The 115,343-nt window shown below is 37.3% G+C and carries 101 protein-coding genes, 3 tRNA genes and 1 other RNA gene (2 of these 105 only partly in view); 37 read left to right on the top strand and 68 right to left on the bottom strand.

What is annotated here, in order from left to right; translation table 11 throughout:
* The 3 genes from gltB to H3R28_RS04930 all read right to left on the bottom strand — a co-directional run.
* On the bottom strand, positions 1-3,362 hold the 5' portion of the coding sequence (gltB, locus tag H3R28_RS04940) for a glutamate synthase large subunit (protein ID WP_198209889.1). Its footprint begins 1,159 nt before the window's first position; 3,362 of the gene's 4,521 nt are visible here — the first part of the coding sequence; its start codon is at positions 3,360-3,362; its stop codon lies beyond the left edge, outside the window.
* Positions 3,363-3,409: 47 nt separating this feature from the next.
* Positions 3,410-4,843 carry an NAD(P)-dependent oxidoreductase gene (locus tag H3R28_RS04935; RefSeq protein WP_198209888.1) on the bottom strand — a complete coding sequence of 478 codons (1,434 nt, stop codon included), beginning with the start codon at positions 4,841-4,843 and terminating at the stop codon, positions 3,410-3,412.
* Positions 4,844-4,943: 100 nt separating this feature from the next.
* Positions 4,944-5,906, bottom strand: a complete 963-nt coding sequence (locus H3R28_RS04930; RefSeq protein ID WP_198209887.1) for a complex I NDUFA9 subunit family protein — start codon at positions 5,904-5,906, stop codon at positions 4,944-4,946.
* Between the two features lie 127 nt (positions 5,907-6,033).
* Here H3R28_RS04930 and H3R28_RS04925 point away from each other — a divergent pair.
* Both H3R28_RS04925 and H3R28_RS04920 read left to right on the top strand, forming a co-directional pair.
* Positions 6,034-6,120, top strand: a tRNA-Leu gene (locus H3R28_RS04925).
* A gap of 783 nt (positions 6,121-6,903) precedes the next feature.
* Positions 6,904-7,533, top strand: coding sequence for a restriction endonuclease (locus tag H3R28_RS04920; RefSeq protein ID WP_198209886.1), 630 nt, complete (start codon positions 6,904-6,906; stop codon positions 7,531-7,533).
* A gap of 665 nt (positions 7,534-8,198) precedes the next feature.
* Here the strand turns inward: H3R28_RS04920 and H3R28_RS04915 are convergent.
* Positions 8,199-8,354 carry a hypothetical protein gene (locus H3R28_RS04915; protein WP_155571829.1) on the bottom strand — a complete coding sequence of 52 codons (156 nt, stop codon included), beginning with the start codon at positions 8,352-8,354 and terminating at the stop codon, positions 8,199-8,201.
* A 526-nt stretch (positions 8,355-8,880) separates the two neighbouring features.
* Here H3R28_RS04915 and H3R28_RS04910 point away from each other — a divergent pair.
* Positions 8,881-9,330: a LexA family transcriptional regulator gene (locus H3R28_RS04910; protein WP_198209884.1), complete on the top strand. Its 450-nt coding sequence runs from the start codon at positions 8,881-8,883 to the stop codon at positions 9,328-9,330.
* Between the two features lie 28 nt (positions 9,331-9,358).
* Positions 9,359-10,624 carry a Y-family DNA polymerase gene (locus H3R28_RS04905; RefSeq protein WP_198209883.1) on the top strand — a complete coding sequence of 422 codons (1,266 nt, stop codon included), beginning with the start codon at positions 9,359-9,361 and terminating at the stop codon, positions 10,622-10,624.
* A 173-nt stretch (positions 10,625-10,797) separates the two neighbouring features.
* Here the strand turns inward: H3R28_RS04905 and H3R28_RS04900 are convergent, their stop codons facing one another.
* From H3R28_RS04900 to rpmI, 11 genes are all read right to left on the bottom strand, one after another.
* Positions 10,798-12,018 (bottom strand): type II restriction endonuclease, encoded by a 1,221-nt coding sequence (locus tag H3R28_RS04900; RefSeq protein ID WP_232351224.1) that lies wholly within the window; start codon positions 12,016-12,018, stop codon positions 10,798-10,800.
* Positions 12,019-12,432 (bottom strand): very short patch repair endonuclease, encoded by a 414-nt coding sequence (locus tag H3R28_RS04895; RefSeq protein ID WP_232342134.1) that lies wholly within the window; start codon positions 12,430-12,432, stop codon positions 12,019-12,021.
* Between the two features lie 58 nt (positions 12,433-12,490).
* The gene (gene dcm / locus H3R28_RS04890) at positions 12,491-13,693 is read right to left on the bottom strand and encodes a DNA (cytosine-5-)-methyltransferase (protein WP_198209879.1); all 1,203 of its coding nucleotides are present in this window, start codon (positions 13,691-13,693) and stop codon (positions 12,491-12,493) included.
* A gap of 518 nt (positions 13,694-14,211) precedes the next feature.
* Positions 14,212-14,302 (bottom strand) — tRNA-Ser (locus H3R28_RS04885).
* 247 nt (positions 14,303-14,549) lie between these two features.
* The gene (locus H3R28_RS04880) at positions 14,550-14,915 is read right to left on the bottom strand and encodes a DUF2726 domain-containing protein (RefSeq protein WP_255518689.1); all 366 of its coding nucleotides are present in this window, start codon (positions 14,913-14,915) and stop codon (positions 14,550-14,552) included.
* 367 nt (positions 14,916-15,282) lie between these two features.
* Complete coding sequence (gene lepA, locus H3R28_RS04875) at positions 15,283-17,088, bottom strand: translation elongation factor 4 (protein WP_198209875.1); 1,806 nt, start codon at positions 17,086-17,088, stop codon at positions 15,283-15,285.
* An 81-nt stretch (positions 17,089-17,169) separates the two neighbouring features.
* A complete protein-coding gene (locus tag H3R28_RS04870) occupies positions 17,170-18,069 on the bottom strand; it encodes a DMT family transporter (RefSeq protein ID WP_198209873.1) in 900 nt (299 codons plus the stop codon).
* Positions 18,070-18,184: 115 nt separating this feature from the next.
* Positions 18,185-20,644 carry a phenylalanine--tRNA ligase subunit beta gene (pheT, locus tag H3R28_RS04865; protein WP_198209872.1) on the bottom strand — a complete coding sequence of 820 codons (2,460 nt, stop codon included), beginning with the start codon at positions 20,642-20,644 and terminating at the stop codon, positions 18,185-18,187.
* 3 nt (positions 20,645-20,647) lie between these two features.
* Positions 20,648-21,715 carry a phenylalanine--tRNA ligase subunit alpha gene (gene pheS / locus H3R28_RS04860; RefSeq protein ID WP_122123425.1) on the bottom strand — a complete coding sequence of 356 codons (1,068 nt, stop codon included), beginning with the start codon at positions 21,713-21,715 and terminating at the stop codon, positions 20,648-20,650.
* An 88-nt stretch (positions 21,716-21,803) separates the two neighbouring features.
* Positions 21,804-22,160: a 50S ribosomal protein L20 gene (gene rplT, locus H3R28_RS04855; RefSeq protein ID WP_198209870.1), complete on the bottom strand. Its 357-nt coding sequence runs from the start codon at positions 22,158-22,160 to the stop codon at positions 21,804-21,806.
* A 15-nt stretch (positions 22,161-22,175) separates the two neighbouring features.
* Positions 22,176-22,382, bottom strand: a complete 207-nt coding sequence (gene rpmI, locus H3R28_RS04850) for a 50S ribosomal protein L35 (RefSeq protein ID WP_198209868.1) — start codon at positions 22,380-22,382, stop codon at positions 22,176-22,178.
* Between the two features lie 274 nt (positions 22,383-22,656).
* Between rpmI and H3R28_RS04845 the strand changes: the two genes are divergently transcribed.
* The 3 genes from H3R28_RS04845 to H3R28_RS04835 all read left to right on the top strand — a co-directional run bounded on the left by H3R28_RS04845 (position 22,657) and on the right by H3R28_RS04835 (position 26,262).
* On the top strand, positions 22,657-23,589 hold the full coding sequence (locus tag H3R28_RS04845) for a DMT family transporter (protein WP_155565297.1): 933 nt from the start codon (positions 22,657-22,659) through the stop codon (positions 23,587-23,589).
* A 410-nt stretch (positions 23,590-23,999) separates the two neighbouring features.
* On the top strand, positions 24,000-24,230 hold the full coding sequence (locus tag H3R28_RS04840; RefSeq protein WP_198209867.1) for a hypothetical protein: 231 nt from the start codon (positions 24,000-24,002) through the stop codon (positions 24,228-24,230).
* Between the two features lie 283 nt (positions 24,231-24,513).
* Positions 24,514-26,262, top strand: coding sequence for a tetratricopeptide repeat protein (locus tag H3R28_RS04835; protein WP_198209865.1), 1,749 nt, complete (start codon positions 24,514-24,516; stop codon positions 26,260-26,262).
* Positions 26,263-26,339: 77 nt separating this feature from the next.
* Here the strand turns inward: H3R28_RS04835 and ilvC are convergent, their stop codons facing one another.
* The 4 genes from ilvC to miaA form a co-directional block, all read right to left on the bottom strand.
* Positions 26,340-27,359, bottom strand: coding sequence for a ketol-acid reductoisomerase (ilvC, locus tag H3R28_RS04830; RefSeq protein ID WP_122123421.1), 1,020 nt, complete (start codon positions 27,357-27,359; stop codon positions 26,340-26,342).
* 26 nt (positions 27,360-27,385) lie between these two features.
* A complete protein-coding gene (gene ilvN, locus H3R28_RS04825; protein ID WP_155566654.1) occupies positions 27,386-27,940 on the bottom strand; it encodes an acetolactate synthase small subunit in 555 nt (184 codons plus the stop codon).
* Between the two features lie 41 nt (positions 27,941-27,981).
* Positions 27,982-29,760 carry a biosynthetic-type acetolactate synthase large subunit gene (gene ilvB, locus H3R28_RS04820; RefSeq protein WP_370552819.1) on the bottom strand — a complete coding sequence of 593 codons (1,779 nt, stop codon included), beginning with the start codon at positions 29,758-29,760 and terminating at the stop codon, positions 27,982-27,984.
* Between the two features lie 112 nt (positions 29,761-29,872).
* On the bottom strand, positions 29,873-30,889 hold the full coding sequence (gene miaA, locus H3R28_RS04815; RefSeq protein WP_155569113.1) for a tRNA (adenosine(37)-N6)-dimethylallyltransferase MiaA: 1,017 nt from the start codon (positions 30,887-30,889) through the stop codon (positions 29,873-29,875).
* Positions 30,890-31,084: 195 nt separating this feature from the next.
* On the opposite strand from miaA, the gene serB reads away from it, so the two are divergent.
* Positions 31,085-31,978 carry a phosphoserine phosphatase SerB gene (serB, locus tag H3R28_RS04810; protein WP_198209863.1) on the top strand — a complete coding sequence of 298 codons (894 nt, stop codon included), beginning with the start codon at positions 31,085-31,087 and terminating at the stop codon, positions 31,976-31,978.
* A 114-nt stretch (positions 31,979-32,092) separates the two neighbouring features.
* Positions 32,093-33,358, top strand: a complete 1,266-nt coding sequence (locus H3R28_RS04805; protein ID WP_155569111.1) for a DNA adenine methylase — start codon at positions 32,093-32,095, stop codon at positions 33,356-33,358.
* 196 nt (positions 33,359-33,554) lie between these two features.
* Here H3R28_RS04805 and mdoH read toward each other — a convergent pair whose 3' ends face one another.
* From mdoH to H3R28_RS04785, 4 genes are all read right to left on the bottom strand, one after another.
* On the bottom strand, positions 33,555-35,759 hold the full coding sequence (gene mdoH / locus H3R28_RS04800; RefSeq protein WP_155566650.1) for a glucans biosynthesis glucosyltransferase MdoH: 2,205 nt from the start codon (positions 35,757-35,759) through the stop codon (positions 33,555-33,557).
* Positions 35,760-35,979: 220 nt separating this feature from the next.
* On the bottom strand, positions 35,980-37,536 hold the full coding sequence (locus H3R28_RS04795; protein ID WP_198209861.1) for a glucan biosynthesis protein G: 1,557 nt from the start codon (positions 37,534-37,536) through the stop codon (positions 35,980-35,982).
* Positions 37,537-37,775: 239 nt separating this feature from the next.
* Positions 37,776-38,384: an NUDIX domain-containing protein gene (locus H3R28_RS04790; RefSeq protein WP_155566649.1), complete on the bottom strand. Its 609-nt coding sequence runs from the start codon at positions 38,382-38,384 to the stop codon at positions 37,776-37,778.
* A complete protein-coding gene (locus H3R28_RS04785; protein WP_155566648.1) occupies positions 38,384-38,905 on the bottom strand; it encodes a hypothetical protein in 522 nt (173 codons plus the stop codon). The genes H3R28_RS04790 and H3R28_RS04785 overlap by 1 nt, the downstream gene beginning before the upstream one ends.
* A gap of 410 nt (positions 38,906-39,315) precedes the next feature.
* Here H3R28_RS04785 and H3R28_RS04780 point away from each other — a divergent pair, with 410 nt between their 5' ends.
* Positions 39,316-39,714, top strand: coding sequence for a DUF423 domain-containing protein (locus H3R28_RS04780; protein ID WP_198209859.1), 399 nt, complete (start codon positions 39,316-39,318; stop codon positions 39,712-39,714).
* Positions 39,715-39,731: 17 nt separating this feature from the next.
* Here H3R28_RS04780 and H3R28_RS04775 read toward each other — a convergent pair whose 3' ends face one another.
* Genes H3R28_RS04775 through H3R28_RS04755 form a run of 5 tightly spaced genes read right to left on the bottom strand, consistent with a single transcriptional unit; the run spans position 39,732 to position 45,866 of the window.
* Positions 39,732-40,676: a hypothetical protein gene (locus H3R28_RS04775; protein ID WP_198209858.1), complete on the bottom strand. Its 945-nt coding sequence runs from the start codon at positions 40,674-40,676 to the stop codon at positions 39,732-39,734.
* Positions 40,673-41,629 (bottom strand): MlaD family protein, encoded by a 957-nt coding sequence (locus H3R28_RS04770; protein WP_110438851.1) that lies wholly within the window; start codon positions 41,627-41,629, stop codon positions 40,673-40,675. Before H3R28_RS04770 ends, H3R28_RS04775 begins: the two co-directional genes overlap by 4 nt.
* A 45-nt stretch (positions 41,630-41,674) precedes the next feature.
* Positions 41,675-42,364: an ABC transporter ATP-binding protein gene (locus H3R28_RS04765; protein ID WP_198209856.1), complete on the bottom strand. Its 690-nt coding sequence runs from the start codon at positions 42,362-42,364 to the stop codon at positions 41,675-41,677.
* Positions 42,365-42,366: 2 nt separating this feature from the next.
* A complete protein-coding gene (locus H3R28_RS04760; RefSeq protein ID WP_155569106.1) occupies positions 42,367-43,395 on the bottom strand; it encodes an ABC transporter permease in 1,029 nt (342 codons plus the stop codon).
* Positions 43,392-45,866, bottom strand: coding sequence for an adenylate/guanylate cyclase domain-containing protein (locus H3R28_RS04755; protein ID WP_155569105.1), 2,475 nt, complete (start codon positions 45,864-45,866; stop codon positions 43,392-43,394). The genes H3R28_RS04760 and H3R28_RS04755 overlap by 4 nt, the downstream gene beginning before the upstream one ends.
* A 310-nt stretch (positions 45,867-46,176) precedes the next feature.
* Between H3R28_RS04755 and H3R28_RS04750 the strand changes: the two genes are divergently transcribed.
* The 3 genes from H3R28_RS04750 (at position 46,177) to H3R28_RS04740 (ending at position 48,942) form a co-directional block, all read left to right on the top strand.
* Positions 46,177-46,650, top strand: coding sequence for a low molecular weight protein-tyrosine-phosphatase (locus tag H3R28_RS04750; protein ID WP_198209854.1), 474 nt, complete (start codon positions 46,177-46,179; stop codon positions 46,648-46,650).
* Positions 46,647-47,468: a fructosamine kinase family protein gene (locus H3R28_RS04745; protein WP_198209853.1), complete on the top strand. Its 822-nt coding sequence runs from the start codon at positions 46,647-46,649 to the stop codon at positions 47,466-47,468. The genes H3R28_RS04750 and H3R28_RS04745 overlap by 4 nt, the downstream gene beginning before the upstream one ends.
* 172 nt (positions 47,469-47,640) lie before the next feature.
* Positions 47,641-48,942 carry a multidrug effflux MFS transporter gene (locus tag H3R28_RS04740; RefSeq protein WP_198209851.1) on the top strand — a complete coding sequence of 434 codons (1,302 nt, stop codon included), beginning with the start codon at positions 47,641-47,643 and terminating at the stop codon, positions 48,940-48,942.
* Positions 48,943-48,987: 45 nt separating this feature from the next.
* Here H3R28_RS04740 and mqo read toward each other — a convergent pair whose 3' ends face one another.
* The gene (mqo, locus tag H3R28_RS04735; protein WP_198193307.1) at positions 48,988-50,475 is read right to left on the bottom strand and encodes a malate dehydrogenase (quinone); all 1,488 of its coding nucleotides are present in this window, start codon (positions 50,473-50,475) and stop codon (positions 48,988-48,990) included.
* 337 nt (positions 50,476-50,812) lie between these two features.
* Between mqo and H3R28_RS04730 the strand changes: the two genes are divergently transcribed.
* Positions 50,813-51,661, top strand: coding sequence for an ABC transporter permease (locus H3R28_RS04730; protein ID WP_198209849.1), 849 nt, complete (start codon positions 50,813-50,815; stop codon positions 51,659-51,661).
* Positions 51,662-51,666: 5 nt separating this feature from the next.
* On the top strand, positions 51,667-52,428 hold the full coding sequence (locus tag H3R28_RS04725; protein ID WP_198209847.1) for an ABC transporter ATP-binding protein: 762 nt from the start codon (positions 51,667-51,669) through the stop codon (positions 52,426-52,428).
* A gap of 69 nt (positions 52,429-52,497) precedes the next feature.
* Here H3R28_RS04725 and H3R28_RS04720 read toward each other — a convergent pair whose 3' ends face one another.
* From H3R28_RS04720 to ssb, 6 genes are all read right to left on the bottom strand, one after another.
* On the bottom strand, positions 52,498-54,189 hold the full coding sequence (locus tag H3R28_RS04720; RefSeq protein WP_198209845.1) for an alpha-keto acid decarboxylase family protein: 1,692 nt from the start codon (positions 54,187-54,189) through the stop codon (positions 52,498-52,500).
* 444 nt (positions 54,190-54,633) lie between these two features.
* Positions 54,634-54,709, bottom strand: a tRNA-Lys gene (locus H3R28_RS04715).
* Between the two features lie 97 nt (positions 54,710-54,806).
* A complete protein-coding gene (locus H3R28_RS04710) occupies positions 54,807-55,292 on the bottom strand; it encodes a peptidylprolyl isomerase (protein WP_232351223.1) in 486 nt (161 codons plus the stop codon).
* A 37-nt stretch (positions 55,293-55,329) separates the two neighbouring features.
* On the bottom strand, positions 55,330-55,851 hold the full coding sequence (gene coaD / locus H3R28_RS04705; protein ID WP_110438841.1) for a pantetheine-phosphate adenylyltransferase: 522 nt from the start codon (positions 55,849-55,851) through the stop codon (positions 55,330-55,332).
* 3 nt (positions 55,852-55,854) lie between these two features.
* Positions 55,855-58,647: a DNA gyrase subunit A gene (gene gyrA, locus H3R28_RS04700; RefSeq protein ID WP_198209843.1), complete on the bottom strand. Its 2,793-nt coding sequence runs from the start codon at positions 58,645-58,647 to the stop codon at positions 55,855-55,857.
* Positions 58,648-59,024: 377 nt separating this feature from the next.
* Entirely contained in the window at positions 59,025-59,540 is a 516-nt protein-coding gene (gene ssb / locus H3R28_RS04695) for a single-stranded DNA-binding protein (protein ID WP_198209842.1), read from the bottom strand.
* A 141-nt stretch (positions 59,541-59,681) separates the two neighbouring features.
* Here ssb and uvrA point away from each other — a divergent pair, with 141 nt between their 5' ends.
* Positions 59,682-62,546 (top strand): excinuclease ABC subunit UvrA, encoded by a 2,865-nt coding sequence (gene uvrA / locus H3R28_RS04690; protein ID WP_198209840.1) that lies wholly within the window; start codon positions 59,682-59,684, stop codon positions 62,544-62,546.
* 46 nt (positions 62,547-62,592) lie between these two features.
* The gene (locus tag H3R28_RS04685; RefSeq protein ID WP_198209838.1) at positions 62,593-63,531 is read left to right on the top strand and encodes a GlxA family transcriptional regulator; all 939 of its coding nucleotides are present in this window, start codon (positions 62,593-62,595) and stop codon (positions 63,529-63,531) included.
* Between the two features lie 2 nt (positions 63,532-63,533).
* On the opposite strand, the gene H3R28_RS04680 is transcribed toward H3R28_RS04685, so the two are convergent.
* The gene (locus H3R28_RS04680; protein WP_198209837.1) at positions 63,534-64,796 is read right to left on the bottom strand and encodes a hypothetical protein; all 1,263 of its coding nucleotides are present in this window, start codon (positions 64,794-64,796) and stop codon (positions 63,534-63,536) included.
* A gap of 26 nt (positions 64,797-64,822) precedes the next feature.
* Entirely contained in the window at positions 64,823-65,377 is a 555-nt protein-coding gene (locus H3R28_RS04675; protein ID WP_196424487.1) for a cysteine hydrolase family protein, read from the bottom strand.
* Between the two features lie 255 nt (positions 65,378-65,632).
* Here H3R28_RS04675 and H3R28_RS04670 point away from each other — a divergent pair, with 255 nt between their 5' ends.
* From H3R28_RS04670 to H3R28_RS04650, 5 genes are all read left to right on the top strand, one after another.
* Positions 65,633-67,141 (top strand): aminotransferase class V-fold PLP-dependent enzyme, encoded by a 1,509-nt coding sequence (locus H3R28_RS04670; protein ID WP_198209835.1) that lies wholly within the window; start codon positions 65,633-65,635, stop codon positions 67,139-67,141.
* Between the two features lie 39 nt (positions 67,142-67,180).
* Complete coding sequence (locus tag H3R28_RS04665; protein WP_198209834.1) at positions 67,181-68,698, top strand: hypothetical protein; 1,518 nt, start codon at positions 67,181-67,183, stop codon at positions 68,696-68,698.
* Between the two features lie 291 nt (positions 68,699-68,989).
* Complete coding sequence (locus H3R28_RS04660) at positions 68,990-69,328, top strand: P-II family nitrogen regulator (RefSeq protein ID WP_110439010.1); 339 nt, start codon at positions 68,990-68,992, stop codon at positions 69,326-69,328.
* A 202-nt stretch (positions 69,329-69,530) separates the two neighbouring features.
* Positions 69,531-70,919 (top strand): type I glutamate--ammonia ligase, encoded by a 1,389-nt coding sequence (glnA, locus tag H3R28_RS04655; protein ID WP_370533592.1) that lies wholly within the window; start codon positions 69,531-69,533, stop codon positions 70,917-70,919.
* A 357-nt stretch (positions 70,920-71,276) separates the two neighbouring features.
* Positions 71,277-71,942, top strand: a complete 666-nt coding sequence (locus H3R28_RS04650) for a transaldolase family protein (protein ID WP_155571807.1) — start codon at positions 71,277-71,279, stop codon at positions 71,940-71,942.
* A gap of 77 nt (positions 71,943-72,019) precedes the next feature.
* Here the strand turns inward: H3R28_RS04650 and H3R28_RS04645 are convergent, their stop codons facing one another.
* On the bottom strand, positions 72,020-73,657 hold the full coding sequence (locus tag H3R28_RS04645; RefSeq protein WP_198209833.1) for a chloride channel protein: 1,638 nt from the start codon (positions 73,655-73,657) through the stop codon (positions 72,020-72,022).
* Between the two features lie 315 nt (positions 73,658-73,972).
* On the opposite strand from H3R28_RS04645, the gene H3R28_RS04640 reads away from it, so the two are divergent.
* Entirely contained in the window at positions 73,973-74,350 is a 378-nt protein-coding gene (locus tag H3R28_RS04640) for a hypothetical protein (protein WP_155565265.1), read from the top strand.
* Here H3R28_RS04640 and ruvX read toward each other — a convergent pair.
* Positions 74,336-74,803, bottom strand: coding sequence for a Holliday junction resolvase RuvX (gene ruvX / locus H3R28_RS04635; RefSeq protein ID WP_110438828.1), 468 nt, complete (start codon positions 74,801-74,803; stop codon positions 74,336-74,338). The genes H3R28_RS04640 and ruvX overlap by 15 nt on opposite strands.
* A 157-nt stretch (positions 74,804-74,960) precedes the next feature.
* Here ruvX and H3R28_RS04630 point away from each other — a divergent pair, with 157 nt between their 5' ends.
* Positions 74,961-75,977: an NAD(P)H-quinone oxidoreductase gene (locus H3R28_RS04630; protein WP_232351222.1), complete on the top strand. Its 1,017-nt coding sequence runs from the start codon at positions 74,961-74,963 to the stop codon at positions 75,975-75,977.
* Between the two features lie 2 nt (positions 75,978-75,979).
* On the opposite strand, the gene H3R28_RS04625 is transcribed toward H3R28_RS04630, so the two are convergent.
* The gene (locus tag H3R28_RS04625; protein ID WP_232351221.1) at positions 75,980-76,648 is read right to left on the bottom strand and encodes a DNA-3-methyladenine glycosylase; all 669 of its coding nucleotides are present in this window, start codon (positions 76,646-76,648) and stop codon (positions 75,980-75,982) included.
* Positions 76,649-76,798: 150 nt separating this feature from the next.
* On the opposite strand from H3R28_RS04625, the gene H3R28_RS04620 reads away from it, so the two are divergent.
* A complete protein-coding gene (locus tag H3R28_RS04620) occupies positions 76,799-78,055 on the top strand; it encodes an energy transducer TonB (protein WP_198209832.1) in 1,257 nt (418 codons plus the stop codon).
* A gap of 13 nt (positions 78,056-78,068) precedes the next feature.
* On the opposite strand, the gene H3R28_RS04615 is transcribed toward H3R28_RS04620, so the two are convergent.
* From H3R28_RS04615 to H3R28_RS04595, 5 genes are all read right to left on the bottom strand, one after another.
* Positions 78,069-78,887 carry a TIGR00282 family metallophosphoesterase gene (locus tag H3R28_RS04615; RefSeq protein WP_198209831.1) on the bottom strand — a complete coding sequence of 273 codons (819 nt, stop codon included), beginning with the start codon at positions 78,885-78,887 and terminating at the stop codon, positions 78,069-78,071.
* A 2-nt stretch (positions 78,888-78,889) separates the two neighbouring features.
* Positions 78,890-79,462, bottom strand: a complete 573-nt coding sequence (locus H3R28_RS04610; RefSeq protein ID WP_198209830.1) for a 5-formyltetrahydrofolate cyclo-ligase — start codon at positions 79,460-79,462, stop codon at positions 78,890-78,892.
* 20 nt (positions 79,463-79,482) lie between these two features.
* A non-coding RNA gene (gene ssrS / locus H3R28_RS04605) (6S RNA) lies at positions 79,483-79,639 on the bottom strand.
* An 8-nt stretch (positions 79,640-79,647) separates the two neighbouring features.
* A complete protein-coding gene (locus tag H3R28_RS04600) occupies positions 79,648-79,989 on the bottom strand; it encodes a cell division protein ZapA (RefSeq protein WP_122124259.1) in 342 nt (113 codons plus the stop codon).
* Positions 79,990-80,028: 39 nt separating this feature from the next.
* On the bottom strand, positions 80,029-80,304 hold the full coding sequence (locus tag H3R28_RS04595) for a hypothetical protein (RefSeq protein ID WP_155569086.1): 276 nt from the start codon (positions 80,302-80,304) through the stop codon (positions 80,029-80,031).
* Between the two features lie 96 nt (positions 80,305-80,400).
* Between H3R28_RS04595 and H3R28_RS04590 the strand changes: the two genes are divergently transcribed.
* Together H3R28_RS04590 and H3R28_RS04585 are read left to right on the top strand one after the other, a co-directional pair.
* Positions 80,401-80,850 carry a hypothetical protein gene (locus tag H3R28_RS04590; RefSeq protein ID WP_198209829.1) on the top strand — a complete coding sequence of 150 codons (450 nt, stop codon included), beginning with the start codon at positions 80,401-80,403 and terminating at the stop codon, positions 80,848-80,850.
* 112 nt (positions 80,851-80,962) lie between these two features.
* Entirely contained in the window at positions 80,963-81,877 is a 915-nt protein-coding gene (locus tag H3R28_RS04585) for a class I fructose-bisphosphate aldolase (RefSeq protein WP_110438822.1), read from the top strand.
* A gap of 72 nt (positions 81,878-81,949) precedes the next feature.
* Here H3R28_RS04585 and H3R28_RS04580 read toward each other — a convergent pair whose 3' ends face one another.
* Both H3R28_RS04580 and H3R28_RS09055 read right to left on the bottom strand, forming a co-directional pair.
* Positions 81,950-82,906 carry a glycosyltransferase family 2 protein gene (locus H3R28_RS04580; RefSeq protein ID WP_198209828.1) on the bottom strand — a complete coding sequence of 319 codons (957 nt, stop codon included), beginning with the start codon at positions 82,904-82,906 and terminating at the stop codon, positions 81,950-81,952.
* A 66-nt stretch (positions 82,907-82,972) separates the two neighbouring features.
* Positions 82,973-83,347 carry a GtrA family protein gene (locus H3R28_RS09055; RefSeq protein WP_198209826.1) on the bottom strand — a complete coding sequence of 125 codons (375 nt, stop codon included), beginning with the start codon at positions 83,345-83,347 and terminating at the stop codon, positions 82,973-82,975.
* A 121-nt stretch (positions 83,348-83,468) separates the two neighbouring features.
* Between H3R28_RS09055 and thiE the strand changes: the two genes are divergently transcribed.
* Positions 83,469-84,104, top strand: coding sequence for a thiamine phosphate synthase (gene thiE, locus H3R28_RS04570; RefSeq protein WP_198209825.1), 636 nt, complete (start codon positions 83,469-83,471; stop codon positions 84,102-84,104).
* Between the two features lie 402 nt (positions 84,105-84,506).
* Here the strand turns inward: thiE and H3R28_RS04565 are convergent, their stop codons facing one another.
* Positions 84,507-85,244 carry a fasciclin domain-containing protein gene (locus H3R28_RS04565; protein WP_155569083.1) on the bottom strand — a complete coding sequence of 246 codons (738 nt, stop codon included), beginning with the start codon at positions 85,242-85,244 and terminating at the stop codon, positions 84,507-84,509.
* A gap of 139 nt (positions 85,245-85,383) precedes the next feature.
* Entirely contained in the window at positions 85,384-86,370 is a 987-nt protein-coding gene (epmA, locus tag H3R28_RS04560) for an EF-P lysine aminoacylase EpmA (RefSeq protein WP_198193324.1), read from the bottom strand.
* A gap of 105 nt (positions 86,371-86,475) precedes the next feature.
* On the opposite strand from epmA, the gene H3R28_RS04555 reads away from it, so the two are divergent.
* The 4 genes from H3R28_RS04555 to H3R28_RS04540 all read left to right on the top strand — a co-directional run bounded on the left by H3R28_RS04555 (position 86,476) and on the right by H3R28_RS04540 (position 89,958).
* Positions 86,476-87,507 carry a lysine-2,3-aminomutase-like protein gene (locus tag H3R28_RS04555; protein WP_155566617.1) on the top strand — a complete coding sequence of 344 codons (1,032 nt, stop codon included), beginning with the start codon at positions 86,476-86,478 and terminating at the stop codon, positions 87,505-87,507.
* Positions 87,508-87,593: 86 nt separating this feature from the next.
* Positions 87,594-88,160, top strand: a complete 567-nt coding sequence (efp, locus tag H3R28_RS04550) for an elongation factor P (RefSeq protein ID WP_110438815.1) — start codon at positions 87,594-87,596, stop codon at positions 88,158-88,160.
* Between the two features lie 170 nt (positions 88,161-88,330).
* Positions 88,331-89,158, top strand: coding sequence for an inositol monophosphatase family protein (locus H3R28_RS04545; protein ID WP_198210047.1), 828 nt, complete (start codon positions 88,331-88,333; stop codon positions 89,156-89,158).
* Between the two features lie 59 nt (positions 89,159-89,217).
* The gene (locus H3R28_RS04540; protein ID WP_198209823.1) at positions 89,218-89,958 is read left to right on the top strand and encodes an OmpA family protein; all 741 of its coding nucleotides are present in this window, start codon (positions 89,218-89,220) and stop codon (positions 89,956-89,958) included.
* A gap of 87 nt (positions 89,959-90,045) precedes the next feature.
* Here H3R28_RS04540 and ykgO read toward each other — a convergent pair whose 3' ends face one another.
* Positions 90,046-90,171, bottom strand: coding sequence for a type B 50S ribosomal protein L36 (gene ykgO, locus H3R28_RS04535; RefSeq protein ID WP_110438813.1), 126 nt, complete (start codon positions 90,169-90,171; stop codon positions 90,046-90,048).
* An 86-nt stretch (positions 90,172-90,257) separates the two neighbouring features.
* Positions 90,258-91,175, bottom strand: coding sequence for a hydrogen peroxide-inducible genes activator (locus H3R28_RS04530; protein ID WP_155565250.1), 918 nt, complete (start codon positions 91,173-91,175; stop codon positions 90,258-90,260).
* Between the two features lie 116 nt (positions 91,176-91,291).
* Here H3R28_RS04530 and H3R28_RS04525 point away from each other — a divergent pair, with 116 nt between their 5' ends.
* Both H3R28_RS04525 and H3R28_RS04520 read left to right on the top strand, forming a co-directional pair.
* The gene (locus H3R28_RS04525; protein ID WP_110438811.1) at positions 91,292-91,828 is read left to right on the top strand and encodes a peroxiredoxin; all 537 of its coding nucleotides are present in this window, start codon (positions 91,292-91,294) and stop codon (positions 91,826-91,828) included.
* A gap of 145 nt (positions 91,829-91,973) precedes the next feature.
* On the top strand, positions 91,974-92,654 hold the full coding sequence (locus H3R28_RS04520; RefSeq protein ID WP_198209821.1) for a type 1 glutamine amidotransferase: 681 nt from the start codon (positions 91,974-91,976) through the stop codon (positions 92,652-92,654).
* 9 nt (positions 92,655-92,663) lie between these two features.
* Here H3R28_RS04520 and glmM read toward each other — a convergent pair whose 3' ends face one another.
* The 16 genes from glmM to secA form a co-directional block, all read right to left on the bottom strand.
* Positions 92,664-94,019 carry a phosphoglucosamine mutase gene (glmM, locus tag H3R28_RS04515; protein ID WP_198209819.1) on the bottom strand — a complete coding sequence of 452 codons (1,356 nt, stop codon included), beginning with the start codon at positions 94,017-94,019 and terminating at the stop codon, positions 92,664-92,666.
* Positions 94,020-94,069: 50 nt separating this feature from the next.
* Entirely contained in the window at positions 94,070-95,089 is a 1,020-nt protein-coding gene (gene folP / locus H3R28_RS04510; RefSeq protein WP_198209817.1) for a dihydropteroate synthase, read from the bottom strand.
* Between the two features lie 118 nt (positions 95,090-95,207).
* Complete coding sequence (gene ftsH / locus H3R28_RS04505; protein ID WP_198209815.1) at positions 95,208-97,181, bottom strand: ATP-dependent zinc metalloprotease FtsH; 1,974 nt, start codon at positions 97,179-97,181, stop codon at positions 95,208-95,210.
* Positions 97,182-97,381: 200 nt separating this feature from the next.
* The gene (gene tilS, locus H3R28_RS04500; protein ID WP_198209813.1) at positions 97,382-98,662 is read right to left on the bottom strand and encodes a tRNA lysidine(34) synthetase TilS; all 1,281 of its coding nucleotides are present in this window, start codon (positions 98,660-98,662) and stop codon (positions 97,382-97,384) included.
* A gap of 14 nt (positions 98,663-98,676) precedes the next feature.
* The gene (locus tag H3R28_RS04495; protein WP_198209805.1) at positions 98,677-99,615 is read right to left on the bottom strand and encodes a hypothetical protein; all 939 of its coding nucleotides are present in this window, start codon (positions 99,613-99,615) and stop codon (positions 98,677-98,679) included.
* Between the two features lie 149 nt (positions 99,616-99,764).
* Positions 99,765-100,250 carry a peptidoglycan-associated lipoprotein Pal gene (gene pal / locus H3R28_RS04490; RefSeq protein ID WP_110438805.1) on the bottom strand — a complete coding sequence of 162 codons (486 nt, stop codon included), beginning with the start codon at positions 100,248-100,250 and terminating at the stop codon, positions 99,765-99,767.
* A 224-nt stretch (positions 100,251-100,474) separates the two neighbouring features.
* Positions 100,475-101,833, bottom strand: coding sequence for a Tol-Pal system beta propeller repeat protein TolB (gene tolB, locus H3R28_RS04485; RefSeq protein WP_198209804.1), 1,359 nt, complete (start codon positions 101,831-101,833; stop codon positions 100,475-100,477).
* A gap of 55 nt (positions 101,834-101,888) precedes the next feature.
* On the bottom strand, positions 101,889-102,890 hold the full coding sequence (locus H3R28_RS04480) for an energy transducer TonB (RefSeq protein ID WP_370552821.1): 1,002 nt from the start codon (positions 102,888-102,890) through the stop codon (positions 101,889-101,891).
* A gap of 25 nt (positions 102,891-102,915) precedes the next feature.
* Positions 102,916-103,371 carry a protein TolR gene (gene tolR, locus H3R28_RS04475; RefSeq protein ID WP_198209800.1) on the bottom strand — a complete coding sequence of 152 codons (456 nt, stop codon included), beginning with the start codon at positions 103,369-103,371 and terminating at the stop codon, positions 102,916-102,918.
* Between the two features lie 5 nt (positions 103,372-103,376).
* Entirely contained in the window at positions 103,377-104,102 is a 726-nt protein-coding gene (tolQ, locus tag H3R28_RS04470; RefSeq protein ID WP_110439004.1) for a protein TolQ, read from the bottom strand.
* 152 nt (positions 104,103-104,254) lie between these two features.
* Positions 104,255-104,719, bottom strand: coding sequence for a YbgC/FadM family acyl-CoA thioesterase (locus H3R28_RS04465; RefSeq protein WP_198184836.1), 465 nt, complete (start codon positions 104,717-104,719; stop codon positions 104,255-104,257).
* A 5-nt stretch (positions 104,720-104,724) separates the two neighbouring features.
* Complete coding sequence (ruvB, locus tag H3R28_RS04460) at positions 104,725-105,783, bottom strand: Holliday junction branch migration DNA helicase RuvB (RefSeq protein ID WP_110438799.1); 1,059 nt, start codon at positions 105,781-105,783, stop codon at positions 104,725-104,727.
* Positions 105,780-106,406: a Holliday junction branch migration protein RuvA gene (ruvA, locus tag H3R28_RS04455; RefSeq protein WP_155567929.1), complete on the bottom strand. Its 627-nt coding sequence runs from the start codon at positions 106,404-106,406 to the stop codon at positions 105,780-105,782. Before ruvA ends, ruvB begins: the two co-directional genes overlap by 4 nt.
* On the bottom strand, positions 106,403-106,909 hold the full coding sequence (gene ruvC, locus H3R28_RS04450; RefSeq protein ID WP_198193336.1) for a crossover junction endodeoxyribonuclease RuvC: 507 nt from the start codon (positions 106,907-106,909) through the stop codon (positions 106,403-106,405). The genes ruvA and ruvC overlap by 4 nt, the downstream gene beginning before the upstream one ends.
* Before the next feature lie 5 nt (positions 106,910-106,914).
* Positions 106,915-107,664, bottom strand: a complete 750-nt coding sequence (locus H3R28_RS04445; protein ID WP_122123364.1) for a YebC/PmpR family DNA-binding transcriptional regulator — start codon at positions 107,662-107,664, stop codon at positions 106,915-106,917.
* Between the two features lie 63 nt (positions 107,665-107,727).
* On the bottom strand, positions 107,728-110,370 hold the full coding sequence (secA, locus tag H3R28_RS04440; RefSeq protein WP_198209798.1) for a preprotein translocase subunit SecA: 2,643 nt from the start codon (positions 110,368-110,370) through the stop codon (positions 107,728-107,730).
* Between the two features lie 285 nt (positions 110,371-110,655).
* Here secA and H3R28_RS04435 point away from each other — a divergent pair, with 285 nt between their 5' ends.
* From H3R28_RS04435 to rlmN, 3 genes are all read left to right on the top strand, one after another.
* The gene (locus H3R28_RS04435; RefSeq protein WP_155565235.1) at positions 110,656-111,606 is read left to right on the top strand and encodes a peptidylprolyl isomerase; all 951 of its coding nucleotides are present in this window, start codon (positions 110,656-110,658) and stop codon (positions 111,604-111,606) included.
* Positions 111,607-111,857: 251 nt separating this feature from the next.
* Positions 111,858-113,093 (top strand): bifunctional glutamate N-acetyltransferase/amino-acid acetyltransferase ArgJ, encoded by a 1,236-nt coding sequence (gene argJ, locus H3R28_RS04430; protein ID WP_198209790.1) that lies wholly within the window; start codon positions 111,858-111,860, stop codon positions 113,091-113,093.
* Positions 113,094-113,128: 35 nt separating this feature from the next.
* Entirely contained in the window at positions 113,129-114,334 is a 1,206-nt protein-coding gene (gene rlmN / locus H3R28_RS04425; protein ID WP_198209788.1) for a 23S rRNA (adenine(2503)-C(2))-methyltransferase RlmN, read from the top strand.
* A gap of 131 nt (positions 114,335-114,465) precedes the next feature.
* Here rlmN and H3R28_RS04420 read toward each other — a convergent pair whose 3' ends face one another.
* A protein-coding gene (locus H3R28_RS04420; RefSeq protein ID WP_198209786.1) for an aldo/keto reductase crosses the window boundary here: on the bottom strand, positions 114,466-115,343 show its 3' portion. 112 nt of this gene lie beyond the right edge of the window; the window shows 878 of its 990 coding nt (coding positions 113-990); the start codon falls outside the window, past its right edge; its stop codon occupies positions 114,466-114,468.

The raw sequence follows: 115,343 nt of genomic DNA, 5'->3' as shown, positions 1-115,343 counted from the left end.
AGTGTACCAATACCGAATTCCTCCGCTCCTAGCATGGCAGCAATAACAACATCCCGACCAGTCTTGATACCACCATCAACACGTAAAACCACCCGGTCACGCAAACCATTTAACATCAACACCTGATGCGCTTCCGCCAATCCCATTTCCCAAGGAATTCCACCATATTTAATGGAAGTCAATGGAGAGGCACCCGTTCCGCCATTATGACCTGAAATCAATATTGTATCAGCCTTGGCTTTAGCTACACCGGCAGCAATTGTTCCAATTCCTGAAGCCGCAACCAGCTTAACACCCACAGTTGCCTCTGGATTAATTTGTTTGAGGTCATAAATAAGTTGCGCCAAATCTTCGATCGAATATATATCATGATGAGGAGGCGGAGAAATTAAAGTAACTCCTGGGACGGCATGTCTAAGACGACCAATTAATTCCGTAACCTTAAATCCTGGTAATTGTCCACCCTCACCCGGTTTTGCACCTTGGGCAATTTTGATTTCAATTTCACGACAATTATTCAAATACTCAGCGGTTACCCCAAATCTTCCAGATGCAACCTGTTTAATTGCCGACGATGCATTATCCCCATTTTCACGGGGTTTGTACCGAACCGCGTCTTCTCCTCCCTCCCCGGAATCTGAACGGGCTCCAATCCGGTTCATGGCAATCGCAAGAGTTTCATGTGCTTCGGGGCTTAACGCACCGAGAGAAATTCCGGGGGAAATCAATCTTTTTCTCAATTTTGTAATATTCTCAACCGATTCAACAGGGACCGGTTTATTTGTCGATTGAAAATCGAATAAATCCCTTAGAGCCATTGGAGGTTGTCTGTGAATTCCATGGACATATTGTTGGTACAATGGCCAACTGTCTTTTTCCACAGCCTGCTGAATCAGTTTAATGACAGAACTGCTTAAAGCATGTTTCTCACCTTGTTGACGCCATTTGTAAAACCCACCGATCGGCAACAATTTCACATTGGGATCCCAAGCCAATTGATGGGACTTTTTTATATTTTGTGCAATTCCTGATAAACCTATCCCTGAAATTCTGGAAGACATTCCCGGAAAAAATTCAGCAACCAATGCCCGGGACAGGCCAATCGCTTCAAAATTATATCCACCTCGATAAGAAGAAACCACAGAAATTCCCATCTTGGACATAATTTTCAACAAGCCTTTATCTACTGCTTTACAATAGTTTTGAACAGCCTGTCTTAATGTAATATTTCCAAAAAGCCCTTTTTTATGACGATCCGCTATACATTCCTGAGCAAGATAAGCATTGACTGTCGTAGCTCCAACCCCGATTAAGACCGCAATAGAGTGCACATCAAGACAATCTGCCGCCTGCACGTTAACTGAAGTGAAGGTTCTCAGGGATTGACGAACAAGATGAGTATGTACGGCAGCCGTTGCCAAAATCATTGGAATATTGGCATAATCCCTATCTTGCTTGTCATCACTAAGGAATATATGTGTACACCCACATCGAACAGCTTCTTCAGCTTCACTGCAAATTCTTGCCAATGCTTGACGAAGCCCTTTTTCACCATCATTGACCTTATAGTTACAATCAATACTGCACCCGGTTTTACCGCAATATTGTTTCAATGCTATAAATTCACTGCTCGTCAAAACCGGACTGCTTAGACGTAATAACTGACACTGTTCGGAAGACTGATCCAAGATATTACCCAAATTTCCCAAACGAGTGCTCAACGTCATAACTTGGGTTTCTCGTAGACTATCAATCGGTGGATTGGTAACCTGGCTGAAACGTTGACGGAAATAATGCGATAATCCTCTATAATGCTCACTTAGTACCGCCAAGGGAGTATCATCGCCCATTGAACCGATCGCTTCCGCAGAATTTTCAACCATAGGCTGCAATACTGTTTCAAGGTCTTCAATACTCATTCCAACAGCAAGCTGTCTTTTACGTAATTCATCCTCTGCGAATAAGACAGGCTCATTATCCTGATCTTTTACTATAGAAGTAATCTGCTGTGTATTCGTAATCCAATCACTATAATTATGACGTTTAACTAGAAGCTGTGTTATATCTTCAGGGCGATAAAAAAGACAATTATCCATATCAAAACCTATTGTTTCTCCTGGTCCTAATCTGCCTTTTTCAAGAATTTGGTCTTCAGGAATATGCACCATTCCTGTTTCTGATCCCAAAATCATCAAATCATTAGCTGTTATCGTATAACGTAAAGGACGTAACCCGTTTCTATCCAATCCGGCAATAATCCATTTACCATCGGTTCCACATAAAGCGGCAGGTCCATCCCAAGGTTCCATTACCGCGTTGGAATAGCTGTACATATCTTTCACATCCTGGGTAATATCCTGCAGCAATCCCAGGGCCGGTGGAATCATCAAGGCCTTTACCGTAGGGGCATCCCTACCCGCAAAGGTTAATAGCTCAAATACATTGTCCAACGCCGCGGTATCAGATCCATTGAATTGAATGACCGGTTTCAAATCTGTCATATAGGCATCCAAATCCGGATGGGAAAGTCTTGTTTCGTGACTTTTCATCCAGTTTATATTACCTGATAATGTATTTATCTCACCATTGTGGGCAATGCGTCTAAACGGCTGCGCAAGTTTCCATGTCGGAAAGGTATTGGTTGAATAACGTTGATGGTAAATCACAAAACGGCTGACAAATCGTTCATCCAACAGATCCGGATAAAAATCGGACAGATTTTCCGCCAAAAACATGCCCTTATAAATTATCGAACGGCAGGACATTGAACAAATATAAAGATCAACATGACTTTCAACAGCCTTTTTCTCTATTTTCCGTCGAATAATATAGAGATTGCGTTCAAAAACATCCTCTGAATGGTGATGTGTATTGATGACAAGAATCTGTTCAATATCAGGACGTGTGGCATTCGCTTTTTCACCGATACAGTTCGTATCAATTGGCACCTGACGCCAACCATAAATTGAATAGCCAAACCCCATAATTTCCGTTTCGATAATTTGTCGACAGCGCTCCTGACTTGCCAAATCATTTTTAGGAAGAAAGATCATTCCTACAGCCAGCTGCCCCTGTTTTACCGCATGATGACCACTACGAATGGATTGCAAGAAAAAATCCTGTGGTATTTCAACATGAATACCGGCACCATCTCCTGTTTTCCCATCAGCATCAACAGCGCCACGATGCCATAAGGCTTTTAAAGCTGCCAAACCGGCCTCAACCACATCTCGGCGTTTTTGACCATCAAGAGCCACAACAAATCCTACACCACAAGCATCATGTTCTTGTTCGGTGTAATAAACATCTTTTAGGATCGCTTCATTCTTTTTTCTTTGTTCAACAAAGGAATAATTATTCATTTTCTTAACCTACCGTAATGAATCCATTCAATTCTGGATATCTGTTTTCAAGCAGCAGAAACATTCTGTTTATTATTTTGTTGTTCAAGCCAATGGGCAATTTTTTCCGCCACATCCTGCCCATCCTTGACAGCCCATACAACAAGACTTGCCCCGCGTACAATATCGCCGCCTGCAAAAACGCCAGGTAAAGAAGTCATACGACTATGATGATTCAATTTTATGGTACCAGATTCATTTGTATCCAATTGGTCGTTATCCCACAGGGTGGTCAATGGTTCAGGATCAAATCCAAGTGCTTTGATAACCATATCCGCTTGCAGGGTAAAATGACTGTTAGGTATAATTCTGATTTTTTGTCTACCACCAGCATCTGGCAAACCCAATTCGGTTCTTAATGCGCGAATTGCCTCCACTTTTTCTTCACCTACAAAAGCGTCTGGAGCTGCCTGCCAAATGAATTCCACACCTTCTTCTTCTGCATTTTTTACCTCTCGCATGGAGCCGGGCATATTTGCCCTATCTCGACGATACAAACATTGAACCGAGGTCGCCCCCTGACGAATTGCAGTTCTTAAGCAATCCATGGCAGTATCACCACCGCCAATAACGACAACTCTTTTACCCTTTGCATTCATTTCATTTTTATCGTTATTTTGCGTTTGAGAATCAATCAGATAATCCAGTGCCTGCACAATTCCATTAAGATTTGAACCAAAAAGGCTTACTTCTTTCTTTTTATAAACTCCCGTTGAAATCAATACCGCATCATGTTTATTTCTTAGATCCTCAAAAGCGATGGAATGCTCAGCTGTTTTATCTGAGACACTTGTATTGAAATGGAAAATCACATTTGATTTCTCTAACCATTCCTGACGACGAGTTACAATATTTTTTTCAAGTTTAAAGGTAGGTATACCATAAGCCATTAAACCACCAGCCCGATTATAGCGATCATATACATGGACTTGATATCCTTTTTTTCGTAAAACGACCGCTGCAGCCAAACCGCAAGGTCCGGCACCAATAATTCCCACAGATTGCGATAGTTCTTCCAAAGGCATAATAGGTGTGACCCAATTCTGATCAAATGCATGATCGGTTATAAAAGCTTCCACCGCTCCAATTGTAACACTTTTGTAATCCGCCTCAATTACGCAACTGCCTTCACACAAACGATCTTGTGGACAGATGCGCCCACAGATTTCAGGAAAACTGTTGGTTGCAGTTGAAAGTGCATAAGCTTCTACCAAACGATTTTCAGCCGTAAGTTTCAACCAGTCAGGAATATAATTTGATAATGGACATTTCGTTGTACAAAATGGAATACCACATTGTGAACAGCGACTGGCCTGAATTCTGGCTTGTTCCTCTGAAAAGCGTCGATAAATCTCGTTAAAATCATGTTTGCGTTCAACAGCATTACGTTTTTCAGGCTGCTGCTGATCTAAATTAACAAATTTAAGCATTAGGTTAGGCATAATTAAATTCCTTAATATTTAAGGCAGATTACACCTAAACTTTCTATCCTATTCCATTTTTAATAAAAAGACAGTACTACTGACCTTTCATAACTTTTTTTCAAATATAGGCTTCTTTTTGTAATTTTTTTAATTCTTCAAAGTCGCAAGCAGGCCTGTAACAATATAGATAAGCGGGAGCGATCATTTCAATTGAAGATGGAACAATACCTAGAAATTCAAAATTTTTACCCTTGTGACCAGCAACAGAATCATATTTCATTAAATTAACCAATCGTGCGGTCATTAAGGAACCTGGCATATATTCCAGGAAATAAGCCATTAATTTTATAAAACCTGGACATAACCCGCTTACATCATTTTTTCGATGAACTATTTTTAAAACCTTGGAAATCAACTCACGATTAGTAAGTATTTCAGGACCTGCCAACTCGTAAATTTCCCCATGATTTTCTTCACTTTCAACAATCTTAATAACAGCATCAGCAATGTCCCCTGCATAGACAGGTTGTAAACGTGTATTAACATTATAAACTGGCATAATAGGGAAAAAAGTTGATAGAAATCCTAACTTATTCAAAAACTGATCTTCTGGACCAAAACTGATTCCAACCCTTACAATCGTTGAAGAAGGATATGTTTTCAATACGGTTTCCTCCCCCTTTTTCTTGCTGACCAGATAAGAGGAAGGACTTGTGGAATCAACACCCAAAGCAGAAAAATGCAATAAATTTTTGACACCTGCTGCACTTGCGATTTTTGCTATTTTTTCAGCGATTTTTACATTTATTTTTTCAAGATTACCCTTGCTTTTTCCAACAAAAGCTTCTGCAAGATTAATAACGACACTTGCACCTTCAATGGATCGAACAATAGTATTTTCTTGATCAAATGAACAAAACAATGGGGTAACCTGTCCAACATTACCAAATATTTTCTGTTCTCTCGTATGTGCAGGAAAAGGTACTGCCAATCTTATCACATATCCCTGCTTAACCAACCGCTCAACAAGGTAATTTTCAATTAATCCATTACCACCAATAATCGTTGCTATTTTACGCATCAAACTTTCCCAGCTTCATAATCAAATTTATCGAATAGTGTTTATTCTCATTTGAAAAATTAAAAAAATCAAAAATTCCATTGACCAACTATAAGAACATCAGTAAGAAGTATCAATATATTTAAGAGCCCAAATGGCGGAATTGGTAGACGCGCAGGTTTCAGGTACCTGTAGCCGCAAGGCTGTGGAAGTTCGAGTCTTCTTTTGGGCACCATAAAAATGATAAACTAATCATGTAAAATGATATTTGGCACTACTGAATTGTATAAAATAATATAAATCTTTGTCAATTTTCTCATAAATTATTAAAAAAATATCTCACGAAACCCCTATTCATTTGTTTATGCTACCTAAATTTGCTTTTAACTTATTATTTTTCAGTTTTTATCTTTTTTATCCTTTTGCATCACAAGCTGCAACCAATAATTGGCAAATAGAATCTGTAACCAACAATCAAATAATTATTAAAAAAAAAGAAAAAAAATTTAATTTTTTTATCAATTTAAAGATCAATCAACCCATATTGATCAAGCTAGCCCTTATTCAATTCGATAATCAATTTAATAAGCAACCCTCAATTGTTTTCAAAACCGATCATCACTCTTACTATTTAAAAAAAAAGCAAAATACACATCCATTCATATATGAAACCTCATTGAATACGGACCAAAGCAATATATTTGTAAAAGAAATTATTACAAAAAAAAACGCATACATTACATTTCCCAATCAAACTATCGAACTTTCCTTACAAGGAACAACATCGATGTTCAATACGGCTTTGAAAATTATTTCTGAGGAAAAAAATTCTTATACAAATAATACAACTTTTTTTATTTTAAATAATTTTAAAAATTTAATATTTACATATCCATATCAATGGATTTTCATATTTATTATTGTTTTTATAACTATCTTTACTATCCGCAAGAAATTTACACTTAGAAATTCATTCCTGAAATTTACAAGCTTTTACCGTAAAAAAAGAGCTATGAAATTGGCAATCAATGAAATAAAACGTCATCGGAAAATATTAACACTTAAAAGAGAACAACTTTGCTATAAAGATGATTATGGCTCCATTATCGAAGATAGATGGTTCAAAGAAATACAACGATTTATTAAGACTAGAATTCGTCCGCATCTGACAAAAAAAAATCTTGTTGATTTGTTACCATCAATCAAAAAACAACTAGTCAAACATATTCATATAATTGTTGAACAAACAAATTTAGAAAAAAAACAAAATGTTAATAACATCAATTATCTAAAACCTCTGGAATATGAAGCATTTTGTGCAAATTTACTGCAACAGATTGGCTGGGATGCTAAGGTAACAAACGCTAGTGGCGATCAGGGAGCCGATGTTATTGCCTATAAAAACAACAAGACATTAATTTTACAATGCAAATTGTATACCAAACCGGTTGGCAACAAAGCAGTGCAAGAAGTTTTATCAGCAAAAGAATTTTATTACGCTGATTATGCCGCCGTTGTTTCCAATGCTTCTTATACTGTTTCAGCCCGACAATTGGCAAGTTCAGTTCAAGTTGCCTTGTTGCATCACGAATTATTGCAACAATTTGCCAAAAAACTGTCGCTGAAAACAAAATCAAAATCACTTTGATTTTTATACAAATCAAAAAAAATTTATTAGTTCAATTTTTATTTGAATTTCAATGCTTTTTAATAATTTTATAATTAAAATATAAAAAAACAGTTAATTTTTTAATAATAAGTATTGAATATCTTCATATCATTCCATATAATACATTTCGCTTCCGGAAAATAGAATTGGAAACTTGTTTAAGCACCTTATTGTTCTCATTCTATTTTTCGGCTTTTTAAAACATATTTATTATATATCATTACATATTAGTTTTCAATTTTAAAAATAAATAATTGATTTTTTGAATATATAAATACATTAATAAAAAAACCACCCCGTAGGGTGGCTATAATTCTAAACATTATATTTAGTAATGTTTTACCGCATCTTCAAAGAAAAAATTTCTTCATTTTCAATTTACTAATATTAGGATTATTTATCATCTTTATTACCATTTGTTTCAACATTATTACTTTTAGTTAAAAATATGATAATATAAATTTTTTCCAGTGATTGGCCACTACACAAACATAATGATAATTTATATCATCTTTTAAATTCACCCAACATACATGATGCAGTGAAAGAATAAGAAGCGGAAGAATGACCTAATTATTTGATGCTCCATAATTTTTGGTGTCGTAAATTAATCAGGCAAAATTACTAATTTCCCATAATATCCATTAATATCGTGTATATTCGCACCAATGGAAATTTTCCATATCACCACCAAGCTGTAATATTTGCTGTCCCAATGTAAACATAGATTGACTATCTGAAACAAACCTGATTAATGGACACTTTACAATTGATCCATCTAAAACTTGATATTTGGTCATTGATTTTCCATTAAGATACCTCAATGGAAGGAGCTGTCAATATGTTATCATTCGTTTTGTAATAATGATTTCGTCATATCGATGATAAGTTTCATTTAAGAACCCGCAACATATATTAAGCGATATAACAAGATTATAATTATATACTCATAAAAATTGTCTGTATAAATCTAAATTTCATAATTTAACCTAATAAAAACTAAAATAAATTACTGAATATACTCCAACCTCAAAAGATAACCATATGATTTATATATATAATTCATGGTATAAATAACATATTCATTACTTTAACGATTTATATCGGTCATAATTACCCAATATCTAGATTGCAATTTTTCGGATTTTAAAATTCATTCTTACTATTAAATAATTAATCCGTTTATCCTAAATGATCCCATATCTCAAACTTGATAACAAAGCCAAATAAGTCATTCAAATAACTATAAAAATTTTTATTCTTTCATTGATTAATAGAAAATTAACTTTTATAGTCAGCCAAAAAATTATTTATGGAGATCAAATTATGGTTGAGACAGAAACAGTTTCCATTCACCCTGTCCATCCTGACACACGCAGATATTTTTTACCTCACATTGAAATGCTGGTGAAAGCGGGTTTCCCCTCTCCTGCAGATGACTATCTTGAAGGGAAACTAGAGCTCACAGAACATTTAGTTGATCATCCTTCTGCAACTTATTATATACGGGTTTCTGGAGATTCCATGATTGATTACGGTATTTTCGATCATGATCTTTTGGTAGTTGACCGATCGCTAGATCCCCGTCAGGGTGATATTGTCATTGTTTCTGTTGATGGAGAGTTAACCTGTAAAGCTTTGGCAATTAAAAACAATATCCCTTATTTGAAATCTGGCAATCCCAATTACCCCCCTATAGAAATCAAGGATAAAGAAACCATGATCTGGGGAGTGGTCATTCATACAATCCATTCTTTCAGAAACCGCAATCGTTAAAAACTGTTCAACCATAATAAATAAAATAATGATTGGATTAATTGACTGTAATAATTTTTACGTTTCATGTGAACGTGTTTTTAATCCAAAATTGGAAAATCATCCGGTTGGTATTCTTTCAAATAACGATGGATGTGTTGTTGCCCGCTCTAACGAGCTTAAACCTTTCATCCCCATGGGAATGCCGGCATTTAAAATTCCTTCGGATTTACAAGAGAAAATCACTTTATTAAGTTCCAATTACGAACTTTATGGTGATATGAGCCAACGTGTCTTTGAAACCGTTCAAAATTATTTTTATCATGTTGAGCTTTATTCTATTGACGAAGCATTTATTCATTTAAATGGGGATCAGAAAACCAATAATTATTGTCGCCATGTTCAAAAAATCATTAAGAAAAACACTGGAATCCCTGTTTCCATTGGTCTGTCAACCACCAAAACTCTTGCAAAAATAGCCAACCATATCGCTAAAAAAGATAAAAAACATGAAGGTATTTTCTGTTTAGATATTCATGGTCCTGATTTTAGACATATTCTTGAAAATTTACCAATTTCTGAAATATGGGGTATCGGCCGTCGCTTAAATGCCAAACTGATCGCAATAGGTATTGAAAATGCCTGGCAATTAAAAAATTGCAGCCCCAAATTTATGCAACAACATTTTTCAGTTGTTTTGGAACGTACTGTTCTGGAATTAAGAGGAATTTCCTGTATTGAACTGACAGATTTTCATACACCAAAAAAAAATATAGTCGCTTCTCGAAGTTTTGGTCAAAGTACCAACAACCTGTTTGATATTGAGGAAGCCATTCGCTTGCATACCTGCCGAGCTGCCGAAAAATTAAGAAAACAGCATTCCATTACCCATGCTGTTCTGGTTTTTTTAAGAACCAACCGTTTTCACGATCAATCATTACAATACAACCCTTCCTTTGCCATATCCATGCCATATCCTACAGATGATAGCCGAGAAATCATCAGGGCTGCTCAAAAAGGGCTTCGTAAAATTTTCAGGGCTGAATACCATTATCATAAAGCAGGCATAATGCTTTTGGATATCATCCATAAAAATCAAAGACAGCTTGATTTTTTCACCCATATCCAAAATGACCAATCAATCAAGCGCAATAATAGTCTTATGCAAGTGATCGACAGGATTAATCAACAAATGGGATCTCATACGATTCTCATAGGTGGACAGAGAAAAAAGGCAAGATGGCACCTTAAACGGGAACAGTTGAGCCAACGCTATACAACACGATGGGATGAAATATTGAAATTACGAATTTAAAATTCTTATTGAGTAAATTGATCTGAAAATAATTATTATTCTATCTTGAAAAATTTATTAAATAACGGAGAAGATGGCAATCACAATATATAAATTACACCCGCTTTTGATAAGTTATCTTTAAAAGATATAAGTTTACCAGAAAACTATCACGATAAATTTTCGCATCTATATTAATTGGACAATAAACGCACATCTCCCACAAAAGATTCTAGGGTTTGAAGATGTCCTTGAATTTCCAAAGGATATTTATTTATTAAAGGTTTTGGCACCACCAATCTAACATTTGATTCACACATTTCCTGAAACTGATTTACCGAAACCCCTTCTTGCAATGTGAACAAATGTTTAACTGGGATACGATCCGCTTCATTTAATATTTGTCTCCACCTATCCTTACATGTTGTTTTAACAGCCAGCATTCTCAATTGTTTTGATAAAAAATGTTTATTTTTATAGGCATTTTCACATGGAAAAACAAAATCTGGTCTTTTACCATTTTCCGTCTCTGGTTGATATGAAAAATTTAACCCTTCCTTTAATTTCTCTTCTAAAAAAATCTCTCTAAGATGAAGCTCTAACGAACGACCTGACCGTGCTTTTCTTCTTTGCAAAATTTTTTTTGCTGTTTCAAGAAATGCGTCAATCGTACTAAATCCCTGCCGAATAAAAGAAAACTCTATATTTTTTTCAATATTTCTAAAAAGCTCAAATTCACAATTTCTACGTCTAATAAGACGCTCATCGACAGTATCACCAATATCAGGTATTAACTCAATCACTTTTTTTAAAATATCTATAGTTGTCGGAATGTTGTTTCTCCAATCTTCTGGTATATTCTCTGGTGACAAGCAACAAGAATTGTTTTTGTTCTTTTCTTCAAAGCAATTCCTATCCCAGGATCGAATAATATGTTTCCCGGGAATAATAACTCCTATAAGATTTTCAATCAAATCTTCCTCTGTTACATGATCACACACCCACACATTACAAAGAGAAACATCCCGTCCCTGTTGTCTTTGAAAAGAAAAAATGACCAAAGAACCCGTATTTTCAGGTTCAAGCAAAGCCGAATGCTGACCTCCCCAGTTTGTTATACGCACTTCATCTCGAGTTCCACCATCATGCCATTTGTTATTATACCATATTGCCGTTACATCCCTGATATCATGACAACTGTCAAGTCGCAGTTCGAATGTAACCCTTGGATTTTTTTTACCACTATATTGCAATGATAGAAAAAGATCCATAAGCAGCTTTTTAGGCATGTAAGGACCAGCCTGATGAGATCCTGATGCCAAAGTATCATTGGCTGAAAGACGTTTTACATACCAGACCCTATCCATTCTTCTCTGTTCATCCAGCCAATAAGAAAGTTCATTTAATGAGGCCATTTACTTTCCTCTAACTTGCATATTATCATTACATTTACGAAACCAGTAATCGGTAATAGACACCAGGTCTTCTACAGAAACCTTTTTTTTCCCCTTAATGGCACACTCCCATATAATCATCGACCTCCAACCAAGTTCCCTAAGATTACAAATAGCATTCATATCCCTTTTCTTATTTGTCTCTATCTTATTTTTCCAGAATTCCACTCTTGATGAAGGCATCCTAAACAAATGGCAGTCATGCCCATGCCAAAAACAGCCATGAATAAAAATTACAGCATTATATTTTCGAAAAACCATATCTGGCTTGCCGGGCAGTTTATGATCATGCAACCTGTAACGATAACCTCGTGAATGCAATATTCTGCGTATAAACATTTCAGGAGCTGTATTTTTACAACGAATACACGACATTAATCTACTTCTGGTTTTCTGATCAACAATATCGATCATTTTAATAATGAAACACTTGTCAATTTTGCAAATGGGGAAGTATATGACCGGCAACAGCCTCAACAACAGGAACCACGACCGCATTTCCGAATTGCCTGTATGCCTGGGTATCCGAAACGGGAATTTTAAAATCTGACTGCCCAGGCCTGTCAAACCCCATCAGCCGCGCACATTCTCTCGGGGTCAACCGTCTCGGGTTTTTATCGCATCCCTGTGAGACAAGGATTTCAGATCCGTCCTTGTAATAGCGTGCCGACAATGTTCTGGCCACACTGTCATGATCACACAGTCCAAAACCAAAACCGTTTCCCGCCTTTTTATGCTTGTCAGCATAGTTTTGCAGATATTTCCATAATTTATCGGATAACGTGTATTTTTCGGAAACAGCGGCCTTTTTTCCCACGGTATAGTGGCTTTCCGGTTTTTCACTACCGTTTTCAGGGTGCAGGATTGCCGAGAGGCGGGGCCCTGACAACGGATCGGGCAAGGATAATGTGTCAAAACTGAAATCGTTTTTATCCAGAAAACCGACGATAAAAATACGCTCACGATGCTGGGGAACAAACCCTTTTCCATCAATGATACGCCAGTGCAGGCAATACCCGAGCTCATGTTCCAACACATTGCGAATGATTGAAAAGGTTCTTCCCCTGTCATGACTGACAAGATTTTTCACATTCTCCAACAGGAAACACCTTGGACGATGATATCTGATAATACGCGCGACATCGAAAAACAGGTTGCCCTGTGTCTCACATGCAAACCCGTGCTTCAATCCCAGGGATATTTTTTTTGACACGCCGGCAATTGAAAATGGCTGACATGGAAAACCCGCCAGCAGGATATCGTGATCAGGTATATCCCGCTCACTTATCTTTGTTATATCACCCGCAATTTCATGATTGCATGCATAATTGGCCCTATAGGTTTTTTGCGAATATATATTCCATTCGCTTGTAAACACACATTGACCGCCAATCCGGTCAAATCCACGTCTCAACCCCCCTATGCCCGCAAACAGATCAATGAACCTGAATTTGCATTGCCTCTTTCCTGCAATGGTTATCTTGTTTTGTAATAATGTCATAACAGCCTTACGCGGAACGGCTTCACCCTTTTCCCATCTATATAATGTTCTTTGTGTAAAACCTGCCTCATTAGCCAAATCTTTAATGGAAATCCCAGCCTGTTCTCGTAATTGTGCGAATTCTGTACGTAACATTTTAATCCAACATTATTTTATTTGGAAATAATATTGACATTATGTCATAAAATATTCAAAAATAAAAGCGTCAATAACTTCCCTGCAAAACCTTGGCTATTGTAAAAATGGCATCAATAATCATGATAACATCACCAAGTCTTATACTAAGCAGAACATTGATAATATATTGTAATTTTAAAAAATTTATTTGTTTTTTTAAATAATCCTTAAAAACCACCCATTAATATGACAAGGTTGACAAATAAAAAAAAGATAGAAAAACAAATTAATGAATTAGATAGTTTTAGATGGATCAACAAAAGTGGTTTGTAAATTTTTTGGGATGATACTTTGTTTGAAATTGAAGCAATAATAATAAAAACTCACTAATCTAAAGAATTGTAACAAAATAAAACAAAAGATATAAATTTCTTTTTTATTAACTGATAATTTTTTCATAATATCAAAACATGATAAAATTACAAAAAAACTCAATATTTTTGGGAAATGTAAATTATACAGAATAACTTATTGAATGGCGGAGAAAGTGGGATTCGAACCCACGGTACGCTATTCACGTACACACGCTTTCCAAGCGTGCGCCTTAAGCCACTCGGCCATCTCTCCGTAAAAGGTTAACTAAAATGAAAGATAACAATTTTTTCATATTAGGCAAGAAAAATTTCATAAAAAACAAAGATTATTTCTGAAAAACTTTAAAACTGAAATTAAACCATTTAACAATATAGATTAAAATAAATTTCAAAAAATGATTCATATATAATTTTCATATATTTAGATATTAAACTGATCTTTTATATCGAATTCAATATGGTTTTAAAAACTTTATGAATTTTTAATTGTAGGTTCGATTTCAACCCCTCTCATCACTTTTGATATGTTCCTTGTAAAACTGATTTAACCAATAAATAATCTCATTTTTAGACATCGTATAACTAATTTCAAGCAAAGGAATGGCTGTTTTGTATAAAATAGCCCGTTTGATTTTCATACGGTCCTCTGCATCCCTTGAAAGGTTATGACCAGAACCATGATATTCAATTACCAATTTGGGTGTTCCGAAGCAATTAACCAGTAAAAAATCAACACGTTTATTATTATAGGACCAAAAAGCTTGATCTTGAATTTCCTGGGGCAAGGAAGAATCAGTCTTAATGAATGCTCCCATTGACACTTCAAAACCTATATACCAATGCAATCTCTTATTGATCAACCACATTTGCAGACAATTAAATATGAAAATGGATTCGAAATTAACGGGGATTACAGGATATAGATTACATCGGTTAATGTTAGTGTTTTGTTCTGCATATCGTTTATAAATAAAATCGTCAGCGGAAAATAATTCATGTTTACAATTTTTATAATTAATATGATTTTTATTTTTACGACTGGAAACAAATGTAAACCCTTTTTTTAAAGGAACTTGATTTTTACCCAAAAAATAAAAAAAAACAGAAAAATAGATCAAAGTACAAATTAAAAGAAACGCTAGCATTCAGACAATTCAACAATAAAAAAACCTATTTGATATTTTTCAAAAAATCAAATAGGTCAGAGTAATAATGAAAATCTTGTATCAAAAATTATCGGTCAATTTTCAATGCTGCTAAAAAGGCTGACTGAGGAATCTCAACTTTACCAAATTGTCGCATACGTTTTTTACCTTCTTTTTGTTTTTCAAGCAGTTTACGTTTTCGAGAAATGTCACCTCCATAACATTTGGCAGTAACATCCTTTGATAGGGCCCCAATGGTTTCACGAGCTATGACACGTCCCCCTATTGCTGCCTGGATGGCAATCTTGAACAGTTGACGCGGAATTAAGTCTTTCAATTTGGCACAGATTGCCCGTCCGCGTGATTCCGCTACGGAACGGTGAGCAACAAAGGCCAAGGCATCAACAGGGTCCTGATTTACCAAAATACTAATTCGAACCAAATCACTTTCTTCATAGCCATCCATATGATAGTCAAAACTGGCATATCCTCGTGTCGCGGACTTGAGGCGATCATAGAAATCAAAGACAACCTCATTTAACGGCAGGCGATAAACAACCATTGCCCTTGCCCCAACATACGTCAGGTCAACCTGTTGACCACGGCGTTCTGTACATAAACCCAATACAGCTCCCAGATATTCATCAGGAACCATAATGGATGCTTTTATCCATGGTTCCTCTATTTTTTCAATCAGGGTGGGATCAGGCATGTCAGCAGGATTATGAAGATCCTCAATCGTCCCATCCCGTTTGTATAAATGATAAACAACCGAGGGTGCTGTAGCTATCAGGTTAAGATCAAATTCTCGACTTAACCGTTCCTGTATAATTTCAAGATGTAACAATCCCAGAAATCCACAGCGGAAACCAAATCCCAACGCAGCGGAAGTTTCCGGTTCATAATGAAATGATGCATCATTAAGCTGCAATTTACCTAGACTTTCTCTCAGCTTTTCAAAGTCATCGGCATCCATTGGATATAATCCACACCAAACAACGGGAATTGATGGCTTAAATCCAGCCAAAGGTTCGGTCGCAGGTCGGCGATCATCGGTAATCGTATCACCCACATGACAATCTGCCACGGTTTTAATCGCGGCATTGATAAAACCCAGCTCTCCAGCACCCAGGGATTCAACCTCGCGCATATGGGGCGTGAAAACACCCACCTGTTCAACATGATATGTTCTGTTGTTTGACATCATGCGAATACGCATCCCCTTTTTAAGGCGACCTTCTTTAATACGCACTAAAATAATGACGCCAAGGTAAGTATCATACCAACTATCCACCAACAAAGCTTGCAAAGGTGCCTCCAAATCCCCTTTGGGAGAAGGTAGACGGGTCACCAATGCTTCTAAAACCGCATCAATATTCAAACCTGTTTTTGCCGAGACGCCAATGGCATCAACTGCCGGAATGCCTATGATTTCCTCAATCTGTTCCTTGGTTTTTTCAACATCCGCAGCTGGTAAATCAACCTTGTTTAAAACTGGAACGATCTCATGGTTTGCATCAATGGCCTGATACACATTTGCCAAGGTTTGCGCCTCTACCCCCTGAGAGGCATCAACGACCAGCAACGATCCTTCACAAGCGGCAAGAGAACGGCTTACTTCATAGGCAAAATCCACATGACCCGGTGTATCCATTAAATTAAGGATATAGGTCTTTCCATCATTTGCCTTATAATGCAGTCTTACAGTTTGCGCCTTGATCGTAATGCCACGTTCACGCTCAATATCCATATTATCCAAGACCTGGGCATGCATTTCCCTTTGCGTCAATGCACCACATGCCTGGATAAGACGATCAGCAAGGGTGGATTTCCCATGATCAATATGAGCGATAATAGAAAAATTACGAATAGATTCCAAAGGCGTATCTGTCATGGTGCACCAATATCAATAAGACTGTCTCAATAAATCAAGTTTAACTTTAATTATATATCTATAGATTTTTTACAAAGATTGCTATTCTTTTACATGTTTTAAAGGGTAAGTTGCAACTATTGCCCCCCCCACAATTAGAATAACAGCCATTCCCAATCCAAATGTTGCTGGAGCCTTACCAGCCACCACCAGCCATACCATGGATAGTAAAGGTGCCAAATAGGCCAAGCTTCCCAATAACGACATATTAGCATTTTTTGAGGCATAATCCCAGGCAAGAAAGGCAATTCCCATCGGACCGCAACCCATATAGATCAAGATTATCATTTCTTTCAGGGATGGAATGACTGTTGGTTCAATACTGAAATGAATCAGCATGGCTACCAATGAAATTCCACCGCAAACACCAATCAGCATGCCGGCTGGAACATTTACATATTTTCTATTAACCAATGAATAGATTGTCCATACGATGGCACATAAAAAACCAAGAAAGTACCCTGATAAAACCCACAGGGTAATTACTGTATTTTTTCCTCCATACATTAAAAAAACAGTCCCGGCCAATCCCATCAAAACGCCAATCAAATATGCTATATGAAACTGTCGCTTTCTTAAAAATGCGCTGCAAACAACCAGCATTGTTGGCCATAGATATGACATCAAGGTTACCTGCGCTGGCGGTGCCAAAGCCAATCCCAAAAAATAGAACAAATGAAAAAAGAAAATTCCACTAAATCCGGTGATCCAGGGTTTTAATGGCTGTTTCATTTCATTTAAACGTCCCGTTAGGACCAGAATCAATGTTCCAATAACAAAAGACAAACCGAAACCAAACCATAAAAGCTCAAATCGGGGTATTGGGGCTACAAAAGTTGTCATGATGGCCAGACTTGACCATAATAAAATCGTCAAAAGTCCTGACAGGGTCGCAAACAGATTAAAAGAAAAATTCCCCAAGGATTTATTCGTCACAGGCATAATATTTAGACCAGACAAAATTAAGAGTGAAATAGTAAATATATAAATATATCGCGAAATTTAAAAAGCCCATGTAACGGCTTCTTACATGGGCTTTAATACAAACAGACTGGGTTTATCTTAAATTTCCACCAAGCAAACGTGCAACTTCCTTGATGATTTTTTGGGAGATTGCCTCTATTTCCCCATCTTTCAATGTTCGGTCATTTGGCTGGATAATTACCTGAACAGCGACGGATTTATGATCTGCCTGAACTTTATCTCCTCTATAAACATCAAACAATTCAACCGAATTTATATATTTGCGATCAGCCTGTTTAACGACCTGTAAAAGCTGCTCGACAGGGATCCCGTCTTTTAAAACAAAGGCAAAATCACGCTTTAAGGGTTGAAAGATTGAAAGTACAGGTGCCTTTTTCCTGGTAATCTTCTTTGGAATTACTGTATCAAGCATAATTTCAAAAATCATGGGAGCCTGATCAAAACCAAATTCTTTTACCAAAGAAGGATGCAACTCACCAAAATAAGCCAATATATTTTTTGGCCCCAAACTCAACCGGCCAGAGCGTCCGGGATGATAATAATTCGGTGTTTCACCAACCGTTTTTAAAGAATCAATTGAAATGCCCAGTCCATCGAGAACCGTTAAAACATCCTTTTTTACATCCCATAAAGTAACTTTTGGTGCTTTACCATCATATTGACGTTGCATATGTCCGTACCGTGCACCGGCTGCAATAAGGCGTTCCTGATTTCGTGTAAAGGCAGGACCAGTTTCGAAAAGTCCAATATCACCAATACCCCGTGCTATGTTACGCTGCATAACAGGCAGGATCGAAGCCAGAGGGGTTGGCCGTAATTGATCCATATCATTTGAAATTGGATTCATTAAACGTAAAGATTCAGGCGCTTCCCCCAATCGTGCAGCAATTTCATGATCTACAAATGAAAAATTTACTGTTTCGATCAGACCTTGTGCAGCAAGCAGACGGGAACAAAGAATAGAACGCTCCTGATCTGTTGTTAGTGCAGGTGAAGGAACGGGCTGAATCAAAGGCATTGAACAGGCGGGAATTTTATCCAATCCCTCTATACGCAATATTTCTTCCACCAAATCGGCTTCACCCTCTAGGGCTCTTACAGAATCAAGCAGTCTGTCTTTTTTTACCATATCCAACTTGGAATTATAGGACATTTTGATGGGCATTGCGATATCATTACGCCATGAAGGTACATCAACCCTTATCCATTCCGAATTTTTTTCTGCTATCACAAAACCAAGATTGGTCAGTATTTCCGAAACCCTATTTTCCGATACTGTCAATCCACCATAATCTTTCAAACGATTATAATGCAAGGTTGCTGTACGCTGCCATTTGGGTTCTTGACCTGCATGAACCACATCGCTTGCCTGCCCCCCACACAATTTGATAATCATTTGCGTAGCCAATTCGATCGCATCTGGTAACAAAGCCTGATCAACGCCCCGTTCAAACCTCTGTCGCGCATCAGTCACGATCATATGACGTCGACCACTCAAGGCAATCAAAACAGGATCGAAAAGAGCACATTCAAGAAAGATATCTGTTGTATTCTCACTGACACCTGTTTTTTCACCACCCATCAATCCTGCCAAGGATTGAACACCGGCTTCATCAATCATGACGCAATCTTTGTCAGTGACTTGGTATTCTTTCTCATCCAAGGCCATGAATTTTTCACCATTGCCACGACATATTGTTAGCTGCTTGCCTGCAATCCTGTCCAGATCATAAACATGCAATGGACGCCCAAGATCAAAGGCAAAATAATTGGTTATATCAACCAAACATGAAATTGGTCTTATTCCAACAGCTCTTAAGCGTTTCTGTAACCATTCGGGACTTGGACCATTTTTAACATTTTGAATTGTTCTGCCCAGAATCCAGGGACAGGCGTCTTCATATTGGTTATTCCAACTCAAAGCTGATGAAAATTGCGCTTGTATTTTTGGAACCTTCAGTGGTTTCAGTGTTCCCATACCGGCGACAGACAAATCTCGGGCTATATTTCTTATTGATAATGCGTCACCACGATTTGGAGTGATAGCAATTTCAATGACTGGATCATTCAACTGGGCATATTCTGCATAAGATACACCTATTGGAGTATCAACTGGCAATTCCATAATACCATCATGATCATCTCCCAGATTTAATTCACGGGAAGAGCACATCATGCCATTACTTTGCTCTCCACGGATTTTACCCGCTTTGATTGTAATATCACTTCCAGGCACATAGGTACCAACAGGTGCCAAAACCGTTATTAGCCCAGCACGGGCATTGGGTGCACCACAAACAATCTGAATATCTTCAAATCCTTTACCAGCATCAACATGACAAACACGAAGACGGTCAGCATTGGGATGCTGTTCGGCAGAAATAATTTTGGCTGTCCTAAAAGGTGCCAGTGTTTTACCAGGATCCTCGACCCCTTCCACTTCCAAACCGATTTTATTCAAGGCTGCACATATATCTTCAAGAGATCTATTTGTATTCAAATGATCATGAAGCCAAGACAATGTAAATTTCATTTCCTATATCCCTTCATGAATGCTTGGGGATTTGAAAGGGGAAAACCCGTAATAACGCAGCCAACGTACATCACCTTCATAAAATGACCGCAAATCAGCAATTCCATATTTTAACATCGTCAGACGTTCGATACCGACACCAAAAGCGAAAGCTTGCCATTCACGAGGATCAACACCGCAATTTGCCAATACACGTGGATGCATCATTCCTGCGCCGAGAATTTCAAGCCAATCCGAACCACCACCCAATTCTCCAGTTTTGCGGTTCCAGCCGATATCGATTTCCATGGAAGGTTCAGTAAACGGAAAATAGGACGAACGAAAACGAACGGGTAAATTTGGTATTCCAAAAAAAGCTCTAAGGAAATCTACAAGACATCCCTTTAAATGACCCAAAGTGATATTTTTCTCTACAACCATACCCTCGCACTGATGAAACATCGGTGAATGAGTTGCGTCATGATCTGCACGATAGGTACGACCTGGTGCAATGATGCGTATGGGAGGTTCCTGTTCCAAAAGCGTGCGAATTTGTACTGTTGAAGTCTGAGTCCTTAATAATAGTTGCTGTTCATCTGTAGATTTGGAGGGGAGATAGAACGTATCATGATCAGCACGCGCGGGATGGTTTTCATCAATGTTCAACGCAGAAAAATTAAACCAATCCGTATCGATATTAGGCCCTTCTGCAACCTTGAAGTTCATTGCCGCAAAAATGGCAACAATTTCTTCGATTGTTCGTTGCAAGGGATGCAATGTACCTTTTACAACAGAAACAGGCATTGAGACATCAACTGCCTCCGCATTCAATTTTTCATTTAACGCTTTTTCCTCAAGAATGGCCTTACGTATTTCAATTGCTTTGGTCAGCTCATTTCTTAATTCATTTAAAACACGACCACGCTCTTTACGTAATTCAGGTTCAACCTTTCCCAATTCTTTCAATTTCTGTACCAACGGGGCTGATTTCCCCAACGCTGATACCCGAACACTGTCCCATGCACGCAAATCCTGTGCCTGATCTAAAGCATGAAGCGTTTCCTGCTTTATGATTTCAAGATCCTTATCCATCTAACCCCTCAATAAACAAAAAAGGGCTGTCATCAGACAACCCTCTCTATTCCATTCATTTTCATGAACAGATTAATCTCATAAAAAGTTAAGCAAGTGCAGCCTGAACCTTTTTAACGATTTCTGCAAAGGTTGCTGCATCATCATAAGCAATTGCAGATAACACTTTACGATCCAGCTCGATACCAGCCTTATTCAGACCATTGATAAAACGGCTATAGGTCAATCCATGTTCACGAGCAGCGGCATTGATACGTTGAATCCACAATGAACGGAAATCTCGTTTTTTAACGCGGCGATCACGATATGCATATTGTAAAGATTTTTCCAAACGTTCAAGCGCAATGCGATAATTGGTTGACGAACGACCGCGAAAACCCTTGGATTGATCCAATACCTTTTTATGACGGGCGTGTGTGGTAACACCTCTTTTAACTCTTGCCATAGTTCTTTGTACTCCTTAGCGTGACAGACCGTATGGGGCCCATTGTTTAATTGTACGACCATCCTGTGGTTCCAATACCTGTGTCCCACGATTGCTGCGTTTTGCTTTTTGGGTACGATTAATCAAACCGTGACGTTTGTTACCTGGACCAGCCAGCACCTTACCTGTTGCCGTGATCTTAAATCTTTTCTTGACCGATGACTTGGTCTTGATCTTGGGCATTTCATACTCCTTAAAAATTCTGGATACGTTATTGCTAACATCGAAACTTACGTCATAAGAAGGGCAGCCCATTTTCCAAGCCCAACCCATAAACGTAGTGTGTTATATAAACACTATTTAAGTTAAGCTCAAGAAAAATCTACCAATCTCATCAAAATTAAACTTTATTTTTCAAAAAAGTTTATTAAATAAGCATTTAGCCATTTATTGAGTCATCCAAATATTTTTAAAAGTGAATTTAATTCACTTAAATATTTTCATGAAGTATTCAAACATGAACAATACAATTTCTCCGGATAAATCCCCATACCGTTTCAAATTCTCTGATCAAACAAAAGGAATGTTTTTTGCCATCCTTGCTGGCTGCCTATGGGGATTGAGTGGTGTAATCGGACAATATCTTTTGCAAACCGTTCATATTGATACAGCCTGGATGATCGCGATACGCATGTGGTTACCTGGAACAATCCTGTTAGGACTTTGTTATCGCAAATACGGGAAAAATATTTTTCTTCCCTTAAAAAACCGAAAAGACATTATCTACCTGGTGAATTTTTCAATTTTTGGCATTCTTGTTTCACAACTCTGCTACTTTTTAACCGTTAAATATTCCAATGCGGCAACAGCAACAATATTGCAATATTTATATCCAATCGTCATTGCAGTCATATTGACTATCTATTTGAGAAAACCTCCCTCTTTATATGTTATCCTATCCATTATCTTAGCAATTACAGGAACATTCTGTATCATTACAAACGGTTCGATTTATGAAATCACCCTTCCCCCAAAAGCTTTGTTATACGGTGGTATCAGTATTCTTAGTTCGGTAATTTATACATTATATCCAATCCCCCTTCTCCAAAAATATAATACCTCAACCATTGCGGGATGGGGTATGTTAATCGGCGGGATCATTCTCAATTTTTTCTACCCTTTCTGGCATCTAGAGGTAAATCTAAATTTTGTCAACTGGATTGAACTGATGATAGTTATTTTTGGTGGAGGAATGTTTGGTTTTCTTTTCTATCTTATAGGAATAAAATTATTGGGCAGCACAAAAGGTAGCATTTTAGCAACGGTGGAACCGTTATCAGCTGTTTTTTTCTCTGTTTTCCTTTTAAATGTGAAATTTACCTTAATAGACTGGCTAGGAACTGCCTGTATTATCAGCATGATTATTATTTTAGCAGTTAAAAAGGTCTAGGGTAAAATCCAAGTCTGAAAATCTCTTAAACCATTTAATTGCCATTGTTTCATATTTGCCTGATCCAGTTCAGATAATTCAGCAGGTAATAAGGTTTAAGGTTAAAGAATTAATTAAATCCTTTAGTTGACTTGATACTTGTCGCACTTGCAATAGAGGCCGGCAACTTCTTTTTGTGCGTGCGACCATGCCAAAGCTATAAATGCCTGATTAACATGATGATTGACTGAAATCTTATCTAAAGTTTTTCAAAATCCGCATGCCCTGATCATTCAAGTATGTGGCAATCTTGTCATTTCTCGCACTGTGATCATATCTTCATAATTTCGATATTTCCCCGTTAAAAATCCTGAATTAAGACTATAATAAATAATTACCCCAATATTTTTTTCTGATCACAAGATTACGTAATGTATCATCAAATTGTGGATTGTCGTAAAGATTATATTCAGATTGTAATGTTTGATATATTGGTAATTACTGCTTTGTGGACAACCCGTATCGAATTTGACAATTGTTTCAAATTGGGATTTGATGCACCTATATTACGGATCTTTCTTTCAAAAGCTTTTCATAGGCAAAAAGCGTTTCTTTATAAGCTATATTTTCATCCGTCTAATTCAATTGATAAAGATCTATAATATCAATTTGCAGCCCTGTTTTGCCCAAATTCTTTTTTTTCATATATTCTTTCCTGAAAATTAAATAACATAATAATTAAGCACAATATGTTATGAATTTCTGGCTATTCATCTTATAAATAGATTACAATTATGGTATAATTGTTAATCCTAACAGAAAATAGAATCTTCATTGTCGAGTGAAAAATATTTTATTTTTAAATAAAGTGTAATTATTCAAAAAAAACGATAGAATAGTCAGGATTATCCCCAAATATTTTAAATTAAGGGTAAAGTAATATTCATGCGTAAAAAAATAATTTTATATGCTTTCATTTTCTTAACCTGTGTTGGTATTGGAATATATTATCGCTATGAGGTGCAAAGCGAAAATCATGCGGATGCAGCCTTGCAATCTGGATATTTATATCTGAAAAATAACAAACCATTACAGGCTATGGGAGACTTTAGTTTTCTGTCAGAATATTACGGTAATCGTCACAATAAGACAATTCAGAAAATTGTAGCCAAGGGTTTATTAAAAAAAGCCGAAATCCTTACCAATCTTCATGATATTGAAGGAGCCGTCATTACCTATGAACAACTCAGCAACCTCTACATGGGCAGCAACAATAAAAAAATACGGTATGATGTGGCAAAAGCGCGGTTTAACCAAGGTAACCTCTTACTTCAACAAAAACAATATGATGAAGCCATGCTAGCCTTTTCATATTTGGTTTCCACATATGGATCTGATCAGAAAATTGATATTAAGCGCATGATTGCTCAGGTTATGTATAATGAAACTGTAATTCTGAACGAAACTGGGCATCATGATACAGCCCTCAACATCCATTCATCAATTGTAGAAAAATTTGTCAAAGACAAAGATCCAACCCTTCGGTTAATCACTGCCCGATCCATTATGGCCAGAACCAAAAACCGTCTTGACCGTAAAGAATGGGGAATAGCACTTTATAACAGCAATGCATTTATTCGGTTATATCATGATGACCCCAATCCTCAGATCAAAAAATTTCTTTTGCAAAATTTGTTATATCGAGCCGAAATACTTCATCGGGTAGTTCACATTCCTGAAAATCAAAAAGATTTATTTGGCAATGATCCACAAAACGCTGCATTAAAAACCTATGATGAAATTCTGGCAAAAATCAATGCCTCTACAAACAAAGATGAAGATTTGCCATATTACAAATCCATTGCCCTGTTAGGTAAAACGCAGATTTTAAACAGTAAACATGATACAGATACAGCGTTAGCTCTATGCAACCAAATTCATGATGATTTTTCACAATTTACCAACCCTAAAATCAGGAAGATCGTTGCTATGGCACTGCTTACCAAAGCCAATATCCTCACTGATCTTAACCGCTTGAACCAGGCCTCTTCTGTCTACGACCAGATCTTGAACAAATATAAATCAGTTCATGATTCAGAACAAAATGACCTGAATGACATAATTATCAAGGCATATATCAATAAAAGCATTATTTTGGAAAAACAGAAACAGAGCAAATTCGCCTTGCAATATTTAACCGATGTAATAAAACTTTATAAGGATACTCAAGACGAGAAATTATATTATGAAATCAGCAATGCCTATCTAACCAAGGCCGAACTTCAAATCAATTCACAGCAATATGACCAGGCTCTTTCAACTTATACAGAATTTATCGCTGTTGCCCATCATAAAAATAATCCAAAAACCCGCTATAATGGTGCCGATGCAATTTTAAAAAAAGCAAAGCTTCAAATTATGTTACATAAAGGTATTGAAATTAAACAAACATATGATCAACTGATTAATTTTTATATTGACGATCAAAATATCAATATCAAACGACTAATTGCGCAGGGTATGTATGACCATGCTGAAAAGTTGTTTAAGAATAACCGGGGATATACAGCACTCAATACAATACAGGATATTTTCAATTATTTCAAAGCGAGTGAAAAAGATCAATTCATTGCCAATATCCTTGATAAAACCAATGCCTTGAACAAACAGCTGGATCGTTCAATAAGCTGGTAATTTTCTATTTTTTGCACAAAAAAAGCTATGATTTTTTATTAAGTCATAGCCCTTTTTAAAACGAAAAAATTAAAAAACTAGTTTTTACTTTTATCAACCAAACGGTTTTTTGTAATCCATGGCATCATTTCACGTAATTTTCCACCAACCTGTTCAATTGGATGATTGTTCAATTGCTGGCGACGTGCTTTTAAACTTATTTGTCCAACCTTATTATCAGTCATAAATTTATTAACAAAGGTTCCATCCTGTATATCTTTTAAAATATTCCGCATGGCGTTACGAGATTCTTCTGTAATAACCCGAGGACCTGAAACATATTCTCCATATTCCGCTGTATTTGAAATTGAATAGTTCATATTGGCAAACCCTCCCTCATAAATAAGGTCAACAATCAACTTAACCTCATGAAGACACTCAAAATATGCCATTTCAGGTGCATAGCCTGCTTCAACAAGCGTTTCAAACCCATTTCGGATCAAGTCTACCAATCCACCACATAATACCGCTTGTTCACCAAAAAGATCTGTTTCACATTCCTCACGAAAGGTTGTTTCAATAACGCCAGAACGGCCACCACCTATTGCGGCGGCATAAGAAAGCGCAATCTCTAGGGCATTACCTGAAGGATTCTGGTGAACGGCAACCAAGCATGGAACCCCTCCACCACGCTGATATTCTGAACGAACAGTGTGGCCTGGACCTTTAGGAGCAATCATGAAAACATCCAGATCAGGACGAGGTTCAATAATCTTGAAATGAATGGCTAAACCATGTGCAAAGGCAATTGCGGCTCCTTGCTTAAGATTTTTTTCCAGTTCTTCACGATATAAATCCCCTTGTGCTTCATCTGGAGTCAAAATCATAACAACGTCAGCCCAGGCGGCAGCATCTGCGACACTCATAACCTTTAAACCAGCCGCTTCTGCTTTTTGTGCACTCTTGGAACCTGGACGAAGACCAATTACAATATCTTTTACCCCACTATCTTTCATATTGTTTGCATGGGCATGACCTTGGCTGCCATAGCCCAATACGGCAACTTTTTTGTTCTTGATCAAATTAACATCTGCGTCACGATCATAATAAACACGCATCTAAATAATCCTTACAAATTTTCAATTTAATAAATTGTATGACAACCACGTCCAATGGCGGCAATACCTGTTCTGGACAATTCTACCAAACCCAATGGACGTAATAAATCCACAAAAGCATTTATTTTTTCGGTTTTACCAGTCAGTTCAAACACAAGGGAGTCAATACTTGCATCAACAACCTGTGCCCGGAATGCACCAGCCAAATTTAACGCTTCTGTTCTTTCATTTCCTTTGGAAACAACCTTAATTAATGCTAATTCGCGTGCAACATATGAACTCTGTTCACATAAATTAACAACATGATAGACAGGAACCTGCCTACTTAACTGCTCTTTGATTTGATCAATCACCATGGGAGTGCCAGAAGTCAGAATATTGATTCTGGATTTCTTTTCATCCTTATTTACAGGTGCGACAGTAAGACTTTCAATATTATACCCGCGTCCCGACAACAGACCTATAACACGGGACAGAACACCACTTTCATTTTCAACAATCAAAGAAAAAACAGCTTTAACAAAATTATCTTTATCTTCGATGACTTCAGATAACAATACATTATTACGTTGATTGCCCATTTTTATTCCCAACATTAAAATAAAATAAAAAATGCCAAGCCTTATTTTTTATTTGGTCCCAATATCATCTGATTGTGGGGTGCACCCGCTGGAATCATTGGAAAACAATTTTCCTCTTGCTGAACACAAACATCAACCAACACTGGTCCCGGCTCATCAAGCATTTCATCAATGACATTATCCAAGTCATCAATCGTTTCTATTCTCAATCCCTTAATGCCAAAACTTTCCGCCAATTTAACGAAATCAGGTAGACTTTCACTGTAACTTTCAGAATAACGTCCACCATGAACCAATTCCTGCCATTGTCGCACCATACCCATATAATGGTTATTCAAGATAAAAATCTTCACTGGCAGACGATATTGTTTGATTGTGGCCAGTTCCTGAATGTTCATCATGGTAGAGGCCTCGCCCGCAATATCTATAACAAGATCCTCGGGATGCGCAATTTGTGTTCCTACAGAAGCCGGTAATCCATACCCCATGGTACCCAATCCACCAGATGTCATGAAATGATTAGGCTGATCAAAAACATAATATTGAGCTGCCCACATTTGGTGCTGACCGACTTCTGTTGTTACATATGCCTCTTTTTTTCTTTTTTTAACCGCTTTGTAAAGCGAACGAATGGCATGCTGGGGCTTTACAATACTGCCCTTTGATTTATCCTGATCATATTTCAGGCACTCTATTGACTGCCATGCTTCAATTTGTTTCCACCAGTTTTTCAAATCTTTTTTCTGATCTTCCCTTTTGTCCCATAACTTGATCATCAACTCGATCGTTTTGGCCACGTCCCCGACAATAGGTATGTCAACAATTACAATCTTGTTAATTTGAGAAGGGTCAATATCAGCATGTATTTTAATGGAATTCGGTGAGAAATGTTTTACACTGCCTGTAACACGGTCATCAAATCGCGCACCCAAAGCAATCAAGACATCACAATCATGGGTGGCCATATTTGCTTCATAAGTTCCATGCATTCCTAACATGCCGAGAAAATGCTTGTCTGAACCAGGAAATGCACCAAGACCCATTAACGTAGCAGTACACGGAAAATCGGTTAAGTTAACCAATCTCTTTAACGATTCACATGCCTTTTTTCCAGCATTAATAACCCCACCTCCTATATAGAATAAGGGACGCTTTGCCTTTTTCATTGCATCTACCGCTTTTACAACCTGATTTTCATCGGGTTCAGTAACCGGTCTATAAGATGGATAAGGTTCGACTTTGTTTTTCTTAATATAGGGTGCTTTTTCTAATGTGACATCTTTTGGAATATCGACAAGAACAGGTCCGGGCCTACCTGTTTTGGCTATATAAAATGCCTCATGCAATTTCTGAGCCAATTTTTCCGTATCCTTAACCAGATAATTAAATTTAGTCGCGGCCCTAGTAATCCCAACCGTGTCCGCTTCTTGAAAAGCGTCATTACCAATCAAACTTCTGAAGACCTGTCCACTGATACAAACAATGGGAACGGAGTCCATTAAGGCATCCACCAACCCAGTAACGGTATTGGTTGCGCCCGGTCCACTGGTAACCAAAACAACACCTACCTTTCCCGTTGAACGGGCATAGGCTTCAGCGGCATGCACGGCAGCCTGTTCATGGCGTGTTAGAATATGGCGAATTTTCTTTTGCTTGAATAAAACATCATAAATGGGCAGAACAGCCCCACCCGGATATCCAAAAATAATATCCACACCCTGATCAACGAGTACCTGTAAAAGAACTTCTGCTCCAGTCATATCATAATTTTTTTTTTCTTTAAGAGCATTATTACCGTTCTTTTGCATAGCCTCTGTCATTTTCAATTAATCCTTGGTATTAATAGAATTATAAATTTAAACCAAATAAAATGATTTGCAGTTTAATCTTATCTTATAAATTATTATTGAAATTACCCTAATCAATAAATGATTATTCGTCAATAAAACTATTAATAAAAAGTTCAGATTTTTTAATAATTCTTTGCAAATATTGCGTATTTCTGTCTATTCTTGAATTAAAAATACAAGTTTGCTGCACTGGCGCTAAAATTCGATGTGAAAACCATGTTTCCTGACGCTTAATGTATCGTTGCGTATTCTTTACAGCCTGTTCAACGGCCTCGTTAATAGAAATCCTGTTATTAAGATAAGCCATAAACTCTGGAACTCCATGAGCTCTGGACAAAGGACATGACAAAGACGGTTTTTTTTCCGCATAAAGTTTAACCTCCTCCAGTGCACCTTCATCAATCATCAATCCAAAACGATTAGCTACGGCTTGACGTAAAACAGAACGCTCAGGTGCAAGGCGAATAACAATAAAATTACAATCTGCACCAGGTAAATGCGCATGTTTTTGCCAATATCTCAATCCTTTCCCACTTGATTTCCAGACTTCCCATGCTCGAGCAATTCTTTGAGAATCATTAGATTTTAATTCCTCGACCGATTCAGGATCTTCTTTGGCCAATTCATTATATAAATCCGCCAGTTTTCCATCATTGACTAACTGACGTGCCTGTTTCCTTATTGACGGATCTGGTTCAGGTATCATGGCAATACCATGAATTAAGGAATGAAAATACATGCCTGTTCCACCACATAATACAGGCAATTTGTGATTTTCCCATATTTTCTGCAACTGATTAAGTGCCTGTTGTCGCCACCAACCAACATTACCCGTTTCATACCAAGGTAACACCCCATATAAATAATGTGGAACTCGTTTTTCATCCTCAAAAGAGGGACGAGCGGTTATGATACGTAAATCAGCATAACATTGCATTGCATCCGCATTGATAATTGATCCATTTAAACTTTGTGCAAGCTGTAAAGCGAGGAAAGATTTACCTGAACATGTTGGACCGGCAACAATAACCGCCCAATTTTTTTTTTCCTGCCGCAATTCATTATTTAAAGACCGTGATTGAAGCACCGCCTGTTCCATAAGCGTAATCCATGTTTTGGTTTATTCATAATAATTGAATCACTAATTAGTTATAAAACAATTCCCTGAAAACCGCTTTATATAATTAAATTTCAGAAGTTCTTGTTTTTATGAGAAATATCATTAAAAGTTAACCAAAATCAAATTGATCTGAATTCATTATGTTAAAGCCCCAATCTTATCACGGATAATTTTATGTCCTTTATTTTTACTTTGGTAACACCACCCTCATTGCTTAATCAATCAATTATAGATCGAGTTAGACAGAAATTCTCATATCTGAATTATCAATGGCTTTCTCATGAAGAAGCGATAGATTTTATCGCTCCAGCTTCCATTAATAATCTAACCGGAGCTCTGGCACTTTATCAAGATATAAAAAAATCGCTGGATATTGATAAGGCAGATTTTTTTATAACCTGTTCCACGCACAGAAAAAAAAGGCTTTTAATAGCTGATATGGACAGTACTATCGTGAAAAATGAAACACTTGATGACCTGGCTGCCGAAGCAGGAATTGGCGATCGCATTTCTGCAATAACCGAACGTGCCATGAATGGTGAGCTTGATTTTGAAACAGCCCTAAAAGAAAGAATCGCCTTGTTGAAAAACGTTTCTATAAATTTTTTGGAAAAAACCTGGAATAAAACAAAACTCAATGAAGGGGCAAAAATTCTTGTAGCTACAATGAAAAACCATTATGCGCATACAGCTTTAATTTCCGGAGGATTCACCTATTTTACCGAAAAAGTAAGCCAGATTTGTCAATTTGATGAAAATCATGCAAATCAATTAAGTTTTCAGAATAATATGCTTGATGGAAAGGTTATTCCTCCAATTCTTGGAAAAGAAGCTAAATTGAATCATCTTCAACGCCTTACAAAAGAACTTTCCTTGTCCAATGATGAAACAATGGCAATTGGCGATGGTGCCAACGACCTGCCCATGTTGAGTTCTGCAGGATTAGGTATCGGTTTTTATCCCAAACCGATTGTTGCTGAAAAAATTATAAATAAAATTCAGCATACCTCGTTACTATCCGCTTTATTCGTTCAAGGTTACAAACGTAATGAATTTACGTCATTATAAAATGTAACATTTTCCATACAAAACAAATTTTTGATCAAATTTACTCTATGATAATTTTGTATTTCTCTTCCTTCATGATCGTGACAAGTAAACCATACAAATTTAATATACTAAATGCAGTGGAATAAAGAAAAACATTCAGCTTATCAAACTGATAACTTTTTATTTAATCAGCTTATACCCTATATAGGGAATAAACGAAAATTATTGGATTTAATTCATCTTGGTATGTCTAAAACTAAAGGTTCGCCAAAAAATGGATTGTTTATAGATTTATTTTCAGGCAGCGGCGTAGTCAGTCGCCTTGCAAAAAAAATAGGCTATCGCGTATTTTCCAATGATTGGGAACCTTATAGCCGAATCCTCAATATTGCTTCAATACAGATACAATCTTCTCCCAAATTCTTCAATGAACAATCCTATGAAGATATTTTGCTGTATCTAAATAATCTGCCACCGATACAGAATTGGGTAACCTCTCATTTATGTCCTGAAAATGATGACCAATATGATTTATCCAAAGACCGGCTTTTTTACATGCGAAAAAACGGTTTAAAAATTGATGCAATACGTGAAAAAATATTCGAATGGGAACAAAAAGATAAACTTAGCGAAATTCAATTTGCCTGCCTGCTTGCTCCACTACTTTATTGTGCGTGTTATCATGCAAATACAAGTGGCGTTTTCAAAGGCTTTCATAAGGGATGGGGCGGACAAACAAAAACCGCCCTTTATCGTATTGCGGGAGATTTAAAGCTACAACCTATACAATTTTTTAACAATCATCAGGAAAATTTAATTTTTCAAATGGATGCGCAACTTCTTGCTGAAAAATTACAAAATATGAATTTACCCGATTACTCAATTGCCTATTTAGATCCACCCTATAACCAGCATCCATACGGATCCAATTATCATGTCCTGAACAGTATTACCTTATGGGACAAGCCTAATATATCCAACAAAATTTCCTGCCGGGATAAATCTGCAATTCGTAAGGATTGGAGAAAAGACCGAAAAAGTGCTTATACCATTCGCAAACAGGCAAGTGATGCTTATAATACACTTCTTCAGACTCTGCCTACACAATGGATAATGACTAGCTATAGTACAGATGGTTTTATACCTTTGGAGGAAATGATACGCCAAAACTGTACAATTGGCCGTGTATCAATTTTTGCAAAAATTTATAAACGTTATCGTGTCAGCAGCCAGCGTTATTCTCATAAAGCCAATAACGTAGAATTTGTAATTTTAACCAAAAAAGGAAAAAAAACAAATCAATCCAGTGAAATTCTGACAGAAAAAATTTTTGAATTGGAAAAAAATATGCGTTTATCGAACAATAGAGATAAAAACAAAACCATTTATTGTTTTTGAAAAACAAATATTAAATATTATATAATAATCATTATCTAATAAATTTAACTAAACCGTTGATTATTCAATAAATTACATTCTGAATTAATTTTTAAAAATGAAAAACTATAAAAAATTATATAATTTATTTTAAGTCTTACTTCCTAGCATAGAAGTAAGACAATCTCTAAAGATTTTATCTCATTTTTTATAATCTTTATAATGGCACTTTAAAAAATTTGATGAGAGCTTTTTTACAAGCTAGTACAGCCGATTTTTCCGCTTTTGTTAAATTCTCCAAAAGTTGCTGACGATTGTCTGCCTCCTCAATTTTAACAATACTGACCAATTCATTTGCATTAATAGCTTCCCCTTTATTCCGTTCCTGAGGGAGCTGAGCCAAATGAAATTGAATTAGCTTACTGTTATCTAAATTGTGAAAGGCATTTTTAACTTCCAAATTTGCAATTTTTTCTTTTTCTTTTTTATCAAGTCGCAAAATATTTGGCGGATTAACTTCTTCAGGAATGATTAGCAAACCCAATTTGCGACATAAAATTCCGATTTTCTGACTTGAAGTCATCCATACTAGAGGAATTGCCAATAATAATCCCAGCAATACAGGTGTCATCCATAAAAATAAAGAAAAAGAAACTGCCCAGGCAGCTGCACCCATTAAAATACCAATAACTGTATGTGGCCAATAATCCCGAATAACATCTTTTAAAGGAATATAACCGACATCTCTACGTTGGGCATTCCATCCTGAATCATATCCCAACAATATTGACGCTACCGCCGCGGTTTGAATCAACATCGCAACAGGTGCAATCAATCCACCAACAAGCGTTTCAATAACAATGGAGAACAAAGCCTTGATTTCTCCACCGCATCCTTTTCTTAAAAAAGGATTGGCCAAAAGGGCAATCCACGCTAAAAATTTAGGGGCCAACAAAACAAGCATAGTTAAAATAAAAACATATTCAGCCTGAACTGGATCAACCTGGGGCCAATGAGGAAATAATACGCGATCCGTTGTACTGAAATATTCCGGTTTCATGAATAAAGCCTGTAGTGATACCAGAATACCCGCAAGCAAAAATAACAGCCACAATGGTGACATTACATACGCTCCAATACCTGTTATCATATGTATACGACTTATCCAGCTTAACTTTTTTGTTGGAATTATCATGGCATGCTGCAAATTCCCCTGACACCAACGACGATCACGGATAGCAATATCAGTCAAGGAAGGCGGACTTTCCTCATAGGAACCCTGTAATGCAGGAACCATATGAATGGCCCATCTCCCCCTTCTCATCAAAGCCGCCTCAACAAAATCATGACTCATGATCATGCCACCAAAAGGTTTTCTCACTGCCGGAAGATGGGGCAATCCAGCCTGCTCGGCAAAAGCCTTGATCCGTATGATTGCATTATGTCCCCAATAATTACTTTCTGACCCGTGCCACCATGCTAAACCATAAGCAATAGTAGGACCATAAACCCGTCCGGCAAATTGTTGCAACCGCGCAAACAACGTTGTGCCATTGACAATAACCGGTAAAGTTTGAATCAATCCAACTTCTGGGTTTTCCTCCATGGCTGCACAGATTCTTACTATCGTGTCCCCTTCCATCAGGCTATCCGCATCAAGAGTCAACATATGTTCATAGGCCCCACCAAAACGTCGAACCCATTCCCCCAAATTTCCAGCCTTACGATCGGTATTTTCAAAACGGCGTCGATAAAAAATCTTATTTAGACCCTTTGTTTCTTCAATCAGACGTAAATAAGTTGCCTCTTCCTCAACCCATACATCCGGATCGGTAGTGTCCGATAAAATGAAATAATCAAAGTGATCACCCTGACCAGTCGCTTGAAGACTGTTAAAGATTGCTTTCAAACCAGCCAAAACACGATGTGGATCCTCGTTGTAGGTAGGCATTAGCACTGCTGTCTTATTATGCAAATTAGGAATTTGTGCTTTGGGATCGATATTTAACGAAAGACCTCCCTTTTGTTTCAATTGCTCAAAAAATCCTCCAAGTGATGAAACAAAAGAAAAGGCAATCCATAAAAACAATACTGTAAAAATAATCAGAATAATAACGCCAAGGGAATTCATGCCTGTGCTGTTAAACACTAGATTCATTTCGTAAGAAGCGTACGCCGTTAATAAAAAAGATAATAAAAAAACAAACAATCTTCTAAAGAAAATTGTCTTTGGTTCAGTTTTCATTCTTTTAGATCGATTATGAATATTTGGCCTTGAAAATAAATTTTGCACAGGCATTTCAATAGGAGATTCTGGAGGAAGGGCAGCAAATTCAAATTTGTCAGCTGTTAAGTCCTGAAATTTGATTTCATTCAAATCATTTTGCAGATGACAATGATTATTGACCTTTAATTCAACCATAAGTATTTTTTTCTCCTATTTAAAATACCCGAAGCCTAACTTACAAATATAAATATTTCAATAGACTGGAAACAAATGCATCCAAGAAGTTGATTATAAAATCAATTTACTCATACATGGATAAATGATTTTTGAAAATAATAACCGTTTCTTATACCTACCTAAAAAAATCCCAAGCTTTTCATGCTTGGGTTATTAAACAATAAATTTCACAAATATGTTACGGTGTCCAACGATAGGTCCATTGTTCGGAAATTGGTTGATCCCCATCCATTAAAACACATTTCAATTCAGCCATTTTAGCTCCTTTAGGATCGAACTCAAAAGTCGTTCTCCATTTATGCAAATTTGTATCTGAATACATGCTTATATTGCTAATTTGACCCGTGGAAGAGGATACATTGACATGCAATTGTTTGTCCGATGAATAGCCGTTCAATGGACCATCAAAAAAATCTATACAAATAAATCTTACATCCGGTTTATCAACAACTGCCCCTATTCTGGTTGCAGCAATACGAGATAAGGATGTTGTCCATGGATTATCCCATCCCCAATATAAACGGTAAGTAAAGGAATATTCTTTTCCTTCTCTAAAAACTTCTTTGGGGCGCCAGAATGCCACAATATTATCATTGACTTCACTGGGGGAAGGTATTTCCACCAAATTGACACTACCCGCTTGCCATTCACCCACGGGCTCAACCCAAGCGGTTGGTCTTAATTCATAATGCAAAGACAGATCTTCATACTGGCTAAAGGCATGTTTACGTTGAATTAGGCCAAAACCCTTTAACGCGTTATCAACAAAAACAGAATATTGTAAATCAACGGGATTGGTTAAAGGTCTCCATATTTGTTGTCCTGTACCCGTCCATATAAGAAGACCCTCACTGTCATGGGCGGCAGGACGCCAATCATCAATATGATTACGATCATTGGCATCAAAATAAAACATGCCAGTCAGAGGGGCAATTCCGCCATTAGAAATTAATTTACGGGGATAGATATGGGTTTCAACATCGAATATTGTCATGTTACCTGGGCGAATTGTAAAGCAATACGCCCCGGTTAATGAAGGGCTGTCCAGCAATGCATATATAACCAACGATTCAATGCCGTTTTTAGGCTTGACAATCCAGAACGCCCGAAATAGAGGAAATTCCTCTCCTTGTGGATCCGCGGTTCCCTTAGCAAAACCACGCGCAGACAAACCATATTGTTGACCTTTGGCTATCGCCCTGAAATAGGATGCACCTAAAAATACTGCAAATTCTTCCATCGTTTCCGATTGATTGAGTTTGGTCATCAATTTCAGGCCAGAAAATCCTAAATCCTGATCAATTTTATGTTTAGGATCCGCATAGGAAAACATGTCAGAATGATATTGAACAGGCTTGGAAACCCCATCAATTACCTCGTAAATATCTATACGTGGTCGATATAAAAAACCTCTCGGAAAGAATTCAATAGCAAAATTTAAATTTTCATTATTCCATAAAGCTCTTTCATGGCGGAATTCAATTCCCCTAAATCCATCAAAATCTAGTTTGTCAATCACATCTGGCAAATGATCATCAGGTGCCTTATACGCACGTTGCGCCATTGATTTTGCCAATTGTCTTACCGTAGTTTGATCAAATGGTTTTCCCTGATCCACAGAATTATGTTCATCTGCTTTTGCAAGAGATACTGGGGAAATATTTGTTATTCCACCAACTATTCCAACCAAGGAGGCTCCTGCTGTAGTAAGCAAAAGATCCCGACGAAATACCACGACTTATTCCTTATTCTTCTGTTACAAATTATCTTTACACGTTTTAAATTTATAAACGAGTAAATACTAGTTAAAATCAACACTAATTACAATTAAAAACAATATAACCGTATAGATAGGTAAATATAAAAATATTTCGTCTGCACGACTTTTTTTTCTACAAAACATGATGCAGACTGATATGATTATATTGATTTTTCAGCCAAAAAATTATTTGAATTACATATAAATATTTGGTCTTACATAAATAGATTAATATTATTACCGAAATACTGTAACAAAAATACCGTTTTCAAATCAACAATTTTATTTTCTTTGATCCATTCAAAGGCCAACGTCAATTTCATTTCCAATATTTCAATATTTTCGCCTTCCTGTCGTAATCCACCACCCTTTTGATCTTGCTTATCCACGGAAGCGATAAAATAATATAATTTTTCTGTTGTGATTCCTGGCGAACTATACAAGGCAAATAAATGGTACAACTGATTTATATGCCAACCTGTCTCTTCTTTTGCCTCTCGATAAGCAGCTTGATAAGCCGCTTCCAATGGATTTTTTTTTAAGGGATCATAATCTGATGAATCTATATTGCCTGCACATACTTCTATAACCGGATTATTATCGTCACCTCTTGCAAGAACAGGTGCCCGCCATTGTGAAGTTAAAATAATGTTTCCATTATCATGACGAAATAATAAAACCGCAACACTGTCATTTACTCTTAATATTTCACGCTTGATAGACTTTTCATTACCATCCGAATATTTCTGAACAGCTTCTGCTCTATCAAGTTTAAAATGTCCTTTCCATAAATTTTCATAATGTTTAACAATCAGTTTGGACATTAGTCAAGCTTTCTAATCCACCATTTGACCGGTTTTTGTCCCAATTCATCAACAATATCATCATCTTCCATAATCTCAACAGTCTCAATTTCATTTGGTTTATTAAAACTGGATGTCACACTCTTGAATTGTTCTGAAAGTTGAATATTCAATTTTTCCAAATTCTCGACTTGTTTTTGCATCAATGTCATTTTCTCGACAAGTATTTCTACATGTTTAAGAATTGTTTTGAAACTATTTTCATCTTTTTCGTTTGTTATCGATAATTTTCGGTTATATTTTGACAGTTTATCATCAACTGAAAAATCTTGAAAATATGTTTTTCTAGAAAATTTTTCTGAATTCTGTTTTTTAACAATTACTCCTTGATCCCTGATAAACCGTCTTTTTGGAAAATTATCATTTCCTTTTTCTTTCACTGTCTTTTTATTTGTAGAATCCCCTATACTTTCCAACGCCCTTTTAACAGCATCTATATCAGTTATATTCGAAAATTTTTCTTCTTTATTATCAGTTCTCATTAAAAAAAATTCCCACTTTAAAAATCATGCTTATTATTAAGTATAAATATTTTTATTGGTTTATATTGGTTATTAAGTGATAAATTCTAGAGATAAATCTCTAGAAAAATTAATATTTTCGATTTTTTAAACAAATATTCAAGTTTATTTCGCTATTTACTATGAATTAATAAACTTAATTATTATTTTTTGACTTACACGTTTTTATTTAGTATTACCTAAAAAATTAATATATTTTGCAATATTTATAAAATACTTTTAATATAATTTTGTTTTATAATTAATAATACACAATTTTTTTTATTATTCTTTTAACCTCTTTGCCATCTTAAAGCTTTATATTATTTTTTTATACTTAATTCATAAATAGTTTTTTTTCAACTCTTTAAATCGTATAAATAAGGTGAAAAATGGAATTTCAAAGAAAATTTTTATTTATTAATATTTCTCTCGCCTTCGGGGCACTTTACTGTTTACTGGCAGTTATATTTTCTTCCCTCACCTCCCATTTACCAGATCAATATTTCATTAATGATGGCAGAAATATGAGTCGAATAGCGGATAATATATTATTCATTCACGGATTAGCCTTGATATCAGTTTCCATATTACAAAAATTATGGAAACTGAATTTACATTTTTTTCTAATCGGATGTATATTTATTCTAGGGTTAACTTTGTTTTGCTCAGGTGTCTTTTACATCAGTTTCACCGGTTTTCATCCATTTTTACCCATAGCACCAATCGGAGGTACTCTTCTTATTTTTGGTTGGCTATATTTAGCGATTTTAGCTCTATTTCTTAAATAAAATTATTATTATTGCCATTAATTTTTATCTAAAGAATTTTCTTTCATTTTAAATTCTTCTTGTCTCACAGTTGATAATTCATGAGATGCCAAATTATTAGTTATTTGATCAGCCTGTAATGCAACAGCTTTATACAAATAATTCTTGGCATCTGTATATTCTTTTAAAAATCGGGCACTTTTGCCAGCCCTTATATATAAATTGGCTGCCTGAATCCGATCACCTTTTGATTCATAAGCCATAGCCTGAATAACAAGCGCCCTAACCATTGCTCTATATTCAATTTGTTGACGACGGCTTGTCTCTACAAATCTTGACGTGGTAATAGCATCATCATATTTCCCATTTTTATAATTCAACAATGCATGCAATTCACCTTGATCCGCTTTCCAACTATCCTCTTTTCTTGCATTTTTATCTTTTAGAATTAATTGATCAAGCTTTTGAGAAGCTTTAACCAATAGGAAAATATTATTTTGATCGTTAGCAATCAATCCTATGAAAAAATAAGCCCGTTCCTGTATATCATCTTGCGATGTTTGTACCGCATTTTGTAAAAGTCTCAAAGCCTCGTCTTGACGATGCAACCGATATAAAATGGCTGCTTCAACTAAATCCAGTTGAGGACTATTTTTTTCGTCTCTAATATATAATTCGTTACGGACAGCTTGAACAGTTTCATAAGCCTTTTGTATATTATTCATATCCAACTGAACAACAGCTAAATTATAACCTGCATTCTCAATATCATTCTGATCATCACGGGTTAAAGCAAATTGATATGATTTTAGATAATTCATTTCAGCCTGTTTTAACCGATTATAAAATACTCCCTGTTTGGCAACGTCCATAGTTCGTTGCAAAGGCTCATCTCTAGGTGGATCATTTTGTGTAACGCCGCATGCTGCCAGAAATAGAAAACCTGTAAGAAAAAACGGACTCTTTCCTAAATTTCCTATCATGGTCTTACCTCTCTTGCATGTAGACGTTTTGTTTTATGAGGCGCTTTTCCATTTCCACCCAATATCCACATACTTTTCAGTTGTATAATCAATCGTTGTAGATCACCCATTGTTGATTGCAATTGAATCATCATATCCGGCAACTCTGCCGTTGCATCTTGAACATTTTTAGCTATCGGTTTCAAAGAAGGTGAAGCCTTGCTTAAATCTCTGGAAACTTTTTTGAAATTAACCATGACCTTATCAGAATTTTTAACAACATGATTAATATTATTTTCAATCGGTTTCAATTGTTCAATAACATTGTTGATTGTTTGAACCATATTTTCAGCTCTTCTGATTAATTCATCATTATTAACCAAACGACCGACTGTTCCACGCCCCTGTTGAATTCCCTCAACTGTCATTTCAAGTGAAGCCATCATATTTTTTGCACTATCCATAATTGGAACAATACGTTTATGGATTTGCAATACCATTTGTGAAATCTGGTCTGCAGGATTAGGCTCTGTCTTCGCCGACAAAACAGCATAACGCCAATTTAGCGGCGTACTATACCCTCTTGTTATAGAAACAAAAGCGGCACCTGCTACGGCAAATTTACGTTTGATGGTGACTGTACTATCTCGTCTGATAAAAGTTCTAATCTGGGGATCCAGCATTGCTATTGCTGTTAAACCACCATCAGAATTAACATTGATTTTTTGTATGGTCCCCGCATTAATACCGAATACCTCCACATCATCTCCAACCGATAGATTGTCAACACCTGTTTGTGGCAGGATAATATTCAGTTGTGCCGCAGGGGTAAGCCAGTCCCGTAATACACCAGCTTCAATAATTGCACCAATAAATGCCAATAAGCATAAAAGAACAAGACCACCTGTCCACTCATTAGCATATCTTAGCTGAAATAACTGTCGCGCTTTTGTGTATCGTTTGCTGTTAAACATTTTATTTTATAACCGTATCATTCATGCAATTAAGGATAAATATTCTTATTGATTTTCCAATGTTAACCCTTTTTCCTGCAACCGCGTCCAATGCGTCACCCGTTCCCTATAATAATTCCACAAAGAAAACTGTTGTGTAAAGCAAATAACACCGGCCCCTCTATTTTGTGCCGTATTCAACATTTCAAACAGTGGGAATAACAAATCTTCTGAAAATCCTTCAAAAGGGTGCTCCAATAAAATTAGATCAGGGTTTCCCAACAAGGCCCTCACACATGCAGCCCTATGTAAATCTACCGGCATCATATGGCGAGGCGTATCCATGGGAAGACCAGGCAAACCAAAAATTCTACATAGTGTCAAAGCCTGCTTGGTCAATTTATCGATAGCTAAAGAGGAATGATGCAACATTGGCATCAAGATATTGATTGCGACAGGATACATATCAACCCAACCACCCTGTTGAAATATACGACCTATTCTTCCCCTTAAGGCAGATAATCTTGGCTCATTCAAAGAAGACCATTCCATCCCCTCAAATTTGACACTTCCTTCATCTAACTTGACAATACCACTACATAAATCTGCTAAAGCAGTTGATAACTCCATACTGCCCGTTTCAACAATGATACATTCGCCTGCCCGCAATTTTAAATTGTATGGCACATAAGGCAACGCGCTTTCTTCAAATGAAGGTTTGGCGTTATCTATATTCAATAATATTTTATCCACCATCACTAAAATCCTATTGTAAATAAAATATTAACCACCATGATGAGCAAAATACCGCGCGTAAAACCTTTGGGCAATAACGTTGCAGGATCATCTGTAACTTTGACATTCATACCAGTGATACAAGAACCAACACCAATCAAAAAACCCATAACGATAAATTTTGAGGGTACCAGAATATAATCCCATCCCGTCATTGCGGCGAGGATATTACTGTAGAACATCCAAATGGAATCATGCATTGTCCCCATAAAATAAGTTACCAGATACCCCATGAATAACGAGATAATACCAAAAACCATTCCCAGAGTAAAACTGGCAATAGTAAAAGCCCAGGCTCTTGGCACTACAATGGTTATAAAAGCATCTATTCCCATAGACGTAAAAAATTTAAGCTGTCCACCCATTGCTAGTAAACTGCATTCCGTTACGGTCAGAATGCCATTTCTTCCTAATAAAATCATTCCCACCAGCACCGGGGCCAGTTCTCGAACCAGAACTGTAACCAAGATGGGTCCAGTCATTTTGGTTAATCCTGCTGCGCCAAGCCATAAAATCGCTTGAGAAACCACAGCCAAACCCGCAAGACTTGCCGTAAAGAAAGTGCTGAAAAATCCACCGCCAATGGCCAACCCTACCATTCTTTTGAATTCATACTTTACTGTCCTGCGCCATGTTAGAGGAGAGATGCTTTCAACCAGCACTCCCCATGAAACTGCCAGAACAGACAAAAGAAACCGAAAATAACTGCGCGTTGCTGAACCAATTACATTCAGAACAGGCTGCATGTACCAGAAAATAACAATTCCGATTTTTCTGAAAATCGAAAAGAAACCCGGTTCTACAGTTTTCAAACGTTGATATAATGTTTGCTCCTGTTCAGCTTCACGAATACGAATGGATTCCATATATCGATCGACATCATGAATACCATTATCATTCAAACTCGATAAAATCGTTTCGACCTGTTTATCCGATCTGGGAGCACTCTCCCTTTTGGTATACTGGTCATTATTATTTTGATAATCGTTCATCGTCTGCCAGCAAGAATAAATATATCAGCAACACCCATATCAGGAATAAAGAAATTTCCTCTTGATCTGAACAGGAAATCGTTTCTTAAAGCCGCATAGGCTTCTTGTGTCACTTGAATCGTTGCATCATCTTTGGCCATTTGTGCCATCAATGAAGACATTCCGACCACGGGCCCCCATAATGCAAAAGTTTTTGCGTCCTTGCCAAACCAGGACCCGATTGCTGGACCAACATCTATTCCAATCCCAAATGTTGAACTTGTATATTTATGGGGAATAATCTCCAGACAGGCCTCTCGCATATCTATTGCCGCTTGGGCCAATCTGATCGGGGCGGTGATGTCTGGCTCCTTTGAACATCCCGTCACAGCGATCAGATGACCTCCCATAATTCTTACGTAGAAAATACCATATTTCTGTGCGATTTGCTCCAATACAATGACTAAATTTTTGACAGGTTTGATTAATTCCACCGTATGCTGAATATCAGAAGACAAAAAACCACTAAATGAAATATCCATCATCGCAACAGCAGGATATATGGTTTGTTCGCCTTGTTTATCAAATTGACCAAAATCAATTTTATTTTTTGAAAACTGACCCGGATCTATCAGATAATCATGATTAATATCTTTTTCCGTATTTTCCAAATCATCTTTGACCGTTTTTTTCAAAAATTCTTTCTGAGAAGAAACTTTACCATTTTCATAGTGTAGTCTTTGGTGTTTGCCAATCTGGTCAAATTCAACTTGGGCCGCAACAAAACGCATTGTAACCAGCCCGGCAAAAATTTTTGTGATATGATTTATATTATAAAGATAAGGCGTATCCTCAACCAGAATTGCCCCTATTGTTCCATTTTTACCTAAAACAGGGGTAATCATCAGCGATCGAGTTGAAACAGAGCTCATAAACAGTCGATATAATGCAGCCGTTCTCTGATCATGTTCAGCATTGTCCACAACAACTGTTTCACCTGCATCAAGCAATTCAAAAAAATTGGGTAATTCCGAAATAGAATATTCATATCCACCAGCATGATTATCTTCTGTCCGATCATATATATCATTGCAAATCAAGGATTTATGATCAGTTGAAAAATGCCAAATACTGACTCGATGTGCAGAAACCAGCTTGCAAAGTTTTTCGGTAAGAATAAGCGCTTCATTTCTGGGATCAAAAACTTCCGGAGTTGAGGCTACCATCTCTATAGCGTCACTTTCCTGTTCAACCACATTTTGAATGTGCTGGAAACGCAGACCAAGTTTATCCATACGATGTCCCTGATAAATCAGTAATCCCGCCATTGATGCGGCCAATGCAACAACCAACAAGGAAAAAAGCAGATTCTGCTTTGCACCTGAAGCTACAAAACCAGAAAAATCTTTTTCTGGTATAACAATCATGATAACCCATTTCTGTATTGAATCAGGCAATCTGGAAGTTACGCAAATATAATTGCCAGCGACTTGTTTCTGTTTATCAATAATATTTTTTGAATTTTTTTTCTGATCCTGTCCCTGACCAAGATCAGGTTTTTTTTCCATTTTAAAGGAATGAATACCAGAACCTTGGATCTGAAATTGATCATATGCCCTAGCTATCACGGGATTTACCGCAGGATTGATTTTTGAATCTTGGGGATTCCATTCATTTCCAACAAAATAGGTCAATAGATTGGGAGAGGCAATAATATGACCAGTATTGTCAATGATTATGATCCGCGCATTATTGCTCAGTTTTATGGAAGCCAAAAATTTCGTCAATTCTTGCAAGGAGATATTCATTGCAAAAACATTTTTTTTCCCATCTTTATCCACAAAAGGTATAGATGCCGTCACCGCCAAACCTTTTTTTGTTGGCATCAAAACAGGTGATGACCAAGTCAATTTATTATTTTCAACAGCTGTATGATACCAGGCACGTAAACGAGGATCATAGGCGTTGGCTGGCATATAACGTGTTTTAATAACCTTTTTACTGTCAAAAATGTGATATTCCTCTAAAAAACGTCCACCTTTTTGATCTGGCTCCAATGTTATAACCCTTACTTGGTCAGGATGATCAGGAACACGTTCAACCATATTGAAACGACCGTCACTATCAGCCAAGTAAAAAGATTCAGCCTGTTTCGTACGATGTAAACTGCTCATCGCATAACTATAAAACATTCCCCATTTATATTCGGATGGAATATGACTTAACATATCAACGGCCAATCCCCCACCCTTGGTGGCTGGATTGAGATAAGACAATATTTCTTCGGAAATCCTGGATTGTTCGGTCCGCAAAATCACATGTGATAATTTTGAAATCCCAGCTTTTGTCGTGTGATAAGAATGAAGGGTCACCCCAACCACAACAAAAGAGACCAAAATAACCCCAAGCACGGGAATACCAATTCGCAGAAAAAAACGCCACAAACGATTTACTGGATTTTTGGTTGGATCAACAATTTCACCAGCAGGCACCTATCATCCCCTTGATTTAAACCATTCAAACTTTTTTATTATTTTAAATAATTAAGTTAGCAAAATCCATATTCTATATGAAAAAATAACTAACATAAAATAAATTATAATAGACTGATATTATGAATCATCATAATTATAGCTGTTACTATATATTAGTTTGCATAAATTACCAAATTTGCTTATTAAAACAGTTAAAAAACTTATGAAGCTTAGCATTGTCATGATAGCAAAAGTATTTTAACATAAAAATAGATTTGCAAAATCAATATATTTCTCAACAATTTATTATCATAACATTGAGTTTTCTATGGCTTTATATTCAGTATTGTTTGTCTGTTTGGGTAATATTTGTCGTTCCCCCATGGCTGAAGCCGCTTTCAGTCTAGAAGTCAAAAAAAGAAAATTGCCAGTTTCTGTTGATTCTGCTGGATTAGGAGCGTGGCATATTGATCAACCCCCAGATCCGCGTACCATATATGAGGTCATGAAACATGGAATAGACATTCGCCATTATCTTGGAAGGCAAATTCAGCTACAGGATTTTCATGATTTTACACATATAATTGGCATGGATCATAAAAATATCGTTCAATTAAAAAAATTGGCACCATATGATACAGATAGTAAAATAAAATTATTGCTTGATTATATTCCCAATCATCAGAATGAAGAAATTTCAGATCCCTATTACAAAAATCAAGATGCTTTTTCACGAACATGGTCTCAAATAAACGAGGCTTGTCATAATCTGGCAAATTATTTTGAACAGCAAATATCATGAATATTTACCCTCCCTCTGCCCTCATTTCCATTGCGGAAAAATATCTTAATGACAAGATAGAACAAGCACAACCCTTAACCCAGGGTAATGTTTCCGAAACATTCCATATCATAACAAAAAACAAGAAAAATTATGTGATCAAAAATGGTGCATCTCCTCAAAGTGAGGGAAAAATGCTTAAATTTCTTGCAAGTAATGGCATTGATGTTCCAAAAGTCATTCTTGCCAATTCAGAAATTTTAATTTTGGAAAGAATTAAGGAAACAAATTCTTTTTCCTTGGAAACATGGTCCAATCTTGGAAAAATGTTAACCAAACTTCATAACATCCATAACTCCAATTATGGCTGGGAGGACAATTATGCTTTTGGAACAATCAATGTTATCAATACACCCTCATCTAGTTGGGTAAAATTTTGGGGTGAATGGCGTTTGGCATGTTACCTGTCCCATTTACCCATAACAACTGCCAAAAAAATAGAATATCTTGTTATCAAACTTGATGACTTTTTGCCTGATCGTCCTATAGCCAGCCTCCTTCATGGAGATTTGTGGACCGGTAATATCCTTGCCCATTACAATCAACCCTATTTAATTGACCCAGCCTGTTATTATGGCCATAATGAAGTTGATATTGCCATGTTAAACCTTTTTGGTAATCCTTATGACATTTTTTATCAATCTTATAATCTACTTGAGAAAGGATGGCAAAAACGTTTGGCAATTTATCAAATATTCCCTTTGATTATTCATTACATTCTTTTTGGAAATTATTATTTACGAATGCTGAACAAGATTCTTGATGATCTAAAAATATAAATTCAGATGTTTTTATCTTTTATTCCATCATATGCACAAAAAATCCGTAAGGTGTAAATGGTAAAATCATCAGCCTGATTAAACCGATATTTTATACGTAACATTTAATTTATATTGAATTAATTCATTAATAATCTATTTACTAACATAAAATAAATTTAAATACGAAACTATGAATAAATTGAAACAAGATAACCTAAACACTATAGACTTATCCTGGTGGATTATAGTCATACTTGGCCTGTTGACTGCGATTGGTCCCCTTGCAACAGATATGTATCTTCCCGCCTTTCCTCAGATCAGTCAAGATTTGGCAGGTTATGGCAATGGTGCAGCCCAGATCACCTTAACGGTATGGTTTATCGGCTTAGCCATTGGTCAATTTACATCTGGTCCGATATCTGACCGATACGGACGTCGGGCTCCTCTATTTTTAGGCATGTTACTTTTCACTTTAGGTTCGGCAGGTTGTGCAATCTTTTCAAATTTTTATCTTTTTTGCTTATGCCGCCTTCTTTCATCGCTAGGAGGTTCAACCGCCATGGTTGTTCCTCGAGCTATGGTAAGGGATATTGCCACCGGAAAGAAAGGCATTAAAATAATGGCGCAACTGGCATTGGTTGGTGCGATTGTTCCTATTGCAGCACCAACACTTGGTGGTCTCATTGTTGCCAAATTTCCCTGGCGCGTCCTATTCTGGATAATGACAATCTACGGCTTTTTGGGCACTGTTTCAGTAATAATAATGCTTCCTGACACTTTACCCATTAGATACCGCATTCAATCCTCTATCCGATCAATTTTATGGCGATATATTCGCATTGTTCAGGAACCTGTCTTTAGTTCAAACACTTTGATAACCAGTTTTGGACTTTTCATGATATTTGCCTATTTGAGCGGTACACCTGACATATTGAGTAATGTTATGCATTTTTCTAAATTACAGCTAGCACTTTGGTTTGGTATCAATTCCGCTGTAATTGCCGGTTGTAATCAGCTTAATGGTATTCTAATCAACAAATTTAAACCAAGCTTTTTGACAAACTGTGCGGTAAATGTAGCATTTATCGTTTCAATCCTGTTTATTATTCTTTGCTTTTTACCACTACCTCATAATTGGCCAGGCATCATATTGGTTTGTTCTCCAATTGTAATAATCATGGGATGCCTAGGATTTATTTTTCCTAATTGTACCATATTTGCCTTTACCCTACATGGAAGAAAAATAGGAAGTGCGTCCGCATTATTGGGAACCATTCAATTCATTCTTGGTGCATTAAGCAGCTGGATCATGGGTCTTTTGCCACAAGATAACATGCTCTACGTAGCAATTGGTGTTTTTATAGGAGTATTGGGATTCTTTCTTTGTAATTTATGGCGTCAATATGCGACATGCAAAATTATTTCAAAAATGCAAGAAAGAGTAAGCAAAGGAAATAATAATTTTGATCGACTTATCAAAGATTTGAAATAAAAATACCCATTTAAAATGGGTATTTAAAAGTATTCAGATTAAATCCTAAGTTAATTGCAACGCTTTATCAGAAAAATCATGCAATTTATTATAAGTTCCTGCATCTTTTTGAAGTTCCTGTTCTTCAGCAGGGAATATTTCATGCAATTTCTTGGCCCATTTTCCCTGGACTTGCTCAGGAAAACATTTTTTAATCAGGTTCACCATAATTGAAACTGATACAGAGGCACCAGGAGAGGCACCCAATAAAGCGGCAAGGGATTTATCACTGGATGTTATAACCTCGGTACCCATTTGCAGGATTGGTTTACCATATGGATCTCTTTTGATAATTTGAACACGCTGTCCAGCAACCTGAAGTTTCCAATCTGATTTTTTTGCCTGGGGATAGAAACGGAGTAAAGCATTAATACGGTCGTCCATCGTTTGTGTACTCTGGCGAATAAGATATCGAATAAAGTCGATATTATGTATCGCCACAGATAATAAAGGTTCAATATTTTCCAAACGAACCGATGAAAGGAAATCAAAATATGAACCCTTTTTTAGAAATTTAGTTGTAAATCCGGCAAATGGACCAAATAGGATTGATTTATTACCATCAATGACACGTGTATCCAAATGCGGTGCCACAACAGTAGGCAATCCTTCCATGGATAGGCTGTAAACCTTGGCATGGTGCTGTTCTACAATCGCGGGATTATCACATCGTAACCATTGACCGCTTACTGGAAATCCACCCAGTCCACGTCCTTCAGGTATGCCGGATTTCTGTAACAATAATAGTGCTGCGCCACCTGCACCTATAAAAACGAATTTTGATAAAACAATATTTTCGTAACCACTTATCCGATTTTTATATTTTATTTCCCAAACACCATTAACCCGTTTTATATCAACAACCTGCTCATCATATTGAATGGAAACGTCATCATATTTTTCAAGTTGTGCCAATAACTTACGTGTCAAGGCACCATAATTGACATCTGTACCGCCCTTCACACGTGTCAATGCAATTTTTTCACTTGCATTTCGACCATTACCAACCAGCGGCGCCCATTCCTTAACTTTTTGATGATCTTCAGTGAATTCCATTTTTGCAAATCCTGCAAATTCACGAATTTTATCATATCGATGCTTTAAAAATGCAACATTATCAGCCCCATAAACAAAACTGCAATGAGGTACTGGATTTATAAAATCCCGAACCGTTGTAAATTTTCCTTGCTCGACCAAATAGCTCCAAAACAAGCGTGAAGTCTCAAATCTGGAATTCGTGACAATTGCGCGGGTTAAATTTATTTCCTCCCCCTTAATAAAGGGAGTGTAATTCAATTCGCACAAACCAGCATGACCTGTTCCCGCATTATTCCATGCCGCTGAACTTTCATCGCCACCTTCGGAACATCTTTCTAAAATGGTAATTTTATAATCAGGATTAAATTCTTTTAATAATGTGCCCAACGTAGAGCTTACAATGCCAGCACCAACAAGGACAGCATCTTTGACTTCATGCATAGATATATTTTTCATTTGATCAACATATTTTAATAACTGAAAATTATTCACTATTTTTATTTATACGCCACGTTATCTAAATAACCTATTAATTTATGATAATATTTTCGAGAACTGATCAGATCAAATAATGCAGAAATTATTTCAAATTAAATTTGAATTATTATTGTTACAATATTAACAATTATTATAAATAATCATTAAATTTATTCATAAATAAAAAGTATTATAAAGTATTGATGCAATTATTTTGAAACTGATCAATGCTGTTTTTTTGTTTGAAAAGCAATTTTAAACACTATATTTTAATTTTATTTATTATTTAATCGCCAATGAATATACGGACTTTGCAATGTCAAATAATAATCAGATTTTACCAAAAGAACCGATCCTTGATCTTGGCCCTGTAAAGTTTTCACAAAATATCAAACTTGCCGTGTTGGATATTCTGGAAGGATTTATGAAATGGAGGTTAAATTGTAAATTGGGTTGGACAGATATTAAATTACGCTATCGGGGATCAATTCTGGGACCTTTTTGGATCACCATTATAATGGGAAGCAAAATTGCGACTATTGGTTTTCTTTATGCATATCTTTTACACATTAATATTCATGAATATCTTCCCTATGTTTCCCTTTCCGTGGTTTTATGGACTTTTATAAGCACTTTAACAATTGATAGCTGCACAATATTTACCAATTCTGAGAAATTGATTTTATCCACACGTCTACCCTACAGCGTATATGCATGGCGAAGTATCATCAGTAATTTCCTAATCCTTATCCATAACCTGTTAGTCATTGTAATTGTCTTCTGCATTCTAAAGGTCGTGCCCTATACCCTATATCTTTTAATTCCCTCTGGTATATTATGGACACTGGATAGTTTGGCTATTTGTTTATTGATCGGTATTCTTGGCACCAGATTCAAAGATGTTCCACCTATTATAGCCAGTATAATGCAAGCTTTGTTTTTTATAACTCCCATTATCTGGAAGATTAATTTCATTCATTTCAACAAAAACTATATGCTTATGGATCCACTTTACCCTCTGTTTGAAATTGTGCGCGCACCCATTCTTGGAGAATATGTGTCTTCATCTATCTGGTTTGCTGCAATTGTTTACAGCCTGATATTATGGGTAACCGCAATTTTCATTTTCAGTAAAACACGTTTTCGCATTCCCTACTGGATTTAGATATCATGCCCAGTATTACCGTAAAAAATCTTTATATATCTTTTCCTTTATATCATGAAAATATGCGTAATTTACGAAAAATCACCAATATTTTCCTTTCCGGACGTCTTAGCGAAGACAAACATAGAAAAATTTATGTTCAAAGCTTACGCGATATAAGCTTTAGCATTAAGGGTGGAGAAAGAGTAGGTTTGATCGGTACAAATGGTGCCGGAAAAACAACTCTTTTACGCACGATGTCAGGAATTTATGAACCGGTAAGCGGTCATCTTCGTATTGAAGGTCATATTAGCTCATTATTAGATCCATCAGTTGGAATGAATCCTGAATTAACAGGAAGAGAAAATATACGATTAAGATGTTATATCGATGGTGTTCCCCGTAAGCAGATGAATGAAATCGAAGAAAAGGTCATTGAATTCTCTGAATTAGGATCCTACATTGACTTACCGGTAAAAACCTACAGTTCTGGCATGAATTTGCGATTGGGTTTTGGTCTCATCACTGCAATTGATCCACAAATCCTATTAATGGACGAATGGTTCATGACAGGTGATGAAGGATTTATGCTCAAAGCCACGCACAGATTGGAAAATATCGTAAAAAAATCACAAATTTTAATTATTTCAACTCATTCGCCGCAAATTCTTATAAAATGGTGCAATCGGATCATATGGTTGGAACAGGGATTTTTGAAAATGGATGGAACCCCACAGGAAGTTTTACCGGTCTATCTTAACAAGCCTGTGGACGAACTTTTTAGGTAAATATCTAAACAAGAAAACCTTTTCATGAAACAATCATGAAAAGGTTTTATACTAAATTATTTGATGATTTTATTTTTTTTCACGTGGTGGTCTTGAATTCGCCTTGGCAACTTTCTTGCCCCAAACAACAAGATCAGGAGAACAATCTTGAGGATCAATAGCAACCTCGATTAAAACCGGACCTTGTTTATGATTAAGCGCTGTTTTCATCGCATCAGCCAATTCTGCGCCATTTTTAGCTTTCAAACCAAGTCCATGACCATCTTCGGCATTAAACGTGTTGATGATATTCGCGTAATCCCAATTTTTAACACGATTGTAAGGACCGTCATGAATTTTGACCTCAATCGTATAACCCTGGTTATTGATCAAGATAATAATGACATTCAAATTATGACGAATCATTTGAGCAACTTCTTGAGCTGTCAATTGAAATGAACCATCACCGACCATCACAATGTTTCGACGTTCAGGAGCACTGACTGCATAACCAAAAATTGCCGGAACAGACCAACCAATATGTCCCCATTGCATTTCTGATTCAACACGAGCTCCATTAGGAAGCCTGTAATGCATACCATGGAACCATGAATCCCCTGTTTCAAGGAAAATCGTTGTATTATTGTCAATAATTCCTTGAATTTGACGGGTTAGTTCAACTGTTGTTAAAGGTGCATTACCTTCTGCAACAACAGCAGCTTTTTCAGCATGATGCTTAGCCTTGAAAGATTCCAACGCAGTTGAATTCTTTTTGATAAGAGGTGTGATGTGTTTTAGAATGTTTTTTAGTTTGAAACCGCTGAATTCTGTTTTTGCTGCACGTAAATGATGTGGAGAAAATAGAATATCCTTATCCTCATCGTATAAATGGGAAGTCCATCCAACCGTTGAATAGTCGTTGAATACAGCGCCAACATAAATACGACAATCGGAATTCTTGACATATTCCTCGACACCAGGTGAACTGATTTCACCCCAGAAAGTTCCAATATAATGAGGATCTTCCTCAGGGAAGAAACTTTTCGCATGCGCCATAGTGGCCACAGGACATCCTAAATGTTTGGCCAATGCAATCACTTCTTTTTCTGCAGCTGCAGCGCGTGTTTTATTGCCAACTACAATAACAGGATTTTTGGCATTGTTGATTTTTTCCAGACAAGCTTTTGCTGCAGCCTCCAATGAATCAACATCACTACTTTTTTCATAGGTCAGACTGGTGATTGGTCCCGGTCTTGCACAAGGCAAATTAACAATATTACAAGATAATTCGATATATACAGGTTTCTGATGATATAAAGCCTGACGAATGGCATGGTCAATCAAGGCTGGCGCTGTATCGGCATGTGTTATTGAGACAGCCGCAACCGTGATATATTTGGCCATTTCAAGCTGATATGAATAGTCATAATGACCCGTTGTATGGTGTAAAATGTGTCCGCTGCCATAATCATTGTTATTAGGTGCACCAGAAATCAAGATTAAAGGCAAATTCTCAGCTGCAGCACCACCAACAGCGTTAAATGCACTAAATGCACCAACACTAAAAGTTACAACGGCAGCTCCCAGTCCACGTGAACGAGCATACCCTTCGGCTGCAAATCCACAATTAAGCTCATTGCTGCAATAAACCTGTTTTAATTCTGAAACTTTTTCCAGTTCATCTAATAGTATAAGGTTATAATCACCCGCTACTGCAAAAACATGGTTTAACCCAAGTTGGGCAAGCCGTGTGGCAAGATATTGACCAACAGTGTATACCAATGAATTTCTCCTGATAATGATTTAACTATTTATTTGCAAAAATTATATCCAATACTTTTGCTATCAATTTTTTTAATATATGCCTCAAGAAAGAAAAAAGAACTCGACTGAAGCACTATCAAATAATTGTTACCAATTTATCATACTGCAAGAGGCAGATCAATCCAAACTTTACAAATCTGGGTGCATTAAGCCTTACAAAAACTAAAAAAAATATACTTTTTTAACTATTATTTCTTTTTTCAAAAAGAAAACAATATAATACAAAAAAAATTATATCATATTAAAGAAATTATCTATTTATCTACGTTAAAAAATTAATTTAAAATATTTTTTAAAATTGTTGTGAAAATATTGACAACGTCATAAACATATATTTGTATTATATTTACATACGTTTAAAATACTGAATTATAAGAGGATTTGATATCCATCATTCTTTGATGGTGAGCCGGGAGGGATTCGAACCCTCGACCATTCGATTAAAAGTCGAATGCTCTACCAACTGAGCTACCGGCTCTCAGAAAGTCCGCTGTTTTCTTGCGGTGTGAGCATTGAAATAGTGGTTATTCGCAAAGAAGTCAACCACTATTTTTCATTTTCTTTAAAAAATTTAGTTATGAAACTGTAACCATTCGAACAATACGGTCCGGATCCTGAACCATACCATTTGCCCCGGTTCCCCTTTTAATCTGATCTACATATTCCATTCCCTCGATAACTTCGCCAACAATGGTATATTGACCATTCAAATGCGGTGCCTCTTCAAACATAATAAAAAACTGACTGTTGGCACTGTTTGGATCCATTGTACGTGCCATGCCTATTGTACCACGACGAAAACCCTCTTTTTTTGTGAATTCAGCGGGTAAATCTGGCAAATCACTCCCTTTGGTACCTGTACCACTTGGATCGCCTCCCTGAGCCATAAAACCCTCTATAACACGATGGAAAGGGGTATTATCGTAAAATCCACTTTCCGTCAACGCGACCAAACGTTCCGCTGCCAATGGTGCAAGGTCTGGACGCAATTTTATAATGACCGTTCCATCCTTCAATTTCATATGAATTGTATCTACTGATAGTTTTTTATCATTTTCCATTATTTTTTCACTTTATTTACATGAATAATTTGTTATTTCACGATTTCAAGAACATCTTCTGAAACCTATTATAAGTAGACTTTGGAACAAAGGATGATATATCCCCGCCCAACAAAGCCACTTCTTTTACAAATCTTGAAGCTATACTCCGGTTTTGTTCAGTGGCAACTAAAAAAATCGTTTCGATGTTTGGATCCAAACATTGATTCATTAGACACATCTGGAATTCAAAATCAAAATCTGTTGCCTGTCTTAGACCGCGTATAAGAATTTGCGCATTATATTTTTTTGCACAATCAACTAGAAGATTGTCAAATCCGATAACATCAATATCGCATCCGCTATGGTTTAAGATTTTGCAGACTTCACCAAATTCCTCAATCAGGGCTTCATGAATACATGTCACACGCTCTTCCAAAGACCATAAGGGCTGCTTATTTGCATTTAAAGCGACCCCTATGATTAATTTGTCCACAATACGAACGGCCCTTTTAATAATATCAATATGACCATTCGTTATAGGATCAAATGTGCCTGGATAAAATCCTATTCTCGGCATTCCTTATTCATCCTTATCTTCTGATAAGGATGAATCGGTGTCTGTCTGATTTTCATCACTGTCATCAGAATTATCAATCACAGGAAAAACACTACTGACCGTTTCCCCTTCATCAATACGGAATAAAGTTACCCCCATTCCTGTTCTTGATGTAATCCGTATCTGGTTAACTGGCACGCGAATCAAACGTCCCTTGTCCGTCACCATCATTACATCTGTATTTTCCCATACCGCAAATGTTGCAACAACGGCATCCCCGTTCTTGCCCGTCAGATTTATATTAGCAATACCCAATCCGCCTCGACCACTTACTCGATATTCATAAGCGGAAGTCCGTTTACCAAAACCGGCATTGGTTACCGTCAGAAGAATTTCCTCAGACCGTTGTAGCTCGCTTAAGCGTCCTGTTGTCAACTCTACAGCAGATTCATTATTTTCAACTTCGTCCTCAAACGGATCTTCACTTTCAACAATCGTTTCATCATCACTGGTTTCGGCATTTTCCGCACGTCGTTTCGCATTACTGTAACGTAAATAATCAAGTCGTTCAGAAGTTAAAATATTAACATGATTTAAGACAGTTAAGGAAATAACCTCATCATTATCAGCCAATTTGATACCACGAACACCGGTACTTCCACGTCCGGAAAAAACGCGCAAAGAACTGTCGGTAATCTGAAAACGTATAGCCCGACCTTTATTGGTGGCCAAAAGAACATCCTGACCTTCCTGACAGGTAGCAACCCCTATAAGTCGTTCATGTTCATCTAGTTTCATGGCAATCAAACCGGAAGAACGTATATTTCCAAAATCACTCAGGCGATTACGCCTGACGTTTCCGGATGAGGTGGCGAACACAAGATGCAAGTCTGACCACAATTCCTCATCCTGAGGCAAAGGCAATACTGTTGTCACCTCATCATTTCCTAAATCAGGCAATAAATTGACTAATGCTCTACCTTTTGACGTTGGGCTGGCTTCTGGTAAATGCCAAACTTTTGCACGGTACGCCTTTCCTCCAGAAGAGAAAAATATTACCCATTGATGTGTATGCGCGTTAAAGGATCGTGTAATTATATCATCTCCACGTCTTCCGGCCCCAGTTCTGCCACGACCCCCACGATTTTGAGAACGAAAAGTGTCCAGTGGGGTACGCTTGATAAATCCATCACGTGTTATGGTTACAACCATCTGTCCAGGTTCAATCAGGCTTTCATCAGTTTGGTCGCCTTCATAATCAACAATATCGGTCATTCTTTCACAGACAATTGCAGATCTTACACGAAGAAGTTCATCACGCATAATTTCCATACGACGCAAATGACTCGCAATAATTTCCAGCAATTCCTCAATCCGTTTTGAAACTTCCATTAGTTCACTTTGAATTTTTTCACGTTCCAAACCGGTTAACCGTTGCAATCTCAACTCAAGAATACCGCGAACCTGCACTTCACTGAGATAAACCCTTCCGTCTTTTAATGTATTACCTTCATCTTGGATAAGGTTTAAAAGACTTTGGATATCTTCCGCAGGCCAGGACTGATTCAATAATTGATCACGAGCTGTTACCGTATCCGGAGCCGAGCGGATTAAAGCGATAACTTCATCTATATTAGCAACCGCGATAACCAGACCCAACAATAGATGCGCCCGATCCCTAGATTTTCTTAATTCAAATCGCGCCCGACGCAAAATCACCTCCTCACGGAAGGAGATAAAGGCATTTAACGCATCTTTCAATCCCAATAACTGAGGTTTTCCATTGGTTAATGCAAGCATATTCACACCAAAAGTCGTCTGTAGCTGGGTAAAGCGGTATAATTGATTTAAAACCACCTCCGCAGTAGCATCACGTTTGATTTCAATAACCACCCGCATACCAGAACGATCACTTTCATCACGGATATCGGAAATACCTTCAATCTGCTTATTACGTACAAGCTCCGCAATTTTCTCTTGTAAAGTCGCTTTGTTTACCTGAAAGGGAATCTCGGTGATAATAATGGCCTGCCTGTCCTTGCGAATTTCCTCAATACTGGCACGTCCCCGCACCAGTATTGATCCACGTCCCGTTTCAAATGCATTACGAATACCTGAACGTCCAAGAATAATACCGCCAGTGGAAAAATCTGGACCAGGTACAATTTGCATTAATTGTGCAAGATCCATGTCTGGATTGGCAATTAATGCCAAGGTAGCATCGATAATTTCTCCAGGGTTGTGAGGCGGTATATTCGTCGCCATTCCCACCGCAATACCCGAGGCACCGTTTATTAAGAGATTTGGATAGGCTGCGGGCAAGATAACGGGTTCCTGCTCGCTTTCATCATAATTTGGCTGAAAATCAACTGTATCCTGATTTATGTCTTCCAATAAAAATATGGCAGCTTTCCCCAGACGTGCCTCTGTATAACGCATAGCTGCTGGAGAGTCCCCATCAACAGACCCAAAATTCCCCTGACCGTCAACCAGACATACCCGCATAGACCAACGCTGTGCCATTCTTACCATGGCATCATAAATTGATGAGTCCCCATGCGGATGATATTTGCTCATCACATCCCCAACAGCACGGGCAGATTTACGATAAGGTTTATCAGGGGTCAAACCACTTTCAAACATTGAATATAAAATTCGACGATGAACGGGTTTCAACCCATCTCTGACATCCGGCAAAGCACGACTGACAATTACAGACATGGCATACGCCAGATAAGAGGTTTGCATTTCCTCTTCAACGGTAACAGGGGTAATATCGGTTGAAAAGGATGAAGTATTTTCTGGTAAATCGGTCAAGGCAGATCCATCATTTAATTAATTATAAACTAATCTACAAACAAATAACTTTAAATCAGGTTACAACGTAAGAATGTCTTATGATCTTTGCAAAATAACCCTTAAATAATAATATTCCTATAATATAGAGTAAAACTTATAAGTTTTATAGTGGAAAGAAAATAAATAATTTTATGATCAAAAGCTTGCTAAAAACAAAAATACAAAAGGATTTACTATTTAGATCTAATATTATCACGTCACGATAATAAGATCGTATCTTTTTTTATAACATTCTGTTTATATTTAGTTAGAGTGCGGATCACTAAAAATATACAAGTTATTATCAAACCAATGACATCAATAATATTCCAGTGATCAAAACTTCATCGATAGACTTAGAAGGGAATTTCATCATCCAAATCATTATTACCAGGCATGGAAGCATCCCAACTGGAATTGGATCTATTACCAGATGATGCATTACTGGCTGGACGGGCCGCAGGTGGTGGTGTAAATGAAGATTCCGAACCATAATTATCCATTGAATCTCCAACACTTCGCGCGCTATCCAATAAAACCAGTTCTCCTCTAAATCGGTCAACAACCACATCTGTGCTATACCGTTCAACACCTTGCTGATCAGTCCATTTCCGGGTTCTCAATATACCCTCAATAAAAACCTTGCGACCCTTACGTAAATATTTTTCTGCGACATCAGCAAGACGCTCATTAAAAATTACCACTCTATGCCATTCTGTCAGATCCTTACGTTCACCAGTCTGACGATCGTTCCAGGTATCACTGGTGGCAATTGCGAGAGTAACTATCTTGGCGCCTGTTTGTGCACTTCTAACTTCAGGGTCTCGTCCAAGATTTCCAACCAAAATTACCTTATTAACACTTCCTGCCATTTTATCCTCATTTCTTTATAGTAAAAAATGCTATATCTTTACTTTTTTTCCATCTTTAAAAGAATTATATTCTTTCTATACCATCCTGTAATTTTTTTAAAACAGTAATCACAAGATACAAAACCATATAACAATCATATCATGAAAAATAAATCACCGACTTCGCTTACCCATATTAAAGTGCGTGGAGCAAAAGTCCACAATTTACATAATATTGATGTTGATATTCCCAGAAACAAGATGACGGTTATCACGGGCCTTTCCGGATCGGGAAAATCCTCTTTGGCTTTTGACACTATATATGCGGAAGGGCAAAGACGTTATGTTGAAAGCCTTTCAGCCTATGCACGCCAGTTTTTGGAATTAATGGGGAAACCCGATGTTGAATCCATTGAGGGGCTCTCTCCTGCGATATCAATCGAACAAAAAACAACATCCCGCAATCCACGTTCAACAGTTGGCACCATTACTGAAATTCATGATTATATGCGCCTGTTATGGGCACGAGCAGGAACCCCTTTTTCACCGATTACGGGATTACCAATTGAAGCACAAACCGTCAGCCAGATGGTTGATCGAGTGATGGAATTGTCCGAAGGCACCCGATTGATGTTGTTATCCCCCATTGTACGAAGTCGTAAAGGGGAATACAGAAAAGAGCTTGCGGAACTTCAACGCAAGGGTTTTACACGGGTTAAAATTGACGGGAAACTATATGACATTTCAGAAGCGCCGGAATTAAATCGTAAACTTAAACATACGATCGAGGTGGTTGTTGATCGCATCATCGTTAAACAGGGTATAGAAAACCGATTGGCAGATAGTTTTGAAATAGCCTTATCCCTTTCCGATGGTCTTGCACAAGTGGAGGAGGTCTTACGTAAAGATGAAAAAAGAAAATCAATTCATTTAAGCTTTTCATCACGTTATTCTTGTCCTGAAAGCGGATTTACTCTTGAAGAAATTGAACCAAGACTTTTTTCCTTCAATGCACCCCAAGGTGCATGTCCAGTATGTGACGGTATCGGGACTGAAAGCTTTTTCGACCCAGACCTGATCATTCCCAATCCTGCACTTTCCCTGGAAAAAGGGGCTATTTCAGCATGGAAAAATACTTCACTGCCCTATTATCAACAAACTTTGGCAAGTCTAGCCGAACATTTTCATTTTAAAATCAACACGCCATGGGAAAAAATCCCTGGAAAAATTCAACATGCCATTCTGCATGGTACAGATGAAAAAATTCCGATTCACTATCATGATGAAAAAAAATCCTATACTGTAACTCAACCTTTTGAAGGGGTGATCAAAAATCTAGATAAACGCTATCATTCAACTGACAGTCATATCATTAGGGAAGATCTCAATCGCTTTCGGGCCGATTATCCTTGTCACGCTTGTCATGGCGCCCGACTTAAACCCGAAGCTTTATGTGTCAAAATAAACAATAAAAACATTGCAGAAATTGCAGATTATCCCATCCATCAAGCATTAAAATGGTTTTCCAGTGTTGAAGAAACTCTATCCCCTCAAAAAGCAGAAATTGCCCATCGAATTCTGCGAGAAATTATTGATCGCTTGAAATTTCTCAATGATGTCGGTCTTGATTATCTTACATTATCCAGAGGTTCAGCCACACTATCTGGAGGTGAAAGCCAGCGCATTCGTCTGGCCAGTCAAATTGGATCTGGACTGACAGGGGTTTTATACGTTCTGGATGAACCGTCAATCGGATTACATCAACGAGATAATGAACGATTGCTCGGCACTCTTAATCGTTTAAAAAACCTTGGAAACACCTTGATCGTTGTTGAGCATGACGAAGACACGATCAAGGCTTCTGACTATCTTATTGATATGGGCCCCGGGGCTGGCATCATGGGGGGACATGTCGTTGCCATGGGCACACCCAAGGAAGTGGAAAAAAATCCGGACAGCCTTACCGGCGATTATCTAAGTGGCCGAAAATTCATTGCCATTCCCAAAAAAAGAAGGAAAATAAATAAAAAGCAAATATTAACACTGTGTAACGCAACAGGTAACAATTTAAAAAATGTTACTGTTGATTTTCCCCTTGGAACCTTTATCTCCGTAACGGGTGTTTCGGGGGGTGGAAAATCCACCCTGATCATTGATACGCTTTATAAGGCCCTTTCCAGACAATTGATGGGTTCGAATGCTGTACCCTCTCCATATAAATCCATCAAGAATATTCCATTACTTGATAAAATCATTGACATAGACCAATCCCCCATTGGACGCACCCCCCGTTCCAACCCGGCAACCTATACAGATTTATTCACACCAATTAGAGAATGGTTTGCAGAGCTGCCGGAAAGCCGTGCACGAGGTTACAAGCCAGGACGCTTTTCCTTTAATGTCAAGGGCGGACGATGTGAAGCCTGTCAAGGAGATGGGGTCATAAAAATTGAAATGCACTTTCTTCCAGATATGTTTGTTACCTGTGATACCTGTAAAGGAGCAAGATACAATCGGGAAACGTTGGAAATCAAATTCAAGGGCCACTCCATTGCCGATATCCTAAATCTTTCAGTAGATGAAGCCATACCATTATTTTCATCCGCTCCCAGAATTTACGACCGTCTAAATATACTAAAACAGGTTGGACTTGGCTACATTCATCTTGGACAACAGGCCACCACCCTTTCAGGAGGAGAGGCACAGCGTATCAAACTTTCCAAGGAACTGGCAAGGCGGGCAACGGGAAGAACCCTATATATTCTTGATGAACCCACAACAGGACTACATACGGAAGATGTACGTAAGTTACTGGAGGTTTTACATACACTGGTTGATCAGGGAAATACCATTATTGTTATCGAACATAATTTGGAGGTTATCAAAACCGCTGATTGGGTTATTGATCTCGGACCTGAAGGTGGAAGTGGCGGTGGTGAAATCGTTGCAACAGGAACACCAGAACAAATTGCCAAGTCACCAAATAGTTATACAGGCGTTTTTTTAAAACCACTTTTAAATCAATAATTTATTTTGTAGGGTAATTGATACCCTACAAATTTGGTTTTAATCCATGATGACAAATCAATTTAACTTAAAAATTGTAATTATTTCTTATTCAGATCATCAACAGACGGCTATCAACGGTTTGATTGATTTATTTAATCTGGCAGAATATGCGTGTAACTCATTTAAAAAAATACAGGTCAAGGTAATTTCCAACGATCACGATTTTACAAATTTTCTAGCAAAACAAGATGTGATCATTATTCCTCCCTGTATGAGCGGAATCCATACACCGGATAATATTGGCGAAATAATTAATTTTATTAGACATCATCATTCTCAACAATCCATAATTGCGGCAATCTGTGTTGGAACATTTATTCTAGCTGAAACGGGATTGTTAAATGGAAAGGAAGCCACAACCCATTGGTTATATGCTGATACCCTTCAAAAAAAATTTCCAAAAATCATTGTAAATAAAAGTAAACTTCTGGTTGATAACGAAACTCTTATCACTAGTGGTGGAATCATGTCCTGGGTTGATATTGGATTATATATTGTAGAAAAATTTTTTGGCCATCATATAATGCTAAAAACGACTCAATTCATGAATGTTGATCCACCAAGAGATCTTCAAAATCAATATATGTCTTTTTTTCCAAAACTGGATCATAATGATACAGCCATCCTTAAGGCGCAATATTGGCTTATGAATGCAGATATTCATGATATAAACGTCAAAAATCTTGTTATTCAATCGGGACTTGAAGAACGAACTTTCTTAAGACGTTTTAAAAAAGCCACCAAACTGCTTCCAAAAAATTACATACAGAATTTTTGCATTGAATATGCCAAAGGCCTTCTTGAAACAACCGATATGCCTATTGAACAAATTTCATGGAATCTTGGTTATGCTAATTCAAGTTCATTCAGAAAAAATTTTACCAGGATCACCTGTCTCACTCCAAGGGATTATCGAAACAAATATAAAATCCGTTCAAGATAGATTTAATCCTGAGCTTTCATCAACTTCACTCTCTGATCAATTATTTTAATGTATTTATTGATATTTTGAATAAATAACTGAATGGATTTTTTATCCAGTAATAATTGCGATGTTAAAACACTTGTTATCAAACTTCCCTTATGAAATGACATATGATACGTAAATAACAATGCACCAGATGTGCGATTGGCAACGGACCGATAGGCAAGAACATTTATATCATTTTCAAACTTTAAGGTATCTGTTCTACCACTATTGGTGAATCCCAATCCTTCGCACAATCTTACAGCCTTTTGAAAAGACAGCTTTTGTTTTTTTGCATCCGCAAGAATCTGGCTGGTTGTTTCCAGTTCCTTGGATAAGTGTTTCTTAATATAACTTATTTCCCTTTCAAATCTCCTGACTGAATCATCAATATCCCAGATTTTTACATTGATATTCACAACATCCAATAAACAACCCAATTGATTCATCAAATCGTTATTTTTACGGTAGGTTACTGCACTATAAGTATTAATGTTATTAATATTTAAAAGTTTCATTACAGCAATTGAATAAATGACAGTCAAAAGGGAATTAAGTCTACAATCCAATTTCTTTGCATAATATTCCATGGATGATAAGAGCGATGGGTTAATAATCCATGTATCAACAGCGGTCCATTTTAGAGGCAAGGGATTATCAAAGATTTTCAAAGCCTGTGAAAAATCATTGTCAGGTTTATGAACTTGACGGATATCGCAATCGGCCACCTCTTTTGCATTGAAATATTTCCATACAGGAAAATGCTCATAATATTTTTCTTCTTCGTCAATAGAAATTGAATCTATTAAATCTTTAAGAATTTTTTTTGCTGAATAGGTATCCATGATTGCATGATGTTGAGTAAGGATAATTATGCAACCTTTATTCTGGACAGGATAGATAATTTTCAGTTTTGATAAAACTTGATTATAATCAAGAATGTTATTAACTTCTTTTTCAAGAATCAAATCAAAATCTTTAATTTTTTCCTCGTATCTATAAACTTCAAAATTAGAAACGGGATGAGAATTTCTCTGCAAACACCATTTTTTATTCTGAATGACCAGTTTTTGTTGCAGTAATGGATTTTTATTTACGTAATTTTCCAAAGCAATTTTAAATTGTTTTGATGAAATTTTATAATCCAGATAGAGCAAAGTTACTGCTTGAGATGTTCCCATAAAAACAGCATGATTATTAGCCATCACTGTTTCAATCGTATTTAGATAACGGTCAAACATAATAATATATCGTAATTCATTTTCATTTAAGATAGATGTGCCAAAAATTCATCTTTGGGCATTATTTTGGCACCAGCAAAAGATAATATCCATAACATTGCAGCATGAACCTTTGGCGCGGGCACTTCAACATCGTTAAAGGTTATTTCTTTTGACGCAATACAATCAGGGATCAATGTCACCTGATATCCATAATCTAAGGCTGTCCTGACTGTCGCATCAACGCACATTTGGGACATGGCACCTATAACGATAAGATTTTTATAATTATGTCTATCAAGAACGGACTTCAATTCCGTTCCCTTGAAAGCGTTAGGATAATTTTTTGTAATACATATTTCATTATCCAATGGTTTTACATCCTTATTAATTTTCACCCCTTCAGTATGCTGAACAAAAAAGGGGGCATCCTTCATGGGAAACTGATGTTGTATATGGATGACTGGAATATGATGTTGCCGTGCGGCAGCTAAAACTTCCATGCTGCTTTTACCAACAGAATTCATATTAAATAATGGAAATTTTCCATTTGGATAATAATCATTTTGTAAGTCTATAATGATAAGAACTGTATTTTTCATCAACGTAAATTCCATGCAATAACAGGCTTTATTAAAATACAGTCCAATTAGGTAAATTAATAATAAGTAAAATTGACAAATATCAATGTATTTCAGACAAAATATAAATAATTTATTAATAATCCTGTTAAGTAATTTCTAAACAATTTTTCTTTTTTTGACTGTTATTTGTCTTTTTAATTTATGTAATACTTATTTTATTATGGATAATATACAACCTAAAAATTGAATTATAAATATTAAGAAAGTATTTCAATGAATAACTATAAGGTATCCAGTAATAAAATTATAAATAAAAATAACTCAATATTATATGATGCTTTTAACCCAAATAATATTTCATTTTTATTTGAAAAAATTCAACAAAAACTTTATAAATTGCTTCAAGATAAAACCAAGAAAGGAATTCATTGTATAACTCCGCATGAACTCCTCAATATTGCCCTTCATCTGACAGATCACAAATCCGGTGAGTCAATTATTGAACGACTGAACCAGATTGTTGATTTACACATCAATACTGCAATCAAAGTAAATTCTACAGGATATATGGCCAGACAATTTTCATCGGTCATTCCTGTTTCAGCCATTTATGATGTTGTAAATTCTCTTTGCCCCCAGCCAGCATCATTTTATGAATGCGGCCCCCTACCTAATGTAGCAGACAAAATAATTGCGGAAAAATTTGCTAAATTTTTGGGATGGGAAAATAGTAATTATGGCATGATTTCAACCTCTGGAGCAAGTTTGGCCAATTTAACCGCGGTAATAACCGCCCGCAATAACAAATACCCAAATATCTGGAAAAAAGGAAATGCTGGTCAAAAAAACCTTGTACCTACCATAGCTATAGGAACGGATGCACATTTTTCTGTCAGCCGGATTGCTGGCATTATTGGTCTTGGTCAAGACAATATCATTTTATTACCCCTGAACGCTCAAAGACAAATCTGTATAAAACAAGCAAGGCAAATTTTAAATAAAGCCCATAAAAACGGAAAAGATATTTTCTGTATTATCGCTGCTGCAGGTAGTACAAGCATTGGGGCTATTGATCCCTTAAAAGAATTGTCGGAACTCGCCATTAAATATAAAGCCTGGTTTCATGTTGATGCAGCACATAGCGGATCCTTTCTAGTTTCCGATCAATTAAGAAACCGAGTAGCAGGCTTAACATACGCTGACTCTTTTTGTCTTGACGCTCATAAAACATTATTTGTTCCTGCGGCTTGTACATTATTATTTTATAAAAATGGTGATAAAACAAAGCTGACATTTCCGATTCAAGCCAGTTATGTTACAGAGGAATTCGAAGATGAAATAACAAAATTCGAAAGTGGAACTAAAAATTTCGAATGTACCAAACGGCCTTCCATTTTAAATTTATGGGTTGTTTGGTCTTTATACGGTCAACAATTTTTTGCAACCAAATTAAACCTTCTAGTCAAAACCACCTTTCAAGCATACAAATATCTACAGACTCTAGATAATTTTGAAACCTTGCACAAACCTGAATCCAACATTCTTTGCTTCAGATATTTGCCAAATGAAAAAAAACTATCGAAAGAAAAATTGAATTATTTACAATTAAAAATAAGAGATAAAATCCGTGATGAAGGACGCTATTTCATTTCAAAAGTGGATCTAGATCATATCACCGCCCTCCGTATCGTTATCATGAATCATGAAATCTCAATGGATGATATCGCTGATCTGACCAAACATATTGAAACCGCAGCAAATTCCATTCTTAAAACCTTTTAAATTCATTCCATTCCCATATTTACCCAAGGAGCCCCTATCTTGCATATCCATTCAAACAAGGAATTACTGAAAACTGTTTTTCCTGATTTTTTGTTTAATCCACAATCAATCCAAAATATTGCTCAATTTCCAACGTTTTTATCAACCATTCGCTATTTTGAACGGTTAACGGAAACTTATTTTGATGCAATTCCATTTGAAATACAGAACCAATTTATCCTTAAAAGGTTAAAACAGCTGATCGAGATATGTCGAGTCAACCCTATTTGGAAAGAACGTATTGATCAAGCGATTGGCAAGGAAAAATTAAACGATTTTGAAACCTTCTCCGCCATTCCGCTTACTGATAAAGAAATTTATACAGATTTATTTTCTGGCAAACGTCCAGGTATGATTGTCCCGATCGAAAATGGTAATTTTCAAATTGCCAACAGTGGAGGTACCGCCTCAGGAAGATCTTCCGAAATCGTATTTTCAAAAAAAGAATTAAGGGATACTTACAGATGGGCAGGAAATTTTATCGGAAAACATATTATTTCACGTTATATGGAAGAACAACAGGCCAAATGGATTGGCACCACTCTCTCTGACAGTCAATTATGGAGCAGCGGAACCATGGTTGGTGGAGTTTTACAAGAAATTCCAAATGTTAATTATCTTGGTATCGGACCCATGTCCGCTAAAATTTATCAACGTATTATGCAAAATCCGGGACAAAAAAGTTTCATGGGCATTGTCCGCGACATCGCCATGCTCGTTCCTTATGCAAGTGAATTAAATGATCAACAAAAGGGTAGTTTGAGAATAGCTCTATATGGCAGTGGATGTCTTCCAGAAAAAATTAAATCTGATCTAAAAGATATCTATCAGAATTTAATCATATTGAGTTTTTTTGCTGCCACACAAGCCGAAACTATAGGTTTACAACTCAATCCGGAAAGTTCAATCCTAACAGCTGTTCCCGGTTTACATCTGATAGAAATTGTCGATAAAAACGGAAAATGGGTTCAAGAAAACGAAGAAGGAGATCTTGTCGTCACAAGATTATTTGCAAATGAAGCCCCTGTCTTGCGTTATAGATTAGGGGATCGCGTCATAAGGCGTCCAAATTATACCAGTCGATTTCTCAATTCGATACAGTTTGAATATGTAGGCCGCAGTGACGATTTTATCTCTTTGATAAATCATCAATTTTATGTTCCACATTTCCTGACATTATTATCTAAGAAACTGGAGATTGATTCCATTTTTAGCTTCAACAAAATTGCTGAGGAATTTCAATTCCAAATAAACCAAAATACTGAAACCTTAAATTTAATAATTGCGGTTTCAAATCTTTATGAAATGAAAAATCAATATGATAAACATAAAGACAAAATTTGCGATATAATGATACGATCATTGATTGAATCTGATAAAAAAAACACTCTATCACATTCCCTTTTTGAAAAATTGAAACATAAATGCCAATTCAATATTCATTTTGTTGAAAAAGAATCTTCCATGATATATCGAACAGATGTGGGAAAAACGCCTTTAATTTATAAAAAACAATAATTTGCAATTTATGAATTAAAATTTTTTATGATAAAAATTTAGGCAAAAAAATTACATAACCCCTATAAATCATTGTCTATTTTATAGCAATTTTAAATAAATAATATAAAAAATAGGCATAATGTTTAAATAATAGACATTTTTTATTAAATTGTTCTATTCATTGTTAAAAATTCTCTATATCTTTACACTGGACAGAACTTTCCAAACATTCTTTAATATTGTTATCGTAAACAGTAACAGTATTATCGCTATATAATTTTTATTTGATGAATATAGAGAAACAAGATGATAAAAAAAATCGAAGCCATTATTAAGCCTTTTAAACTCGATGAGGTTAAAGAAGCGCTTCAAGAGATTGGCCTTCAAGGAATTACGGTAACAGAAGTAAAAGGGTTCGGCCGCCAAAAAGGCCATACCGAACTTTATCGTGGTGCTGAATATGTCGTTGATTTTTTGCCCAAGGTTAAAATCGAATTTGTCTGTAGTGCGGATATCGTCGAACGTGCAATTGACATCATCCTCAATACAGCAAGAACTGGCCGAATCGGTGATGGAAAGATTTTTGTTATTCCTGTGGAAAATGCCATTCGCATTCGTACAGGTGAAAGTGGGGTTGAAGCTTTATAATCAATTTTATCTTTTTCATTTTGACAAAATGAAGTATCCCTTTGAGAGTTATAACCATATGGGACGAAAAATATTATCTTTATGGATGACACTGTTACGTTTTTGAATGCATAAATTTCTATCATATAATAAGGACTAATAGTACATGGCCGACCAATTGATTTCTTCTTCAGTTTCCAAAGAAGAGGCTATTGCCAAAATTATGGATCTGCTTCAGGAAAATTCTGTAGAATTTGTTGATTTCCGTTTTACGGATCCACGGGGAAAATGGCATCATACCACACAATATGTATCAACCATAGAGCCTGATATTTTTGAGGATGGCATTATGTTTGACGGTTCTTCCATCGCCGGATGGAAGGCGATTAATGAAAGTGACATGATTTTAATGCCTGATCCATTTACAGCAGTTATGGATCCATTTACGGCGAAACCCCAGCTTATTCTTATTTGTGATATCATTGATCCTGCAACGGGAACCGCTTACAATCGTGATCCTCGTTCCACTGCGAAACTGGCTGAACAATACCTAAAATCAACAGGAATTGGCGATACGGCTTATTTTGGGCCAGAAGCAGAATTCTTCATTTTCGATAATGTCAAATTCGGTGTCGGTTCCAATTATGGTATCTATCAACTCGATAGTATAGAAGGCCCTGATGCAAACCTAAAAGATTATCCCGAAGGAAACATGGGACATCGTCCTCGGGTGAAGGGAGGCTACTTTCCTGTTCCACCTGTTGATACGGAAAATGACTTGCGTGCAGAAATGCTTAGCACGATGGGTGAGATGGGATTGCCTATCGAAAAACATCATCATGAGGTTGCCCAGTCTCAACACGAATTGGGAGTGGCTTTTGCCACCCTAGTACGTTCCGCTGATTTTATGCAGATCTATAAATACTGCGTTCATAATGTTGCAAATTCATATGGCAAAACTGCAACATTCATGCCAAAACCAATTTATGGTGATAATGGCACTGGTATGCATGTCCATCAATCTATCTGGAAAAACAACACTCCAAATTTTGCAGGAAATGGCTATGCCGACCTTTCAGATCAAGCCCTGTATTATATTGGTGGAATTATTAAACATGCAAAAGCGTTAAACGCTTTTACAAATCCATCCACCAATTCATACAAAAGATTGATTCCAGGATTTGAGGCTCCTGTCTTGTTAGCCTATTCGGCTCGCAACCGTTCCGCCTCCTGTCGCATTCCATATGTGACCAGTCCTAAAGCAAAACGTGTTGAAATCCGTTTCCCCGATCCAACAGCAAACCCGTATCTCGCATTTGCGGCAATGCTAATGGCTGGAATTGACGGCATCAAAAACAAAATTCATCCTGGTGATGCAATGGACAAGGATCTTTACGATCTACCTCCTGAAGAACTTAAAGAAATTCCAACCGTATGTGGCTCTTTACGTGAAGCATTGGAAGCTCTTGCAGCTGATCATGATTTCCTATTGGCGGGAAATGTATTTACTCAGGACCAGATTGACAGTTATTGCAAAATCAAATGGGAAGAAGTATATCGCTTCGAACACACGCCTCACCCTGTCGAATTTGATATGTATTACTCAGTCTAAAATTTAAATAAATATCCTTGCTGATCTTTAATCAGTCATTCCTACAGCAAGGATATAAAAAAAACGAACTATTAAATTTTTAAATGTCAATTAAAAAATTATTATTTTAAAAATTTAAATAAAATCACAATTTAAAAATAATAACTGATTCTATCAATTTTTGTAATTTTATTACCAATTAGAGCCCTAAAACTGTTCAATTATAAATTGAATCAAATAAATATCACAAAAAATTGATTTTTTTATCAAAAAACTTAACAAAAATCATTTTTTACACTAGCATTATTAATGTTCACATATTATTTATCATATAATGAATTTAAATCATTTAAATAATTCTAAAAAGGTGTATAAAATATGAAATTTTTACTTGATACAGCTGATGTAGAAGACATTAAAAGAATTTGTGCGATGGTACCTGTTGATGGTGTTACAACCAATCCCGGTATTGTTGCAGCAAGTGGCAAGTCCGTTTTCGATTTGTTACCAGCCATCCGTGATGCAATGAGTGGAAAGGGAATGTTGCTTGCTCAAGTTATCTCTCCAACTGTAGAAGGTATGATCAAAGACGCTCATACACTGACCTCTCGTGTAGAAAACCTTATTGTTAAGGTTCCTGTAACCCCTAACGGTCTGGTTGCCATCAAAGAATTAACCAAGGAAGGCATCCCAACCCTGGGAACTTCAATCTATGGTGCCGCTCAAGGATTTATGGCGGCTTTGGCAGGTGCCAAATATCTTTCCCCTTATGTCAGCAGAATTGATGCACAAGGTGGAAATGGCCCCGAAACCGTTAAAGAATTGCAAAACTTGATTTCCCAACACAAACCAGATGTTGAAATCGTTAATGCAAGCTTCAAAAGCCCCCGTCAGGCATTAGAATGCATGATGATCGGATCTGCTGGTATTACCCTGCCACCAAGCATTTTTGATCTTTTCATTGCTGATCCAGCAGTTCTTGCCGCTGTAACTGAATTTGGCAACCAATGGTTCAAGGCTTTTAACCGTCACACACTTGACTAGTACAAATAACTTTCTATTTCATTGATCTGACACAATTTTCATTTATAAGGCACTTTATTGAGTGCCTTATATCATTATTATAGCTCTCTATATAATTTCATTCCTGTCAGATCTTTTATTTGTCTTTCAAGAATTTCATTATATCGATTCAGAACATCATCCTCATTTACAATACCCATTATTTCATAATTGTCGGTTCCACGCACAACAATTAGCCATGGGCATTCATGTATGTCATCAAAACCATCCATCATTTCTTTGATATTCATACCCGGGGTCAAAACCCGATTTTTTCTGATTGCAAGTTCCCCGATTTGTTCTTGATAATGAACTAAATTCTCAAATATATCTTTTAATTCGACCAATCCTGCATATTCATTCTCCTCATTCTTTAATATTAATAACTCTTTATGATGAAATTGCAGCGAATGTATAACCTGATTAAGAGGTAAATTATAATCAAGCGTAAAATCAACAGGTTTCATCAATGTCTGTGCGGTCGTTCTCGTCAATCCACTGATATCCAAAGCTGAGCGAATTTTTTTTCCACTTAAATGGAAACGCCAGGTTGCAAAGGAATATCCAAATATTTTTCTCACTGTAACGATAGCCACAATAACAGCTAAAATAATCACACTTGTCATAGAATAACTTTGCGTCATATCAAGAGATAAAAACATCATGCTTAAGGGACCGCCAATAATACTCGCCGACATGACCGCCATCCCTATTGCCGCATATACAAGAGGGGAAAATGTATGAATCCCTAGATATAATACAATATTGCCATAGACAATTCCCGCTGTTCCACCAAGCATCATTGAAGCAAAAAACAATCCTCCCCTAAATCCCACTCCCAGGGAAACGGATGAGGCGATTGCCTTTAAAAACAAAATAAGAACTGCCAATTTAAAGGCAATACCATGATCCAAGACAACCCAGAGAAAACCATGACCAGATCCCAATACAGCAGGGGTCAGGATACCCATCCCTCCCACCATCAGGGCTCCAGCAACCAGTCCATAAATTTTCGGAATTCTCAATTGATTTATATAAATTTCAATACGTGTCGCCCCATACATGACCATAATGGCAATGATTGCGCAAATCAGTGAAAAAATACATACAATTCCATAATCAATATAATGGATAGAATCCGGAACAATATGAAAAACGGGTCCTGCACCACCCAAACAATGAATCATTATATATCCAGACATTGCAGCAATCATGATATAGGGGAAATTTATAAAATTATATGAGGCTAAAACAATTTCAAATCCATAAAAAGCCCCTCCTAAAATCGAGTTGAAGGCTGCACCGATGGCTCCTGCCGCTCCACAGCCAACAAGTATTCTCAATTTATTCTGTCTAATTTTAAAGAAGCGTCCGATTTTGGATGCTGCTGCGGCACTAACCTGTGTATAGGCAGATTCCAATCCCAAGGAAATACCGAACCCATTGGACAAAAGGGTCTGCAGCGTTAAATAAAAACTGTCTTTGACAGAAAGCTTACCACCGTATAATGCATTTGCTTCAATTATATCTGCAATTTTTGCACTGAAAAATTGACCCATATAATAACGGACAAGGAATAAACCTATCGCTCCAATCAGGGGAATACATATACAATACCATGGATTAACGTAACTTAATCCCGACAAATGACCATTTCCATCCAAATGAAATAAGAATTTGTGGAGAGTAAGGGACATAATATTTAATAGCTGAACTGAAATTGCCCCAATGAGTCCACTGCAAAACGCAAGAATAAAAAAATATACATTTTGCTTGAATATTAATCGCTTAACTTGTTTTAAATATGGGTTATTTGCGTTAATCATCATTATTTGTCATTTAAAGGAAAATTTTTTATTATACGAATATATTATAATGAACGAACAGTTGATTTTTATTTATAACTATTTTCATCTTGATCATTCATGCCTAGTATAATTATAGATATACATCTTGTATCGATGATTGATCCATTTTTTAATCGGCCATATTTCATAAAGAATTAATTTCATATGACACAAACGCCAAAACGATATGTTAAATATTTCATTTTTTTCATCTGCTTTCCTTTTTTATTTGCATGTGCATCCAAAAAACAGCAATCAATTCTCGAGCATGTCCAAAATGAATATAAAAACATAGTTAACTTGAATGAGCGTTATATGCATAATTTTTATGGTAAAGCCGATCCAGCCTCATTTGAACGGCTCAAACGGTATCGTTATGAGGCTTATCAATCTATAATAAACCTTCGATCAAGATATGACAAAACGAAGCCCCTACCCCAAGCCGAAATTCAAGAATCAAAAAAAAGGCTTGATATCTATCGATCATATCTCAATGCATTGGGCGCCACTTCTGCAACAAAAGATAATTTACTTGGGTTTTAAAGTATCAAGAGCGGCTTGTAATATATAACTCGCAGCCATTTTATCTACAATTTCATCCCTTTTTTTCCTGCTTAAATCCGCTTCATTAATCAAAAAGCGGTTAACTGCGCTGGAAGACAACCGTTCATCCCACAGACAGGCCGGAAGACCACTCATATTAGAAACAGCCATAATCCAATCTTTAGCTGCTTGTGCTGCAGGCCCAAAGTCCCCATCCAGCGACAAAGGTAATCCGCAAACAAGACCCCCAACTTCTTCTTTTATAGATAATTCTTTCAAGTACTGAGCAAAAACTGATAGTTTCCCTCTTTTTACAACAGAAAAAGGGGAAGCAAGCATCAGGGTTATATCGGATAAGGCTAACCCAATTTGTTTTTTACCAGGATCTATTCCCAATAAACGATAATGTCTGGGTAAACCGGCCACTAAATCAGATAAACTGTTATAAAGCATGTAATCAATATGTTAGAGAAATATAAGGGTGAATTGAAAAGATAAATCTACAAAGTTTCATCTATCTTTTCCAATGTAAATTACATTTTATTATAAAATATTCCTTTTTATGGTCAAATAAACTGTAATTACTCCTCATTCATGAAAGCATTAATATATGTCCATTTCTCTTCCCTCTATGATGCAAGCGGTAACCTTTGATCAACCGGGTAATCCAGACGTTTTGAAATTATCCAGTATTCCCGTTCCCGTACCAAGAAGAAATGAAGTTTTAATAAAGGTTGAAGCTGCCGGTATCAATCGTCCTGACATCGTTCAAAGACAGGGCAATTATCCGCCTCCCAAAAATGCAAGTCCACATTTGGGTTTAGAAATAGCAGGAGAAATTGTTTCATCCCCGTCAAATTCCCATTTTTCCATCGGAGACAAAGTTTGTGCATTAACAAATGGTGGTGGATATGCACAATACTGTTCTGTTCCCTACGTACAGTGTCTTCCATGGCCCAAACAATATAACGCTATAAAAGCGGCGGCTTTACCTGAAACTTTTTTTACAGTTTGGACAAACCTTTTTGCAATCGGCAATCTAAAACCGAATGATTCCCTTCTGATCCATGGCGGCAGTGGCGGAATAGGCACTACCGCAATTCAATTAGCCAAAGCTTTTGGAGCAACCATTTATACGACTGTTGGCACTGAAGAAAAAGGGAGTTTTTGTAAAAAATTGGGCGCAACTGACTTTATAAATTATAAAAAAGATAATTTTTATGAAAAAATCAAATCGCTTACGAATAAACAAGGTGTTAATCTGATTTTAGATATTATGGGCGCTTCTTATTTCAGTGATAATATTAAATCTCTCAGTGAAGAAGGACGTTTGGTTATCATATCATTCCAAGGAGGTATAAAGGCGGAAAATGTGAATCTGGGATTGATCGCCATGAAGCGTGTTACTGTTACAGGCAGCACTTTAAGACCTCGTGATACAAAATTTAAAGGAAAAATCGCGCGCGCTTTACATAAACATGTATGGCCACTTTTAGATACCGGAATTATTGAACCTCAAGTTTTCAAAATTTTTCCATTTAAACAAGTCAGAAAGGCGCATCAATTGATGGAAAGCAATAAGCATATCGGAAAAATTGTTCTGGATCTATCACAATTTTCTGATTAATTTTATAATGTTAAAGGGTTACGTTTATTCAAAGGTTTTGATTGCTCAACAGCTCGCCATAAATACCATCCCCCGATTGTCCTGAATGGACTCCATATCCTGGTGACAATTTCCAGTTGTTTGGGTTTAGGCTGCAGTGCAAGATTTTTACAAATACGCCAGCCTTCCCTAATTCCAAAATCATCTTTTGGCATGATATCCATACGACCAAGTGTAAAAATTAAAAGCATTTCAACCGTCCAGCGTCCAACTCCCGGCAGAACGGTTATACGGTCAATAAGATCTTGATCTGATAAAGTTAAAGCCTCTTCATAGCCTGGAACAATACCATCCAGGGTAGCCATGGCCAGAGCGTATAGGGAATCGATCTTGCGAAATGAAAAGCCGCACTCTCGTAATTGATCCGGCCTTAATTTTAACAAAGCTCCAGGATCTGGCAAAGCTCCCGAATTAGCCAATTTCAACCTGTTTAAAATAGCGTTCGCTGCATTTGCGTGCAATTGCTGCCCCGCTATGGCCTGCAATAAGGCATCATAAGGCGTTTTCCTATCGATTTTCAATCGACAGGGTCCTTCTTTATCAATAATTTTTGCTAGATCTTGATCTGTTTTTTCAAGAAATCGCATTCCCTGTTCAATGTCAGATGATGATTTGATCATTAAAATAGTCATTATCTCATATCCAGTTTAATGACACGATAATATATAGAAATAATATTAATTATTATTTTAATCGAAGATTTATTCTTTTTTAGATTACATTATGTTAAATAGATAAAGTTTTAGTCAATAAACATTCCATCCGAAGAAAATTACAGTCGAATGAACATTGGTAGACACCCTTCCCCAATATCTGGCAGACGAAAAGGCAAACGTCATTTATATTGGAATTTGGTTCAAAAATCAGATCGATCAGTAATTCATCATCAATCGGTATGCCATTTAAAACCTTCCCTGCTGGATCGCCCTAAAAATTATAACCATTTATTGAAAGGCTTCAAACTTCTTCGCAAAGAACCTTTCAATAGCAATTTTAGACTTTTTGATAATATTGACAATAAACTTGAGAAAATTATAACAGGTCGATTTTTACACTATTCAATAGATAAAAATACCTGTCTTCATGTTCCTGACCAATCAAAAAAACATCCTTTTTTTTTAGATTTTACCACTTCCCTTTTTTTTCATGGAATTATTGTACTTCTTATTTTTATGGGAAGCCTCTATATAAATCACAAAAATACCAATCCATATGGAAATAGTAGTCAGGGTAAACCAGTAGATGTCGTTTTTCTACCTCGATCCACAGGACAATCAGGATTAAAAGGTGAAGGATATAATGGGGAACCAGCCCCAAGCAAGGCGATTTCTCCCCCTCCCATTCCTGATTCGCTTCCTGTACCTCCAAAAATAGCCTCAGTTCCAAAACCGGATGAAAACCCATCTGAAAACAGAATAACAGTTCCACAACCCGATGCGGAACCAATACCATCCAAAAAAGAAAAATTGAGACACAAAAACAGGAAAATCAATTTAAATCAAGAACATAAATATTTTTATAAAAATATTCCCCCACGGATCAAAAGAAAAACTGCTCATCCCGTAAGATCTCAATCACCTTTTGAAAACCTGACAAACCTGGATTTTAATGAAAATCCCAACGCCTCTCATCGCAGAATGGCAAAAATAAGACCCCAGGGGTCACGTTCAGCCATTAATATGTCCACTGGTCCTCTAGTCAAAAATGGTAAAATCAATACTCCATATGCAGATAAATTTACTATTAAAGGGGTAAGTTCCGATTACAGTGATTTGATTGCAGCCTGGATCCAACAACATATGTATTATCCACCTGATGCTATTCGTAAAGGAGAAGATGGCAGTCCTTCCGTTCATGTCGTTATCAGCCGGGATGGACAGGTTCTCTCGATAAATCTTACCAACTCCTCAGGTTCTGACGCTCTGGATGCGGCAATCCTTGGAATGTTCAGAAATGCACAACTACCCAAAATCCCTCCGGACCTTCCAGATCATTTTGATATGGATTTAAAAATCAATTATATTTTATTGCGACAATGAGTTGTATTCTGCTTTATTTTATATCAGGCAAAAAAGTGTCTAGTTCACCCTGGAAACGAATGGGGAACGTACGTTTTGCCAATCCCGTTACATCATCTGTTTCAATGAATAATCCGCAAATAGTGGCTGATCCTTCAGCTGGCTGAAAACGATATCCAGGCATTTTTGTAACAAAACGGTTAATGGCCGCCTCTTTCTGCATACCGATGACACTGTTATAATCCCCACACATACCCGCATCCGTTTGATAGGCAGTACCCAACGGCAAAATCCGATAATCAGCTGTAGGAACATGCGTATGCGTTCCTATAACCGCAGAAACTTTTCCATCCAGATAATATCCAAGAGACATTTTCTCACTTGAAGCCTCGGCATGTATATCTATCAATACGGCATCTACTGTTTCACCCAACCGATAGGATATCAAAAGAGTTTCAATCATTTTAAAAGGATCATCAAGCGGATCCATATATAGACGACCCATTGCATTGATAACCAATATTTTTTTTTCATTCTTTGTAAAGGAGATATGATAGCCCTGCCCCGGAGTCCCGATGGGATAGTTAATAGGTCTGACTATACGTGGATCCTGTGCGATATAGGTAATCAGGTCTTTACGATCCCAACTGTGATTACCCAAGGTAATAACATCGACACCCGCCCTGAAAAGATCCTGTGCGATAATAGGAGACAACCCAAATCCGTGACTGGCATTTTCTGCATTTACAATAACCTGGTCCAAACATAGTTTAGCTCTTAACATGGGCAATTCTTTTATAACGGCTTCTCGACCGCTACGACCTACTATATCCCCTAGAAAAGCAATACGCACCTTTAATCCTTCTGACTGTAAATAATCTCTGTTTCAGTAATGATCGTTTGTAAAGAACAATCAAATTTTTCAACCGGTACGGTTGATACCTCTTGATAGGAAAAAGCAATACCAGCGGTTTTAACCGTCGGATAAACAGCCAATGTTCTATCATAATACCCTCCACCATAACCCAATCGATTACCCTTCCGGTCAAATGCCAGTAAGGGTAGCATAATTATCTGGGGGTGCATGATTTCCGTATCTGGATATAAGGTTTTATACCGTCCAGGCCTCAACTGCACTTCCGGATACCATAAGTGAAACTGCAAGGCCAATCCCACCGGTGGCGTTTCGGGTAATAGAATACGATATCCCTGCCGATATAATTCATGCAAACTATCCCGTATGTCCGCTTCAAATTCAAGAGGCCAAAAAAACGCAACTTTCTGACTACGAAAATGTTTTTTATGAATATACTGAACAATATTTCGATTTAACTGTTTATTTTTTTTTTGCTGTAAAATTTGATTTTCAATTCTTAATTGCCGCATTTTTTTTCGCAGCATTTTTTTTTGATTTGAAATATTTTGCATCTATGTCTTTTAATAAAAATAAAGAAGCCGCCATAGCCGTCGAACTGTCAGCTCTTCCGGACCTGCAAATACAGGTGGGTGCCAGAATAACGAAACCACGATTACGTCAGCGCCAGCTCCCTTGGAAGAAATTATCGGCCCAGGAGATGAACTTTCTAACGAACCAGGCAGCCTCCGTTATATATTTAGGCTATTTCAATCCTGTCTGCAATAGTCTCCGCCCGTTCGGAGAAATATTTTAATTGTTCTTGCAATTCACGGTTCTTGTTTCTTAAAACCTCAATCTCATGCTCATTTTGTTTTTTTTCCAATGCATTCAATTGATTAGTTATGTCATGAAGCTTATCCGCCATAATCAGGCTTGCCAGAGCCAACAAGCGTCCTTCACCACTCTGGCCCCCTATCTTTCTTATCATATCTATATGTTGTTCAACAATATTGGCCATTGCCTGTAAATGACCTTCCTGCCCGTCCTCACATCCAACTGTATAATTAAAACCATTAATGGAAATTGTTACTTGCGCCATTCTTTCATCTCTAACGATCTTGTTAATTTTATTTTCCAACTAATCCACTTTTAATAATACATCTTTTACCTGGGTAATTAAAATGTCTAAATTTGCTAAAATTTTATCTACATTTTTATTTGAATTTATAAAATCAGGTGAAGATAATTTTTTGTCTAAAAAAAATTCTATTTTATCAAACGCCTTTTCAAGCTTTTTATCTGATGAATCCTGATTATTTCCCTCCTCAGTATTGTTTATAGACAATATATTTATTTTTTCTGAATTGTTTTTATTATCAGATTCAATTGTACTAATGACTTCATGCGTTTCCATGCTATTACACCTTATATGATATCCAAATAATAAAAACCTTTTTATTTTTTAAAGGTAATTATCGATTAAATACTTAAAAAAAGACACTTATCCAAAATGCAAGCCCATAAATTCACTTTTATATCACAAAAAAATATAATTTTCTCATTTAATAAATACACTACTGATACAAATGCATACTTTTTTACCGTCAATCATTTATCCCAATTTTACTTTATTACTTCACATATTAAAAATAATTACTGCCCTATAACTTTCATCTCTCCCCAGAATGCTGTTGCTTATATGGGTGTACGCTGGTGGATGCAACTTATAAAATTTGGCAAACAACTTTTTTCAAATCCAACTGATGACGCACTAGATTGCTACGATAATGCCGGATTGGCATTGGCGGCTTTGAGACTTGGCCAAAGAAAAATACTCTTTAATTCAAAATCAAAACAGTTTAACCTCCTCAAAAATCGTGCAGAATCACTTCAAGCGACTATTTTAACCAAACGTTCAGAAAGTTTTGACTTGACCGAATTAAGATTCTCTTACTTCTAAGTAATGATTATTTCATATTACAAAAAATCACATAAACTTAATTTTACTATCCTTTCTGGAAAAGAATATTATAATTTTCCACTTCTCTAATGATTTGTTTTTAGGTTTAACAATGAAACTAACCCCTCAAATTAAACATATTCTTAATAATTACGAAAGTGATAGCCCAGTAACAAAACGTAATCTTGCACGGTTGTTAATGCACGGTAAACTATCGGGAACAGGCAAACTTATTATTCTCCCTGTTGATCAAGGGGTAGAACATGGACCAGCAAGATCATTCGCTGTCAATCCAGCGGCCTATGATCCTCATTATCATTATGAACTTGCCATTGACGCAGGATTAAACGCTTATGCCGCTCCATTGGGAGCGTTGGAATGTGGGGCTGGCATCTATGCCCATCAAATTCCAACCATTCTTAAACTTAACAATGCAAATTGCCTGAACAATGCAAAAAATCAAGGAATAACAGGTTCAGTTAAGGAAGCTCTCCGTTTAGGTTGTGTCGGTATCGGATATACAATATATCCCGCAAGTGATTATTTTTATGATCAGATGAGAAATCTTCAGGAAATTATTGAGGAAGCAAAATCCGTTGGATTAATTTCAGTCATTTGGAGTTATCCACGCGGCCCCTCACTGGATAAAGATGGTGAAACAGCCATTGATGTCTGTGCCTATGCCGCACATATTGCCGCTCAAATGGGTGCCCATATTATTAAAATTAAGCCACCTACAGCTCATCTACATTTGCCTGAAGCCAAAAAAGTGTATGAAAAAGAAAAAATTGACATTTCCAGTTTAACCAAACGCACTGAACATATCATGCAATCCGCTTTTGCCGGACGTCGATTGGTTATTTTTTCAGGCGGAACCCATACCTCGGAAAAAAATCTTTTAGAAACATATCAATCACTAAAAGATGGCGGTGCAAACGGAGCTATAATTGGACGTAATGTCTTTCAGCGCCCACGTCATGAAGCCTTAGAAATTTTAAATAAACTTGTTGATATCTTTAAAAAATAATAACTATAGTTTGCATATAATATAAAGGCGTTTTATTACATAACTAAAACGCTTTTTTTAATTAATAATTTATTATTCCTTCATTATAGTATCTTCAATAAAAAATTTGGGACGCTTTTTTACTTCCATATAAATTTTTCCGATATATTCACCTATAATTCCCAAAGAAAAAAGTTGCATTCCACCTAAAAAAAAGATTGATATAAGAACAGAAGCCCAACCCTGAACAACATAGCCCATCATTTTTTCAGTCAATATATAGCCAATTGCAATTAGTGAAATAAAACAAGTTACAAATCCAATAAAACAAATTATTCTCAAAGGTATTATTGAAAAAGAGGTAATCCCTTCTAGTGCAAGTCCCAACATCTTCTTCAATGGATATTTTGATTCACCCGCCAAACGTTCACTTCTTGCGTAATAGACCCTGGCTTGTTTGTAACCAAGTAAAGGTATCAAACCACGTATATATATATTACATTCTTTGAATTTCAGCAGACTCTGCAAAGCACGATAACTTAACAGACGATAATCCGCATGGTTGGCAATTTGTTCAACCCCCATTTTTTCCATTAATTGATAAAATAAAATTGCGGTTCCTCTTTTAAAAACAGTATCCGTGGAACGATCCTTTCTGACTCCATAAACAATTTCAAATCCCTGTTTATATTTTTCAACCATTTTGTCTATACATTGTATATCATCCTGCAAATCTGCATCAATACTGATACATATGTCCGTATCAACCGAAGATAAACCCGCTATCAGTGCAACTTGATGCCCACAATTTCTGGATAATTTTATTCCTCTTACACAGGATAATTCACGTGAAGCCAGTATAATTTGCTGCCAACTATCATCTTCACTTCCATCATCAATAAAAAGAATATAGCTATTTTCCCTGATTTTTTTTTCTTCAACCAGGCAATTGAGAAAGTTTTTTAAAATATTTAAACTATGTTTAAATATCTCCGATTCGTTATAACAAGGCACGATCAGAGCTAATGAGGGAATTGTTTCTTTATCCATATTTCACCCCGCTTTATAAAAATCCCTTTTATCTTCCATTCTCATACAATAACATCAATGTATTATTTATTTCATGACCCAGAATTTATTAATAAAAAAACTATTCAAAGTATAAACGATCATTCCAATCAATTGGGCAAAATAGGCTTTTAAATTATAAGATATCAAAAAATAATCTAAGAATATTTTCATACCTAAGAGGTTTAAAAAATAACAAAGTAAAAAAGTTATAAAAAATTTTGAAAACCTTAAAACACTCAATTGTACTGAAAAAGTAAATAATGAATTTAAAATAAAACTTAAAATAAATCCAAAAATATATCCAATAATATTAGCCAAATACAAATTGACTTTAAAATATATAAGAATAAAACTAATGCCTAAAGTTAAGAGGGTATTCGCTACTCCAACAACGACATATTTAGTAAAAGTGACCAACATTATTTTCATTAAAACAGAAATGGAACGTTATTTATTCTCTATACATATCTATATCTTTTTATTAAACAGGTTCTAACCTATCTTTTTATCAAAAACAATCCAATATCGAATTAACAAGATAATGTCTAATTGCCAGTTATACTTATTAACACCACCTCAACTTAATCCAGAAAAATTTAAACCCTTACTCGTTGAAGCCCTTGAAGCCGGACCTATTGCAGCTGTTCAACTTCGCTTAAAAAACGTCACGGACCTTGAAATATGCCAAGCAATTGAAATTCTTAAACCTGTCGTTCAGGAACGTGATATTGCTTTTATACTTAATGACCGTCCAGATCTGGCAAAAAAATTTGAATGTGACGGTGTTCATATAGGTATGGAAGATATGCCTATACAACAAGCCCGACAAATTGTTGGGGATCATTTACAATTAGGTGTTTCCTGTTACGACAGTAAAGACTTGGCAATGCAAGCTGGTGAAAGCGGCGCTGATTATATTGCCTATGGCGCCTTTTTTCCTTCACCAACCAAAAATACAGAAATTCGCACTCCTGTTGAACTCTTAAAATGGTGGTCAGAATTAATGGAACTTCCTGTAGTTGCAATTGGCGGCATTACATCTGAAAATTGCAAACCCCTTGTAAAGGCTGGCGCAGACTTTCTTGCAGTTATAAATGCTGTATGGGGACATGCTGAAGGTCCAGCCCAAGGAATCAAAGAAATATTAAAATCTATAAACGAGGCTGAGCAAGAATAACCATTCTATAATTAGTAATAAAAATAAATCTGCAATTATCTTGGATAAAATTATTAACTAAAAAAATTCGTTTTTTTTCTAATAATACCGACATAAGCAACATCCAGCTTTTTAAGAGGAAGAATATCCAATACGAATTAAATCACTTCTGAAATCATAATTATGAACTGTTAAATACAATGCTGAAACTTGATCAATTGCTGTTTTTTACCAAAAATGATTAAACGAGTATTATGTTTTATCTGTTTAATTTTTTAACGTATATCACGATCGATTTGATTCTGATATGCCCACGCAATGAAAGGGATAGAAATATAGAAAACTATATAAGAAAAAAAATACGAACCTATATTTTAAAATGACTTTCATCTCTTTTATTGCGATTTACAAAATTTCTTTCAATTATGGAACAACATTCAGTAAATCTTGAGTCACATATATGAAACCATTGGCTTGGGGAATGCCATTTACCCAGATTTTATTTCTTTCTCCAACCTTGTTTTTAACTATCAATTGCTGTTTGGTATCGTCCAAGGAAATATATAATGGATCATTATAATAGGTTGTTAGAGTGTAAGTTCCATTATGTTGCAATACCAGTTTTTTGAGATATTCAGGTGAATAACTTCCAAACACTATTGTATACCCCATCAATCTTTTCAAATAAGATTCATTCTGAACGTCCATCAATGAACCATTCACAAAAAATTTAGGCTTTTCCATTGGTGCATTTGGTACTGCAAAAAGCGTATAGGGACCCCGACGTTCAATAATCGATAACAGACCTGTTTTCCGCAATGCCGCCGTATAATCCGCCAACACGATAGAGGCTCTTACTGTTTGATCCAATGATTCGTCAGCATAAACAGGCATATTGGGCACTGGAAATTCTTTAACATTATTGTAAGAAGGAATAAAATAAAGTTTTGTGCTCCCTTTCGTATAATATGTATCAACTTTGGCAGTATGACGGCAATACCAGGATGGGCTCCCATGCCATTGACATTCTCGTTCATGCTCGGGGACACCACTATTGGAACAATTAACTAATGAAAGTAGTCCTATAAAACCACAAATTCGAATTGAAATTTTTTTTAAATAATTTTTATCAGCCCAATTACCAACGTTTAAATGTCTCATCCTGTCAAAATCCTTATATTAAATTCTTACTCTTGCCAGCGCTTAATAAACTTTAGACATAATATCTCTATGATTTAACTTGTAATAAACATTTCGACAAGCATTCAATCATTTATTTCTATCAATAAAACTACGTTATTCATACCCATAATATATTCTGTATATTGGTCACACCTGTTGCCAACATGACCAATCGATCTACACCCATGGCAATTCCCGAACACACAGGTAATTTTTCAAGCGAAAGCAATAATTCCTCATCCATCTCCCAATATTTCATTTCAGGATATAATTCAGAACGACGCTGACGATCGTAAACAAATCTTTTTCTCTGCTCCAGTGGATCGGTCAATTCTTCAAATGCATTTGCCAGTTCCAGACCTCCTGCATATAATTCGAATCGCAAAGCCACCCGCGGATCCAAAGGATCCTTTTTTGCCAGAGCTGCTTGGCTTAAAGGCCAATGGGTCAGGAACGTTGGATTTTGTCTTCCTATATTCGGTTCGACTTTTTCCAATAGAAGACGAAAGAACAAATCTTCCCATGTTTCATTATTCCTTGCATCAACCTTTGCCGCCTTTGCCAATAAGGCAACATCTTCAGGAAGATCAAGCAAGTCAATACCAACATAAATCTCAAAGGCTTGTTGAATTGTCAGACGTTGAAACGGTTTGGTAAAATCAAGCTTGTAATGATTATAATCAATATAAGGTGGCAATAACCTCTTTAACAGCAATTCTGTTTCATCCATAAGATCACCAAGGGAACAGTTAGGTCTATACCATTCCAACATCGTGAATTCTGATGAATGAATATTACCTCCCTCCTGATTTCTCCAAACCCGTGCCAACTGAAAAATAGGCTGATGAATTTCTGCCATTACCTTCTTCATGGAAAATTCTGGACTGGTATGAAGAAAGAGATTGTATTTTTCCCCTTGGGGAGTTTCATATACCGAATGAAACGGATGTAAATGGACTTCCTCCCCAGGAGTTTTGACCAAATAAGGCGTTTCAATTTCCATGTATCCTCGAGCATCAAAAAAACTGCGAATGGATTTCATGATCCATTGACGACGATTCAATAAAGGTAAACGATCGGCTATCGATACTCTAAGATCAGACATAATATTGCAGGGTTCCTTATTATGTTGAGAAATTTATTTATGTCTTTAAATATGTAACAATTTAAATTAAATAAAAGCTTTCCTCTTCAAAGCAAGAAAAAATTCATGACATCAAAAACACTTCGAAATGTTCAGGATTTAATTGATTCCAGGCTAATTGATCAAACCATTAGAAAGCCTCTGCAAGAATTGGAACAGTTTTATGCCACCGCCATTTCTCCTGAAATGGTGAATCTTATTCATGATTTTGAAAAGAATGACCCCAACCCAATCGGTCTACAATACATTCCTCATCCTGATGAATTGAAAATTACCCCGGATGAAATGCATGATCCCATTGGAGATGAAGCATTATCACCAATCAAAGGGATTGTTCATCGTTATGAAGACCGTGTATTATTGAAACCTCTACAGATTTGTCCTGTCTATTGCCGCTTCTGTTTCCGCAGGGAACATGTTGGCCCAGATCACGGTTTACTTAATGACAGGGAATTGATTGCAGCACTTCAATGGATTGAAAAACATTCCAAAATTCGTGAAGTTATTCTTTCAGGGGGCGACCCCTTTATTCTTTCGCCACGTCGAATGAAACTGATTATACAAAAAATAAATAACATACCGCATGTTTCAACCATACGGATTCATACACGTGTCCCTTTTTCCGCACCCTCTCTTATGAACAAGATCTTTATTGAAAGTCTGGACACAGACAAGGCGCTATGGATCGTTGTTCATGCCAATCATCCAGCTGAATTCACCCCTTACGCATTCAAGGCCATTCGCAGTTTGCTCTCGAGAGGGATACCTCTTCTTAGTCAATCCGTATTATTGAAAAATGTGAATGATAATATTGAAACTCTGGAAAACCTATTGAGATCTTTTGTTGAATGGCGGATAAAGCCCTATTATTTACATCAGCTGGATAAAGCGCCTGGCACCAATCGATTTTATGTACCCATTAATAATGGACAGGAATTACTTCGTGCATTAAGAGGGCGCGTTACAGGTATAGCTTGGCCTACCTATGTTCTTGATATTCCTGGAGGGTATGGAAAAGTTCCATTGGGACCAGACTATTATGATCCCGAAAAACCATCCTCGATTCTTGACCCTAAAAATCATAATCATAAAATTTAAATTATATCTTGCAGCAACGCCTAGTCCATTTTATATAAAAAGAACAATAAACCGTCTTTTTAGTATTTTAATCATCAGAGAGTATTATGAAACAACAGGCAAACCAAATCCGTGCAGGTCAGGTTATTGAACATGATGGACGTCGGTGGTCTGTCCTTAAGCAGCAAATCATCACACCTGGTAAAGGCGGTGCCTTTATTCAAGTCGAAATGCGTGATCTTAAAACAGGCAACAAAACCAATGAACGTTGGCGTACTGCCGATACCGTCGAACGTCTGTTAACCGAAGACAAAGAATATAATTACTCTTATGAAGATGGTGATAATCTTGTGTTCATGGACCCGGAAACTTTTGAACAATTTATGTTGCCAAAAGATATACTTGGGGATCAGGTTGCTTTTCTGCAGGATAATATGAAGGTCATAGTCAATTTGGTTGAGGGCGATCCCATTTCCGTCACATTGCCCCCTCAGGTAACCTTGGAAATTGTTGAGGCCGAACCTGTGGTAAAAGGTCAAACAGCAAGTTCTTCCTATAAGCCCGCCATGTTATCCAATGGTGTAAAAACAATGGTTCCCCCTTTTATCGAGGCTGGAGAAAAAATCGTTGTACGAACAGAAGATGGTAGCTATGTTGAAAGAGCAAAAAATTAGGCTTTTTTATAGTTTTAAACCTAAACCATTTTTATTTTGATCTAAAGAAAAGATGTCAAATCTTAGTCAATTAAGAAAGACATCTTTTTAAATTTGCATTATTAAGTTAGGTTAAATACTGACTGAAAAATTCAAATGCCTTTTGTAAATTCTAGGAAAAATTAATGGCGATTCGACTTTCCCCTCATATGACCGTAATGCAGAATGCAGCACAAAAAGCTGCACGCACGCTTCTTCGTGATTTTAATGAAGTTGAGATGTTGCAAGTGAGTGTCAAAGGTCCCGGGGACTTCGTATCGCAGGCAGACCTAAAGGCCGAATCGACTATTAAAACAGAACTCAGTAAAGCGAGACCTGGATATGCCCTTCTTATGGAAGAAAGCGGTGCCTCAGGGGGAGATAACTGGAACTGGCGCTGGGTTGTTGATCCTCTTGATGGAACAACTAATTTTTTACATGGAATTCCACATTGGGCAATTTCCATAGGCCTTCAGAAACGTAATGATAAAGGTCAGGTTGAAATCGTTGCCGGCGTTATTTATAACCCGGTTGCCAATGAAATGTTTTGGGCTGAAAAGGGTGTCGGCGCTTTTCTGAATGAACGTCGCCTTCGCGTTTCCTCTCGACGAGACATGTTTCAAGCTGTACTTGCCACTGGCATTCCTTTTGCCATTTCCGACATTAATAAACAGGAAAAATTTGTAAAAATCCTTAAATCAGTCATGCCAAAAATTGCAGGCATAAGACGCTATGGTGCCGCTGCCCTGGATTTAGCATGGGTTGCAGCAGGCCGTTATGAAGGTTTTTGGGAAATGGATTTAAAACCCTGGGATGTTGCCGCAGGAATTCTACTGGTCAAGGAAGCGGGCGGATATGTAACCGATCCTGAAGGAAATCCATTAGATGATCTAAAAATGTCTGTTAATACTGTTGCAGGAAATGCAGCGCTTTTTCCTAAAATTAGGGAAACAATATTAGAAAACATTTCCAAACCTTGATAATAAATGATAATTAATTTTAGTTATTCTTTTATTCTAACAGGTTGAGAATTCATCAAATGTTTTTTTTATCATCTTCTGCACCGGCACTAAAAAAAAAGCATCTTTATTATTTGACCATATTTTCAACCGTATTGTTTTCCTCTTGGAATAACATGATTTTTGCCCAGGTTAGTGTCAATAATTCAGCCTTGAATAATCTAGGTCCTGCAAAAAATATCCAACCAAAATCGACAAAAAATAAAAAAGCAACTTCTATTTCCAAACACACAAAACAACCAACAAATCCTGCCAAAATTTCGCAGTCAAAACCAAAACAAACACAAGCTGTCATCCCGCCAATTCCCAATTCCCCACCTCCTAACCCTGTTTTTAGAGATCCAGAGCTAAACGTACCTTTACATCCACCAGCCTCTCCTGCCATGCCTAAGATTAATCCTAAAGCCCAAGGAAATGTCGTGGTTAATTATCAACACACCATCATTAATTTTAAGGGAGATGAATCTGAATTAAACGAAATAATGATGAAAACGGTAATGGATATGGCTAATGTACTTAAGCGGAATCCTAACGTTCAGATTTACCTTAATGCATATAGTCATGGAACTGTTGATGATATATCTACACCAAGAAGAAACGCCTTAAATCGTGGGCTTACTATACGTGCTGTCTTAATTAATCAGGGTATTCCGGCCACTCGCATTTATTTGATTGCAAAAGGCATACCGGAATCAAATACAAATGCAAATCCAGATTATGTTGAAATGGTACGTTCAGATTTAGTAAAAGACAAAAAATAACTTTTTTAAACGCATATTGTTTGAATTGTATATTCTATAAAAAATCCTCTTAAACAGAGGATTGTAAAAAGTAAAACAAATTTAGAACTAACCTTGACGTGCTTTCATTCGCGGATTTTTCTTGTTGATTACATATACTTTTCCATGACGGCGAACAATGCGACAATCTTTATCGCGGAGTTTCGCAGAACGTAAACTATTTCTGATTTTCATAATTAATTCATCCCAGGCAATAAATACAAAAGTCCCTTTTTATATAAAGAAAAATTAAAAAATGTCAAATGCAAAGCGATTATTTTCTAAAGTTTAAGCTTTTGGAAAACTTTTTCAAATTGCTTGAATTCTGCCGATCTCAATGAATTTCTACGCCAAGCCAGGCCAATTGTTCTCCAGGCTGGATTTCCCTCTAAAGAACAGACAGCTACATCCTTGTTTACTATTACACCGGATCTAATAACCATTTCGGGAATAAATGCAATTCCCAAACCGACTTCAACCATACTTATTACCGTATCCAGAGAAGAGGCGACAAAATTGTTGCTGAAATCGTTGACCGCTTTCATGGTCTGACTTTGTCGACACATATCAATGGTCTGATCGCGTAAACAATGACCATCTTGCAACATTATAATTTCTTTTGGATCAATCTGATGTAATGACACCCTATCCAAAGAGGCTAAGACATGATCCTTGGGTGTTATTAAATAGAATTTGTCTTTATAAAGCGCATAGGTATCCGCACCTCCACAGGAACATGGCATTGCAATAATCAATAAATCGAGATATCCAATGAATAATTTTTCCATTAGATTTTCAGTTATATCTTCCTGAATAGTCAAAGTTAGTTTTGGATAGGTTTTCCGAATTTCCCTAACCAAAAAAGATAAAATATAAGGTGCAATTGTGGGAATGATTCCAAGCCTCAAAGAAGAGGAAAGTGGTTCATGCGCAAAACTTACCATTTCACGAACCGTTTCCAAACCCTGTAATGCAATTCTTGCTTGTTCAGCTATTTCCTGTCCCAATGGTGTAAATACAACCCTTTTTCCCGCTGTTCTATCCAATATAGAGACATTCAACTGACGTTCTAAACTTAAAATTCCTGCAGATAATGTTGACTGTGTGACAGAACAGGCATTTGCCGCACGACCAAAATGATGTAATTCTGACAATGCAATAAGATAACGTAATTGTTGCGGCGAAGGGAGTGCTTCCATCGTTTTTTTCAATCATTCATTACTAAATATTTCATTTGAAATATTAGCATTTTTTACACATATTAATAGAGGAACCAAAAAAATTTTATAATGTTATTTTATTAGGAGAAAATAATATGTTGACTGTTGGTGATCAATTTCCATCTTTTAGTCTTACAACTGTTCCTGCTGGTCCTGATGGACTGAATGGAGAATTTATAACGATCAATAATCAAAGCGACAAGGGTAAATGGAAATTATTTTTCTTTTGGCCTATGGATTTCACATTCATTTGCCCAACGGAAATCGCGGCTTTTAGCGACATGGAAACAGAATTTTCAGAACGTAACACTGCTGTTTACGGTGTATCGATTGACTCTGAATATGTTCATTTAAACTGGCGTCTTCATAATGAAACTTTAAAAAATCTGAAGATTCCAATGCTGGCTGACAACAAGCGCGAACTTTCTGCAGCATTAGGTATTCTTCATTATGAAGCTGGTGTTGATTTAAGAGCGACATATATTGTTGATCCAGAAGGGATTATCCGTCACGTCAGTGCAAATGACCTGTCTGTTGGTCGCAATCCAGAAGAATTCCTTCGCATTCTTGATGCTTTGCAAAACGGGGGTCTTTGTCCTTGCAGCTGGCACAAAGGGGATAAAACTCTTTAGTTTATCCATTGATAAATCATCAAAGCCTCTTGATCTCATATCAAGAGGCTTTTTTATTTCAATTTGCTAATAATATTATTATAATTCTTCAAAATTTTTAACATAAACATTCATACCAAAGGAAACAATCTTGAAGGCTTTAATCTTGCAGCATACTTCTTTTGAGACACCGGGTTATATTCTTGATTGGCTAAAAATACATCAATATGAAACAATTATTTTGAAATTGTACGAAATGGTTGAAAAAAACATTCCTCTTTCCTATAACATCAATCTTTTAATTATCATGGGTGGTCCCATGAGTGTTCATGATGAAAAAAAATATAAATGGTTATCAAAAGAAAAACAATTAATTAGAAACTTAATAAATAAAAATATTCCAACTCTAGGCATTTGTTTGGGGGCTCAATTAATTGCTGACATTTATGATGCCCATATTACAATCGCTAAGCATAAAGAAATTGGTTGGTTTCCTATTCAGGTAATTCAATCCAAGGAGCGTAAGAAAATCAAATGGCCTGAAAATTTTGTCACATTTTTATGGCATGGTGAACAATTTGATATTCCAGCACATGCCAAATTGCTCGCATTTAGTCAAGGTTGCCCACATCAGGCCTTTATGATAAAGAATAATGTAATTGGATTACAGTTCCATCCGGAAATGACTTTAACAATGATTCAAAACATGATTGAAAATTGTTATGATCAGGATAAAACCCTCTCTCCTTTCGTTCAAAGCATAAAAGAGATACTTTCTGTCCCAAAGGAATATTATTCAATAAATCATCAAATAATAGACAACCTGCTTTCATATTTAACTACATAAAGTCAATACCTAGATATTATTTTCAATCACTTGTTTTAATTTCTGTAACACAAGATCCACAAGCTGATTATCCTTTGCCTCAACCATAATACGAATCAAGGGTTCTGTCCCACTTTTCCTTAGAAGGACCCTTCCCTCTTTACCCAATTTCAATTCCGCATCCCTTACGACTTTTTTAACTGCTTCAGTATTTAAAGGGTTTTTTCCGTTAAAACGAATATTATATAACTTTTGAGGGAACGGCATAAACATTCTACATACTTCACTTGCTTTTTTACCCTCTTCAATAATAACTGCCAATACTTGCAATGCAGCAATAAGACCATCACCGGTCGTTGAAAATTCAGAAAGGATCATATGCCCAGACTGTTCCCCTCCAACATTACATCCAAGTTGACGCATCTTTTCAACAACATAACGATCACCTACACAGGTTCTCGTTAATTGAATTCCGGTATCATTCAAAAACTGCTCGAGTCCCATATTGGACATCACTGTCGCTACAATTGAATGATTTTGGAGCATCTTTTTTCTATCCCAGGAAGATGCAATTAAAGCCAGAATCTGATCACCATCGATAAGCTTGCCCTCTTCATCAACCAACAGCATACGATCAGCATCACCATCGAGGGCTATTCCCAAATCAGCCTTATGCTCCAATACAGAATTGATTAACGTTTCTGGATGTGTTGAGCCACAATTTTTATTAATATTTAAACCGTTCGGTTTACATCCAAGCGATATAACTTCTGCGCCCAACTCCCACAGTGCCTTGGGGGCCACATGATAAGCGGAACCATTTGCACAATCAATAACGATTTTCAAACCATCAAGGCGACACCCACGGGGAAAAGAAGCCTTTGCATGTTCAATATAGCGACCTGCTGCATCATCCAGACGTACGGCCCGACCAATATGTTCATTACCAGCCAATTGACCTGACAAATCAGATCGCATCATAGCTTCAATTTCAAGCTCCTGTGCATCGGAAAGCTTAAATCCATCTCTGTTAAAAATTTTTATTCCATTATCTTGGAATGGATTATGTGATGCAGAAATCATAACCCCAAGATCAGCACGCAAGGAGCGAGTCAACATTGCAATCGCTGGCGTAGGCATCGGACCAACCAGAATCACATCCATTCCTGCCGATAAAAAACCGGCAACCAAGGCACTTTCAATCATGTAGCCTGATAAACGTGTATCTTTGCCGATCAAAACTTGATGTCTTCTATGGTCTTTTCCAGCCATGAACATCAATCCTGCAGCTTGACCAAGCTTTTGTGCCACTTCTACCGTCATAGGATCACTATTGGCTGTACCACGAATTCCATCTGTTCCAAAAAGTAATCTATGATTTTTCATTAACTTTTCCCATGTTAAACAATAAAACATCACAATTGATATGACAGAAATCAACCATATAAAGTCTGCCACATTTTCATGCTTTGTACCGCAGCGGGCACATTGTGAACACGAATAATTGAATTTCCAAAATAAAACGCTGGAGATGACGCTATCATGGTAGCGACATCATATTCCTCAAAATTCATTTTTCCAGCAATTTCCCTAATAAAACGTTTTCTGGAGACTGCTAGAAGCAAACGGCAACCTAAGTTAGCAAAAGCGGGAAATTTTTTTAAAAGTTCCATATTTTGAAAATTATTCTTTGCAAAACCTATACCCGGATCAAGTATTACATTTTCACGACGAATACCTGCATTTACCGCTTTTTGAATTTTTCTTTGCAACTCTGCAAAAACATCAACCAAAACATTGTTGTAATTCTTATATTGATGCATTGTCTGGGGATTTCCACGCATATGCATCAAAATCACAGGACATTGAGCCTGAGAAATAACCTGTGCACTTTCCCTATCATCAAGAGCAGAAATATCATTAATTAAATCAGCTCCTGCATCTAAGGCATATTTCATTGTTTCAGCATGACGCGTATCAACAGACAAATAGGCACCACATCCTTTTAATGCTTTGACAACAGGAATAATTCTACTACATTCCTCTTCAGTTGACACAGGTTGAGAGCCAGGCCGTGTACTTTCACCACCAATATCGATTACTGTCGCACCATCCTCAACCATTTTATGAGCGGCCCGAATAGCAGTTGAACTTGAATAATGTTTGCCACCATCACTAAAACTATCAGGCGTTACATTCAGTATACCCATAATTAGAGAACCTTCAGGCAATCCAGCCAGAGGCGAGGCAGTTGTTATTTTTCTTATCTGATTAGAATATAAGGGTGAATGAAAACAATCTTTGACATACCCAATTTCCAGTTTTTGATTCTCAATTATCTCAATCATTGAAAAGGCAACTTTTTTTTCTTGACCTGCAAAAGGTAATGCAAGCTCATTTTTGATTGCAAACCGGGCTGAATTTCCAAATAAAAATCCTGTAGGATTTATAATCATATCATTCTTAACACTATAACCATGAAACTGTCATCTAATATCAATCTCAAATAAAATAAGTGAAAAGAATATATTCTTTTCACTTAAAAAATAGTTTTAATCCATAAAAATTAAAACCCTAGTTATGTTCCTCAAAATTAACACCTGTTGCAGGAACAGGATTATCAACATGACCAGCATCATCCTTTTTTATTTCATCAGAACCAAAATTATCACCTGAATGATGAGCCACATCGATTGATGATCTCAATTTTTTTGTCGTGTCATCAACAAGGCTACGTTCAATTTTTTCACCGCGAAGAACCTGTCTGATTTCCTCTCCACTTAAAGTTTCATATTCCAAAAGACCTTGAGCCAATCTTTCAAGATCTTCCCTGTGCTCTTCTAACAACGCTGTTGCACGTTTATGTGCATCATCAATCAAACGTTTAACTTCGGCTTCTATTTCATGAACGGTTTCACTAGAAATATTTTTACCTTGTCCCATGGAATGACCGAGAAAAACCTCTTGTTCATTTTCAGCATAAGAAACAAGTCCAATTTTTTCACTCATACCCCATTCAGTAACCATCCGTCGTGCAAGATCCGTCGCCATTTTGATATCGCCAGATGCACCGTTTGAAACATTTTCCGGACCAAAAATCATTGATTCGGCACAACGTCCACCCATGGCAAGAACCAGTTCAGCCAAACATTTCGATTTGCTTTTTGAATAGCGATCGCCTTCCGGTAGACTCATCACCATTCCCAATGCGCGTCCACGTGGAATAATTGTAGCCTTATGTACTGGATCACATCCAGGAGTAAATAATGCACAAATGGCATGCCCGCCTTCATGATAAGCGGTCATTTTTTTCTCATCTTCACTCATGACCAGTGAACGACGTTCTGAACCCATCATGACCTTGTCTTTGGCATTTTCAAATTCCAGCATCGATACTGTTCGACGGTTTAACCGTGCAGCCAACAAAGCCGCCTCATTAACAAGATTTGCAAGATCAGCACCAGAAAAACCTGGTGTTCCACGGGCAATTACTCTTGGATCAACATCAGATGCTAACGGAACCTTTTTCATATGTACGCGAAGGATTTTTTCACGACCCCCAACATCAGGATTAGGCACGACAACCTGACGATCAAATCTTCCTGGACGTAACAATGCAGGATCCAAAACATCAGGCCTGTTCGTTGCGGCTATGAGGATTACGCTTTCATTGCTGTCAAATCCATCCATTTCAACCAGCATCTGATTTAAAGTCTGTTCTCGTTCATCATTACCACCACCGAGACCGGCACCACGATGACGTCCAACAGCGTCAATTTCATCGATAAAAATAATACAGGGAGCAGCTTTTTTACCCTGTTCAAACATATCTCGAACACGAGAAGCCCCCACTCCAACAAACATTTCTACAAAATCAGAACCTGAAATTGTAAAAAACGGAACATTTGCCTCGCCAGCAATCGCACGCGCCAATAAGGTTTTCCCTGTTCCAGGAGGGCCAACCAACAAGACCCCTTTTGGTATTCTGCCACCCAGCCGCTGAAATTTTTGTGGATCTTTAAGGAATTCAACAATTTCTTCCAGCTCGCTTTTAGCTTCATCAATTCCCGCCACATCCGCAAACGTGACACGTCCCTGTTTTTCAGTCAGCAAACGGGCCTTGGATTTACCAAATCCCATTGCCTTTCCCCCTGCGCTTTGCATATTGCGCATGAGAAGAATAAATAAACCGATAATCAGCAAGGTTGGCAATAAATTCAATACAAGCTGCCAAAAAAGATTTGGATGATTATCAACAGGTTTAACCTCTATCGTAACTTTATGGTCAGTGAGGGTTGATAAAAGCGAAGTATCCTGTGTTGGCAAATAGGTTTGAAATTTCTTGCCATCCTGACTTGTTCCAGTTAAATACCGGTCCTGTATAACAACTGATCTAACATTTCCAGCGTTAACATCCCCCAGAAATTTAGAATAACTAACTTGATTGTCCACAACAACATTACTGCTTGGTCGAAAATATCCAACCACTAACATTACTGATACAATAACGAGTATCCATAAACTTAAATTACGCCCAAAATTTTTCATTCTACTTTATATTTCCATGTTTTAGGATAAACACGTTTTTAAAAAAGAATATTTAATATATATCATTTTATATTCTTCATATTACAATTTATTTCTTACTTAATAACATAAGAACTGAAACAAATCTTTCCTACCCTAAAAAATATTTTTCCTTAAAAATATTGAATTTAAACCGATTTATTATAAACATAATTACATAATTAAGCTAATTTTGTGGTCGAAAAAAGATGACTTTGTGTCAAGGATTGTCTAGGCTGGAAAACAATATCCCATTCTTTAACGGACTCGTCCGAATATATTCCCAAATGAGGTACAGCCAATAATTTATCATTATACCAAAAAGCGGGTAATGTTTTCAAAATGCAAACAGGCAATCCCTCTCTACATGAAAACTGTTTGTAAGATTTACCCAATGCAGCAATCGTAACTTTATCACTAATATCATATTCTGGCATAATAACTCTGAAACGATAATCCCAAATCGTATTTGGCCGGGCCATTTTTGCCTTTTCAATAACAGTTGCCTCTCTAATCATCAACCAACCATTTCCCAACCTTCCAGCTGGCATAATCTGTACGCCACCAAGAGTAACTTTGCGCATTGATTGAACAAGCCGATTAATTGATTTCTGCAAGGGTGCATAAACAGAACCGGAAATTGTTCTGATTAAAGCACCCAACGTTCTTTCATCCATACCTTTGGTGGAAAAATAAGCAAATCCTTCTGATCTGATCAAAATGTTTTCTGTAACAAAAACAGCCTGATCCTGATCTTTTTTCATTCTTTTTTTACTCTCTTCCCGCGAGCGATGTAATAATATTGAGACAGATCCTGAAGATGCCCAGGCCGACGACAATTCCTTTCTCACCTGATTTCTCTGAAATTTTAGATCCTGATTGGATGGATCCTCAACCCATATAATCCCTTCCTGTCTTAAGGTTATTCTCAAACGTTGTGGTGCGATCGATAATAAAGGTCTTATTAATCTTATCTGCGGCAAATCCGTAATCGCAGCCATAGCGGCAATTCCATCCTCACCACTTCCGGCACGTATTCGCATCAGTACAGTTTCCGCCTGATCCCCTGCATGATGACCCAAAAGCAAATCTATACTTCCCATTTTACAACATGTCTGAATTAATATTTTGTAACGCTCAATACGTGCCCTTTCTTCCAATGCGGCTCCAGGTTTTAGATTATCCAATGTCAGAATTTTTGATTCAATTCCAAGATCCTTCAATCTTTCTTGTGTAAGTGCTGCCTCTATAGCCGAATTTGACCGAATTCCATGATCAACAATTAAGGCGAATACATTTCGTCGCCAACGGGATGCCAGCAATGCAAGGCACAAACTATCTGCACCACCAGATACAGCCAATACAATGGGTGGCAACTTTTCATCATCGTTACCCCAAGGTCCCAATGACTCAATACAAGAATTAAATTCATCTTGGGATACAGGTTTTAAAACATCATCCATACATATTTAGCAAATCAAGAACATTTAGCTTTACGGCTTAAATTCAAGGCAGAAGATTTCACCTGAGTTGAGACATTTGGATATTTACTATGAAGCAGACTTACAGCCTGACAAGCTTCCTGAATCTTGCCATTTTTTAACATTAAATATCCTACACCCAACAAAGCAGATGGAGCCTTGGGAGATTTAGGAAAATTTTTATAAACAGCATAATAATTTACTGATGAAGCCTTGAAATTTCCTTGTCCAGCCTGAGCCTGAGCCAGCAAATATCGTGCACTAGGGGACTTGGCACCTTCAGGCGTGGATAAAATTTTTTGGGCGATGGATTCTGCGATCTGAAAATTACCATTCAACAATGCCTGTTGACCATCTCTCAAGGTTGAACCCGTTTCAGGTTTTACAGATTTAATTGTTCCTGAATCATCCGAAATTGATGATTTTTTAGAAACCTCACTTTTTGAATCAGTTACCACATCATCTGAAGAACCATTGGAAGCGCCTCCACGACCAGCAGCAAAATTCATATCATCAATTTTCTTATTGATAAGATCGTTTTGAGTTTTCAATTGGTTTGACAAATCATCAATTTCGCCCCTCATAACCCTTTGCTGATCTTCTAGATTGTTTATCCGGCTAACTAAATCGGGAAGTAAACCGTTATTTGTTGATAAACTATCATCCTCATCTTTATCTTTATGCCTTTTTTTACGATAATTATCAGAATCATCATTAAAATTAGTATTCTGTGCCTGAAGCTGGCTGATTTGCGATTTTAATTGTGCGACCTGGTTTTGTAGCGCAATAACCTGACGACTGTTATTTTCCTGGGCATTACTGTAAAAAGGACAAATCATAATTGATAGAAATAAACCTGTTATACCTCCTTTGACCTTTGAATAATCAATTGAAAGTAAATTAGAAATTCTTGAATGTTTTTGCTTCGTTATCATTGCCAAACCCTTTACTATCCCTCATTTGATAATAAATTCAAAAAGCTTTAACCATTTATAAATTACGTTCTTTTACATTACATAACAAAAAGCCGGCATAACGTATATACGTATTACCGGCTTTTATTGAAAAGTTATCGAGCTAGGAATTAACGAACTGAAGTAGTCGCATTACGGTTCTGTGACCATGCTTCTTCGTTGTCACCTTCAGCAATAGGTTTATCCTTACCATATGAGATGGTTGTCATACGATCTGATGCAACGCCCAAGGATACCAAATAATCCCGAGCTGCATTTGCGCGGCGAGACCCTAATGCAATATTATATTCTTCTGTGCCGCGATCATCACAGTTACCGGCAATCATGACCTGGACATTTGGATATTTTTTCAACCAATCAGCCTGACGATTCAAGGTTGCGCGAGCATCATCCGTTAATTTGTTTGAATTGAATTCAAAGAAAACACGATCACCAACATTAGCAACTAAATCAGCTTGACTTCCAGGAACTGGACCGCTCACGGTTGGAGCTTGTGTTCCACCACCATTACCGGTTGTCGCACCTTTATGATCTCCGCCAGAACATGCTGCTAGTAATAACGCAGCACCAAAAGCACTAATAAGCTTTATATTCATTGTATGTATTCCTACAAAACGGCTTTCTATTTTCTCAACTTTTATGTTGGTAAATATTGCCTAAAAAAATCAAAATCAAAATCCAAAAAGTCTTATTTTATGAAAGACATATCAATTTCAATCCTAGTCTTTCATTTATATCTAAACAAGTTAAATACACAAGCGATTTTAGCAAAAATTGAATTTTTTACCGCAATAATTTTATTTTATTTCCAAAATTTATTTTAACTGTTGCCAGAAGACCAAGAAGGATCCATCGCCATCGTTGATGTAGGAATGCTTCTTTCATGAAAACCGGAAACATCAATCATCTTGATGGATGAAGAAAAACCGCTTCCACGCGCACCGGCAGACGATTGGTTACAGAACGCCATAACACGGCCATTTGAACAAAATGTTGGGCTTTCGACAGTAAAACCTTGGGTTAAAATTCTTTCTCCAGTACCGTCAGGCGCCATAACACCCAATGAGAATCCACCGCCGCCAATTCTCACAAACGCAATAAGGTCACCTCTTGGTGACCATACGGGGCCTGCATAACTACCGTTTCCATAAGAAATACGTCGGACTCCACCTCCACTTGCACTCATTATGTATAATTGCTGTCTTCCACCCCGATCTGAAGAAAAAACAATTTGAGATCCATCAGGACTATAACAAGGGCTCGTATCAATAGCCCCGGAACTGGTTAATTGACGTTTGCTGCCCGAACCCAGATCAACAGAATAAAGATCAGAACCTCCTCCCCTTGTTACAGACATAATGACAGACCTTCCATCAGGCGAAAAACGCGGTGCAAAAGATATACCCGAAAAATCTCCCAAAATTCTTTGTCTGCCTGATTGAAGATCAAACAAGTAAACTCGAGGACGATTATTGACATAAGACATAAATGCTATCTGATTAGAAACAGGACTGAATCGGGGCGTCAAGACAAGCCAGCGCCCGCTGGTTAAGATTCGACTGTTAGCACCGTCATAATCCATGATTGCCAGACGTTTTGTGGGATCTGATCGGCGGCCGGTCTGTGCAACATATGCAATTCGTGTATTGAAATATCCCTTATCCCCCAATAAACGCTCAAAAATAACGTCCCCTATCATATGGGAAACACGACGAAGATCCTCCCTTATGGCACCTGACCCGGAAATCGAATAGGCTGTTCCCTGAATCTGTTCACCGGTCAACGCATTCCATAGCCGAAATTCAACTCGCCCATTCACCTCTGATCCAGTCACGATAGCACGAGCCCCCATGGCTTTATAGGCGGCAAAATCAGGTGTAGAGGTTGGTGATGTACTACTAATAACTCGAAATAACCCTGTATTATTCAAGTCATCTGTTAATACCTGAGTTATGGCACCGCCATTCCCAGAACCAAAATCAGGAATAACAATAGGGATAGGCTCGTTTCTTGCCCGATCAACTGTAATTTCATCTGCACCGCCGGCTTGCTGCGCAAATGCAGATGATAAAGGTGTTGCCACAATTCCACCTGCTACACATCCATACAAAATTTTTCGGCGAGGAATTAAAACATCCCGTAAAATATCAGCATCATTATCAGAAATTATTGAGCGCATAATCCTATTTTCCCTATTATTGATAATGCATATTAACTTACAAATTTAGACATAATTATGGACGGAATACAAAACGAATCTGACCCGTCTTTCCCAACAGATTTGAAGGTATCGGCAATTTTGAACATACAGGACTTAACACGGCGTCCCTTGCCCGTTCTGCTAATGCCCTATATGTTGAATCAGCATTCATTTTTGCCTGAGTCACTGAATCAAATTTAACTATTCTAGCCTCTCCTGAAGCATCAATTGTTACAATTAAATGTGCCACAAAATTAGCATAATCTTTTGCTGCTGTGTCTTCAACATAACATCGACGAACAGATGCCGCTATTTTCCCCTGCTGACCTGCTGAAAGCCCTCTTGTGATATCGCCATTTCTTGCTCCACCACCATTAGGAGCCCCTCCCTGTCTTGGATTTGCTTTGGCTCTGGGAGGATGTGTTTGTTTCTGGTCAGCTTGATAGGCATCCAACGTCGATTCAAGTGAATGTGTATCAGGAATTTCTTTTTTTGCTTTTTCCATTTTTGTCAATCGAGAGAAATTCTGCACCTGAGGTAACGCGGTGGGCATAGGCATTGGTGATGGTGGGGATGGAACATGAGAATTTGAAGAGGATGCCAATGGTGAAACAGTAGGTGGTAACGTTACCTCTGCAGGTGCGGGGATTTCAACAGCTTTAGGTAAAATCGAATCCTGTTTTTCCATTTTTGCAACCGCATCAGGTGGAGGGGGCATTGGCGGAGGTGGAGGCGGAGGTGGAGGCGTTTCTTCGACAGGTTCAGTTTTAGTATGTGTTGGCGCAGGTGTAGCATCCAGTTTTTCCAATGCAGGCGCATTCGGGTTCGGGGAATCTTGCTCCGATTTAGCTGGAACTTCTTGTCCTGCATTATCGCTTGTAAATTCAACCTCTACTGGTTTTTCTTCAGGGGGTGGGGGTGGAGGCGCAAAATGAAATAACCATGATAATAGAATCGCCAGAACGATAACCCCAAAATGCGTTCCGATTGATGCCAAAAAAGAACATCTGAAAATTTTTCTCTCAGAACGGTACATGCCCAGCAAAATACATAATCCTCAATTATGGCGTTTTTGAAGAAGGGTTGGATGTTGTATCAGGCATTTGTGCAAGTAACGCGACATGCGTAAATCCTCCAGCTGTAACACGTCCCATCACTTCCATGACCCTGCCGTAATTGATATGCTGATCTCCCTTAACAAAGATACGATGTTCAGAATCATTCTGAGACATGACTTTCAACTGCTCCAACAATTGATTCATATCTACAACATTGTCTCCCAAATAAACGGATCCATCTTCCCTGACTGTAACAGTAATCGGTTTGGTATCTGCATTTACAGGCTTCGCGGCAGTTTTTGGTAAATCAACATTAATTCCGCTTGTCATCATAGGAGCCGCAACCATGAAAATAATTAACAGAACCAACATGACATCAACCATCGGTGTAACGTTAATATCTGCCTGTAGACGTCTGCCACGCCCCCGTCTGTTTCGACCCTCTAAAGAAAATCCCATTGATTTTATTCCTGATTTTCTTTTGCTTCAGATTGACGAGAAAGAATCGCACTAAATTCAGCCGCAAAGCCTTCAAGTCTTTCAGCAAATAAATTAAGCTTGTTATTAACAAAATTATAGGCCACTACAGCGGGAATGGCTGTCAACAAACCCAGTGCCGTCGCGAATAATGCCTCTGAAATACCAGGGGCAACCACTGCCAGACTTGTGTTATTGGATTGTGCAATGGAAGCAAAAGCATGCATGATACCCCACACGGTTCCAAACAATCCGATAAAAGGTGCCACCGGCCCTACTGTTGCCAAAAAAGTCACCCATCTTTCCAGGCGTTCCATTTCACGAGTAATAGTGATTGACATGGCACGATCAATTCGCTGTTTGACTCCCTCACTGCTCATCTCAATTCCATTAATTCTTGCTGATCGACGCCATTCACCCATACCCGCACTAAACACTGCAGCCATGGGATGGGTTGGTTTCACCCCAATATTTTCATATAATTCATCAAGACTCCCACCTGACCAGAATAAATCCTCGAATTCATCTGCCTGACGTTTAACCTTGCGGAGGGTAAAATATTTATCAAAAATTACAGCCCATACCCAAATACTGGCACAAACCAGGCCGATCATAACAAGTTTAACTACTAGCGCCGCATGAACAAAGAGCGCCCAAGGGGACAAACTGGCCGATGGTGTGGCCAGATTTGCTGCATTAATTGATGGATCCAAAAATGCCTCCTGCACAATTAGTCTCACTCAATTTAATTTCATATATAACTTGAGACTATTTATTATTTTCCAATATCCATTTGATATATTTTTTTTCCAATAAAAACAATCTTGTTTTGATAATGAGTAAAAATTTATTCGAACTGGTTTACCTACATCATAGCGGCAAAAATTCTTTTCCAATCTGCTGGAAAAGGAGCTGGCATATAGGTTTCCTTCTTTAGACAAACCAGCTGAATTTTTAATTCAGTCACAATTTCTTCATTACGGAAAAAAACTTGTGATAACCAGCAACTTGCCCCCAAAGTTGTGATTATATTTGTTTTTACAATAACCAATTCATCAATATACAAGGGTTTTCGGAATTTAATCTCGGCTTCCCTCACAACCAAAACCAAGCCGAAATCCTTGTACAAATCACTGATTGTTCCACCCAACCGTCGTATACTTTCTGTCCGAGCGCGATCTGCAATTCCGAAATAACGGGCATGATAGACGATACCTGCCGCATCAACATCTTCATAACAAACCCTGAACCGGTAAGTTTTGACTTCCTCTTTCGCCAAAGCAGGATTACTTATACCTTTGTCAAATGAATTACTAGGGATGATCTCCATAATTTTCATTCCTCTTCCACATCATTATCCAGCAAATCAAACTGAGTATTTAATAATGCAGGGGGTTTCAGATGAAGATGTTGCCAGCCTCTCTCTCCCAAAACACGGCCACGACTTGTACGAAGAACCAAACCTTCCTGGATCAGGAAAGGTTCAATAACATCTTCAAGAGTATCCCTTGATTCTGCCAGGGCCGCAGCTAACGTTTCAACACCGACCGGCCCACCCTGATGAAATTCAGCAATACGCAATAAATAGCGACGATCCATTGCATCCAATCCAAGCTGATCAACCTCCAGTCTTGATAAGGCTGCATCAGCAATCTCGCGATCAACCGCTTTTTCACTCTTATGCTTGACAAACGCAAAATCACGTACACGACGTAATAACCTGCCCGCTATTCTGGGCGTCCCACGAGATCTTCTGGCAATTTCCGCAGCCCCATCTTCAGTCAATTCAAATCCAAGCTTACAGGCCCCTCTTTCAACAATCAATTTGAGTTCATCTGTTGTATAAAATATCAACCGTAACGGAATGCCAAACCGATCCCGCAAAGGTGTGGCAAGCAAACCTGACCGTGTTGTTGCTGCGACAAGCGTAAAAGGGGGCAAATCTATACGAACCGATCGAGCCGCAGGCCCTTCCCCGATTATTAAATCAAGCTGGAAATCCTCCATTGCCGGATAAAGAATTTCTTCAATTGAAGGATGCAATCGATGAATTTCATCGATAAATAATACATCCCTTGGTTGTAAATTGGTTAAAATTGCCGCCAAATCACCAGCCCTTTGAATTACAGGGCCAGATGTTGCACGAAAACCAACCCCCAACTCCCTGGAAACAATCTGCGCCAAGGTTGTTTTTCCCAGCCCTGGTGGTCCATGTAACAAAACATGATCCAACGCCTCATCTCGCTGTCTTGCCGCCTCTATAAAAATTGAAAGGTTTTCTCGTGATGATTTTTGTCCAATGAATTCAGCCAAAGATTGAGGTCTTAACGCGACCTCCACAGTGTCTTCCTGACGTTTCGTTGCATCTATGGGACGATTTATTTCAGACTTCATCGGGCCAACTCACGTAAAGCTTCTCGAATAATATGATCAAGTTGAAGGGGTTGATTTTTCTCTTTCAAACCTTTAATCACTCGCCCGACGATTGGTTGGGATTCCATTCGACGAAATCCAAGTCCCTCCAGGGCCAGCAACACATCTGCAACAATATTAGTCTCATTATTTTCGGTTATCTGACCTGAAATTGTAATTGAATTAATCACATCTGAACCAGAAGCCACTTTACCATTCAGTTCAGTTAAGATGCGCGTAGCCAATCTTGCCCCTACGCCTGAAGCCCGCATTAAACTTGCCTTGTCAGCTGTCATAATGGCCGAAGTCAATTCATCCGGCGTAAGGACGGATTGAATCGCCAGCGCCATACGAACCCCAACACCTTGTACCGTTGTAAGCAGCCTGAACCATTCCTGTTCCTTTCCATCAGCAAATCCATAAAGTAATATGGCATCCTCTCTGACGATGGTTTCAATCAATACACGGGCAATTTCTGGAGGACGAGGCAATTTTGATAAGGTCCGGCTTGAAACATAGACCACATATCCCACCCCATTCACGTCAATGAGACAACGATCCCTGTCATTTTGGTCAATCAAAAGCCCAGTCAATTGTCCTATCATGCCATTATTGTTCCTTTATTAACACGAATTTGACTTATCCGATGATGGGCATGACAAATCGCTATCGCCAAAGCGTCAGCTGCATCAGCTCTTGGAATTTTGGCTCCCGGCAATAAACGCTGAATCATAACAGATACCTGATCTTTGGTCGCCGCTCCCGTTCCAACCACGGCACGCTTAACTGTTTTAGCACCATATTCATTAACATTAATATATTTTTGCGCGGGCACTAATAATGCCACCCCCCTAGCATATCCCAACTTCAAGGTGGCAGAGCCATTCCGGTTGACATAGGTTTCTTCAACCGCAACCTCTTCAGGTTGATAAAGACCAATCAGTTTTTCCAAACCTGATGCTAATACACAGAGACGTTGAGGAACAAAATGATCACTATTCGTAGACAGGACACCACTTGCCACATAGGTAAGACGGTTGTCACGTGCATCAATTATCCCCCATCCGGTAAACCGTAAACCGGGATCTATCCCAAGAATTCTAACCACAACTCTTAAGCCGATAGCCGTTCAGCAATCTCGTCCGAAAGGTCAAAATTGGCAAAAACATTCTGAACATCATCATGATCTTCCAGAACTTCAATTAATTTTAGCAAGGTGCGAGCATTATCTTCATCTAATGCAACTGTATTGGATGGACGCCATTCAATTTTTGCACTTTCAGGATCTTTAAACCGGGCTTCCAATGCGTCACGGACTGCAAAGAAATTTTCCATCGCACATGTTATTTCATAAACATCATCATTTTCTTCAACATTATCCGCTTCTGCCTCAATAGCCGCCTCAAATATTGAATCAAAATTTGCAACCGTTTTGGGATAGGTAATAACACCCATACGTTCAAACATGAATGCGACAGAATTCATTTCCCCCAAGGATCCGCCATATTTATTGAATGCGGCCCTAACATCCGAAGCTGTACGATTACGATTATCTGTCAATGCCTCAACGATAATGGCAACTCCGGATGGACCATATCCTTCATAGCGCACTTCTTGATAATTATCTCCATCTGCGCCACCTGCGGCTTTCTTAATCGCACGATCAATATTGTCCTTTGGCATATTGACAGCACGAGCTGCCGCAATGGCTGCACGTAAACGGGGATTGGCGGCTGGATCTGGTAAACCTGATTTTGCTGAAACGGTTATTTCACGAATTATTTTTGAAAATTCTTTTGCCCGACGGGCATCCTGAGCCCCTTTGCGATGCATAATATTTTTAAATTGCGAATGTCCTGCCATTAATTTTTCTCTTAATTCTTACAGTTTGATTTCAATCTTAATCTAATAAACATGTCCCGATTTTTAAACAAACCGACCATGACAATGTTTAAATTTTTTGCCTGAACCACATGGACATGGTGCATTTCTGGGCGTATCTGCCCACTCTTTTGGTGCATCAGATAATGTCTGAGGGGTTTCCCCCTCTATAAGATCCGAAGAAGAATTTTCCCCTTCATCATCAGAGACATTGACTTCAACCTTGGCCAAAAGTGAGGTAATCCGTTCACGAAGCTCATCCAGCATATAATTGAAAAGAACAAAAGCTTCCTTCTTATATTCATTAAGCGGATCTTTCTGACCATAGGCCCGCAGTCCGATACCCTGACGCATTTGATCTAATCGCAACAAATGTTCTTTCCACACAGCATCAAGGGTTGTTAGCAAAACTTGCTTTTCAACATATCGCATAATTGAAACCCCATAATTCGCGACCTTGGTGGCTATCATTTCATTGGCGGCTTTCGTAATGCGCTCTTCAAGTGTATCAATTGAAATATCTTTCTCTTCAGACCATTTCTTAATCGGTAGATCAAGATTTAATATCCGTTTTACATCCGCGGTTAATTCGTTAATATGCCATTGTTCTGCAAAGGATTTTTCAGGTATGTATTTTTCGATCAACATATTGATCACATCATGTCTCATAGATGCAATCACTTCTGAAACATCTTCCAGAGCCATATATTCCCGACGCTGAGAATATACCTCCTTACGTTGATCATTGATGACATCATCATATTTTAAAGTGTTTTTACGCATATCGAAATTGCGCGCCTCAACTTTTTTCTGGGCTTTTTCAAGTGCCTTGTTGATCCAGGGGTGAACAATGGCCTCCCCTTTTTTCAAGCCCATTTTTTGAAGCATACCACCCATGCGTTCGGAACCAAATATCCGCATCAGGTCATCCTCGAGGGATAAAAAGAAACGTGAATTTCCCGGATCTCCCTGGCGCCCCGAACGTCCTCGCAACTGGTTGTCAATTCGACGACTTTCATGACGTTCCGTACCAATTACAAACAGTCCGCCGCTCTCTTTAACCAGTTCATGATCTTTTTGAACTTTTTCTTTAAGGGCCGTTTCTTGTTTCAAGCGTTCATCTTCATTCTCGATATGGGACAGCTGCTGATGGATAAGCATATCCACATTCCCACCCAATTTAATGTCAGTACCACGACCCGCCATATTTGTGGCAATTGTAATGGCTCCCGGAATTCCAGCTTGGGCAACTATCTGGGCTTCTTTTTCATGAAAACGCGCGTTTAATACATTATGCTTTATGCCCTTTTTATTCAACAAATTTGAAAGATGTTCACTTTTCTCAATCGATGTTGTTCCAACCAAGATAGGCTGTTTCTTTTTATGAACCTCTTCGATAAGCTGGCTAACCGCATTATATTTTTCAGCCGCGGTCAGATAGATTTCATCATGTTCATCCTTACGCTGGACTTTAAGATTGGTTGGAATTGACACAACGTCCAGCTTGTAAATCTCGGCAAATTCATCGGCTTCTGTCATTGCCGTTCCCGTCATACCGGCGAGTTTCGGATAAAGACGGAAATAATTTTGAAAAGTGATTGAAGCTAGAGTCTGGTTTTCCTGCTGTATTTCCACATGTTCCTTGGCTTCCAGTGCTTGATGCAATCCATCGGAATATCGACGTCCATCCATCATACGTCCAGTAAATTCATCAATTAGAATGACCTTATTGTTACGGACGATATAATCCACATCCCTGGCAAACAAGGTATGCGCCCGTAATGCCTGCTGCATATGATGCACCAACGCGATATTATGAGTGTCATACAGCCCCCCCTCTTTCAATACACCCTTTTCACGCATTAACTGCTCTATATGTTCGGTTCCCAATTCTGTTGGAATGACATTCCGGAATTTTTCATCTTTTTCATAATTGGCAGGATCTTTGACTATCTCTTTTATAATTTCATTAACGGAACGATATAGATCTGAACTGTCATCCGCAACCCCCGAAATAATCAATGGAGTACGAGCCTCATCTATCAAGATCGAATCAACTTCATCCACAATGGCGTAATTAAACGGACGCTGAACCATTTCATCAAGACTGTATTTCATATTGTCACGAAGATAGTCGAAGCCGAATTCATTATTTGTCCCATATGTAATATCGGCGGCATAAGCAGCCTTTCGTTCAATATCACTCAAATCCGCGATAATCGTTCCGACATTCATGCCAAGAAAACTATAGAGCCGGCCCATTTCAGCAGCATCACGTGAGGCAAGATAATCATTCACCGTTACAACATGCACCCCTTTTCCCGATAGTGCATTCAGATATACGGCCAAGGTTGCCACCAATGTTTTACCTTCACCCGTACGCATTTCGGCAACCTTACCATCGTGAAGAACCATTCCCCCGATCAGCTGGACATCGAAATGACGCATTCCCAAAACCCTTTTCGAAGCTTCTCTGACTACAGCAAACGCTTCTGGCAATAAATTGTCCAGTGTTTCTCCATCAGCTAACCTTTGACGAAATTCAACCGTTTTATTAGCCAATGCAACATCATCCAGAGCCTGTATTTCAGGTTCCAATTGATTGATTTCAGGTAGTCGCTTTTGATAAGCTTTTAATGAACGCTCATTAGAGGTGCCGAAAAAGACACGGGCAAATTTTGCAAACATCAATGTTTTCCAAATAACGCTTTGTAATCCTGCCTGTCATTACAAAGGGCTAGTTATAATTAAATTAGAACACAATTCAATCCAGACAGAAAAATACATATAGAAATAAGTTCACCGGTATTATAACCAACTTTACTTACACCATAAATATCATTTTAAAATTTTAAAAGTGGTTTAACTTTTTTCAAGAAAGGAACTTTATTAAAATAATGGGACAATTTCACCTTTCCATGATATAAACATATTCAAAATTATCTTTAATCCTCTCAATAATAAAGGTACTATATGTCTTTTTACAACAAATCATTCAAATTTGCAGCAACCCTTCTTTTTTCCTCAAGCCTTTTGACAACAGCAGTTATTGCCGCTGAACCTGCTGTCACATCTACCCCGTCAGCACCTGCCGCTCAAAATCAGTCAAGTCCTAGCAAAATAGATGAAAATACTGTTTTGGCAACTGTTAATGATAAAAATATTACGTATCATGATGTCCAAAATATGCGCAAGATGTTGCCCGATCAATATAAAAGTCTGCCTGCACCTGTTTTGACAACAATAATCCTTCAGCAATTAATTGTTCAAAATGCAGTGCTACAAGTTGCCGAAAAACAGAATTTACAGAATTCCCCTGAGGTCAAGCAACAAATTGAATTCATGCAAAAGGATATCCTGTTTTCGACATTCCAAAAATCTGAATTGGAAAAGAATTTAAAACAAAATCCAATTGACGATAAAGCCATTCAAACTTTTTACGATCAGCATTTCGCCAACGCAGCCCCTGTTAAAGAGGCGCATATATGTCATATTCTTGTAAAAACACAACCGGAAGCTGTAAAAATCATCAGTCAACTTCATGCAGGCAAAAATTTCGCTAATCTTGCCAAACAATATTCAACCGATAAAGAGAGCGGTAGCGAAAATGGCGGTGATTTGGGATGGGTCAAACAAAATGACCCTCTTGCACCGGAATTCATCAATGCAGCCTTTGCGCTGAAAGCAAATACAATTACAACCGCTCCGGTGAAAACCCAATTTGGTTGGCATGTCATCAAGGTTCTTGGTTATAGAAACGCTCCGGTACCACCATTGGATAAGGTAAAAGATGAAATTCGCAAAAACCTGTATCAACAAAGAATGAAAACCATTATTGAAAATGTAATTAAACAAAGTAAAATTACCAAAAATGATGAAGCCATTCATTCTTTAACACAAATGCCTGCCACACAAAAAAAATAACTCTGACAGAACAAATCATTAAAAATTTTTATAAAAGGGAAAATAAATTTTCCCTTTTATAAATTCAGAATGTTTATTGATTAATATCCCTAAAGAATTTAGTTCAAAAAACATATCATTAAATCCTTTTTTCTTATAAAGAAAACTTGTAAAAAACATTTTCAGTAAAATATAAATATTTCATTATAACCGGATATGAATCAATCCTGTCGTATCCATTATTTTGCTCCATTGTTGAAAAAGAGTCTACCATGTCGAGTTATCCTGTTTCTCCGCTTGCCGTAACCCTCCCTGAACTTTGCCCCGTTGCCGGTGTAAAACTTGCATCTGTTCAAGCGGGATTACGATATACTGGACGTCTTGATTTGTCGTTAATGGAATTCGCTCCGAACACAACCGTCGCAGGAGTATTTACCAAAAACAAATGTCCAGGTGCACCTATCGATTGGTGCAGAAAAATTTTATATCGCGGTAAAGCCAGGGGATTACTTGTCAATGCCGGTATTGCCAATGTATTTACGGGTCAGGCAGGATTTGATGCAGTTAAATATTCAGCACAGGCAGCTGCAAAAACAATAAACTGCACACCCGAAGAAATTTTTGTTGCCTCTACAGGGGTTATTGGCGAACAGCTTCCTTATCAAAAAATCATCAATTATCTTCCAGAACTTTATTCGAAATTGGCTTCTGATCAATGGAAGGAAACAGCTCAAGCAATCCTGACTACGGATACATTTGCCAAAGGCTTTTCCCTTAAAACAGATATTGACAATATTCCTGTCACTATTCAGGGAATCGCCAAGGGGAGCGGTATGATCGCACCTGATATGGCCACTATGCTTTGTTTTGTTACAACTGACGCAAAATTGCCCGCTACTGTCTTACAAAAATTATTAAATGAAAAAGTCAAAACAACCTTTAATTCAATAACAGTTGATTCCGATACATCAACCTCTGATACCCTTCTTTTATTTGCCACGGGTCAGACCCCCAATACCGAAATCAATGATATTGATGACCCAAGATTAAGCAATTTTTCAAATGCCTTAGAAAAATTGTTACAAGAATTGGCTCTTTTGGTTATTAGGGATGGTGAAGGCGTAACAAAACTGATTGAAATCATGGTTGAAGGTGCCGTTAACAATGAATCAGCTTTTAAAATCGGACAATCAATCGGTAACTCCCCTCTTGTGAAAACAGCAATAACAGGTGAAGATGCCAATTGGGGACGTGTTGTAATGGCGGTAGGCAAAGCCGGCGAACCAGCCGACCGTGACCTTTTGTCAGTGGCAATAGGTAATATTTGGGTTGCCAAACAAGGTGAGGTTTTATCAGATTATGACCAAGATAAAGTTAACAAGCATATGCAAGAACAAGTCATAAAAATTAAAGTCAACCTGAATCTGGGAGAGGGACACGCAAAAATTTGGAGCTGTAACCTAACACAAGGTTATATTGAAATTAACGGCTCTTATCTGCGTTCCTAATTTCTTTTATTTATTATCAATTGAATCGTTTCTTTATGAATACCCCTATTATCTCCGATTTTTCTGAAGAAGAAAAAAAAAGAATTCTAGCAAAGTCAGCACTTTTCAGTCCTCCGTCCTTGAAATTATCAGATGGAAGACAGGAACTTGTTGGACTTTCACGGGAAGAATTGGAAGAGATCCTAATGGATATGGGGGAAAAATCCTTCCGCACGAAACAGTTATGGCACTGGATTTATCATAAAGGTGTTACCGATTTCTCTTTGATGAGTTCAATCAGTAAACCCTTGCAAGCCAAATTGGCAGAACATTGTGTGATCAGCCGACCGGAACTGGTTATGCAACAGACCTCAAAAGATGATACCCGCAAGTTTCTTTTTCGCTTCAGAGATAAACAAGAAGCTGAAACAGTTTATATTCCCGATCGTCGAGAAGATCGTGGTGCTGTCTGCATTTCCTCACAGGTCGGATGTACGTTGTCCTGCCGTTTTTGTCATACCGGCACGCAAAATCTGGTTCGAAATCTTGGTGCAACAGAAATCGTAGGTCAATTCATGGCGGCAAGGGATAGTTATAATGAGTGGCCAACCCCGACCGCTGGAAGACCCCGTCTTCTATCAACCATAGTTCTGATGGGAATGGGCGAACCTCTTTATAATTATGACAATGTTGCCAAGGCAATGCGTATCGTTATGGATGATGAGGGAATTGGAATCTCTCGTCGCCGAATTACCTTGTCAACGTCCGGTGTAGTTCCCATGATGGATCAATGTGGAAGGGAACTGGCAATTAATCTAGCCATTTCCCTTCATGCTGTCAGGGATGATTTACGAAATGAGCTCGTTCCCTTAAATCGTAAATATCCTATAAAAGACGTTCTGGCAGCCTGCCGTCGATACCCTGCAGCAAGTAATTCACGTCGTATAACGTTTGAATACATTATGTTAAGGGGAATTAATGATAGTGAATCAGATGCACGTGAACTGGTGCATCTATTAAAGGGTATTCATGCCAAGGTTAATCTAATTCCATTTAATCCATGGCCAGGCAGTGATTACAAACCCTCCAAAACTGAACAGGTGCAAAAGTTTGCCGATATCATTATGCAGGCAGGTTATTCCTCGCCCATCCGCACCCCAAGAGGGCGTGATATTCTTGCAGCATGCGGACAATTACGCACTGAAAGCCAAAAAGCCAAAATTTCTAAAAATTTAAAACATAACGAAACAATTTCTGACTGACAACATTGTTTTAAAATCAAATAAAAATTGTGAAAATAATTTATTTAATCTTATTTTCACAATTTTTCGAAATAAATTAATTCACATGATTATATGAATTTATCATCAATAATTATAGACTTGAAAAATTTCTACCAGGCATAGGCTTCAGGTGCCTCACCCCCCATACCGGGCCAAATATCATCTAAAGTATGTATTATTTCATCTGACAATGTAATGGAAAGCCCTTCAATAGCATTATCCAGCTGTGTTTCAGTACGAGGTCCAATAATCGGTGCTGTGACATCAGGTTGATGTCTTAACCAGGCAAGGGCTAAATTTGCAGGAGTTATTTTAAGTTCAGCAGCAAGATTCTCATATTTTTCAAGTTGGTATCTTAATTTATCAATTATTTTCAGTTCCTGTTCTCTAAAACGTCGCTCGCCATTTTTCTGTTTCGAAAGGACACCCCCAAGCAATCCACCTGCCAATGGAGAATAGGGAATAAATCCAAGACCATGATATCGACAGGATGGAAGGACTTCCAGCTCAACTGTACGTTCTGTCAGATTATAGGGGCTTTGCTCAGAAACCAGTCCGTAAAAATGACGTTCCTTGGCCAATCCCTGAGCTGTGGCTATTTGCCAACCAGCAAAATTACAACTTCCTATATATAAAACTTTTCCCTGTTGAACCAATAACTCCATTGCCTGCCATATTTCCTCCCATGGAGTTTCTCGATCAATATGATGCATTTGATAAAGATCAATATGATCAGTTTTTAAGCGTCGCAAACTGTCTTCACACGCTTTTCGAATATGATAAGCTGACAAATGCCGGTCATTCGGCCCAAAATCCATAGGCTGGTAAACTTTGGTAGCCAATACAACCTTGTCTCTCTGACCGCTCTTTTTAAGCCATCGTCCAATAATTTCTTCAGAAATGCCATATCCCCTAGGAATTTCTGGCCATTGTAATCCTCCATAAACATCTGCCGTATCAAAAAAATTAATTCCTGCATCAATTGCCT

The sequence above is a fragment of the Commensalibacter sp. M0268 genome (genome assembly GCF_016101925.1).
Classification (GTDB): Bacteria; Pseudomonadota; Alphaproteobacteria; order Acetobacterales; family Acetobacteraceae; genus Commensalibacter; species Commensalibacter melissae.
This window is presented reverse-complemented; position numbering and strand designations above follow the sequence as displayed.

Coding starts and splice junctions, on each gene's coding strand:
- H3R28_RS04935 (WP_198209888.1), bottom strand. CDS start 4,843: ATGCCTAACCTAATGCTTAAATTTGTTAATTTAGATCAGCAGCAGCCT.
- H3R28_RS04930 (WP_198209887.1), bottom strand. CDS start 5,906: ATGCGTAAAATAGCAACGATTATTGGTGGTAATGGATTAATTGAAAAT.
- H3R28_RS04915 (WP_155571829.1), bottom strand. CDS start 8,354: ATGACCAAATATCAAGTTTTAGATGGATCAATTGTAAAGTGTCCATTA.
- H3R28_RS04910 (WP_198209884.1), top strand. CDS start 8,881: ATGGTTGAGACAGAAACAGTTTCCATTCACCCTGTCCATCCTGACACA.
- H3R28_RS04905 (WP_198209883.1), top strand. CDS start 9,359: ATGATTGGATTAATTGACTGTAATAATTTTTACGTTTCATGTGAACGT.
- H3R28_RS04900 (WP_232351224.1), bottom strand. CDS start 12,018: ATGGCCTCATTAAATGAACTTTCTTATTGGCTGGATGAACAGAGAAGA.
- H3R28_RS04895 (WP_232342134.1), bottom strand. CDS start 12,432: ATGTCGTGTATTCGTTGTAAAAATACAGCTCCTGAAATGTTTATACGC.
- dcm (WP_198209879.1), bottom strand. CDS start 13,693: ATGTTACGTACAGAATTCGCACAATTACGAGAACAGGCTGGGATTTCC.
- H3R28_RS04880 (WP_255518689.1), bottom strand. CDS start 14,915: ATGTGGTTGATCAATAAGAGATTGCATTGGTATATAGGTTTTGAAGTG.
- lepA (WP_198209875.1), bottom strand. CDS start 17,088: ATGACAGATACGCCTTTGGAATCTATTCGTAATTTTTCTATTATCGCT.
- H3R28_RS04870 (WP_198209873.1), bottom strand. CDS start 18,069: ATGCCTGTGACGAATAAATCCTTGGGGAATTTTTCTTTTAATCTGTTT.
- pheT (WP_198209872.1), bottom strand. CDS start 20,644: ATGAAATTTACATTGTCTTGGCTTCATGATCATTTGAATACAAATAGA.
- pheS (WP_122123425.1), bottom strand. CDS start 21,715: ATGGATAAGGATCTTGAAATCATAAAGCAGGAAACGCTTCATGCTTTA.
- rplT (WP_198209870.1), bottom strand. CDS start 22,160: ATGGCAAGAGTTAAAAGAGGTGTTACCACACACGCCCGTCATAAAAAG.
- rpmI (WP_198209868.1), bottom strand. CDS start 22,382: ATGCCCAAGATCAAGACCAAGTCATCGGTCAAGAAAAGATTTAAGATC.
- H3R28_RS04845 (WP_155565297.1), top strand. CDS start 22,657: ATGAACAATACAATTTCTCCGGATAAATCCCCATACCGTTTCAAATTC.
- H3R28_RS04840 (WP_198209867.1), top strand. CDS start 24,000: ATGTATCATCAAATTGTGGATTGTCGTAAAGATTATATTCAGATTGTA.
- H3R28_RS04835 (WP_198209865.1), top strand. CDS start 24,514: ATGCGTAAAAAAATAATTTTATATGCTTTCATTTTCTTAACCTGTGTT.
- ilvC (WP_122123421.1), bottom strand. CDS start 27,359: ATGCGTGTTTATTATGATCGTGACGCAGATGTTAATTTGATCAAGAAC.
- ilvN (WP_155566654.1), bottom strand. CDS start 27,940: ATGGGCAATCAACGTAATAATGTATTGTTATCTGAAGTCATCGAAGAT.
- ilvB (WP_370552819.1), bottom strand. CDS start 29,760: ATGACAGAGGCTATGCAAAAGAACGGTAATAATGCTCTTAAAGAAAAA.
- miaA (WP_155569113.1), bottom strand. CDS start 30,889: ATGGAACAGGCGGTGCTTCAATCACGGTCTTTAAATAATGAATTGCGG.
- serB (WP_198209863.1), top strand. CDS start 31,085: ATGTCCTTTATTTTTACTTTGGTAACACCACCCTCATTGCTTAATCAA.
- H3R28_RS04805 (WP_155569111.1), top strand. CDS start 32,093: ATGCAGTGGAATAAAGAAAAACATTCAGCTTATCAAACTGATAACTTT.
- mdoH (WP_155566650.1), bottom strand. CDS start 35,759: ATGGTTGAATTAAAGGTCAATAATCATTGTCATCTGCAAAATGATTTG.
- H3R28_RS04790 (WP_155566649.1), bottom strand. CDS start 38,384: ATGTCCAAACTGATTGTTAAACATTATGAAAATTTATGGAAAGGACAT.
- H3R28_RS04785 (WP_155566648.1), bottom strand. CDS start 38,905: ATGAGAACTGATAATAAAGAAGAAAAATTTTCGAATATAACTGATATA.
- H3R28_RS04780 (WP_198209859.1), top strand. CDS start 39,316: ATGGAATTTCAAAGAAAATTTTTATTTATTAATATTTCTCTCGCCTTC.
- H3R28_RS04775 (WP_198209858.1), bottom strand. CDS start 40,676: ATGATAGGAAATTTAGGAAAGAGTCCGTTTTTTCTTACAGGTTTTCTA.
- H3R28_RS04770 (WP_110438851.1), bottom strand. CDS start 41,629: ATGTTTAACAGCAAACGATACACAAAAGCGCGACAGTTATTTCAGCTA.
- H3R28_RS04765 (WP_198209856.1), bottom strand. CDS start 42,364: ATGGTGGATAAAATATTATTGAATATAGATAACGCCAAACCTTCATTT.
- H3R28_RS04760 (WP_155569106.1), bottom strand. CDS start 43,395: ATGAACGATTATCAAAATAATAATGACCAGTATACCAAAAGGGAGAGT.
- H3R28_RS04750 (WP_198209854.1), top strand. CDS start 46,177: ATGGCTTTATATTCAGTATTGTTTGTCTGTTTGGGTAATATTTGTCGT.
- H3R28_RS04745 (WP_198209853.1), top strand. CDS start 46,647: ATGAATATTTACCCTCCCTCTGCCCTCATTTCCATTGCGGAAAAATAT.
- H3R28_RS04740 (WP_198209851.1), top strand. CDS start 47,641: ATGAATAAATTGAAACAAGATAACCTAAACACTATAGACTTATCCTGG.
- mqo (WP_198193307.1), bottom strand. CDS start 50,475: ATGAAAAATATATCTATGCATGAAGTCAAAGATGCTGTCCTTGTTGGT.
- H3R28_RS04730 (WP_198209849.1), top strand. CDS start 50,813: ATGTCAAATAATAATCAGATTTTACCAAAAGAACCGATCCTTGATCTT.
- H3R28_RS04725 (WP_198209847.1), top strand. CDS start 51,667: ATGCCCAGTATTACCGTAAAAAATCTTTATATATCTTTTCCTTTATAT.
- H3R28_RS04710 (WP_232351223.1), bottom strand. CDS start 55,292: ATGGAAAATGATAAAAAACTATCAGTAGATACAATTCATATGAAATTG.
- coaD (WP_110438841.1), bottom strand. CDS start 55,851: ATGCCGAGAATAGGATTTTATCCAGGCACATTTGATCCTATAACGAAT.
- ssb (WP_198209842.1), bottom strand. CDS start 59,540: ATGGCAGGAAGTGTTAATAAGGTAATTTTGGTTGGAAATCTTGGACGA.
- uvrA (WP_198209840.1), top strand. CDS start 59,682: ATGAAAAATAAATCACCGACTTCGCTTACCCATATTAAAGTGCGTGGA.
- H3R28_RS04685 (WP_198209838.1), top strand. CDS start 62,593: ATGATGACAAATCAATTTAACTTAAAAATTGTAATTATTTCTTATTCA.
- H3R28_RS04680 (WP_198209837.1), bottom strand. CDS start 64,796: ATGTTTGACCGTTATCTAAATACGATTGAAACAGTGATGGCTAATAAT.
- H3R28_RS04675 (WP_196424487.1), bottom strand. CDS start 65,377: ATGAAAAATACAGTTCTTATCATTATAGACTTACAAAATGATTATTAT.
- H3R28_RS04670 (WP_198209835.1), top strand. CDS start 65,633: ATGAATAACTATAAGGTATCCAGTAATAAAATTATAAATAAAAATAAC.
- glnA (WP_370533592.1), top strand. CDS start 69,531: ATGGATCTGCTTCAGGAAAATTCTGTAGAATTTGTTGATTTCCGTTTT.
- H3R28_RS04650 (WP_155571807.1), top strand. CDS start 71,277: ATGAAATTTTTACTTGATACAGCTGATGTAGAAGACATTAAAAGAATT.
- H3R28_RS04645 (WP_198209833.1), bottom strand. CDS start 73,657: ATGTCCCTTACTCTCCACAAATTCTTATTTCATTTGGATGGAAATGGT.
- H3R28_RS04640 (WP_155565265.1), top strand. CDS start 73,973: ATGACACAAACGCCAAAACGATATGTTAAATATTTCATTTTTTTCATC.
- ruvX (WP_110438828.1), bottom strand. CDS start 74,803: ATGCTTTATAACAGTTTATCTGATTTAGTGGCCGGTTTACCCAGACAT.
- H3R28_RS04630 (WP_232351222.1), top strand. CDS start 74,961: ATGTCCATTTCTCTTCCCTCTATGATGCAAGCGGTAACCTTTGATCAA.
- H3R28_RS04625 (WP_232351221.1), bottom strand. CDS start 76,648: ATGACTATTTTAATGATCAAATCATCATCTGACATTGAACAGGGAATG.
- H3R28_RS04620 (WP_198209832.1), top strand. CDS start 76,799: ATGAACATTGGTAGACACCCTTCCCCAATATCTGGCAGACGAAAAGGC.
- H3R28_RS04610 (WP_198209830.1), bottom strand. CDS start 79,462: ATGCAAAATATTTCAAATCAAAAAAAAATGCTGCGAAAAAAAATGCGG.
- H3R28_RS04600 (WP_122124259.1), bottom strand. CDS start 79,989: ATGGCGCAAGTAACAATTTCCATTAATGGTTTTAATTATACAGTTGGA.
- H3R28_RS04595 (WP_155569086.1), bottom strand. CDS start 80,304: ATGGAAACGCATGAAGTCATTAGTACAATTGAATCTGATAATAAAAAC.
- H3R28_RS04590 (WP_198209829.1), top strand. CDS start 80,401: ATGCAAGCCCATAAATTCACTTTTATATCACAAAAAAATATAATTTTC.
- H3R28_RS04585 (WP_110438822.1), top strand. CDS start 80,963: ATGAAACTAACCCCTCAAATTAAACATATTCTTAATAATTACGAAAGT.
- H3R28_RS04580 (WP_198209828.1), bottom strand. CDS start 82,906: ATGGATAAAGAAACAATTCCCTCATTAGCTCTGATCGTGCCTTGTTAT.
- H3R28_RS09055 (WP_198209826.1), bottom strand. CDS start 83,347: ATGTTGGTCACTTTTACTAAATATGTCGTTGTTGGAGTAGCGAATACC.
- thiE (WP_198209825.1), top strand. CDS start 83,469: ATGTCTAATTGCCAGTTATACTTATTAACACCACCTCAACTTAATCCA.
- H3R28_RS04565 (WP_155569083.1), bottom strand. CDS start 85,244: ATGAGACATTTAAACGTTGGTAATTGGGCTGATAAAAATTATTTAAAA.
- epmA (WP_198193324.1), bottom strand. CDS start 86,370: ATGTCTGATCTTAGAGTATCGATAGCCGATCGTTTACCTTTATTGAAT.
- H3R28_RS04555 (WP_155566617.1), top strand. CDS start 86,476: ATGACATCAAAAACACTTCGAAATGTTCAGGATTTAATTGATTCCAGG.
- efp (WP_110438815.1), top strand. CDS start 87,594: ATGAAACAACAGGCAAACCAAATCCGTGCAGGTCAGGTTATTGAACAT.
- H3R28_RS04540 (WP_198209823.1), top strand. CDS start 89,218: ATGTTTTTTTTATCATCTTCTGCACCGGCACTAAAAAAAAAGCATCTT.
- ykgO (WP_110438813.1), bottom strand. CDS start 90,171: ATGAAAATCAGAAATAGTTTACGTTCTGCGAAACTCCGCGATAAAGAT.
- H3R28_RS04530 (WP_155565250.1), bottom strand. CDS start 91,175: ATGGAAGCACTCCCTTCGCCGCAACAATTACGTTATCTTATTGCATTG.
- H3R28_RS04525 (WP_110438811.1), top strand. CDS start 91,292: ATGTTGACTGTTGGTGATCAATTTCCATCTTTTAGTCTTACAACTGTT.
- glmM (WP_198209819.1), bottom strand. CDS start 94,019: ATGAAAAATCATAGATTACTTTTTGGAACAGATGGAATTCGTGGTACA.
- folP (WP_198209817.1), bottom strand. CDS start 95,089: ATGATTATAAATCCTACAGGATTTTTATTTGGAAATTCAGCCCGGTTT.
- ftsH (WP_198209815.1), bottom strand. CDS start 97,181: ATGAAAAATTTTGGGCGTAATTTAAGTTTATGGATACTCGTTATTGTA.
- tilS (WP_198209813.1), bottom strand. CDS start 98,662: ATGGATGATGTTTTAAAACCTGTATCCCAAGATGAATTTAATTCTTGT.
- H3R28_RS04495 (WP_198209805.1), bottom strand. CDS start 99,615: ATGATAACGAAGCAAAAACATTCAAGAATTTCTAATTTACTTTCAATT.
- pal (WP_110438805.1), bottom strand. CDS start 100,250: ATGAATATAAAGCTTATTAGTGCTTTTGGTGCTGCGTTATTACTAGCA.
- tolB (WP_198209804.1), bottom strand. CDS start 101,833: ATGCGCTCAATAATTTCTGATAATGATGCTGATATTTTACGGGATGTT.
- H3R28_RS04480 (WP_370552821.1), bottom strand. CDS start 102,890: ATGTACCGTTCTGAGAGAAAAATTTTCAGATGTTCTTTTTTGGCATCA.
- tolR (WP_198209800.1), bottom strand. CDS start 103,371: ATGGGATTTTCTTTAGAGGGTCGAAACAGACGGGGGCGTGGCAGACGT.
- H3R28_RS04465 (WP_198184836.1), bottom strand. CDS start 104,719: ATGGAGATCATCCCTAGTAATTCATTTGACAAAGGTATAAGTAATCCT.
- ruvB (WP_110438799.1), bottom strand. CDS start 105,783: ATGAAGTCTGAAATAAATCGTCCCATAGATGCAACGAAACGTCAGGAA.
- ruvA (WP_155567929.1), bottom strand. CDS start 106,406: ATGATAGGACAATTGACTGGGCTTTTGATTGACCAAAATGACAGGGAT.
- H3R28_RS04445 (WP_122123364.1), bottom strand. CDS start 107,664: ATGGCAGGACATTCGCAATTTAAAAATATTATGCATCGCAAAGGGGCT.
- secA (WP_198209798.1), bottom strand. CDS start 110,370: ATGTTTGCAAAATTTGCCCGTGTCTTTTTCGGCACCTCTAATGAGCGT.
- H3R28_RS04435 (WP_155565235.1), top strand. CDS start 110,656: ATGTCTTTTTACAACAAATCATTCAAATTTGCAGCAACCCTTCTTTTT.
- argJ (WP_198209790.1), top strand. CDS start 111,858: ATGTCGAGTTATCCTGTTTCTCCGCTTGCCGTAACCCTCCCTGAACTT.
- rlmN (WP_198209788.1), top strand. CDS start 113,129: ATGAATACCCCTATTATCTCCGATTTTTCTGAAGAAGAAAAAAAAAGA.